We start from the raw sequence: 112,817 nt of genomic DNA, 5'->3' as shown, positions 1-112,817 counted from the left end.
GCGCGTCGCGTTTTCGATCACCGTGCCGGCCGAGCGGGCCCAGCAACTGGAGCCCTTGCGCCAGGCGGCGGAAAAGGTCGTCTCGCAAATGCCGGGCGTGGAAAAGGCCATGGTGGCGCTGACCGCCGAACGCGCGCCTGGTGCGAAGCAGGCGGCTGGCGCACCGGCGGGCTCTCCCGTGCGTCCCGCACCGTCCGCAGCACAAGCCGGCAGCGTGCCGCCGCCGATGCAGGCGCGCGCCCGCGCGCAGGCGCCAAAGGCAGGCGACACGCAAAAACCCGGCGTGCCGGGGGTGAAGAAGATCATCGCCGTGGCATCGGGCAAGGGCGGCGTCGGCAAATCCACCACCACCTGCAACCTCGCGCTCGCCCTGCAGGCGAACGGGCTGAAGGTCGGCGTGCTCGACGCCGATATCTACGGCCCGTCGATCCCGCGCCTTTTCCGCGTCACGGGAAAGCCGGAGCCGGTGTCGGGGCGCATTCTCAAGCCGCTTGAAGGATATGGCGTCAAGGTGATGTCCATGGGTTTCCTCGTGGATGAGGAAACGCCGATGATCTGGCGCGGGCCGATGGTGATTTCCGCCATTACGCAGATGCTGCGCGAGGTCGCCTGGGGCGATCTCGACGTGCTCGTCGTCGACATGCCGCCGGGCACGGGCGACGCGCAGTTGACGATGGCGCAGAACGTGCCACTGGCGGGTGCGGTGATCGTCTCCACGCCGCAAGACCTCGCGCTGATCGACGCACGCAAGGGCCTCAACATGTTCCGCAGGGTGGATGTGCCGGTCCTCGGCATCGTCGAGAACATGAGCTACTTCCTGTGCCCCGACTGCGGCGGGCGGCACGACATCTTCGGCCACGGCGGGGCGAAGGCGGAAGCCGAAAAGCTCGGCGTGCCCTTCCTCGGCGAAGTGCCGCTCGACATGGCCATTCGCGAGAAATCCGACGCGGGCACGCCGGTCGTCGTCACAGATCCGGACGGCCCCCATGCCGGCGTCTACAAGGAGATCGCCGCACGCGTGTGGGGCGAACTGGAACGCCAGGACGCCGATGCCGAGCGCGTGCCGCCGAAAATCGTCATAGAGGACTGATATCTCTGCGAAATCCAAATTCGCGGATTCCGTTGGGGCGGCGCGGGCCGCCCCTTTTGTTTTGGCAGCCGGCGAAGAATCAGCCGTACCCGGCGCCCCGCTTAGCCGCCTGTGGCGGGCTTGTCATATGTGACAGGGAAAAAATTGACGTAGAGTTTTTCGTAACGCGACCGTGATCGGTTCCGGGATTTGTGCGGTGCGAAATTCGACTTTCAAGCGCGGTGGCTGCGTTTGATGTCATTTTGCGTTATTTTATTCGAAAATGGCGCATTTTCAACGGCGGGGACGGCAAATTCCTGGGTGCGCCGCAATACCGAATTCATTTGCAGTTTTATAGACTTGGCTAGTAACCTCCTCTCCAATCGGGAGGTGGTGCATGGCATTGGCAAACGCTGTCCTTAAACGAGTCAGCGAAGAAGAACTGGAACGGGCAGGTCTTTACAATTTGCTCGGAAGTTCGCTCCAGCAGGCGGTTTCTCCGGCCTGGCTGTCGGAGGCGGGTGCCTTGCGTGGCGGCGAAGGCGCGATCGGTTCGTGCCTGGACGAGCTTGCAGATGCGTCGCGCAGTGCCGACCCTTCCGGGATGTCCCGAGAATACCAGGATCTTTTCATCGGCGTCGGGCGCGGCGAACTCGTGCCCTACGGCTCATATTATCTGACGGGCTTCCTGCACGAAAAGCCGCTTGCCGACCTCAGGCGCGACATGGCCGGGCTCGGCATCGAGCGCGACCCTTCCGTGAAGGAACCGGAGGACCATATCGCATCGCTCTGCCAGATGATGGCGGGGCTGATTACAGGCGCATTCGGCGAGCCGCGGGACCTTCAGGAGCAAAAGCGGTTCTTTTCGGCGCATCTCGGCAATTGGGCGCCGCATTTCTTCAAGGATCTGGAAAACGCGAAGACCGCACGGTTCTACCGCCATGTCGGCAAGCTCGGCCGCACGTTCATGGAGGTTGAGACGCGCGGGTTCGAAATGGTTGAGTGAAGAAGACACCTGCCGCTTGCCGGACGGGGGCAGGCAGGGACGAAGACGATCGGCGCGGGCCGGCCTTGAACCGGACCTGCAACCGCCTTTCCCGGAAGATCCGGGCAGGCGGATGTGCACTGCAGCCGCGGAGCCTTGCTCCGCCGGTTCGAACGAATGGGTTCAAGGAAACAGGCCGGCGAATGCCGGTTTCAAGTTCAACGTTGGAGGACGATCGCCATGACGAAGAAGGTGGAGAAGGTCGATACCGACAGGCGAGGCTTCATGAAGCTTGCCGCCATTGGCGCGGCGGCCGGGGGAGCGACGCTTGCATCGGGCAAGGCCTCGGCGGAAGAGGCGCCGAAGTCTGCGACGGCGGCGGGCTACCGCGAGAGCGAGCACGTAAAGACCTTCTACAAATCCGCACGCTTCTGAGGCGGAGTTCGCAACAACGCCGGCGCCAATAGCCGGCAAACGGTGCTTTCGCGCTTCGCCTGACTGAATCGCCGATGCCTTTAGGGAAAATCGGCGCATGGGTGAGCGAAATCACGATCAGGGAGAAACGACATGCTGAGGAAAAAGACGAGCTCGCTTGCCCGTCGGACCCGGTTGTCTGCCGCCGTCGAGGCGGTCGGTGCGAGCGCGATGGACCGCCGGACGTTCCTGCGCCGCTCCGGGCTGACGGCCGGTGGCATCGCCGCCGCAAGCGCATTCACCGGCGGCATGGTGCGCCGGGCGGAAGCCCAGGCGGCATCGGCGGCCAAGGTCAGCGTCAAGAAGTCCGTCTGCACGCACTGCTCTGTGGGCTGCACGGTGCTGGCCGAGGTGCAGGACGGCGTGTGGATCGGGCAGGAGCCCGGCTTCGACAGCCCGTTCAACCTGGGAGCGCATTGCGCGAAGGGCGCATCGGTGCGCGAACACGCCCACGGCGAACGGCGGCTGAAATATCCGACCAAGCTTGTCGGCGGCAAGTGGGAGCGGATTTCCTGGGAGCAGGCGATCGACGAGATCGGCGACAAGATGCTCGAGGTGCGCGAAAGCTCGGGCCCCGACAGCGTCTACTGGCTGGGCTCGGCCAAGCACTCCAACGAGCAGGCCTACCTGATCCGCAAGTTCGCCGCCTTCTGGGGCACGAACAACGTCGATCACCAGGCGCGTATCTGTCACTCGACCACGGTCGCGGGTGTTGCCAACACCTGGGGCTACGGCGCGATGACGAATTCGTACAACGACATCCATAATTCGCGCGCGATCTTCCTGATCGGCGGCAACCCGGCGGAGGCCCATCCGGTCTCGCTCCTGCACCTCCTGAAGGCCAAGGAAGAAAACGCCGCGCCGCTGATCGTCTGCGATCCGCGCTTCACCCGCACCGCCGCGCACGCCACCGAATACGTGCGCTTCCGCCCGGGCGCGGACGTCGCGCTGATCTGGGGCATTCTCTGGCACATCTTCGAAAACGGCTGGGAAGACAAGGAATTCATCCGCCAGCGCGTCTGGGGCATGGACCAGGTCAAGGCCGAGGTGAAGAACTGGACGCCCGAGGAAACCGAGCGCGTGACCGGCGTTCCGGGCTCTCAGCTCAAGCGCGTGGCCCGCACGCTCGCCAACAACCGCCCCACCACCGTCATCTGGTGCATGGGCGGCACGCAGCACACCAACGGCAACAACAACACCCGCGCCTATTGCGCCTTGCAGCTCGCGCTCGGCAACATGGGACAGGCCGGCGGCGGCACGAACATCTTCCGCGGCCACGACAACGTGCAGGGCGCAACCGACCTTGGCGTGCTTGCCGACACGCTGCCGGGCTACTACGGCCTGACGGACGGCTCCTGGGCGCACTGGGCGCGCGTGTGGGAGGTGGATAACGAGTATATCCGCGGCCGCTTCGCCACCATGAAGGGCGCGGACGGCAACGACGTCGCCATGATCAACGAGAAGGGCATTCCCGTCTCGCGCTGGATCGACGGCGTGCTGGAGGACAAGGAAAACCTCGTCCAGCCCGACAATACCCGCGTGATGGTGTTCTGGGGCCATGCCCCGAACTCGCAGACCCGCCAGCCGGAAATGAAGACGGCGATGGAAAAGCTCGACCTCCTGGTGGTGGTCGATCCCTATCCGACTGTGTCGGCGATCCTTCACGACCGCACCGACGGGGTCTACCTGCTGCCGGCGGCGACGCAGTTCGAAACCTACGGGTCGGTCACGGCGTCGAACCGCTCCCTGCAGTGGCGCGAAACGGTGGTGGAGCCGCTGTTCGAGTCGCTGCCCGACCACACCATCATGTACAAGTTCGCCAAGAAGCTCGGCTTCGCCGACGAGATGTTCAAGAACATCGAAGTCAACGACGACGAGCCGCTTGTCGAGGACATCACCCGCGAGTTCAACCGCGGCATGTGGACCATTGGCTACACCGGCCAGTCGCCGGAACGGCTGAAGATGCACATGGCCAACCAGCACACCTTCGACCGCACGACGCTGCGCGCACGCGGCGGCCCGGCCGACGGCGACTTCTACGGCCTGCCGTGGCCGAGCTGGGGAACGCCGGAGATGGGCCATCCGGGCTCGGCGGTGCTTTATGACACCTCTCTGCCTGTCGCAGAGGGCGGCATGGGCTTCCGCGCCCGCTTCGGCGTGGAACGCGACGGCGACAACCTTCTCGCCGAAGGCTCGTGGCCGGTCGGCTCGGAAATCGAGGACGGCTATCCGGAGTTCACCTTCGCCATGCTGCAGAAGCTTGGCTGGGATGGCGACCTTACGGCCGACGAACTGGCGGCGATCGAAAAGGTGGCCGGCTCCAGCGACGCGGAAGCCATGGGCAAGGTCAACTGGAAGACCGACCTTTCCGGCGGCATCCAGAGGGTCGCGATCAAGCACGGCTGCGCGCCCTACGGCAACGCCAAGGCCCGCGCGGTGGTGTGGACCTTCCCGGATCCGGTGCCGCTGCACCGCGAACCGCTCTATACCAACCGACGCGACCTGCTCGACAAATACGCCACCTATGACGACAAGGTCTTCTGGCGTGTTCCGACCAAGTACAAGTCCATTCAGGATCAGGATTATTCGACGGACTTCCCGATGATCCTGACCTCGGGACGTCTGGTCGAATACGAGGGCGGCGGCGACGAGACGCGGTCGAACCCGTGGCTTGCCGAGCTGCAGCAGGACATGTTCGTGGAGGTCAATCCGGTCGATGCGAACAACCTCGGCATCCGCGACGGCGAGATGGTCTGGGTCCACGGTCCGGAAGGCGGCAAGGTGAAGGTCATGGCCATGGTCACCGAAAGGGTGGGCCAGGGCGTCGCCTTCATGCCGTTCCACTTCGGCGGATGGTTCCAGGGCGAAGACCGCCGTTCGAAATATCCGGAGGGAGCCGATCCCTACGTGTTGGGCGAAGCGTCGAACACCGCCCAGACGTATGGCTACGACTCGGTCACCCAGATGCAAGAAACCAAGGCCACGCTGTGCCGCATAGAGCGCGCGTGAGGGAGGAGTAACCCATGGCTCGGATGAAATTCCTTTGTGACGCGGAGCGCTGCATCGAGTGCAATGCCTGCGTGACGGCCTGCAAGAACGAGCACGAGGTGCCCTGGGGCATCAACCGGCGCCGCGTGGTGACGATCCAGGACGGCAAGCCGGGCGAACGTTCGATCTCGGTCGCCTGCATGCACTGCTCGGACGCTCCGTGCAGCGCGGTCTGCCCGGTCGACTGCTTCTACCAGACCGACGAGGGCGTGGTCCTTCACTCCAAGGACCTGTGCATCGGCTGCGGCTACTGTTTCTATGCGTGCCCCTTCGGCGCGCCGCAGTATCCGCAGGCGGGCAACTTCGGCACGCGCGGCAAGATGGACAAATGCACCTTCTGCGCAGGCGGCCCGGAGGCGGACAACTCGCAGGCGGAGTTCCTGAAGTACGGCCGCAACCGCCTTGCGGAAGGCAAGCTGCCGCTCTGCGCGGAAATGTGCTCGACGAAGGCGCTGCTTGCCGGCGACGGCGACGTGGTCTCGGCGATCTATCGCGAACGCGTGGTCGCGCGCGGCTTCGGCTCCGGTGCCTGGGGCTGGGGCACCGCCTACCAGCAGAAGGCGGGCAGCTTCTGAGGCCGCCGCTATTCTGCCGGGTGAACGACGCGGAGGCGGCCTATTGGGCCGCCTCTGCTTTCTCGGCAGGGTGAAAATCCTGTGTGTGAGAGACCGGGAGCGCCTGTAAAAAGGCGGATGTTCCTGATAAACCAATCCAAATGCCGTTGCGTAATAGACGGAACTCCGGCGTCGCGTTGCACATGCGATCGTCTATCGAGCCGTAAGGCGGGTTGAAGGCTGAGCCTGGTTCCGATGAATTTCGCTTCCTGTGCCGGCTGTCGAAAAGAGGTTGGAATGCCGAGGCGATCAGGGCTTTGGACTGTCGTTGCAGCGTTTGCGCTCATCGCGCTTGCCGGCTGCAGGGAAGACGAACAAAACCGCGCATTACACATCGAAAAGGGTACCTATGCGGGCAAGCCCGACACCGAACTTTCCAAGGAACAGCTCCGTGAACTGGACGCGCGCGCGAAAGAGCAGCGCTTCCAGTGACGCGAAGCCGGAACGCGATTGATTGTGCGGCGGACAGGCGACGGGACGGGCCGTTTCGGGTTCAGGCCCTGATCCGCCGGGAGGGAGAGTGATGCAGATGTTCCAGACCGTAATGTCGGGTCGCGGTATTCAGGTCCGCAATTGCCTTTCCGGTTTTGCCGCACTGCTGCTGGCGATCGCTTTCGTCATTTCACCGGAGCCGTCCTTCGCCCAGCAAACGCGTGACACGGTGCAGCAGGAAAACCCGGTCGAGGGCCAGGTGCCCGGCAATACGCTGGGCGAGGCATCGGACACGGACCTTTGGCGCGATATCCGCCATGGCGTTACCGGCAATGTCTCCATCCCCGACAAGAAGGCGGGAACGCTCGTCCAGTCCGAGGGCGAACTTTGGCGTTCTCTCAGGAACGGGCCGCTGGCGCTTTACGCAAGCTGGGCGATGCTCGGCATGATCGTGCTGCTTTGCCTTTTCTTCGCGATCCGCGGCCGCATCAGGATCGACCACGGCATGTCAGGCGTCACGATCACGCGGTTCAACGGGTTCGAGCGCTTCGGCCACTGGATGCTGGCAACATCCTTTATCGTTCTGGCGCTTTCGGGCCTGAACGTCATGTACGGGCGCTACCTGCTGCTGCCGCTTATCGGGCCGGAAGCCTTCGGCTTCGTCACGTTGATGGGCAAGTATCTGCACAATTACCTCGCCTTCGCCTTCATGGCGGGGCTTGCCATCATCTTCATCATGTGGGTGCGCCACAACCTGCCGAACCGCACGGACGTCAAATGGGTGCTGGTCGCAGGCGGCCTGTTCTCCAAGAACGTTCATCCGCCGGCGAAGAAATTCAACGCCGGCCAGAAGGTGATCTTCTGGCTGGTGATCCTGTGCGGCGTTTCGATCTCGCTTTCGGGCTGGGCGCTGCTATTCCCCTTCACGACCCACTTCTTCAGCGACACTTTCGTCCTGGCGAACAATCTCTTCGGCACGGAACTGCCGGCACCGCTGGCGCCGATCCAGGAGCAGCAGCTCAACAGCCTTTGGCACTCGATCATGGCTGTCTTCCTGATCTGCGTGATCCTCGCCCATATCTACATCGGGTCCATCGGCATGGAAGGCGCCTTCGACGCCATGGGATCGGGGGAGGTGGACCTCAATTGGGCAAAAGAGCACCATTCGCTCTGGGTTGAGGAGGTGGAGCAAAAGGAAAGCGGCGCGGCTTCGAGGGGCGCAGCACAACCCGCGGAATAGACGAACCGGGAGGACGGCATCGTGCAGGTGTCAAAAACTTTCGGGGGCGCATTGACGGGAGCGGTTCTCGCTTTCCATAGCATTGTCGCCATGGCTTCGGCGGAGGAATGGCCGGCGCGTTTCGAAGGCCACGGCGGGCCGGTGAAATCCGTCGCGATTTCCTCCGACGGTCGGTCGGTCCTTTCCGCCTCCTTCGACTATGCGGCGATCCTTTGGTCCATAGAAGGGGGCGAAGCGAAGATCGTCCACCGGCTGATCGGTCATGAGGCGGCGGTCAACGACGCCCACTTCGCGAACGGCACCTTTGCGGTGAGCGTTTCCGACGACGGCTCTATCGCTCTGTGGGATCTTGAAACCGGTGAAATGGCTTCGCGGATCGACGAGGGCGGCGACAAGATGCTCTCCGTCGCGGTGAACGAGGACGGCTCGCGCGCGCTTGCCGCATCCTGGGACCGCAATGCGTATCTTTATGCGATCGAGGAAGGCAAGCTTACCCGGCTCGCCAAGCTTGGCGGGCACAGGGGCAACGTCAACTCGGTCGACTTCCTGCCCGATGGAACGGGCATCCTGACAGCCTCCTACGACGGCGGCATCCGCCTGTTCGATGCGACAAGCGGCGAATTGGAGCGCGAGATTTATGCGCACGGCTGGGGTGTCAACGTCATCAAGGCGATGCCGGACGGCAAGACCGTGCTGTTCGGCGCGACGGATGGGGCGGTCGGGCTCGTTTCGATCGAAACGGGTGAGGAGGTGAAGGTACTTCCCCCTCATGAAAGGCCGGTGCTTTCGCTTGCGCTTTCCACGGACGGCACAAAGGCCGCTTCGGGCGGGGGTGACGGAAAAATCCGTTTCATGTCAACGCTCGACTGGGCTTTGGAAGAAGAATTCGAAAACCCGTACGGTCCCGTATGGGGAATGGCGATAACGCCCGACAACACGACGGTTCTTTATGCCGGGCTCGACGACCACGTGAACGCCTGGCAGGTGAGCCCGCGCAAGCCGTTCGAGCCGATAGACAACGACTTTCCCCGCCGTTTCCAGGTCTCGGATACCGATGACCCGGGCGAATTGCAGTTCGCGCGCAAATGCTCCGTCTGCCATACGCTGAAGCCGGATGACGCCAACCGGGCGGGGCCGACACTCTACAAGCTTTTCGGCAGGAAAGCCGGATCGCTGCCGGGCTACCCATATTCCGATGCGCTGAAGCGGGCCGACTTCACCTGGACGGAAGAGACCGTCTCGAACCTTTTCGATCACGGGCCGGACGTCGTGACGCCGGGCTCCAAAATGCCGATCCAGCGGCTGAAGGACCACAAGACGCGCGATGCGCTGGTGGCTTTCCTGAAGAGGGCGACGGACCCGGCCGCGCAATCGGAAGAGGACGTGACCAAACAGAAAGAGGGTGAGAAATGAAAGCCTTTGTAGCCGCGATCTTCGCGGTGGCCGTCATCGGTGTGGGGGCATGGGCCGTCCTGAACAAGGGGCTCGATTATTCTTCAGCCACCACATACACCTCCCACAATCCGGGAGCCGTCAGGCTTTCGCCGGCGGACGGAGGGCCGAACGGCTGATGAGATTTCCGCAACGCCGCGCCGTTTGCGCCGCACTCGCGACGGTGTTGCTTTCCGGCGTCCTTGCCGCGCACGCCAAGGCGAACGGGATCGCCGAGGCGCGAAACGCCGTGGTGGCGCTGCTTCCGGCATGGCCGAAAGGGCAGGCGAACCAGGAAGAGCCGGAAGGTTCCGCCGTTGTAGTAAAAGACGGAACGTGGCTCGTTACCGCCGATCATGTGCTTGGGCCCGCAAAATCGGCCAGGATCCGCCTCGCCGACGGGAGCGTTTTTCCGGTCGAGATCATCGCCCGCGACAGGGCGAGCGATCTGGCGGTTCTCAGGTCGAGCGAGGCGCTGCCGGCGCTTGAATTCGCGAAAGAAGACCCGGAAGTCGCCGAAGAGGTTTGCGCGATCGGAAACGCCTTCGGCCTGGGGATGACGGTCTCCTGCGGCGTGGTTTCGGCGGTCGCGCGCGGCGGGGTCGGTTTCAACGCGGTCGAGGATTTCATTCAGACCGACGCCTCCGTGAACCCCGGTGCGTCTGGCGGCGCGCTCGTCGACGGGAAGGGGCGGCTGGTCGGCGTTCTCTCGGCGATCTTTACCAAGTCGAGCGACGGTGACCTTGGCGTCAATTTCGCTGCTTCCGCACCGCTGGTGCAGGCGGTGCTCGCCTCGGTCACGAATTACGGGCGCATGGAGCACATCAGCCTGGGCGTCGCTCTGGAGCCGACGGAACCCGGCCCACAACCCGCCGGGCTGACGGTGCGGCGGCTTGACGAGGAGGGGCTTGCGGCGCGAGCCGGGTTTTTGCCGGGGGATGTGATCCTCGCTGTCGACGGCGTTGCGGCCATGTCCGTTCCCGCACTCAGGGGCAGGCTGGCGAGGGCGGGATCGCAACCGGAGATTTCAATCCGCAGAAACGGGAAAACGGAAACGCTGACGATCAAAACGAAATAGAAACAATGGACTATATGCAGTTTCCGATTCAATCTCATACATGATTGACTCAACTTTCCAACCGGTTGAACCGCGTTCGCAAGCGTGTGGGCCGGGGGTTCGTCAGACAGATTTAACTTACTGAAATAAAACGGTAAAAAAGGACAGAAACGATGAACGAAGACACATTCAACATGTCCATGCGCAAGTTCCTGAAGCAGGTCGGCGTAACCTCGCAGCAGGCGATCGAGAAACAGGTGCGCGAAAGCGGCGCCGCCTCCGGCTCGCTGAAGGTGAAGGCGGTGCTGACGATAGAGGGGCACGACTTCGAGCATGTGGTCGAGGGCAAGATCGACCTCGATTGAGGCGGGGCTGCCGGCACCAAACGCGGAGCGAACGAAACGCATATGAACGAACCGAGCTTTCCACCGCTCCTGACCGGACACGCCGTGGATGCGGGCGAAGACCCTTTCGAGCGCGCATGCGCGGGCGCCCGCGATGCGGAATTCGGGGCAGGCGACCTCGTCTGGTCGCGGGCTCTCGACAGGACCGCCATGGCGCTGGTGCTGGAACCCGATGTCGACCGGCAGCGCTCGCGCGAGATGATATTCGTCGCCATGGTGGCCTGCGCGGATGCCGTGGGCGCGAATATTCCACCCGAAATCGGCTTTACATGGATGTGGCCGACAACCTTGCGGGCGAATGGCGCGCGCGTGGGCGAAGTGCGTTACGCAGAAGCGCGAACCGACGCGGAGGACGGGGCGCCGGATTGGATTGTCGTCGGTCTCGAGATCACGCTTTTCGACGCCACGCCGCGCGAGGTCGAACCCGGTGAGACGCCCGACCGCACGACTTTCTTCGACGAAGGGGCAGGCGATATCGAGGCGGATGAGCTGATCTCCTCCATAGCGCGGCACTGGACGACGTGGATCCACCGCTGGGACAGCGACGGCTTCGCACCCGTGCACGAGGCCTGGCTCTTCCGGGCGGACGGCCACAAGAAGACAATCAACCTCAAGACGGCGGAAGGTCCCGCGGAGGGCGTGTTCCTGGGCGTCGACGAGGCCGGAAATCTGCTTCTCAAGGAGGAAGGCGGCGCCGTACGTGCACTGTCTCTCAGCCGGGAACTGGGCCTTGCGGACGACAGGCAAGGGGCATGAGATGCCGCGCGTCCTGAAAGCGATCCGGCTCGACCGGTCCGATGTCCATGTCTTCCCCGAAGCGGCCGAACCGGGGGACGTCGTGATACCGGGAAGCTTCGCCTTTCAGCGCCATGGCGAGGGGGAACTCACGGGGAAGCTTCGGCAGGCTTTCGTCTCCGGGTTTCTGTCACTGGAGACATTCGGCTGGACGACGCTTGCGACGCCTGCGGAGGTGGACGATGCGCAGGTCGATGCGCTGCGCGAGCGGTTGGCGGCCCATTTCGTTGAGCGATACGGCGCGCCGGACATGGAGGCCGCACGCCCTGTCGCGCAAGCCGAGGTGGACGACATGATCGGGCTCGCCGGGGGGCTTGCCATCAACACTTTGCTTGCGGTGAAGCGGGAATTTGACGAAAGCGGAGCGATCCGCGAACGGTTCCATGTGGTGACGCCGCCTGCCGGCGAGGTGCACACCCGTGTGTGGGACGTGAGCGAAGACGAGTGAGCGGGAGCGACATGCGGAATTTTTGGAAATCGGCGGGCTACCACCTTGTCGAGCGCGACAAGAACGGCTGGCTGACGGTGACGCCGGATTACCTGCGTGCCTATTACACACGGCCCGAAATCCACCCGATCGAGGAATCCTGCGAGGCCGAACACGCGCTGTTCGACAAGCTGATGGCCGACCCTTTCGCGAAGGTGGGCGAAGAGGAGCTTTCCGCGATCGCCGACGGGGACGCGGCGGACAACTACCGCCTCGTGCTTGCTTTTCGCGATCATCTGGTCAGGCACGGCACGCTGGAAGGCGCCTATGCGGCATTCTTCGAGGAGGGAGCGGCGATCAATGTGCCGCCGATCTTCATCGACCAGATGGTCCACCTGATCATGCGCAATATCCTGTGGAACGCGCATGACCCGCTAAGGGCGCGGGCAGGCGAGATATTCTTTCGCGAGCAATCGGTCACGGCGGATGACGGGCAACTGATGCTTGCCGATGCGGAAATCGTGGAGATGTACGCCGAAACCGGCGGTATGGGCGGGCTCGGCGCGCTGCTTGCCGAAGCGGGCACGCCCATGCGCGAAATCTCGCTCGACGTGCTGGGCGAGGAGAATGGCGATATCTACTGGGAGCGCTCCGACCGGTTCGACACGGCTATCGACTTCCGCTTCACACAGCCCGCGCTCGACGCCTTCGCGCGCGATCTGGAAGCGTGGGTCCGGCATTTCCTGAAGGTGGACGTTCGCATCCAGCCGCAGCAGTCGGTACGCGACGAACGCTGGTCGTGGCACGTCGGGCTCGATGCGGATGCGACGCGTATTCTCAATGCGCTCTACAATGGCGACAACGTGAGCGAAGAAGACATGGCGTCAATCGTCGCGCTGTTCCGCCTCGATTTCGAACGGTCGGGCGACATGCGCGAAGAATTGCGCGGCAAGCCCGTCTGGCTGGCGCTTGCCATGGGGCCGGACGCCATCGTGCGCATGAAACCGCAGAACCTGCTCACGAACCTGCCCGTCCGGCGGCGGAATTGAGATCAGATTGTGAAAACGACGCTTCCGAAAATTACCAAAATTTGGTAGAAATCACCCTCAGGAGATTATGCCATGGCCAAGAACACATCAGTCGCTCTCGGTGACCACTTCGAGCAGTTCATCAGCGACCACGTTTCGCAAGGACGATACCGGTCTGCCAGCGAGGTGGTGAGAGCCGGTTTGCGTTTGCTTGAGGAACGCGAAGCGCAAGTGGAGGCTCTAAGAAATGCTTTGATCGCCGGTGAAGAAAGCGGTGAATTCAAGCCGCTGGACAAAGACTCGTTTTTAAAGGAAATGCGTCGCAAGCATGTCGAGTAACGATGGGGCGTACCGCCTATCCGCTTCTGCGCAATTCGATCTTGAAGGTATTTGGTTATATACTTACCAAAATTGGTCAGAAGACCAAGCGGAGCATTATATAGGCCAGATTTTTGATGCGCTGGATTTGCTTGGCGGAAATGCGCGAATCGGTAAGAGTATTAACCACATCAGGCGTGGTTATTTCCGATACCAGTGCGGATCACATCTTATTTTCTATACTATGGCAGACGAGGCCATAAACGTCGTACGCATCCTGCACAAGCGAATGGATGTGGACGGCAATCTCCCGCTTTGATTGACTATCCCTCGCCGAAGGACATGCGCCGGCGGAGCGATACGCGCGGGCGGTCTTCGGGCAGCAGGTCCTCTGCGGGTTCGTCGCCCGTATGGGCAATGGTTTCGGCGGGTTCGGATGCCGAAGTCTCGTCCGATGGAATTTCAGCCGAAGCATTGGCACCGTCGGTGGCGGCCACTTCCGAAGTTTCGACGCTCGGGATCTGTACGGCCGGTTCTTCCGCCTCAGCGGCTTTCGCCGCCGCTGCAGCTCGTTCGGCCTCCGCTTCGGCCTCCAGCTTGCGGGCGTAGCCGCGCCCGACCTCCCAGGCGGATTTCACCTGATCGCCGACATGGCTGACGATACGAAAATCTTCATCGTAGTCGTTGAGACCGTCGACGCAGGCGAGCACCGGATTGGACGCCCAGAGCTTGCGCATGGCCGCATTCTTGAGAGCGGCGGGCACGCCCTTCCTGAAGAAGACGGAAAAATCGGACTCATACGTCAAGCTTTCGAGGTCGACCGCTTCCGCGGCGGCGCGGTTCTGCGCCTCGATCTCGCTTTCCGCTTCGTCTTCTGCGGGGCCGTGAGAGACGGCTTCCGTCTCAAGCGAAGGCTCGTTCGTTTCGCCCGTTTGCTTTCGCCGCGACCAGCGCTGGAGGAATCCTTCGCGTTCAACCATCACAATTGCCCGTCGTTTTCATCCACCCGCCTGCCGAGGGGCGAAAAGATGGGCTCCTTGCCGAACTTCTGCTCCTCGACCTTGACGCTGTCCCGCCGGCGCTTTCTGAAGGCCGGAGCCTCCGGCGCCTGTTTGAGGAAGCCCGCGAACCAGGCAAGCGTTTCCTCCGGCATCGGCAGCTTTTCGACGAGACCTTCTCCGGCTTCCTGCCAGCTTTGCGCCTGATAGGGGTCAAGCGTGACGCCCTGGACTTTCCACGGAGGATCTTGCGAGGAGACTTCCTCCAGCGCCGCCCAGATTGAAGGCTCGCTCGATTCCAGATTGGCGTCGTAGGTTTCCACCATCTTGTAATGAAGTGTCACGGCGAAGGGGGCGATGATGTATCGCACGCGATCGCCGTCGCGCTCCATCTCGCGCCAGCCGCCCGTTGCCGGTGCGTCGGGAATGATCGCCACGACCTTCCACGCAAAATCGGCCCACTTCGAAACCGAAGGCCTGCGCTCCAGCACCACGCCGAACGACCTCGTATCCTCCTTGAGCAATCACACCTCCCGCATGTGTTTCTTTTTATTTGAATTTGGTCCTCAACCGGGCATTTGGCAATGGGGTTCGATACGCCGTTCCTTACTCTTGGCAAGTCGCAAGACTCTGCTAGAACTTTTATAAAGCAAAACATAAGCGGGCGATCGCCCCGCCGGAGGAAATATATGCCCGTATCAAGCCGCCGCGTGCTTCTGTGCAACTGCGAGAAGACGATGGCGCTGAACCCGGACCGCCTGCCGTTGCAGGAGGGCACGCCGCTTTATAGCCATCTTTGCCGCGCGCAAGCCGAAGCCTTCGAAAAAGCCCTGGAAACGGGCGAACCGCTGCTTGTGGGCTGCACACAGGAAGCGCCGCTTTTTTCCGAGATCGCGGAAGAACAGGCGCCGGGCGCGGATGTCGCCTTCGTAAACATACGCGAGCGCGCCGGCTGGTGCGCCAGGGACGCCGACCCGCATGCGAAGATCGCGGCTCTTCTGGCCGAAGCAGCGCTTGAGCCGCAGGCAGCACCCTTGCGGGCCGTCGAAAGCGACGGGCTCTGCCTTGTCTACGGAAGCGGGCAGGCGGCACTGGACGCCGCCCGGACGCTGGAAGGCAGATTGTCCGTAACCCTGCTTCTCAAGGACGGCGATGACGTTCTTTTGCCGTCCGTTCTCGATTTTCCGATCTATTCGGGCATCTTGCGTACGGTCTCCGGTTCCTTCGGCGGGTTCGAAGTGACGGTGGACGGTTATGCGCAGCTCGTTCCTTCTTCCAGAGGCGGGCCGCAATTCGGTTTGCCGCGTGACGGCGCCAAGGCGACCTGCAGCCTGATCCTCGATCTTTCCGGGGACACGCCGCCGGTAACCGCGCCGGAAAAGCGGGACGGATATCAGCGCGTCGACCCCAGGGACCCGGCGGCGGTGGCGCGCGCTCTGTTCGACCTCGCCGACATGGTCGGTACGTTCGAAAAGCCTGTCTATGTCGGATATGACGCGGATATCTGCGCGCATGGACGCGCTGGCAAGACAGGCTGCACCAACTGCCTCGACGCCTGTCCGGCAGGCGCGATCAGCGACGAGGGGGAGACGATATCGATCGACCCCGGCATATGTGGCGGCTGCGGTTCATGCGCCGCGCACTGCCCGACGGGCGCCGTTTCCTACCAGTATCCATTCCGGCGCGACCAGATCCGCCGGGTGCAGACGCTGGTTGCGGCGTATCGGGATGCCGGCGGCAAGAAGCCGGCTCTTTTCGCCCATGAAGACCCGCACGGCACGGAGATCATCGCTGCGATCGCGCGCTTCGGTGAAGGATTGCCGCAAAATGCGATCCCGTTTGCCGTTCATTCGGTAGCGGCATATGGCCATGACGCCCTGCTTTCGGCCGTCCTTGCCGGCGCAAGCCGGATGGTGCTGCTGTGTCCGCCGCAAAAGGCAGGGGAACTCGACGCGCTTCGTGCCGAAATCGCCATCGCCGAGGCGCTGCTTGCCGGGATGGGGTTTGCGACGGATAACCTGTTCGAGGTGCTTGTCGAAAGCGATCCCGACCGGGTGAATGAGGCGCTTGCGAAAGAAGCAGGCGCACCCGTGATCGCCGCTCCGCACAGTTTCGATGCTGTCGGCGGAAAGCGCGATGTCGCAAGAAGCGCGATTTCGGGCCTGATCGAACGCAGCGAACAGGCACCCGAAATCATTCCCCTGCCCGGGGACGCGCCCTACGGGCGAATTCGCATCGACACGCAAGGCTGCACGCTTTGCCTGGCTTGCGTCGGCGCATGTCCGGCGAACGCGCTGTCCGACAACCCGGACCGGCCGCAGGTCAGCTTCACGGAAGCGGCTTGCGTACAATGCGGGCTGTGCGCCGCGACCTGCCCTGAAAACGTGATCACGCTGGAAGCGCGCTACAACGCCGGCGACGGCGCTGTGCGCCCGGCCGTATTGCACGAAGAAGAGCCCGCGACCTGCACCCGCTGCGGCAAGCCGTTCGGCACCAAGTCGGCGATCAACCGCATCTCCGAGCGGCTTTCGGGCAAGCACTGGATGTTCCAGCGTCCGGAACAGATCGCGCTGATCGGCATGTGCAACGACTGCCGCGTTTCGGCGCAATGGGAAATGGAGGACACGCCGCTCAAGGCCGGCGGAAGGAACCGCATCACCACGACGCAGGACTATGTGGACGCCGAGAAGAAGGGGCTTTCCCTCGACGATTTCCTGAAGGAAAACTGACGCGCAGACATTATGAGCCGCGATCCGGACCGGGGAGCGGCTTTTTCCCATTTCATCTGGATCAGACCGGGCATGGATTTTCGCGAAAACAGCAAGGCGATCGTCGCGATGATGCTCGCCATGCTCGGCTTCATCGTCAACGACACGCTGGTGAAGGTGGTCTCCGAACGGCTGCCGCTCGGCGAGATCATGTTCGTGCGCGGCATCATCGCGATCGTCTTCATACTCGGCTTGAGTGCTGTGACCGGCATGCTTTCCCAGTACCGCCACCTCAACCACAAGACCGTGCCGATCCGCGCACTCGCCGAGGTTTGCGCGACGATCCTCTACCTCACCGCGCTGTTCCAGATGCCTATCGCCAATGCCACGGCGATCCTGCAAGCGCTGCCCTTGGTGGTGACGGCGGCGGCGGCGATCTTTTTCGCGGCACCTGTCGGCTGGCGGCGCTGGTCGGCCATCGGGGTCGGCTTCGCGGGCGTCCTCTTGATCGTCAGGCCGGGGCTGGAGGGCTTCGATTCCTGGGCGCTTGTCGCGCTTGCCGGCGTTTTCTGCATGGCTGTGCGCGACCTTGCCACGCAGCGGATGCCGAAAAACGTGCCCACGCTGGGTGCGGCCGCCGCAACGCTGGTCGGAGTTTCCGTCGTCGGGCTGGCGCTTTCCGTCCGTGAAACCTGGGTGGTGCCTACGGGAAACGAATTCGCGCTCCTCGTCGGTGCAGCTCTTTTCATCAATATCGGTTTCAGCTTCATCATCATCGCCATGCGCACGGGCGATATTTCCGTCGTCGCACCCTTTCGCTATTCCATCATCCTGTGGGCGATCGCGCTCGGTTATCTCGTGTGGGGCGATGTGCCGGATGTCATGACGCTCGCCGGAACTGCGATCATCGTCACAACCGGCATTTATTCCTTCTTCCGCGAACGCAAGCTTGCATCGCAGGCGGCCAAACCCCTTCACGCAAAAAGTGAAGCGCCTGCGCTGGACTAGCAATGCGAATAAATCATACAAAACCCGTCAGCGTTATATTCCCGGGTTTCATGTATGCTTCAGGACAACAGGCGCGCCATTGTCGCCATCGTGATCGCGATGCTGGCGGGTATCGGCAACGACGTCTTCGCCAAACTGGCCGCCGAGCGATTGCCGCTCGGCGAGATCATATTCTTTCGTGGTTTGATGGCGCTTGCGATGGTCGTTTCGCTCAGCATCGTCATGCGCAAGAAGGTGACGGCAAGAATGCTCCGGCATCCGATGGTGCTTGCGCGCACGGCGGCGAACGGCCTCGGCACGGTCCTTTTTCTTTCCGCTTTGTTTCACCTGCCGCTCGCCAATTCCATTGCCATTCTCCAGGCTCTGCCGCTCGTCATCACGGCAGGGGCGGCGATCTTTCTGGCCGAGCGCGTCGGATGGCAGCGGTGGTCGGCGATCCTTGTCGGTTTTGTTGGCGTTCTCATCGTCGCGCGGCCGGGCGCGGAGGGGTTCGACTACTGGGCGGTCGTTGCATTCGCGGGCGTTCTCCTGAGCGCGCTTCGCGACCTCATCTCCAAGCGGACGCCGGCTGAAATTCCCAGCATCGCGCTGAATATCGCAAGCCTCATCGCGATCATCCTGATCGGGCTCTCGCTATCGGCAAGAGAAACCTGGCTGGTGCCGACGTCGCACGATCTTCTGCTGCTTGCCGCCGCTGCCGCCTTCTTCACCGCCGCCAACCTGCTGATCATCATCTCGGTGCGGTTGGGCGACATCGCGGCGGTCTCTCCCTTCCGCTACACGATCGTCGTCTGGGCGATCGCGCTAGGGTTTCTGGTCTGGGGCGAAGTGCCGGATGCCCTTACGCTTACCGGCAGTGCGATCATCGTCGGCGCGGGGTTGTTCACCTTCTTCCGCGAGCGGCGGCTGGCGAGGGCGGCCCGGGCGGCGGGCCCGGCATCCGTCAGGGTGTGAGGAGAAGCCAAAGGCCGAGAGCAAGAAAAACCGCTGCTGAAATTCTGGAAAAAACCACACCCCACGGCAGGACCTTTTCCAGCAGCACGAAGATGGCAAGACCGGCGATCCAGACGACGTTCATGATGCCGCCAGCGAAAAGAAGCGCCATCAGGACCCAGCAACAGCCGAGGCAATAAGCCCCGTGCAAAAGCCCCATACGCAAAGCGCCCGCCGCCCCGGGGCGGAAATGCTCTGCAAGGAAAGCCGCCGGAGACCGGCAATGGGCAAGGCAGGCGTTTTTCCATGGCGAAAGCTGATAGAGGCCCGCGGCGATCAGCAAGACCGCGCTTAACTGCCGGTTCGTGCTCCACATCATCATGGAATCCACGAGGCCAAGCCGCTCAAGCAGCCACTGCAGCGACATTGCCACGACGCTGAAGCCGAGCCAGGCGACAAGATAACCCGCAAGAAACGCGAAGGTGGGAGCCGTCGCCGCGCCCAACCGTCCCTTCTTCTGCTCGTTGCGATAGGCGGTCCCGTAAAGGAGGATCAATGGCGCGGCGCTCGGCGTCATCATGGCGATCATCATGACCCACCACATCATGAGCATTATGAAGGCGTAGGAAAGCGACCAGTCCATCGCCATCCCCATCCGCGCTGGGGGAGGGAACGTGAACGTCGTCATGGCCCGGGTGCTCATGCCCGTGCCAGCCCCGCTCAGCACGTAAGCCCAGGACAAAAACGTGATGACGAAAAGGCCTGCGATGATGATCCAGCGCTCGCGCCGGATCATCCGTTCCGCGGCGGTGAGGCCGGAAGGAGACGCACTTTCACGTGTCATCTCGTTCCGCCCCGCTCAGGCGGCGCGATGACGGACCACGCCGTGGTTGTTCATATGCATGTGGGCCAGATGCGCGTGACTGTCGTTGAGGTCCAGTTTTATAGCACCTTCCGCCCTTGTCGAGCCGCTGCCGACTTCGGCAACGTCGTATTCGAAACCGGTCGGCAAGTTTATCCGCGCGCGATGCGGCTCGCCCGTCACGGGATTGCGGATTGGTCTTGCGCTGCCCTCCGCGAGGTTTGGAATGCGGAAGCGGCCGGTGCAATCATCTACCGATATCTCCAGCTCGATCGGCGTGAATATCGGATCGTGGACTTTCGCAAAAGTGGTGGCAAAGACTGCGAAAACAGTTGCCATGGGATCCGTGTCCTCGCCGGACATGATCTTGAGAATGGCTTCGCGCTGGGCGGGGGTTGCGCTTTCGTCAATGAACGGCTGGCACTGCCCGTTACCTTCATGGATCGCACCCGGCCAGGAAACCACCGCGCCAAAACGAACGCCGGCGAGGTCTGTATCACCGTAGTGTCCTTCCGAAATTTTCATGCAAACGACGGCGTCGCAATGTCCTTTGGAAGGATATGAGTTGAATTGGCATGGGCATCCATAATCGCAGTTGCAATTGGAAACTGACTCCGCCTTGAATTCCCAAGGTGTCATGCCGAAATCTCCTCTGCGAGAGTTTTGTGAATTATTTAATGTGTCTGTTGATTTCCAACCCTAACACATGGGTGAAATACATAAAGCAACTTCAGTTTGCGCGATGATAGCCAAAGTTGTTTTGTTGCATGAGAAACAATATGAGCCCAATGCGTGAATATCTGGCAAGGCCGGAAATGCGGCGCCTATTCGCGGCTTGCGATCGATTTCATTGCGCTGCCTGACCGACTCTGATTTTTGATCACACCATGAAACGCAAAATCTCCGGGCGCGATGCGGCACTGACAATCGGCCTGCTGCTGCTGTTACCTGCCGCTTGGTCACTGCCGCGGCGGGCATGGCCGATACTGGCCCATGCTTTCGCCAGCTCTGCGCGGCGGTTCGTAAACAACAACCGGTCCGAGCGCATTCCCAACCGAATCGCAGAAATCCTGCCCGCGACCAAAAGCAAGGAAGAGGCAGAGGCGGTCATTACCGGGCTTGCGGGCGAGCAGGTCGTAATGCTTATGGAGATGCTGCGTTATTACCGCCCGGGCAAGTGGGAACCGGCAATCGAGATCGAAGGCCGCGAGCGCATTGAAGAAGCGCTTCAAAGCGGAAGGGGAACGATATTCTGGATCTGCCCTTTCGTTCACATGGACATTATTGCCAAGGCAGCGCTCAAGCGCTCGGGTGTCGACTTCGTGCACCTGCTGCGCACCACGCATGGGCTGTCCGAGACGGCATTTGGCGAGAGGTTTCTGAACTGGGTGATGCAGAAACCGGAAAAAGCCTTCACGCTGCGCCGTGAAGTGATCGATCCGAAGAATGCGGGCATGGCAGCTCTGCATCTGGCCCGCGTTCTCAAAAACGGCGGCAGCGTCTGGATCACGGCGGCAAGGTCGAGGCACAAGAACAAGGCCGACCCGATCCGCGTGCCGTTTCTGGACGATACGTTCGATTTTGCGCCGGGTGCCGCGACGCTCGCCCTCAAGACAAAGGCGAACCTTTTCCCGGTTGTGACGATACGCGAGGCGGGGGGTGCCTACCGGATGGTCATTGGGCCGAACCTCAACGAGCCGCCGGCCGGGAAAGACGATTTGCCGCCCAGGCTCATCGTGCGAAGATATGCGGATTTCGTTTCCGGATACGTGGCGGAATATCCGCGGCAGTGGCGCGGCTGGTTCCAGCTTTGAAACGTCGGGAACGATCAATGACGATGCGATGACGCCGAGCCGGCAGAGTTCGGCAACATGTTGCAGATCGGGAATCGGTTTCGCGTAATCCTGCCTTGCCGGAAGATCAATAGCAGGCGATATAGGTTCGCATGAAACAAGATGTCATAACGCCGGCGGCAGTCCGGCGTCCTTCAATTGCCATTCTCGTTGCCGTTTCCGCCGTCAGTCCTCTGGCAATGAATATTTACCTGCCGTCGATGCCGAGGCTCGTGGACTATTTCGGCACGACGATGAGCGAAGTGCAGCTTACGCTGTCGCTATATCTTGCGGCCGTCGCGCTGGCGCAAATCGGTATCGGCCCGCTGTCTGACCGTTTCGGACGCCGCCCGGTGCTTTTGTGGGGGTTTGCTATATTCCTGGGCGGATCTTTGATCTGCGCGCTCACCCAGTCGATCTCGATCTTCCTTGCCGGGCGCATCCTGCAGGCGGCGGGCGGTTGCGTCGGCATTGTGCTCGGGCGCGCGATCGTGCGTGATCTCTTCGACCGCCGGCAGGCGGCGAGCATGATCGGCTACGTGACGATGGGCATGGCGGTAGCGCCGATGATCGGCCCGGCGATCGGCGGCGTTCTCGACCAGGCGTTCGGCGTGGAGGCGATCTCGTATTTCGTGATCGCCGTCGGTCTGCTCGTATCGCTCGCCGCATTCGTCAATCTGCATGAGACGAACCACTACCGGATGTCCGGTGGCGTTGGCGAATTGTTCAGGAATTTCGCGACGCTGCTGACACTTCCCGCCTTCTGGGCCTATGCGCTTACCGCCGCCTTCACGTCTATCGCGTTTTTCGCCTTCCTCGGCGGAGGGCCCTTCATCGCCTCCGAGCTGCTTGAAATGACGCCGTCCGAATACGGGTTCTATTTCATGCTTGTCGCGGCCGGATATATCGTCGGCAACTGGGTTTCGGGTCGCTACGCCTCGACCGCCGGCGTGTTGCGGATGATCACTGCCGGAAACCTGCTGCTCCTTGCCGCGATATCCGCGATCGCGATCTTCTTCGCGGTAGGCTTCATTCATCCGCTTTCGCTGTTCGGGCCGATCTTTTTCGTCGGCCTTGCAAACGGCATCTGCCTGCCGAGTTCGCTCGCCGGCGCCGTCAGCGTGCGTCCCGATCTCGCGGGCGCAGCGTCCGGCCTTGCGGGAAGCATGCAAATCGGCTTCGGCGCGATAGCTTCGGCGCTCGTCGGGTGGCTGCTTTCCGGCGTCCTTTGGCCAGGCACGATCTGGCCGCTTGTGCTTGTCATGGCGCTTGCTTCCATCGCGACGCTGATTTCAGGCTTCGCCACCAAGATCGCCGATCCGGACGGGTAGGTCATGGACCCATAAATATGGCCGGAATGGCGCTACAAACGGCAAAGAGATGCAAGGAGAAGCGCGCAGAGCGGGTTGGCCACCCGGTCAAGCGCTTCGACGAAGCAGGTCGAAGCCGTTTACGCGTCCTTTCAGGATATGGCGGATTTGCCCGGCAACATCGTTGCAAGCCTTTGAAAACCGGACGGTTTCCTGCAGGCTTGCGCAGAGCATATTCCGCCAAAACGGATTGCGTTTTAGCGACAAGAATATGCTCCAATATCAGGCTGGAGCGAATTCTTGACACGAAAGCGATTTCGCTTTCGTGGAAAGCGCTCCGGTATCCGACCAAATCCGCGCATACCATTTCAACCTTATTTATGAGTCCATGACCTGGGGCCGCAGCGTCAAGATGCGCCGTCGTTTAACCCGAACAGCCATGATAGGGTTCCGGTCGATGAGGTAACGCGCGAATCCGACACATGTTCCAGAGACGATTTTTGCTACCCAACCGCCGCGATCTCCTGAAGGGAGGAGCCGCGCTTTTGGCATGTTCGCGCCTTCCGAACGGCGCGATCGCATCCGAAGGGGAACCGCTGACGATCGAAGCGCGGGAAGGCACTGCCGAGCTTTGGGAAGAAGGCGGGCCGAAGGCCGATATCTGGGGCTACGAGGGCAGGGTGCCCGGCCCCGTGATCTGGATCCCGCAAGGCGAGACGCTGCCCTTACGCTTCGTGAACAGGCTGAAGCAGCCATCGACGATCCATTGGCATGGCATTCGCCTCGACAATGCCTACGACGGCGTGGCGGGGCTGACGCAAGAGGCTGTCGAGCCTGGTGAAAGCTTCGATTACCAGGTCAAGGCGCCGGACGCCGGCACCTACTGGTACCACCCGCATAACCGTTCGTGGGAGCAACTGGCACGCGGGCTTTACGGCGTGCTCATAGTGCAGGAGGCGGGGGCGAAAGCCTATGACCGCGAACTTCTGTTCGTCTTCGACGACTGGCGCCTGAACGAGGAGCGTCAGATCGACGAGGCGAGCTTCGGCAACCTGCATGACTGGAGCCACGCAGGCCGCCTCGGCAATGTGCTGACGACGAACGGCCTGCCGTATTTCAAGGAGCGTGCGCGACCCGGCGAAAGGCTTCGTGTGCGGGTTGTCAACACAGCGAATGCGCGGGTGCTTTCCTTCCGCTTCTCAAAACTGCGCCCACGGGTTATCGCCCTCGACGGGCAGCCGGTGGCGCCATATGAGCTGGCGGACGATACGCTCCTGATCGCGCCGTCGCAGCGCGCCGACCTGATTGTCGACGTGCCTCATGAAGGTGGCGTCTTCAAGGTGGACGAAGTTTCCGGAGCGCCTTTCGCCGCCGGTGAAATCGCGGCCGGAGGGCCGGTCATGCAGCGCGAAACGCCGCTGCCGGAGGATATCGCGCTTCCCGCCAATCCGCTCAACCGGTTCCTCTCGCTTGGCGATGCGCTCTCAGCCGATCTGCTGATGCAAGGTGGCGCGATGGGCGGCTTGAGCCAGGCGACGCTGCATGGCGAGACGAAAGACCTCAGGTCGCTTGCGCAGGAGGGCAAGGTCTGGGCGTTCAACGGCATCGTGGGGTCCCATCACGATCCGGCGCTCTTTTCGGTCGCGCGCGGTCGGACCGTGCGTATGCCGATGATGAACGACACGAGCTTTCCGCACGCCATGCATATTCACGGTCACCACTTCACGGTGCTTTCGCGAAACGGCGCGAAACCGACCCGCGAGGTCTGGCACGATACCGTGTTGATGGAACCAGGCGAGAAGGTTGAAATCGCTTTCGTCGCGGACAATCCGGGCAAATGGATGATCCATTGCCATATGCTGGAGCATCAGGCGGCAGGCATGACAGCCTGGTTCGAAGTAGCGTAAAAAACTGAAAAGAAAACAGAAACAATCATAACGATGGAAACGGCATGAACAGGCAGGAGCGCCGCGCACAACGCGCCGAGGGCAATCTCGACACGAAGGGTTTCCTTGACGTTGCTGGGAAATTCATCGACGTCGCTAACCGGGAAAACCGGAAGGTCCCGGCAACCGAACTTCAGATGGCGTTTCTCTGGGCGGCAGCCCGGTACAACGCGCATGTCGCCAAGGCCGTGGTGGAAGTGGAAAACCACGAGGAATTCGTCGAGCACATGGTGAAACAATATACGGAAATGCTGCGCCAGCATCTGGCGGATCCGGAATTGGGGTGAGGGTGTTGCGGCTGGCTAAAGCCGCTTCTCGACCGCGTAATTGTGGATCGGTATCCCGTCGATCTCGAAGTCGCGGCGGGCGGTTTTCGTGAATCCCTTTTTCAGAAAGAAACGAAGGGCGGCTTCGCTCGCCTCCAAATAAAGCCGTGTGATGCCGAGTTCGCGCGCTTTTTGCTCAAGTTCGTCGTAGAGAGCGGAGACCCGCCCGGTGCCCGCGACATCAGGATCGGCGTAGAGGAAGTGTATATGCCCATCGGGCTCAAGATCGGCAAACGCGACCGCGCGGTCTTCTTCGTCGGTCGCGACCAGCGTCAGGCGCCCGTCGCCCGTTATTTCGGCGAAACGTTCCGGCGAAGGGGCTAGCGCGGACCAGGCGAGGACCTGATCCGGCGAATAGTCCCGAGTGCCGATTTCCGTGACCGCGGCCCTGTAAATCGCGCTCAAGCGCGATGCGTCATCAGGCCTGTAGATGCGAATGAGCATCACGCCCTCAAAGCGTGCGCCGGCCGAACATATTGGACCGTGGGAAGCCGGTCGGCGGCAGGCGGCCCGCCTGCGCGCGGTCGCCGCGCCAGTCCGTCAGTTCCTCCAGGGAGCGGGTAAAGCTTCTGCCCGAGGAGTCCACCCAGGTGAGGCCTTCCGTCGCCTTGAAGACGACGGCATCCGAAATTTCGCCGTCGCGGTAGCGCTGGAGCCTTACGCCGCGCCCGCGTGACATTTCCGCGATCTGCGCCAGCGGGAAGACGAGGAGCTTGCGGTTCTGGCCTATCACCGCGACATGATCGCCATCGGCGGCAACGCAGATCTTGGCTTCCGCGGGGCCGGAAACGTTGAGCACCTGCTTGCCTTTGCGGGTGTTGGCGACGACATCGGATTCAGCAACGACAAAGCCGCGCGCTTCCGACGATGCAACGAGAAGCTTGCGTCCCGGCTTGTGGACGAAGCATTCGACGACGTCCTGGCCTTCCTCCATATCCACCATGAGGCGGATCGGTTCGCCATGGCCGCGCCCGCCCGGCAGCCGGTCCGCGGCGATGGTGAAGATCTTGCCGCCGGTGGAAAAGACGAGGATCTTGTCCGTCGTCTCTGCGAAGAAGGAAATCTTGAGCTCGTCGCCCTGCTTGAAGGCAAGGCTCGACAGGTCCTGCTGGTGGCCTTTGAGCGCGCGGATCCAGCCCTTTTCGGAAACGATGACGGTGATCGGTTCCCTCTCGATCATCGCCTGCTGGATGTCGCCCAGATCGTGCTCCGGTGCTTCCGCAAGGTCGGTGTGGCGGCGGCCAAGCTCGGTCTCGGGGCCGAAGGCCTTGCCGATTTCCGCGACTTCCTTGCCGATACGCGTCCACTGGCGCTGATCGGAGCCGAGAAGCTTGATAAGCTCATCCCGCTCTTCGGTGAGCTTCGCATGCTCCTTGCGAATTTCCATTTCCTCAAGCTTGCGCAAGCTCCTCAAGCGCATGTTGAGGATGGCTTCCGCCTGAACATCGGTCAGCTTGAAGGTACGGATAAGCTCCGCTTTCGGCTCGTCCTCCTCGCGGATGATGCGGATCACCTCGTCAAGGTTCAGATAGGCAATGAGATAGCCTTCCAGAACCTCAAGACGATGCTCGATCTGGGCGAGGCGGTGCTCGGAGCGGCGGACGAGGACTTCCTTGCGGTGCTCCAGCCATTCCTGCAGCGCGCGCTTCAGGCCCATTACGGTCGGCACGCGCCCGCGCGACAGCACGTTCATGTTGAGCGGGAAACGGCTTTCAAGGTCGGTGAGCTTGAAGAGCGATTCCATCATCAAGGCTGGGTCGACGTTCTTCGAGCGGGGCACGAGAACGACGCGCACATCCTCCGCCGACTCATCGCGAATATCGTCGAGAAGCGGTAGCTTGCGGGCCTGGAGAAGCTCGGCAATCTTCTCGATCAGGCGCGATTTCTGCACCTGATAGGGGATTTCGGTGACGACGATCTGCCATGTGCCGCGGCCAAGATCCTCAACATCCCACCTTGCGCGGACGCGAAAACCGCCGCGGCCCGTCTCATAGGCTTCAAGCAGGCTCGCCTGGTCTGAGACGAGAAGGCCGCCGGTGGGAAAATCCGGCCCCTTGACGAACTGAAGAAGCTCTGAGGTTTCCGCCCTCGGGTTCTTGATGAGGTAGAGCGCCGCATCGCAAAGCTCGGCCGCGTTGTGCGGCGGGATGGAGGTCGCCATGCCCACGGCAATGCCCGAAGAACCATTGGCGAGCAGGTTCGGGAAACCGGCGGGAAGGACGATCGGCTCTTTCTCTTCGCCGTCATAGGTTTCGCGGAAATCGACGGCGTTTTCGTCAAGACCGTCAAGCAGGCGCTTGGCGACATCGGTCAGCCGCGCTTCCGTGTAACGCATGGCGGCGGCGTTATCGCCGTCGATATTGCCGAAGTTGCCCTGACCGTCGACCAGCGGGTAACGCTGCGCGAAATCCTGCGCAAGGCGGACGAGGGCATCATAGACGGCCTGGTCGCCATGCGGGTGATACTTACCGATGACATCGCCGACGACGCGCGCACACTTCTTGAAGCCGGCGCCCGGATCGAGCCGCAAAAGGCGCATGGCGTAAAGCAGGCGGCGATGAACCGGCTTCAGCCCGTCGCGCACATCCGGCAGCGCGCGATGCATGATCGTCGACAGCGCGTAGGAGAGGTAACGCTCCTCCAGCGCCTCGCGCAGGTTGATCGGTTCGACGCCACCGGGCGGAATCAGCTCGTTTCCCATATGTTCCAGTTAACCGCAATGCCGCGGCGAATCAATTCGCCGGCCAATATCTGTGCACAGATTTTCGCGGAATTCAGCCGATTTTCCGGCGGTGTTGTCTGTCGGAACTGACATCGAATTGATTTTTGCACACAGCGGGCAGATGCCACTTTGGTCCTTAATTTGGAGGAGGTTCGATGAACCTGGAAAATATCGAGGTTTACTGCCCGCGCGGTGTTTCAAACTTGGGCCAATGGGAAATTGGCGGTCTGCAATTCAAGATCTACGGTCTTGTCGCTGAGGAAAAAACAATCGACGAGACTACCGTTTCATTCGCGCAGTCATTCGTGCGCGAGGAAGTCGTGCCGCTTGTGGAGGACGAAGGCGACGACAATGGCATGGGTTTTGTGATCATTCATCCAGGCGAGCTTGGAATTTCCATCGCGGCGCACTGGTGGATACAAGGCTCGGTGCTGTGTCAGCATATCTACCGCAAACAGTATTCCGCAAGCGAGCCTATGGACACGGTGAAACGGCCGGCAATCGCCTGTGTCTGGGAACTGGCCTTGATAAATGCCGAACAGGAAGCCTGGCGCAAGACGATGATGAACAGCCAGCCAAGCCCTTCGGCCTATATGGCCATTCGCGCCGATTTCGAGGCGGCGTAGTAGCATCACATATCACAACGCATCGCGCAGGACCGCCTGGATGAATCCCTCGCGCGCGGGCGAAGGTTCAAGCCCGCGCGGCTCCCACACATGGCGGTGCAGGAAAAAGCCGGTGAGGCGGAAGGCGGCTTGCAGCGATGGGGCATCGGCGGAGCGGGGCGTTCCTTCCTCGCTTTCCCGCAAGAAAGCAGGCAGCGCCAGCAGCTTGTCGTGATAGGGCTTCCCGGCTTCCCGGCTTACGGCGCGGCCCGATTTCGGCGAAACGTACACCAGATCGGCCTTCGCGCCGGTTGCCGCGCAGCGTGCCAGGTCAAGCCCGAAGCCAAGCTCGTTCAACATCTGCAGCTCAAGGCGGACGACGAGCGCGCCGACGATTTCCGGCGTATCCGCGTGTTCGAGAATAACCTCGAGAGCGTCGAACAGGGCGGGGTGGGGATCGCGCTCCGGCAGGAGGCGCAAGAGTGCCGCGACAGCCTGAATGCCGTAGATCCCCTCGGCCGATTGCATCAGGGACGCGGCGCGAAGGTGCGAAGGCTCCACGGTAAAATTGCCGAGATGACCGTCAAGCCGCGCACGCCAGACAAGGCCGACCTCATTTCCCGGCTGAAGTGTCGCTTGATGACGGCGGCTGCGCCCGCCGCGCACGAGGCCCAGATGCCGGCCCCGGTCACGGGTCATCACCTCGACGATGACGTCATGCTCGCCATGGCGGCGGCAACCGAGTATGACGCCTTGCCCCGTCCATTCCATCGTCCGGACCCGCCTCTCGCGCCCGTTTCCCGCGTTAGAGCATATCCCGCGAAATCTGAATCGGATTTCGCGACAAGGATATGCTCAAGATATTCATGCTGGAGCGAATTCTTGTCACGAAAGCGCTCTAGTGCGGAAACTCCAGCCCCATCTCGCGGTAGCGCTCGGGATCGTCGGCCCAGTTCTCGCGCACCTTCACAAAGAGGAAGAGGTGGACCGGCTGCTCCAGCATTTCGGAGATTTCCTCGCGCGCGGCCTGCGAGATCGCCTTAATCGTCTGGCCGCGCTTGCCGAGGACGATGCTCTTCTGGCTGTCGCGCTCCACGAAGATCGTTTGCTCGATCCTGACCGAACCGTCCTTGCGCTCCTGCCAGCTTTCCGTCTCCACCGTCGAAATATAGGGCAGTTCCTCATGTAGCCGCAGGAACAGCTTTTCGCGCGTGATTTCAGCCGCAAGCATGCGCAAGGGAAGGTCGGAAGCCTGATCTTCAGGGTAAAGCCATGGCCCATCCGGCACGTTTTCGGCGAAATATTCGACAAGATCCGAAACGCCGTCGCCATTGAGCGCCGAGACCATGAAGGTCCGTTCGAATTGCGTTCGGGCATTGATCAATTGGGCAAGCGCCAGCAGGCTGTCGCGCTTGACCGTGTCGATCTTGTTGAGGATCAGGATTTTCTTCAGCTTGATGTCGGCAAGCTTTTCGAGGATCTTCTCGTTCTGCTCGTCGAGCCCCTTGCGCGCATCGATCAGGAGCGCCACGACATCGGCATCCTTCGCTCCGCCCCAAGCGGTGTCCACCATGGCGCGGTCAAGCCGGCGCCTGGGACGGAAAATGCCCGGCGTATCCACGAAAACGATCTGCGAGGCGCCGTGCATGGCGATGCCGCGGATGATCGCGCGTGTCGTTTGCACCTTATGTGTGACGATGGACACCTTCGTGCCGACAAGCTGATTGAGAAGGGTCGATTTGCCGGCATTCGGCGCGCCGATCAGCGCCACGAAACCGGCCTTCGTCGGTCCGTCGCCGGCGTCGGCAGCCGAATTTTTGCCCGCCATGGGCTCTTCGTGGTTACTCACCGTCTCTGTTTCCTGTCCACACGCCTTCGTGCACGAGTGCCGCCTCGGCCGCGTTCTGCTCGGCAATGCGCTTCGAGCCGCCCACGCCGGACGCCTTCTCCACACCGTCAACATACACCGTCACGGTGAATTCCGGTGCATGATCCGGCCCGCCCCGGTTGGTGATCTTGTAGGACGGCGGTTCGAGACCGCGCCCTTGCGCCCATTCCTGAAGGCTCGTCTTGGCATCGCGCAACGGGCCCTTGAACTCCGTCATGCGCTTGCGCCAGAAGCGGTCGACGAACTCGGCCGCCGTCACATAGCCGGCGTCGAGATAGATTGCGGCAATAAGGGATTCGCAGACATCGGCCAGGATCGCCGTTTTCTTGCGTCCTCCGGTCTGCGCCTCGCCTTCGCCGACGCGAAGCGCCTCGCCTATATGAAGTTCGGATGCGACTTCCGCGCAGGTCTCGCGCTTCACAAGCTGGTTGAGGCGGCGGGCAAGCTCACCTTCCTCGGCATCGGGAAAGTCGGCATAAAGCATCGAGGAGATGGCGAGCCCGAGCACCCGGTCGCCCAGGAACTCCAGCCGCTGATAGCTTTGCGTGGCAATGCCGTCGCCGGAAACCGCCGAGGCATGGGTCAGCGCGCGTTCCAGAAGGTCGGGATCGCGAAAGCGATAGCCGATGCGCTCCTCCAGCGCCCGGTCGGTGCGGCGGGGGTTCATTTTGCATTCACTCCGAAGGTGTCGCGCCGGTCAAAGACCGCGGAAGATACGGTTCCAGCGAACCGTCCAGGGCCACTTCCAGACCATCCAGGCGGACGCGTCCTCGTCGATCGAGAAGAAGATTATCTCCGCGCGGCCGACGAAATTCTCGAACGGTACATAGCCCACGGCCGACAAAACGCGGCTGTCGGTGGAATTGTCCCGGTTGTCTCCCATCATGAAGAAGTGGCCGGGCGGCACCTTGTAAACGCGGGTATTGTCCCACGTCCCGCGCTGGGTCAGGTCCAGCGTATCGTAGGTTACGCCATTCGGCAGCGTCTCGCGGTATCGCGGCACGCGGCGCACGTTTCCGAAGGGATCGGTCTCGATGTAGTCGTCGATCCGCTCGCGCTTGATCGCCTCGCCGTTGATCTGCAGGACGCCGTCGATCATCTGGATCTCGTCGCCCGGCAGGCCGATCACGCGCTTTATGTAATCGGTGGAATTGTCCTTCGGCAGCTTGAAGACGGCGATGTCGCCGCGCTTGGGTTCTTCGGCCCACAAGCGGCCCTCAATGGGCGCCAGGCCGTAGGGGAAGGAATATTTGGAATAGCCGTAGCTGTATTTCGAGACGAAGAGATAATCTCCGATGAGGAGCGTATCCATCATCGAACCGGAGGGAATGTTGAAGGGCTGGAAGAAGAGCGTACGGACGACGAGCGCCAGGATCAGGGCCTGAACGATCACCTTGACGGTTTCGTACAGACCGCCTTCCTTTGCCTTCTTTTCTTCGGACACGCTCATTTCATCCTTCATCTTTCAATTCAGGGTCTCACCATCCGCGCATCCAGCCCCCGGCGCGAAAATGCCGTCCCAACAGAAATTAAGCTTAACGGCCGGATCGAGCCCGCCCCGGCCGCAGTCGCAAAAAACTTCTATCGGTTCGTCTGGTGCAACGCAACGAATAGCGCGGAACCATTCAGTCATTCCGTTCGTGAAGTGTTTCAAGGCTCGGCCAATCCGGCGGCCAGGCGGTAATGACGACGAAGGCCTGGGCGAGGGGAAAATCGTCCGTGATCGTCAGGTCGATCCTCGCGGAAAACCCGAAGGGAACCAACGATTCCAAACGCTTAAGCGCGCTTCCGCTCAATTCCATGGTCGGCTTGCCGGACGGCAGATTGACGACGCCCATCTCGCGCCACGCAACGCCCATGCGAATTCCGGTGCCGAGCGCTTTCGAACAGGCCTCCTTTGCCGCAAAGCGCTTTGCGTAGGATGCCGCACGCTCCGAACGCCGGTCGGACTTGGCTCTTTCGACTTCCGTGAAGACGCGATTCGTGAACCGCTCCCCGAATCGCGAGAGCGTTTTCTCGATGCGCCTGATGTCGATGAGGTCCGATCCGATGCCGACTATCATGTGAAATCCCGTCAGTCAGGCTGGTTGCGCCGGGCAATTGCGCGAATTTCGACGATGGCGTCTTCCGTCACGAAACCTGCGACTTCTATCGCGGTCCAGGCGGGGTAGGGTTCCGCCACGAGCTCCGCACGCACCTTTTTGAACGTTTCGAGGTGGTCGCGCAATCCCACGTGGTACGTGGTCATCTCGACAATGGAATCGAAACTCAAACCGGCCTCGCGCAGAACCAGGCCAACCTTGGCGAACGCCTGCCGGATCTGCATTTCGGTATCTTCCGGCATCGTGCCGTCCGTACCCGCCCCGGTGAAGCCGGTGAGAAAGAGGAAACCGTCTGCCTCAAGACCCGGCGACATGCGCCAATCGTCATAGTAGCTTTGAAGATCCTTCGGAACATGTGCTCTTTTGGTCAAAGGCGCCTCTTTCAAGCTCACGAATATACGAAGTGCCTGCGAGCCTTTCGGCGCACCACGCACCTTATTCGGCGGATGTCATGCGCTGGGGAAGCGAACGGCGCGCCGCAAGCCGCTGGCGCCGCCCTCGCTGATAGGCATGCACACTGTAGTAGACGATGAAATAAGACAGGACGCCGACGGCGATGCCGATCGGAATCGAGCCGACGAACATGGGCTTCAGAACCGGCCAGAGCGTATCCAGCGATTTCTCAAACAGCGTTTCGCCAAGCTCCCCTTTCAGCGCATTGCTCCTGAAATGCCGTGCCTCGCCGTGCAAAATCAAGGTGCCGAGCTTGTAGGTCGATGTCCAGATAAAGGGGAAGGTAAACGGGTTGCCGACCGCCGTCCCGAGGGCTGCCGCCAGCATATTGCCGCCGATGATGAAGGCGATGATGAAACTGAGGATGAAGTGAAAACCGATCAGCGGCGTGATCGATGCAAACGCACCGGCGGCGAAACCAAGCGCGATCGCATGGGGCGAGCCCGTCAGCCGCAGGATGCGCTTCGAAAAATACCTCAGGGAACGCGACCAGCTGTGGCGCGGCCAAACCGCCACCCTAAGGCGCTGCAACTGGTTCGGTTTCTGACGGCGTTGGAAGAGCATCTCGATCTATAGCGCAGATTATATTTGTCGTTGAGTGCTGCTTGGGTGTGATCCTATCAGGTCACGGGGCGGTAAATCTTGAGGCAATTATGCCGCAATCGGACCGGAGGCGGATTGCCAACAGATTTTTGGGCGCCCGAGCTGGTCTTCCTCATCGTCACGAGAGGCCCCGGCTGCCGGGCTTTACTGCCGGAATGGCGGCCAGTTCGGGCGGAAGATCATCCGCCGCATAAGCCGGCACCTTGAAATCGCAAAGCGAAATCAGCGGAGCGCCGGGATCCGCTTCGCCGGCGGAACGGTCAATCAGGCAGGCGACGGCCAGAACCGTCGCGCCCAGGGCCCTGAGCGCTTCCACCGTTTCGCGGCTCGACAGGCCCGTGGTCACGATATCCTCGACGATAACGACGCGCGCGCCCTTTTCCATCTCGAATCGGCGCAGGCGGAACTCGCCTTCCTCGCGCTCCACCCACATGGCGGGAACGCCAAGGTGGCGTGCCGTCTCATAGCCCGGAATAAGCCCGCCGAGCGCGGGCGAGATGACATAGTCGATGTCGCCCAGGCCGGCCGCGCGGATGCGATCGGCGAGCGCGCGGCAAAGCCGCTCCGTCTTGTCCGGATACATGAACACCCGTGCCTTCTGGATGAAAACGGGACTGCGCAAACCCGAAGAGAGGATGAAATGACCCTCGAGAATCGCGCCGGCCTCCCTGAATGCACTGAGAACCTCTTCCCGGGTCATGTTTCGCTCTCCTTCGTCATGGGATCAGCCGTTCACCCTTGCCACGCTGGAGACGTTCGAGCGCGCCCTGAGCTGGTTGATCACGCGATTGAGATGCTTGAGGTCCCATACCTCAAGATCGATGATCATCTCGTGAAAATCATGCGCGCGGCGCACCATTTTCAGGTTGTCGATATTGGCTTCCAGATCTGCGATCGTTCCGGCGATCGTGGCAAGCGATCCAGGCTCGTTGAGGGCGGCAACCACAATGCGCGCGGGAAAAAGCTCGCGCCGATCCGCCTCCAGATCCCAGCGCACGTCGAGCCAGCTTTCCGGCTCGTCCTCGAATTCCTTCAGCGCAGGCGACTGGATCGGATAGATCGTGATGCCCGTGCCTGGCGTCAGGATGCCGACGATGCGGTCCCCCGGCACCGCGCCGCCGTCCGGGGCGAAGCATACCGGAACGTCGCCTTGCAGGCCGCGTATCGGGATGGACGGACCGTCATTCGTGGCGACCGCACCTTCCGGCACGCGAAATTTCATGCCCGACCCGGCTTCGAGGTCGAACCAGCCGTCTTCGGTGGATGCCTGGGAAACGAGCGGGCGCGTATCGGTATGTCCGGGTTCGTGATCGGGATAGAGGGTGCCGAGAACCTCCGCCGCACGAATTTCGCCGCGGCCAACGGCGGCCAGCAGATCCAGAAGATTGTTCTGCCCCAGCGAACCGAGAACGGCGTTCAGGCTCTCGTCGCTCAACTCCCGCCCGGCGCGGTCAAACGCGCGCTCCAGAATATGCCGGCCGAGCGCGCCATACTGTTTGCGCGCGGATTCCCGCGTTGCGCGCCGAATCGCGGCTCTTGCCTTGCCCGTGACGGCAATCGATTCCCAAGCAGGCGGCGGAGTTTGCGCCTGACTGCGGATGATCTCCACCTCGTCGCCATTCCTGAGTTCGGTGACGAGCGGCATGATGTGGCCGTTGATCTTGGAGCCGACGCAGGTATTGCCAACGTCCGTGTGGACGGCATAGGCGAAGTCGATCGGCGTCGCGCCGCGCGGCAGGGCGATCAGCCGGCCCTTGGGCGTGAAGCAGAAGACCTGGTCGTGGAAAAGCTCAAGCTTGGTGTTCTCGAGAAATTCCTCGGGCGTATCGCCCTGCGACAGAAGATCGATCGTCCGCCGCAGCCACTCGTAGGCGCGGCTTTCCTCCTGGAGCTTGGCGATATTGCGTCCGCCGAATTCCCCATCCTTGTAAAGCGCGTGGGCGGCGATGCCGTATTCGGCGACGCGGTCCATGGCGAATGTGCGGATCTGCAGCTCGACGCGCTGCCGGCTTGGCCCGACGACGGTTGTGTGGAGCGAGCGGTAGTCGTTCTGCTTGGGGGTGGAGATATAATCCTTGAAACGGCCGGGCACCGTGGGCCAGGCGGTATGGATGACGCCGACGACCCGATAACAGGCCTCCACCGTGCCGACGACGATGCGGAAGCCATAGATATCCGACAACTGCTCGAAAGCGATCGATTTCGATTGCATCTTGCGGAAGATGGAATAGGGCCGTTTTTCCCGCCCCCTGACGATCGCCGCAATGCCGCGCTCGGCGAGGCGTTCGGTCAGATTGCTTTCGATATCTGCGATAAGGCCTTCGTTCTTTTGGCGAATTTGCGCAAGGCGCTCGGTAATCGTCTGGTATGCGTCGGGATTGAGGATGCTGAAGGAGAGATCTTCCAGCTCCTCGCGCATATCGTGCATGCCCATGCGTCCGGCGAGCGGGGCGTAGATTTCCATCGTCTCTTCGGCGATGCGCCCGCGCTTGTGCTCCGGCATGAACTGGAGCGTGCGCATGTTGTGCAGCCGGTCGGCCAGCTTGACCAGAAGGGCGCGCACGTCGTCGGCGATGGCAAGAAGGAGCTTGCGGAAGTTTTCCGCCTGTTTCGCCTTTTTGGATACGAGGTCCAGGCGCTTGATCTTCGTCAGACCTTCGACAAGGCTGCCGATTTCTTCACCGAACAGCTTGTCGATCTCCGCGCGGGTGGCGTCGGTGTCCTCGATCGTGTCATGCAACAGCGCGACGGCGATCGTCGCCTCGTCGAGGCGCAGGTCCGTCAAAATGGCGGCAACTTCCAGGGGGTGGGAAAAATAGGGGTCGCCCGAGGCACGCGTCTGGCTGCCATGTTTTTGCATGGCATAGACATACGCCTTGTTGAGCAGTGCCTCGTCGGCGTTGGGATTGTAGCGTTGAACCCGTTCTACGAGTTCGTATTGGCGCATCATGGCCGTAACCGATCACGGCATATGGAAGCGCCGCAGGGCGCCGGTCCGGACGGCGAGACGCGCGGCAATCTTGCGCTCACGCCCATCCGGACATTCTCTTGATCTTCAGATGTCGTCGGAACGCTCCGGCGGGACGAGGCCCTCCAGCCCGCGCAGCAGATCTTCTTCCGACATCCTGTCGAATTCGATGTCGGTGTCGTCGACCTGATTGACCTCTGTGCCGCCTTGCGACTGGCTGGGCACCATCGGCACGGCATCCGGCTCCGGCTCGTCGACCTCGACATACTTCTGCAGCGAGTGGATGAGGTCTTCCTTGAGGTCCTCGGGGTTGACCGTCTGTTCGGCCACTTCGCGCAGTGCGACGACCGGATTCTTGTCGTTGTCACGATCGACGGTCAGCGGAGAGCCACTGGAAATCATCCGCGCCCGATGGCTCGCAAGAAGTACCAGTTCGAAGCGATTCTCGACCTTGTCGATGCAATCTTCGACTGTTACGCGCGCCATGCATCATCTCCATATCATCTTGGGGAATTCGAATGTGGACACATAATGCGTGTGGGAGACGAACGCAAGCCTCGCGTGGCAAGAGGATAAAGTCTGATATGTCAAGGCTGTCTGGAAATAACGCTCCATAAACATGCATTTATCGTATGAATTACTAGCGGTAAATCGCCTCAGTCCGGTTGCGGGCCCTGGAATTATCGTGTACGCACGTGGTCGGCGGTCACGTTTTAGTAGAACGCCTAAAAACCAAGAACAATGAGGTCTACCTGCTCGGTAACACCTCGTAGGGCACAGGCACGGATCCGCGATGCGGATGAATTGCAAGACGCAGGGCAAATATCGGAAAGACTTCGCGACAGTGAAAAATTTGCAGACCCATCGGGCCTATATTTCAAAACGTGAAGTCTACTTCCAATCGTAAATCAATAGACGCGTCTTGTATTCCAGAGAAAGGCTTTTCCAGAATGTTCGACCCACGCGAAAAGATTGCTCTTTTTATCGATGGAGCAAATCTTTACTCTACTGCAAAAGCGATCGGTTTTGATATCGATTACAAGCGGCTTTTGAAGGAGTTTCAATCTACCGGCTATCTTCTTAGGGCATATTATTATACGGCATTGATCGAAGACAGCGAATATTCTTCCATTCGCCCCCTGATCGACTGGCTGGACTACAATGGCTACAAGGTCGTCACGAAACCAGTGAAGGAGTTCGTCGACTCCAGCGGCCGCCGTAAGGTCAAGGGCAACATGGACATCGAGCTCGCGGTCGATGCCATGGAAATCGTCGAAAACGTCGATCACATTGTGCTGTTTTCCGGCGACGGGGATTTCCGTTCCCTCGTCGAGGCTCTGCAGCGCAAGGGACGCAAGGTAAGCGTGGTGTCCACGTTGCAGACGCAGCCGCCCATGATCGCGGACGACCTGCGCCGGCAGGCCGATCACTTCATCGATCTGGCCGCTCTTGCCAACAAGATCGGCAGGGACCCGTCCGAACGCACGCCGCGCACACCCGTAGCGGACGATGACGACGACGATTATTGATCCTCCGGCTACGATGCTTTCAGCGGATCCCGAACGCGACTGCCCGGCTTGTCCGCGGCTGGTCGCGTTTCGCGAATTGCACAGGGAGCGCGAGCCGGATTGGTTCAACGCGCCGGTACCGACCTTTTCTGGCGGAACGCCGCGACTTTTGATCATCGGGCTCGCACCGGGCCTGAGAGGGGCGAACCGGACGGGGCGCCCCTTCACCGGCGATTATGCGGGTGATCTGCTCTACCAGACAATGATCGACTTCGGTTTCGCGCGCGGCACGTACCACGCGCGGCCCGATGACGGCCTGGAACTGGTGGATGCGGCGATTACCAATGCCGTTAGGTGCGTTCCGCCCGAAAACAAGCCGGTCGGCGCGGAAATACGAAACTGTCTTCCGTTTCTCGGCGAAACCATTCGCCAGGAGAGCGGGCTTGTCGCCTTGATGGCGCTTGGCCGCATTGCCCATGACGCGACGCTTTCGGCATTGGGCGCCCGCCGCGCGGCGCATCCCTTCTCGCACGGGGGCGAGCATGAGCCCGCACCGGGACTGAAGCTGTTCGACAGTTATCATTGCTCGCGCTACAACACGAATACCGGCCGCCTGACGCCGGAAATGTTCCGCGATGTGTTTCGCAAGATCAGGGCGCATGTGGACGCGGTGACCTGAGTTTGGGTCCCGCGCCTATTCGTCGTCGTCGCCCGTTTCGCGCCAGCCGCGCGCGCCAAGGTGTTGCTGAGGGCGGAAGCGCGCCTTGTAGGCCATTTTCGGCGATCCGTTGACCCAGTAGCCGAGATAGACATACGGCAGGCCAAGCGTGCGTGCTCGCTCCACATGGTCGAGGATCATGAAGGTGCCGGGGCTGATGCCTTCGACATCCGGATCGAAGAAGGAATAGACCATCGACAGGCCGTCGCTCAGCCGGTCGGTCAGCGCCACGCCGAGAAGGGGCCCGTCGCCCCGTCCGGTAATGAAGGTGTCCGGCCCGCGCTTGCGGTATTCGATCACCATGGTGTCGACATGCGTATCCTCCACCATCATCGCATAGTCGAGCACGGTCATGTCGGACATGCCGCCGTGGGTGTGGCGGTCGTCGAGGTAGCGGCGGAACAGGTCGTATTGTTCTGATGAAGGTGCGGCCGGGAGAACGTCGCCCACGATATCGGAGCATCTTCGCATTTCACGCCTGAAAGATTTCGTCCAGTCGAAACGGTCCACCATAATGCGCACCGACACGCAGGCCCTGCAGTTCTCGCAGGCCGGGCGATAGGCGATGTTCTGGCTTCGCCGGAAGCCGCCTTGCGAGAGAATGTCATTCAGCGCCGGCGCATGCGGGCCGACAAGGTGGGTGAACACCTTGCGCTCCTGCCGGCCCTCCAGATAGGGACAGGGTGAAGGGGCCGTCAGGTAAAACTGCGGTGTATCGGTCGAATGCCGCGTCACTTTCTGCCTCCGACATTGTTCTCCGACAGCATCATGACGTTACGTAGGTGAACCGTTCCAGGAGCATTTTCAAGACAAACCATAATACATCGGGGCGGATAAAGTGAATGTCATCCAAAGGAGCAGTGCCAGCGGAATGCCGGCGACAATGAAATCGGAAAAACGGTAGTGCCCCGGCCCCATGACGATCAGGTTGGTCTGATAACCGATCGGCGTCGCGAACGAGCAGTTCGCGGCGAAGATCACGCATACCACGAACGCTTCGGGCGGCATCCCGATCTGATTGGCCATGCGCACCGCGATCGGCGTGAAGAGCACGGCGGCGGCATTGTTGGAAAGCACGTTCGTCAGCAGCATGACGAGCATGAAAAGGCCCGACAGATAGACCGCGGGCGGCTGGCCTTCCATGAGGGCGACAAGCCCGTTGGCGATGAAGGCTGCTCCTTGCGTGGCTTCCAGGGCGGTTGCCGCGGCGATCGAGGCGCCGATCAGCATGAAGATGCGGCTGTCGATCGCGCGCAACGCCTGTCGTACGTTGAGGCAGCCGGTCACGATCATCGCGAATGTGCCGGCAAGGGCGGCGGATACGATCGGCACAAAGCCACTGGCCGCCATGGCGACCATGACGATGAAGATCGCAAGAGCCGTGGGCGCATGCCGGCGCTTGGGAAGTTCCGTTGCCGACCAGTCCAGCAGAAGAACGTCGCGATTGCCGCGCAGGCGTTTGATCTCATCCCTCGTGCCGGCGACCAGAAGCACATCGCCGGCCTCAAGTCGGATATCGTTCATCGCCATGCGGGGCATGCGCGACCGGCGCTGGATGCCCATCACCACGCAGCCCGTCATGGTGTGGAAGCCAGTCTGGGCGAGGGTGCGTGAAATCAGTCGTGAGGCAGGGGCGACCACCACTTCGGCAAGCGTGAGCGAGCCCGCCGATGCTTGCGAGGAAGCTTCCTGATCGCTGCTCTCCGTCGCCATGAGCGGATTGCGCCGTGAAAGCGCCTGGGTCAGCGCGGTGCGCGTCGCGGCGACGATGACGGTGTCGCCCGGCGAGAGCGTGACGTTTTCGAAAGGAGGGAGGATCGGCCGCTCGCCGCGCTGGACGAGGCGGACGGTCATGTCCTTGAGTTCCGGAAAAAGGCCTGAGACGGCCGTCGCCCCGACGAGGGGGTGTCCATGCGTGATGTTTATCTGGGCTATGAACTGCTTGCCGGATGCGCCCGCGAGTTCGTCGGCCATGGTTTTGCGCGGACGCAGGAGAAACGGCATGACGAGCAGCACGTAGACCGCGCCGACGCCCGCGAGCAGCATCCCGAGCGGCGTGAAGCTGAAGAAGGTCAGGTGAACGTCGCTTGTCTGGCGCGCGACGTTTGCGACCAGAAGGTTCGTAGACGAACCGATCAGCGTCATCATGCCGCCGAGGATGGCAATGAACGACAGCGGCATCAGATAGCGCGATGACGAAGTGCCCTGCGCCACCGCGACGGCGGAGAGGATCGGCAGGAACATCACCACCACGGGCGTATTGTTCAAAAACGCGCTGATGACGGCAACCGCGAGCAGGATCGGGCCGCCCGCGAGCCAGGGTTTGCGTCGGCTTACGCGCACGATGAACTGGGCGGGCTTTTCCAGGGCGTCCGTCTGAAACAGTCCCTGGCCGACGACGAGAAGCGCAATGACCGTCAGGAGCGCCGGGTTGGAAAAGCCGGCCAGAAGGCTGTCGACGCCGACCGGGCCGGAGGGCGTTTCCACCTGAAACAGTGCAAATATGGCAATCAGCGCCACGACCGAACCGAGTGCGATCAGTTCGATGGCGACGCGTTCGAATGCATAAAGGACGATCGTCGCCGAGATGACGATCATCGTAAGGACCATGGGTAGGTCGGCGTAGTCCATGCGTCGGCCTTGTCCCTTTCACGTTCCGGCTCTTCGTGGCCGGCTCTTCGCTGACAGGCTAAGGCTTTATTCGCTCAAGGTCGACGGATTCAATCGCCGCGTGAGGTTTGCGATTGTGGATGGATTTGCGTTTTTTGGCTGAAGCGTGAAAAAGCAATTCTCATATCGCCACGGAATTCCGGTCCGAGTTGATGACGACCGTGCCCAGAATCAGGTCGTGAAGCAGGCGCTTGCGGTCGCTCAAAAGCGAGAAGACAAGCACCAGCGGCGTCAGAACGGTGACGGAAAACCAGAACAAAAGCGAATGCATGGCGGCGAGCAGCGGATAGGGCCTTTCGCCGTGCCACAGCCGCATTTCAAGCCCCATGGCGCGCATTCCAGGCGTTGCGGCGTTGGGCCCGCCAAGGGTAAAGGCGGCATAGGCGAGTGCCACCGTCTGCCACAGGATGGCGTAGAGCAGAAATCCAAGGCCGAACGTGAAAATTCCGAGGAAGAAGACGAGAATTCCGAAAAATACGGTCAGGACCGCGATCGCGATCACGTCGATGAAGAAGGCGAATATGCGCCGCGTGCGCACACCTTCGAACAGTGCAGGATGGCTTAGCGGGTCATATCTATCGACACGGGGCGCCGGTATATCGATGGTCATTTCCTGCGTTCTTTCTCTTTATCGGCAAATTTGGCATTCGCAATTTTTACATAGGCATTGACCGTCGGAGTTTCAATTTGTCCCGGTTGACAAGCGACCCCTTTCCCGTCGTGATTTCCTGTGTGGGAACGTGTTGAAATCGCGCGACTTCTTGGCGGCCAAATATTTGTTCGGTATGGGTGCCGTTTTTTCTTGCTAACTCCTGATTTTTGACAAGAAATCATGGTTTCATTTTGTGGTTCGGCTTCGGCGTGCCGCATGAAGCGCCGTGAGGGCATACGCATGTCGCGTCTGGAGTCCCGCCCGGACAACGTTTCGTTCGATTGCGAGGATGGTGAAAGCGTGCTGAGCGCCGCGCTGCGCGCGGGCCTGCCGATGGCCAACGCGTGCGGCGGCATTGCGAAGTGCTCCACCTGCCGGATCTGGATCTTGAACGGAGGCGAGAACTGCCCGGAGCGCGAAGGCGCCGAAAGCGACCTTGCCGGCAAGCTGGGATTCGCCGCCCGTATCAGGCTTGCCTGCCAGCTTCGCCCTTCAGGCGATGTCACGTTTCGACGCCTCGTTCTGGACGAGATGGACGCCGTCGTCGCCAGCCAGCTCTACCGCAAGCAGCCGTCGCAGACCGGGGAGTTGAAAAAGGTCGCGGTCTTCTTCAGCGATATCGTCGACTTCACCGGACATTGCGAGGAAATCACGCCTTACGACCTGATGTTCCTGCTAAACCGCTATTTTGCGCAAGCCGGTGAGATCATCGAGGCGAACGGCGGTCACGTCAGCCTATGCATCGGCGACGGCATGATGGCGCTCTTCGGCGCGGACGGAGATAAGGATGCGCCGCTGTGCGCCGTCAATGCAGCCCTGGAAACGCTGGAATGGATCGACCGCGCCAAGCCTTTCGTCAGCACCATGTTCAACGCCGACCTCGAAATCAGGATCGGCCTTCACTACGGCGAGGCGATCGTCGGCACGGTCGGATGTCCGGGTGCGGAAAGGCTGACGGCGGTCGGCCCGGTGGTCAATCTGGCGAGCCGCATCGAGGAGGCCAACAAGGAGGCGGGAACGCGGCTGCTCGTCTCCAAGCCGCTGTTCGATCTTGTCCGTGACAAGGTGATCGAAAAGGACTTTCTGCGCGTGCGCCTGCGCGGCGCGAGCGAACGCATCACCCTTTACGAAATCGGCGGGCTCACGGAGGAGGCGGCAAGGGAGGTTTCGGTAAGGAAACTAAACGGTGCCAGCCGCTATGCGGGCCGCCACTGGCGCCGCATCGGTCCGGCCGCCGAAATCCCTCCAGGGGGCAAGCGGATCGTGGAATTCGATGATTGCGACATAGTCGTCTTTCATTCCGATGAGGGCTATTTCGCCTTCAACAACGCGTGCCCGCACCTCAAGCTGCCGTTTTTCGACCGGGCGGGAGAAACCGTCCACCCCCTGCGCCCGCCGGAGATCGCGATCAAGCGCGACGGGCGGCTTCACTGCCGCTGGCACCACGCCTGTTTCGACATCAGGAGCGGCGCGATCCTCAACTGGTGCACGAACCTGCGGGCGGACGGAACCACCGCGGAACATGAGGAAATCGGCGACGTTTCCAAGAACCGGACGCCACTGCAGCCGCTTGCCTGCCGGGTGCAGGACGGCGACGTCTGGGTTTCGGTGGATTGACCGGTGCGACTTGCCGGGCCTCAAACCCTGGATTCAGCGACATCCAGATGCTTGATCGTATAGTCGCGCTCTTCCATCGCCTTGATGATCGCCTTGCCGTGCTCCGCATCGTGCGTCTCGAAGGTGACGTCGAGCGTCGTTCCCTTGACCGGCACGTTGAGGAAAAGGCGATGATGCGACACTTCGAGGATATTGCCGTCGAGATCGCCGATCAGCGTCGAGATTTCGCCGAGCACGCCCGGACGGTCCGGCGCGGAGATGCGGATTGAGAAAATGCGCCCGTCGCGGGCAAGCTCGCGCACCATGATGGAGGACAGGAGGCGCGGGTCGATGTTGCCGCCGCAAAGGACGAGACCGACCTTGCGTCCCATGAAGCGCTCGGGCTCGGACAGCATTGCCGCAAGACCGGCTGCGCCGGCACCTTCGGCCATGGTTTTCTGCTGGGTAAGGAAAGCGTTGACCGCACGCTCGATCGCGGTCTCGTCGACGAGGAGAATGTCATCGACCGTCTTGCGGACGATCTGTTCGGTAAGCTTGCCGATATTCTTGACGGCAATGCCTTCGGCAAGCGTCGCGCCGCCGCATTTCACGGGCTTTCCCTTCAAGGCGCCCCACATGCCCGGATAGAGTTCGGTTTCCACGCCGATGATCTCGATTTCGGGTTTCAGCGCTTTTGCGGCAATCGCCATGCCCGAGATGAGACCGCCGCCGCCGATGGGAATTACCAGCACTTCCAGGTCAGGGTCGGCGGCCAGCATTTCCAGCGCAATCGTCCCCTGGCCACGGATCACCTGCGGGTCGTCATAGGGGTGAACCCAGACGAGATTTTCGGCTTCGGCGATGCGTTCGGCCTCGGCTTGAGCTTCCGCAAGGACTTCGCCCGCCAGCACCACATTCGCCCCATAGCCGCGTGTCGCCTTGATCTTCACGAAGGGGGTGGGCTTCGGCATGACGATGGTCGCCGGAATGCCGAGGCGGCGCGCATGATAAGCGACAGCCTGCGCGTGATTGCCGGCCGACATGGCAATGACGCCGCGTTCGCGCTCCGCCTTGCCGAGGGACAGGAGTTTCACCAGAGCGCCACGCTCCTTGAAGGCGTTGGTGACCTGAAGGTTTTCGTATTTGACCGAGACCTCGGCGCCGGTGAGTTCGGAAAGCTTGGGTGCCGGCAGGCAGGGCGTCAGCATGACCGCGCCATCGATCAGCTTAGCCGCCTCGCGGATATCTTCGAGCGTGGGGATCATGGTGCGCACACCGGTCCTGTTTCCTTCGAAAGATCGGTGTGCCACCAAAGTTAGGCGAGATGCAAGCTTGCGACGGTTGAGGCGACCATGAGCGTGGCAAGCGTCACGTTCACGGCAAGGAGCACCCGGGGGTTTTGGGTCAGCCGTGCAAGCAGGTTGCCACCGGCCATCCAGCCGGCGTTGAGCGCGCCGCCAAGAAGCGCGATGACGAGGCAGAGGATCAAGGAATCCGCAAGATAACGCTCCGGCGAAACGAACTGGGCGATTGCCGCGATCTGCGTCGCATAGGCCTTCGGATTAAGAGGGTGCACCCAGAAACCGCGCCAGAAACCGGGCACATCCTTCGCTTTCGCCGCGTTCGGCTTGGCGCGAACGATCTTCCAGGCAAGCCAGGCGATATAGGCAAGGCAGAGATAGCGCAGGCCGTCCCAGACGAAGGGCGCGCCTTTCAATAGCGCGAAAAGACCCGCGAAATTCGCAAGGAACATCACCTGCCGGCCGGCAAGCGTGCCCAGCAGGAATGGCAGGGAAGAGCGCGCGCCAAAGGTCAGGCCGCAAGCCATGAGCGACATGTTCGCCGGTCCGGGCGTGCCGACAAGCACGATCACGAACAGGCACAGAAGAATGAACTGATCCAACGGCATGGGTAAGGCGCGACACCGGAAACAAGAACTAGACGTCCGTAGCAGGCCATGTTCAGGCACGGTGCCTCAGAGCGCCGGGCGCAAGACTGGCCGTTTCGGGCGAATGATGAGCCCCCGGACTTTTCCGAAAGTACCGGAGCGCCGCCAAGTTAGACGAACAAAGGTGGTCGCTCGTTCAATGTTCGGTGAAGCGTATGTGAAGGTGCTGCTGTCAGGCGAGATGCAGGCTTGCGACGGTGGAGACGACCATCAATCCGGCCAGCGTGGCATTGACGGCGGTCAGTACGCGGGGGCTTTTGGTAAGGCCGGCAATGACGTTCCCGCCGCCAAGCCAGCCGGCATTCAGGATTCCGCCCAAAAGCGCAAACACGAACGCAAGCGTCAGGGCGTCGGTAAAATAGCGTTCAGGCGAGACGAACTGCGAAATGCCGGCGATCTGCATGGCGTAGGCTTTCGGGTTGAGCGGGTGAACCCAGAAGCCGCGCCAAAAACCCGGTACCTGCGACGCGGTGGCGGCTTGAGGCCTTGAGCGCAGGATTTTCCAGGCAAGCCAGGCGATATAGCCGATGCAAAGCATGCGCAGGATATCCCAAACGGCAGGGAGGCTTTGAAGCAATGCGAAGAGGCCCGCCGCATTGAGCCAGAAAATGAGCTGGAACCCTGCAAGCGTGCCGAACAGGAATGGCAGGGCGGGGCGTACGCCGTAGGCCAGGCCGCAGGCCATGAGCGACATGTTCGCCGGTCCGGGCGTGCCGACAAGGGCGGAGACGAAGAGGCAAAGCAGGATGAATTGATCGAGCGGCACGGCGCACACCATCGGGTTCGTGTCGGTTTTGTTTGTAGCAATTTCCGTGAAATTGAACTGGACAATTTTTTGATACAATCGTTTTAATGTACCAATGACAATATTCTCAGACTTCCGGGAAAGAAGCGATACAAAGCCGACAGCTCGGTCGCTCGAGCGGTTTTTGAGCGAGCGTATTCGCAGCGGATCATTGGAAGCGGGAACGCGGCTTCCCCCCGTTCGCGAGGCGGCATGGCAGATCGGTTGCGCGCCCGGTACGGTCGCCCGCGCCTATCAGGCACTGACAAGCCGCGGGCTGGCCCATGGTGAAGTGGGGCGAGGCACGTTCATCGGCGAAGCCGCCTCCTCGCTCGGCCTTCCTCTGACCGCCGCGCGCGATGCGTGCACCGCGGGCATGTCGGTCAACAGCTTCCTGATGGAAGCGCCGGATGCGCTGCTTGAAGATGCGCTTGCGCAGGTCGCGAAAAGGGCAGGGGCGGGGCGGATCTCGCTTTCCTACCAGCCGGAGGCGGGACCGCTGAGCGACCGTGAGGCCGCGCTTCCGTTCCTGTCGCGCTGGTGTGATGCGCTCACGCCTGAAGATATCGTCCTGACCGCCGGCGGGCAGGCCTGCCTTGCCGCGGCATTCGCGTCTCTCGTCGCGCCCGGAAGCGGGATCGCCTGCGATGCGTTGACCTATCCTGGTGTGATAAGTGCCGCCGCCGTCAATGATGTCAGGCTCTATCCCGTCACGATGGACAGGTGGGGCATGATCCCGGAAGCGTTGGAGGAGTTGTGCCGGCGCCAATCGATCTCACTGCTTGCCGTCATGCCGAGCGTGCAGAACCCGACCGGCGTTGCGATGCCGGCGGAGCGGCGCGAGGCGATTGCCGGCATTGCGGCAAGGCATGGTCTCACGGTGATTGAAGATGAGGTCTATGGCTTCCTGCGTCCGCCCGCGGGCGAAAGTTTTTCGAGGCTGCTTCCCGACAGCACGGTGCTGGTGACGAGCCTTGCCAAATGTATCGCGCCGGCGTTGCGTGTCGGTTATGCCGCCGGGCCGGGGCCGCTGGTGCGCAGGATCGCGGCTGCGCAAAACGCCATGCTCTTGATGATTTCGCCGCTGTTGACGGCCTCTGCGGCGCACATCCTGAAAAGCGAAGCGTTCGAAAAGCGAATTCTGACATTGACTGACGGTGTCAGGAAGCGTGCGGCCTATGTCGCGGGCGCTTTTGCGAATACCGACTACGACGCGATGACGGGCGGGCTTGCCTGGCTCAAGCTTCCCGAAGCTTGGGAGGCCGATGTTTTTGCGTCTGAAGCCGAGGCGCTGGGCGTGAAGGTGAGCCCCGGACGATATTTCGCGGTGGAAGCGCGCAGCGCACCCAATGCCGTGCGCCTCAGCCTGGGCGCCGTCAGCGGCGAGGAGCGCTTCCGAAAGGCAATCGACACCATAGCCGGACTTGCCGCCAAACCCTATGCGACCTTACCTGTCACGCCATAGAACGGCTATGCACCGGCCTTGAGACGCTTTGCCACTTCCAGCCCGAAATAGGTGAGGATGCCGTCCGCACCCGCGCGCTTGAAGGCGGTCAGGCTTTCCATCATCGCCTTGTCGCGGTCGATCCAGCCGTTTTGTCCGGCTGCCACGATCATCGCGTACTCCCCCGACACCTGATAGGCGTAGGTGGGAACGAGGAACGTGTCCTTCACACGGCGGACGATGTCGAGATAGGGCATGCCCGGCTTCACCATCACCATGTCGGCGCCTTCGGCCAGATCCAGTTCGACCTCGCGCAGCGCTTCGTCGGAGTTGGCGGGGTCCATCTGGTAGGTGCGCTTGTCGCCCTTCAGCGCGGCATTGGTGCCGATGGCATCGCGAAACGGACCGTAGAAGGCGGAGGCGTATTTCGCCGCATAGGCCATGATCTGGACATTGCGATGATCTGCGCGATCGAGCGCCTGGCGGATTGCGCCGATGCGCCCGTCCATCATGTCGGAAGGCGCGATGACATCGGCTCCCGCTTCCACCTGCAACAGCGCCTGGCGGGTCAGTTGCTCGACCGTTTCGTCGTTCAGGATCTCCTCGCCGAGAAGCAGCCCGTCGTGGCCGTGGCTGGTGTAGGGATCGAGCGCGACATCGGTCATCAGGCCTACGTCGATTCCCTCCGCCTTGATGGTGCGGCACGCCCGGCAGACGAGGTTTTCGGGATTGAGGGCTTCCGATCCCATTTCGTCTTTCAGTTTCGGGTCGGTATTGGGAAAGAGCGCGATCGCCGGAATACCGAGCTTCGCCGCTTCCTCCGCAGCACGCACCGCATTGTCGATACTGACACGCTCCACCCCCGGCATGGAGGGAACGGCTTCGCGCACGCCTTCGCCATCCGTCAGAAAGATCGGCCAGATAAGATCGTCGACTGTCAGCGTGTTTTCGCGGACCATCCTGCGCGACCAGTCCGTGCGCCGGTTGCGGCGCATCCGGCGGCCACCGACGACATCGTCAACCGATGTCGTGTCCAGCGTGATCGGCGCATGCGGTTGGGCGGTCATGTTCGAGGCTCCGTCTTGTTCGAAATTTGGCGGAACCTAGCACCAAGGAACGCGCAACCCAAGCGCGGCCATCCGTCAATTGAAGAGATTGACGCGTAATTGCGCTCTCTGTAAGCCAATCGCCGTTACTATGCGCTCTGTAAGCCAACCGCCATTATCGTGCGCTCTGTAAGCCAACCGCAAAGAGGCCGTTTGCCGGAGAGCAGGGCTGAGAACTGTGGGAGAACGCCATGGATTTCACGCTGGGCGAGGATCAGCGGGCCTTTCGCGACGTCGCGGCGCAGTTCGCGCGCGACGAAATGGAGCCATACGCCCGCGAATGGGACGAAAAGTCCATTTTTCCGGTGGAAACGCTGCGCAAGGCGGCGGAACTCGGCTTCGGCGGCATTTATGTGCGCGATGACGTCGGCGGTTCGGGGCTTTCGCGCCTCGACGCGGCCGTGATCTTCGAGGAGCTTTCAAAGGGCTGCACCTCGACTTCCGCCTATATCTCCATCCACAATATGGCGTCGTGGATGATCGACACGTTCGCCAGCGACGAGCAGCGCGCGCGTTTTCTGCCGAAGCTTTGCTCGATGGAGCATTTCGCAAGCTACTGCCTGACCGAGCCGGGCTCGGGATCGGACGCGGCGGCGCTGCGCACCAAAGCAGTGCGCGATGGCGACCACTATGTGCTGAATGGCTCCAAGGCCTTCATCTCGGGCGGCGGCGCTGCGGATATCTACGTCGTCATGGTGCGCACCGGCGATGATGGGCCAAAGGGCATTTCCTGCATCGTGGTTGAAAAGGACACGCCCGGCCTTTCCTTCGGCGCGCAGGAGGTCAAGCTCGGCTGGAAGAGCCAGCCGACCGCGCAGGTGAATTTCTCCGATTGCCGGGTGCCGGCCGAAAACCTCATTGGCGGCGAGGGCATGGGCTTCAGGATCGCCATGGCCGGCCTTGACGGCGGGCGCATCAACATCGGCGCGTGCTCGCTGGGCGCGGCGCAGACCTGCCTCGACCGCGCGGTCGACTACATGAAGGAGCGCAGGCAGTTCGGCAAGCCGATCGCCGAGTTTCAGGCGCTGCAGTTTCGCGTCGCCGACATGGCGACGGAGCTTGAAGCCGCGCGCCTTCTCCTGCACAAGGCGGCGACGCTGGTTGACGCCAAGGCGCATGACGCAACGAAAACGGCGGCGATGGCCAAGCGGCTCGCAACCGACACGGGCTTTCGTGTCGTCAACGAAGCGCTGCAACTTCACGGCGGCTACGGGTACCTTCGCGACTATCCGATAGAGCGCTACCTTCGCGACGTGCGGGTGCATCAGATCCTGGAAGGCACCAATGAGATCATGCGTCTCATAATCGCGCGGGATTTGTTCAAGGCATGAAACGCGGGCCTTTCAGATTGTCTCGGAAAACGACGGATAAAGCATGACCGATGAAATCCTGTTCGAGCGCCGCGGCAAGGCCGGCGTTATCACGCTCAACCGGCCGAAGGCGCTGAACGCGCTGAGCCACGCCATGGTCAAGGCGATGACGGCGCAGCTTCGCGATTGGGAAGACGACGCCGCAGTTCGTCATATCGTCGTCAGGGCGGCGGGCGACAAGGCGTTTTGCGCCGGCGGCGACATCGTCAATCTCTACCATATGGGCAAGGCCGGAAAGGCGGGCGGCCCGGAGCAGGTTGCCTTCTTCGCCGACGAATACCGCTTGAATCACTATATCAAGATGTACCGCAAACCCTATGTTTCGCTTATCGACGGGATCGTCATGGGTGGGGGCGTGGGCCTGTCCGTCCACGGCAGCCATCGTGTGGGAACGGAGAGGGTGACCTTCGCCATGCCGGAAGTCGGCATCGGTTTTTTTCCAGATGTCGGCGGCAGCTTCTTCCTGCCGCGCATGCCGCAGGAGACCGGCATGTATGCGGCACTCACCGCCGGCCGCCTGAAGCAGGCCGATTGCCTTTGGAGCTCGATCCTCACGCATGCCGTGGCATCCGACCGGCTCGACGAGCTTGCGGAAGCGCTTTGCGAGGCGGACAGCGTGGATCTGGCGATAGAGCCGTTTTCGGTGAACCCGGGGTCGGCGCCGATCGCGGAAAAGGCCGGCGAGATCGAAACGGCGTTCTCCGCGGGCAGCGTCGGTGAAATTCTTGATCGCCTCGACCGGGCGGGAGAGGCCGCGCAAGGCGAATGGGCGGCGAAGACGGCGGCCGTCATCCGCTCCAAGTCGCCGACGAGCGTGGCAGTCGCTTTCCGCGAACTGAGGGAAGGGGCGACACTCGACTTCGCGGGATGCATGAAGCTGGAATTCAGAATCGTCAGCGAGATCATGCGCGGGCACGATTTCTACGAAGGGGTGCGCGCGGTCCTGGTCGACAAGGACAATTCGCCGCTATGGAAGCCCAATAGGCTGGATGCTGTGGACTTGAGCGCCGTCGACAAGCATTTTGACGAACCGGACAACGGCGATCTCGAGCTTTCGGTCTGAAAGCGCGGGAGGCTCGCCGGCCGATATACGAATTCAGGGAAGACCCCCGGCCATGATCGTGACGCTTCAGGATATCGTACGCAACAGGCCGCCGTGGTCGACGGTCCTCGTCTGGTATCTGCGTGTGATGGCCGTGCTTCTGCTCGGCGGCGGCATCATCCACTGGGCCCGCATCATCGGCATCGAGCCGTGGCGCGGATTGTGGTTCTGGCAGATGCCACTCGAATGGCAGGCGGCGACCGTCTTCTTCGGCGTGCTGGACCTTGTCGCGGCGATCGGCCTGTGGCTCACCGTTTCCTGGGGGGCTGTGATGTGGCTCCTGCGCGCCTTGTCGCAGGTGGTGATGCACACGGCACTCGCCGATGTATTCGGCCGAAGGCCCTACGAGATCTCGTTCTACGTGGCGACGATCCTCATCTATTTTCTTCTGCTCTACCTGACGGAGCGCGAAAACCGAACGTGATCCCGCCGATGCGGGATCGCCACCATCTTCAGGGAGGTATAAATGGCGACAATCGGGTTCATCGGGCTTGGCAATATGGGCGGGCCGATGGCGGCCAATCTGGTCAAGGCGGGCCATGACGTACGCGGCCTCGACCTTTCGGAGGATGCGAAGGCGGCCTTGAGGAACGCCGGCGGCACGCCGGTCGGGTCGATCGCAGAGGCGGTTTCCCAGGCGGATGCTGTGGTCACCATGCTGCCCGCGGGCGCTCACGTGCGGTCCGTCTACACGGGCGACGGCGGCGTGCTGGCCCACGCCCGGCCAAAGACGCTGCTGATCGATTCTTCGACCATCGACGTCGACAGCGCTCGTACCGTCGCGGAAGCTGCGGCAAAGGCGGACATGCCGATGGTGGACGCGCCGGTTTCCGGCGGTGTCGCAGGGGCGGCGGGCGGAACCCTTACCTTCATGGTTGGCGGGCCGGACGAAGCCTTCGAGGCCGCCAAGCCCTTTCTCGACATCATGGGCAAGACGATCGTGCATGCGGGCGGGCCCGGAAACGGCCAGGCGGCGAAAATCTGCAACAACATGATCCTCGGAATTTCCATGATCGCGGTGAGCGAAGCTTTCGTGCTGGCCGAAAAGCTCGGTCTGGATCACCAGAAGCTTTTCGACATCTCGTCGACCGCATCCGGCCAGTGCTGGTCGCTCACGTCCTATTGTCCGGTTCCGGGACCTGTGCCGGCGTCGCCCGCGAACCGCGACTACCAGCCGGGCTTCGCCGCCGGCATGATGCTGAAGGACCTCAAGCTGGCGCAGGCAGCGGCCGGCAGTTCCGGCGCTTCGACTCCGCTCGGCGCCGAAGCGGCACAGCTTTACAACATCTTCTGCAACGCGGGCGAAGCCGGGAAGGACTTTTCCGGTATCATCAATTTCTTGCGGGGTCAGGGAAGCTGACGAAGAGGAAGATAAGTTGGCTGCCCGTGGAAATGCATGGGCGGCCAGTTACCCACCGTTTGTTGCTCGAATGGTAAATGTTTTCTCAACCGGATTGTTTGAATTCTTCCGGATATTTAAGGTTTCATTCAGTCTGCTTTTTAAGATGATTTTATGAGAAGGCCTGTAGTCTTTGTCTCAAGGTGACGAAAAAGACGCACCGATCCAACACCAAAAGAGGCGAAGACAGATGATCACGGCAAAAAGGGCAGTCGAAACTCTCGACGGCGCCGAGGACGAAGCGGAGATCAAGCCGCTCTATCTCGAGGCGCTTACGCTGGTCGAAAGGCTTCACCGGCGTCTTCTGGACGTCATCAAGGACGAGTTCGACCGGAAGGGACGCGCCGACATCAATGCGGTTCAGGCGTTGCTTCTGTTCAACATCGGCGACTCGGAGCTGACGGCAGGCGAGCTGCGTACACGTGGCTACTATCTGGGCTCCAACGTTTCCTACAACCTCAAGAAGCTTGTCGAGATGGGCTTCATCCACCATCAGCGCTCGCGTACCGACCGCCGGTCGGTGCGGGTCAGCCTGACGGAAAAGGGTATTGAGGTCGCGAAGATCGTGAACGAGCTCTACGAGCGTCACATGCTGTCCGTCGAGCAGGTGGGCGAGATCGGTCCGGACGATTTCAAGCACCTCAACCAGGCGCTGCGCCGCCTGGAGCGGTTCTGGACGGATCAGATCCTCTACAGGCTCTAAAAAACAAAATCCCGACAGGGGATGGTGTCGAGTAAAAAACCGCCCCGGCTTCGGGGCGGTTTTTTCGTTTGGTGATGAGGCGAATGATTATTCTGCGGGCTCGTGCGTTCCCTCGCCGGAAACGGACGGCCGTTTCGGCGGCCGGGGAATGAAGGCGCCGGTCGTGGCTGCCCAGTCCTCGTACCCGGCCTTGCGAGAGCCAAGGTGGCGGTCAAGCATCGCCACGCCCGAAACCTTCACAAGAAGGACGGTAAGAAGCAGAGGTCCGACAAAACTCCACAAAGAGCCGGACCCTGAATATGCAATCAGGCCAAGCCCCCACCAGAGGACGGATTCGCCGAAATAACTTGGAAATCTGCACCAGGCCCTGAGACCGGTCGTCAGAAGCTTGCCGTCGTTGGCCGGATCGTCGCGAAAACGCGAGAGCTGAACGTCGCCGACAACCTCGAAGGCAAAACCGACCGCGAAGAGGGCGCACCCCGCCGCGGCAAACGGCCACGCGATTGCTGACCTTGCCCCCGCGGACATCAGGGCATGAATCGGGCTCGCGACTGCCCACAGAAGGACGGCCTGGAGCCAGAAAACTGTGAACAGCGAACGCAGCCACCAGCCGCTGCCGCCTTGTTCGCGCATGGCTGTATACCGGCTGTCTTCCTCCCGCGATCCGACGTGCCGCCTGACAAGATGAACCGTCAGGCGAAGTGCCCAAAGCATTAGAAAGGCAAGGAAAATCACCAACACGGGGAATGCGGCGGTCGAGTGCGGCAGCCATAGTCCAGCAATGACCAGAAAGCCCGGCCCCCAGTAGTAGTCGACAATGCCGGCATCTCTCAGCGAGACATGAATACGCCATATTATCGTGAATATCAGGAGCGTGACGGCCAGTGTGGAAATGAGCGGCTGGGCCAACAGTGTCTGAAGGGTCACGGACGGAGTTCCTCTATCGCGATCGAGTTGCGCGATGGGCGAAGCGGCGATAAACGCGGTGCGTCTGCTGGAAAGACACAAGTGCCAAAGTCGACCTTGCCCTGTTCGGCGCCCAACCGCAGCAATCCGCAAGGGCATTTGCTGGCGTAGAGTTTGTTAAGCATACGGATGATAACCTTTACAGGCATCGAAAAGTGCCGAGACTGGGAGTTGATGTGGTGGTGTTACGCAAATCGGTTCGCTGTGGATCATGGAGCCGGCTGAATCCCGCCGTCCACCTTGGGATCATGGCCATGGCGTTTGCGCTATCGGGCGGCGTGGCATCGGCCGAATCTCCGCTTGACGCCACGCGCCAGTTTCAGCAGCGCGCGGAATGGGAGGACCGTTTCGACGCGACGCTTGAAAGCCTGGAAGCGATCAAGTCCGACAAACCGACGCTGTCCGCCGATACGGCCACGCATATCGAGCAGGCGATGGCGCGCTATCAGGCGATCGTCAATCAGGGCGGCTGGCCGCGGGTGACCTCCGGCAAGCAGGCCATGAAGCTCGGCACGCGCAGCGAGCATGTGGTGACGCTTCGCAAACGGCTGATCGTTTCGGGCGACCTGGAACAGAACGCCGGGCAGTCCGACACGTTCGATTCCTACGTCGATGCCGCGGTTCGCCGGTTTCAGGTTCGTCACGGGCTCAAGCCCGATGGCGCTGTTGGCGCAGGCACGCTGACCGCTCTAAACGTTCCGGCGGAAGTTCGCCTCGCCCAGCTTGAAACGAACCTCGTCCGCGTGCGTTCCATGTCCGGCTTCCTTGGCGACAGCTACGTGATGGTCAACATTCCCGCAGCCGAGATCGAGGCGGTGGAAAACGGGCGCGTACGCTCGCGCCATACGGCCGTCGTCGGCAAGATCGACCGCCAGACGCCGGTTCTCAACTCCGAGATCTACGAACTCAACTTCAACCCGTACTGGACCGTTCCGGTCTCCATCATCCGCAAGGACCTGATCCCGAAGATGAAGGAGGATCCGGAGTATCTGGCGCGCAACAAGATCCGCATTTTCGACTGGAAGGACAACGAACTCGACTGGCGCCAGATCGACTGGAACACCGACGAGGCGACGCAGTATCAGTTCCGCCAGGAGCCGGGTGCGGAAAATTCTCTGGGCTCCGTGCGCATCAACTTCCACAACGAGCATCAGGTCTATCTGCACGATACGCCGTCGAAATCGCTGTTCGGCTCGGACTATCGCTTCCATTCCTCGGGTTGCGTGCGTGTGCAGAACGTGCGTGAGCTGATCACCTGGATGCTTGAGTCCACGACGCCCGACTGGGATCGCGCCCGCGTCGACTACACGATCAAGACGGGCGTGCAGGAAGATGTGAAACTGAAGTCCAAGGTGCCGCTTTACATGACCTACGTGACGGCATGGTCGACGGCTGACGGCATCGTTCATTTCCGCGACGATATCTACAACCGTGACGGCTTCTCGCTTGCCGGAGATGCCACGGTTCAGGAAGCAAACCTGCAATAAATCCGCCCGCGTTTCACCGCGTGACGCAAATCAGCAAGGCCCGGTCGGATTCGGCCGGGCTTTTCCTTTGGGGAAGCAGGATGATTGCCCGCGTCGAACGGCGGATATTTGAACGCGCGCTTGCATTTGCCGGGCGACACGGCCTTATCTTCGTTTTCGCAGGGCCATGAGTCGCGAATGGCGATTGGCCTCATTGGCGAGGATGGGCATATGGCCGAGCATGCCGGCAATCCCGGTGAGATATTTCTGGAATTCGCGCAGATCGGCCGTCAATTGAAGGTCACGGCGGTCGATGCGCAAACGGGCGTGGAGGTGGTCGTGTTCGGTCCGGTTTCTACGCCGCAAAAAAGCCTTCAGGACCTTGCCGTGCGTAAGTTGAAACGGCGGCTGGAGCAGCTCGGGCACTGAATTTCAAGCGCGCGCAGGGCCGCAATACCGGACTTGGTTCGCTACCGGGTTCGTGTTATGGGCTGGCCCGCTACTTCCCGCTCGCGGTCCTGAACCGCGCCGCCTGAGCCATTCGGGCCGGCGGCTGCAACCTGAGTTAACGACCAAGGGGAATTGTCAATGTCGCTGACAGATACGACGCTCGACTCCGCCATTTATCCGGATTTCTTCACGCGTACGCTGAGCGAGGCCGATCCGGAAATTGCCGATGCGATCGGCAAGGAGCTGGGCCGTCAGCAGCATGAGATCGAGCTGATCGCTTCCGAAAACATCGTCTCGCGCGCCGTTCTGGAAGCGCAGGGCTCGATCATGACCAACAAATATGCCGAGGGCTATCCCGGCAAGCGCTACTACGGCGGATGCCAGTTCGTGGATATCGCCGAAAACCTGGCGATTGAACGGGCGAAGAAGCTGTTCGACTGCGGTTTCGCGAACGTGCAGCCCAACTCCGGCAGCCAGATGAACCAGGCCGTGTTCCTGGCGCTGCTGAAGCCTGGTGACACCTTCATGGGTCTCGACCTCAACTCCGGCGGCCACCTGACGCACGGTTCGCCCGTCAACATGTCCGGCAAGTGGTTCAATGTCGTCTCCTACGGCGTACGCAAGGACGACCACCTGCTCGACATGGACGAGGTGGCGAGGCTTGCCGAAGAGCATATGCCCAAGCTCATCATCGCCGGCGGCACGGCCTACTCGCGCACCTGGGATTTCAAGCGCTTCCGCGAGATCGCGGATTCCATCGGCGCCTATCTGATGGTGGATATGGCGCATATCGCCGGCCTTGTGGCGGGCGGTGCGCATCCCTCGCCGTTTCCGCACGCGCATGTGGCGACCACGACGACCCACAAGTCGTTGCGCGGCCCGCGCGGCGGCATGATCCTGACGAATGACGAGGCGATCGCCAAGAAGGTGAATTCCGCCGTTTTTCCGGGCCTGCAGGGCGGACCGCTGATGCATGTGATCGCGGCGAAGGCGGTTGCCTTCGGTGAGGCGCTTCGTCCCGAATTCAGGACCTACGCCCAAAACGTGGTGGCAAATGCCAAGGCACTGGCGGAAAGCCTGAAGGAGGAAGGCCTCGACATCGTCTCCGGCGGAACCGACAACCACCTGATGCTCGTCGACCTTCGCCCGAAGAATTCGACCGGCAAGCGCGCTGAAGCGGGCCTTGGCCGGGCCAATATCACCTGCAACAAGAACGGCATTCCCTTCGATCCCGAAAAGCCGTTCGTGACGTCGGGTATCCGCCTCGGCACCCCGGCGGGTACGACGCGCGGCTTCGGCCAGGCGGAATTCCGGGAAATCGGCAAGTTGATCGTCGAGGTACTGGACGGACTGAAAGTGGCGAACGATGATGAGGGCAACGCGCGAGTCGAAGCGGCGGTCCGCGATAAAGTGATCGCCCTGACGGAGCGTTTTCCGATCTATCCGACCCTCTGACGCTCAGTCAAAGGAGGGGCGAAGCTCAGGAGCTGAAACAGGCGATGCGTTGTCCCTTCTGCGGCGGAAGCGAAACCCAGGTGAAGGATTCGCGGTCCACCGAGGATGATACTGCAATCCGCCGCCGCAGGATCTGTTCGTCCTGCGGCGGCCGTTTTACGACATTCGAGCGCGTGCAACTGCGCGAGCTGACGGTGGTCAAGAGAACGGGCCGCAGGGTGCCGTTCGACCGCGAAAAACTGGCGCGTTCCGTACAGATTGCCATGCGAAAGCGCCCGGTTGAGCCGGAGAGCATTGAGCGCATGGTGAGCGGAATCGTGCGACAGCTTGAAAGCTCGGGCGAAACCGACATCCAGGCGGAAAACATCGGCAACCTCGTGATGGAGGGGCTGAAGGCGCTCGACGATGTCGCCTACGTGCGTTTCGCCAGTGTTTACAAGAACTTCCGAGAAGCCAAGGACTTCGAAGCGCTGCTCGACGAGATGAGTGGCCCGGAAGGTGAAATCATTGCCGAATAAAATTCCAAAGCAGGCGATGAAGGTTATCGAGAAATCCGAAAATTCCGTAAGACCCCACGATCCGCGGTTCATGGCGGCGGCCATATCGCTCGCCGCTAGAGCGAGCGGACGCGTGTGGCCGAACCCGGCTGTGGGCGCGCTGATCGTCGACGAGAGCGATTATATCCCCGTTGTGAGGGGGCGGGGATGGACGCAAGCAACGGGAGGGGCGCACGCCGAGGCGAGGGCACTTCATGACGCAGGGGAAGCAGCGAGGGGCGCAACCTGCTACGTGACGCTGGAGCCATGCTCCCACCAGGGCAGGACCGGACCTTGCGCGGTCGCGCTTGCCGAAGCGGGCATCAAGCGGGTGGTTGTTGGTGTTGCCGACCCGAACCCGCGCGTCTCGGGCCGCGGGGTGGAGATCCTGCGTGAGGCGGGGGTGGAGGTCGTCGTCGGCGTTTGCGAGGGCCAGGCGGCGGAGCATCACGCGGGCTTCATCCGGCGGATGAGGGACGGGCGGCCCCATGTGATCCTGAAGCTTGCCGTCTCAAATGACGGCTTCATCGGGCGGCGGGATGACGGGCAGGTGGCGATCACTGGCGAGGACGTGAAGCGCAGAGTGCATCTCTTCCGGGCGGAATGCGACGCGATCATGGTCGGCATCGGCACGGCAATCGCCGACAATCCGTCGCTGACGTGCCGTCTGCCGGGTCTGGAGGACCGCTCGCCGGTGCGGGTGGTGCTGGACCCGCGCGCCGATCTGCCGCTCGACAGCAAGCTTGTGAGGACCGCCGATAAAACGCCGGTCTGGGTGATCGTCGCCAATGACGCGGATTACGAGCGGACGGACGCCTTGAGCGAAAAAGGCTGCAGCGTCATCCGCGTGGCGCCGGACGGGAAGGGGCGGATTTCGCCGAAGGTGGCGCTTCGCGCGCTCGGCCAGCGGGGCATCACCAAGCTGCTGCTTGAAGGCGGCAGCCGGATCGCCAAAAGCTTCGTGGAAGCCGATGCCGTGGACGAGGCGATGATCTATAACGGCGCGGCGACGGTCGGCAACGGCGGCATCCTGCCGTTCGGCGACCGGGGACTCGACTTTCTGGACGAAAGCGCGCTTGTGATGGCGCCGGGCCGGATCGAGGTCGGGCCGGAAAGCTGCGACCACTACATCCGTAAGGGGAAGTGAGCGATGTTCACCGGTATCGTTACCGACGTCGGCCGGATCGTTTCGGCGCAGCCGATCCCGGCAGGCTTAAGGACCCGCATCGAGACGAAATACGATGCCGATACCATCGACATCGGCGCGTCGATCTCCTGCGCGGGCGTGTGTCACACGGTGACGGCGAAGGGCAAAAACAACGGCCAGAACTGGTTCGAGGTGGAATCCGGCGCCGAAACGCTGAAGCTGACGACCGTCACGCATTGGCGCGAGGGGCAAAGGGTCAACCTGGAACGCTCGCTCGCCATCGGCGACGAGCTGGGCGGCCACATCGTGCAAGGCCATGTGGATGGACTGGCCGAAATCATCGAGCGCAAGGACAGCCCGGACAGCGTCTATTTCCGCTTCCGCGTGCCCGGTGAGTTCGCCCGCTTCATCGCCAAGAAGGGGAGCGTGGCGGTCGACGGGACGTCACTCACGGTCAACGAGGTGGAGGGCGATACGTTCTCCGTCTTCCTCATCCCTCATACTCTGGAAGTGACGACCTGGGGAGAGCGGCAGGAAGGCGACAGCGTCAACCTCGAGGTCGACATGATGGCGCGCTATGTCGCCCGGCTCGCGGAGTTCTCGGGGGAATAGGAGGGGGGCGATTTGCGATGCTTGCGAGCGCCGGGCCACAGCCTGAATATGCGCGGTTCGGCATAAGGTGACCGGCTCTGTCTCAGCACAGAAGAAAGCTTTCAAATCCTCATTGTTTCGGGTGTCGTAATATGGCGTGCATACGCCTCGAAGCAATCGATCAATTCGCCATCCAAGAAATTCAAGAAGGCAATCGCCCGACGAAGTCATTCCTTTCTAAGTATTCGACTCCAATAGCTTATTCGCGTCTTAGTGCTCGAAAGTCATTTAATTTTACTCACTCCATCCGGGAAATGAGAATAGTCTCGATAATCAATGGGATGCCAAGTACAGCAAGCGCGATAAAAAGTTGTCTAATGTTTCTGTGGAGCTTTCTGGCATCAGATCGCAATATTCCAGGATCTTTTAGGTCATACGTTATGATGAAGCGCGATTTGAATCGAACAGATTTTGCTTTTCCTATATATTTTCGCAATATAAAATAGTCATCAATTGCAATAAATAGCATGAATAAAATAAATGCTAGAAAATTTATCATTGCAACGGCTCTAAGCATATTAATATACTATATATTCTGTGCGATACGGCAAAATATCGTAACCGCTATATGTTGAAGGTTCGAAATGATTCTTGAGATCCATCCATATAACGAGACGAACTGCGGAATTGAGTGACCAGGGCGAGAGTAGATTCGGGCGCGGAAAAATTCCCTTAATCGGGCCACGCGAAATGGCTCTTACGCTGTGGACGCGGGGGCTGTGAGTGGATCACGTCGCGCACATCGCATCGCTGGATGAGAGGAGTTGACAGAGCTTCGAATGTATTCGGAGTCAGGCGTCTATTCATGACGCCAAAAAATCGGAAGCCACCTTACGCATGTCAGGGTATGGATTGAGGCATTCGGGTTGGTGCACTTTCAACGAAGCGGTAACCCGCTGCACCGCGTTTTTGTCCAATTCGGGCGGAGGCCGGATGTTTGTTGCGTGCTGAGCGAATGGCCAGAGCGGGGCCGAAAGCGGACTGTCAGTCTGTGGACGCGAAACCAGCGGAGCGGACATTGTTGCTTGCATATATTCTGGTTATCTTGTCGTGCCTCCGCTTATAAACTCGAGCTAGGGCCAAAAGAAGACCGAATGCATCCGGAAGGCTAGGTGCAAGACTTATGTGAGACGCGCTGCACATTTATTTCATCGTACTAATCTACAATATTTTATAGTGGAGAAATAGGAATTGTTTGAAGCGACTCTAAGAGATCTTATCGCATCCCAGATAACTGCCATTGAAGCAGGGCTCGTTGTTCTGAACATCGAGAAGTACATCCCAAGCACGATCGGGACACGAAGCTTCATTGATATTCTAGCCAAGGACGCAAGAGGGCGCTGGGTCCTTATCGAGCTCAAAAGAAGCGATGCCGCAAGCCGCGAAGCCATCCACGAGATTTACAAGTACGTTGAAGCTGTAAAAGGCCATCTTGGCGCTCGCGATGACGAGATGAAAGCGATTATCGTTTCGACTGAGTGGAAAGAATTGCTGGTCCCCTTCTCCCGTTTCGTTCACGACACATCCATATCGATTTCGGGGGTAAAAATATCGGTAAGTGAACCGGATCGAGACATTAAGGCAGAGTTCATTCGACCGCTGGAACTGACCTCCGGCCGGGTTCTTTCTCCGTGGCATGAGATTAGCCTCTATACCAGCGAAGGGAGACTTGCGGAAGGCATCGCAAGTTACGATGCGAGCTGTAAGGCCAAAGGCATCAACGACTATGTAATGGTAGAGATGAAAGCTTCGGAAGGCTTTTATGAGCACTCAGTTCTATGTACAGCCGCCTCACTGCACGGAATTCGGGGCGGCGCCGGAGAGCTTACGGAAGAAGAAATCGCCGATGTGGCAAGCAAGATGGATCGACTCGATCATATGATCTATTTTGTCCCTCAGCTTCAGACGGCGGAAGAATACCTCGAAATGATCCGGGTAGACCCGGAGCAATACGAAGAGGCGAAGGAATTTTCCTGCCAAATGGAAGGCGATGAGCTTCTGTGTTCTCTTCAGGAATATGCTCTGGACGCCAACCCGAAGGTTGATCGCGATTATTTCGAGATCGGATATCCCGCAAAGTTTCGATGCAAGCTCCTTGTCGATGAAGCGTGGACAATCACAAAGGTCCATCGTCGTGGTGCATTTGCTCGCAACGCGGTCCTTACCGACGAAACTATTCTAGGTGAGATAGAAGGCGACGCAGGCACATCCGGCCAACGCCTGAAACGCACGATCAGACTGTCCGACAAGGCCGAATTTGCACAGTTGCAGAAAGATGTTGCTGAGGCTCTTCCCAACAATCCTGTCTGGGCCGGGATGGTCCGTGCTCAGTTGGAGGAGGCACGGACAGAATTCCCTAGAGGAACTGCGGAGACTTCGATATTTGCACCGTCAACCGGATTAATGACACTTTTTTTCGCGACGACACAGGAACAGGGGATCAGTTACGTCCCTAGTTACACGATTCTGATCCGTAGTGATGCGGATGTTTGTCGTGCCTACGTTGGGGAGCTGCTGGCTGCAGATGACGCCGCACAGCCACCTGAGGCATTTACGGACATTCTGATGAAGTACTACAGCGGAGACCTCGGCTCACTGATCATGAGTATGACGTGGGGAGGATATGAAGCACGCGACATTGACATGTTGGAAGACCTCGGCCTGATCTATGGCTCGTTCCGCTGCGACATCCAGGGTGAAGAGCGTGAATTCTTTAGAATGAAGAATAACCGGTGGCGCAGTGTCGGCCAGATTGATCCATACACTGAATTCGGCAGCTACCTCGAAAGGAACGAGAGACTGCTGCGGATCATCGTCAATAAGCTCTCCCCACGCATTGGCGGCGCAATATGTGATGGAAGTTCTGCGGATCGCCAGCTCGAAGACTCAATTGATCCGGTTACCGAGGCAAAGGGCAAGTATCATCTCGATGCGCCGGAGGATTGCGACATCTGCTCCATCCCGCTTGCCGGAGAGACTTTTTTTTCCGACGGACGCCTTCAGAGTAGTCCGGAATGGGCCAATATGTGTGCCGATTGCAGCGTCTACTACGGAGAAGGCATTGGATGGGGTATCGGCCAACTGTATCGGAAGGAAAGCAACGACAGGTGGCTAATGGTCGGCGGCTCGTCAGATGAAGGCGACGATAGCGACGACGAGGAATGACACCGTCTCGATAACGACCGAGCCGGTCCAGGTAGGCACTGGAACCCAATAAGTCGAATGCTGCATCGACCCGAACTGCAACTTTCCCCGCATTTTCGACGGTGGTCGTCGGCGCAACCGGTGGCAAGCTTTTGTGCATCTCGGAAGTTTGCATCCTGCGATAACAATTATCGCTCCCAGCCCATCAAATATCCATCGGACATGGCAACGAACCTCCGCTATGCAGAGCAGGTTACGATTCTCTTGAGTGACTGACATGGGTGCGCAAAGCTGCCATTGAACGAATAGCTGTTGAACGTCAGCAAAGGGCCAAAATCGGACAATGCTTTATAGCGATGCAGCTATCGGTTGACTCCGGGTGACCGGCGCTACGACCCTTCATCGTCCGCCAGCAGTTCCCGCACAGTCGCAACCGGCAGGAACATCCGAAGCGGGTTTGAGGGCAGGGGCTGGAAACCATAGCCCGCATAGAGCTTTGTCCGTCGTTCGACGAGTTCCGGATTGCCGTCGTCCAGCATATCTCGAGCATATCCCGCAAAATCCGGCTCGGATTTCGCGACAAGGATATGCTCAAGATATTGATTCTGGAGCGAATTCTTATCACGAAAGCGATCCCGCTTTCGTGGAAAGCGCTCGAGAATGACAACCGCGATCTCGATTTGCTCCGCCGCTTGGGCTACACGCAAGAGCGCATCGACCAGCAGATCGCCGCCGAAGCCTTGACCGGCATAGCGCCGGTCCACCCCGATCATGGACAGGAACGCCGCCGGGATGGAGCCATGCACTGGCCGGGTGCGGGCGTATTTCTTCGGCAGGTCCTGATAATCGACGGCGTGGGCATTGAGCGAATAGAAGCCTATCACCGTGCCATCCGGCGCGGCCATCACATAGACGCGGGCATTGTCCGCCTTCGCGAGCTTGTTGGCCGTTTTCCTGAAGAAATTATCGACCTGCTCGACACCGCAAGAAAAAGCCGCCCGATCATGCTTGTCCGGATCGAACGGCTCTATGATATTTTTTCGAAGGGCGTCTTCGCTCACTTCGACAGGACGCGCGACTTATGACGGGCGAATGCGGCCTTGAGCTTCTCTGTCGGCTGCGGCGGTGTGTCCAGCGCATCGAAGAAGGCGGCATGATCGACCGGCGCCAGCACGGTGCGTTCATGCGCGGCTATCGTTTCAAGCGCGGACTGATAGGCGGCATTCATCGTGAACACGCTATCGTCCACCCCGCTGAGGGCCGCCGCGCGCTTGATCGCCTGCTTGATGTGCGGTTTGGTGCGGAAGTTCATCCGCTCGCTCGCCCGCTCGTCAATGTCCTTTGTGGTGTCATGGAACGTGCGCATGGCCGTTTTCCTCAAGTCCTGTTCGTGTAGAATGTACGTCACGAAAGCGTACATTTCAATGGCCGGACGGGCGACAGGAAGCTGCGGCAAGGATATGCTTATTGATTCTGGCTCCGTAAGCCGACCGCTTGACGCCGGCTCCGTAAACCGACCGTTTGAACCTGGCTCCGTAAACCGACCGCTTGAATCCCGCTCCGTAAGCCGACCGCAAGGTATTGATTCTGGAGCGAGTTCCTGATCCAAGAAAGAGATCCGGTGGTCAAGACAATGGATCAGGGTCCAGGCCCTGAGAAAGAATTCTTCAGCATTTCCAACGGGCAGAGGGAAAAATGGAAAAACGCAAACTGGGCGCCAATGGGCCGGAGATAGGCGCAATCGGCTATGGAGCCATGTCCTTCTCCGACATGTACGGGCCGACGAACGAGACGGAAAGCCACGCGATCCTCGATGCCTGCCGCGAGCTGGGCGTCACGCACCTTGATACGTCAAATGTCTACGGCATGGGGAAATCGGAAAACGCCATCGGCACCTATCTGAAAGCCAACCGGGGCGCGCGGGACGAGTTCATCATCGCGACGAAGGCCTCGATCACCCGCGATGCGGACGGCAACCGCAGCTTTGACAATTCGGCGGAACACCTTGAGACCGAGCTCGACAAGTCGTTGCAGCGGCTCGGCCTGGAGTGTGTGGACCTGTTTTACGCCCATCGCCGCGATCCGCGCTTCACCCCAGAGGAAACGGCGGCCAATCTTGGCCGGCTCGTCGAAAAGGGCAAGGCCCGCGCGATCGGCCTTTCGGAAGTCGCGCCCTCGACCCTGCGGCGCGCCATGAAGGCCTTCCCTGTCGCCGCCGTTCAATCGGAATATTCCCTCGCCACACGGTTTCCCGATCTTGGACTGGTGCAGGCCTGTGCCGAGCTTGGTGTCGCCATGGTGGCCTTCTCTCCCGTGGGCCGCTCTCTGCTGACGGACAACCCGATCCCGCGAGAGCGGATCCCCGATCTGCCGTTCCTCGCCGCCAACCCGCGCTTCACGGAGCCGAACCTGACTGAAAACCTGCGCATTGTGGAAGCTTTTCGCAAACTCGCGGCGGAGATGGGCACAACGGCGGCGGGACTGGCGAATGCCTGGCTCTTGACCCGTGGACCGCATGTGATCCCGATCCCGGGGACGCGGTCGGTGGATCATCTGCGCGAGTGCATCTCGGGCGCGAGCCTGACCCTCACCGCGGAGGACCTGGAGCGTATCGAGGCTGTGCTGCCTGTCGGCTGGGCCCACGGCGACCGGTACTCGGAGGCGCAATGGATCGGGCCTGAGCGGTATTGCTGACGGATACCCGGCCACGTCGGTTGACCGGGCTGAGGAGGGGAGGGCGATCCATCACCATAGCTTGTCCGAAAAACACTGGACATTGAGGGCCGGGAGTGGTTCCTGACACGCCACGTTACGCGCGACAAAAAATCCAAGAAAGACGACAAGGTCATGGCCGCTCCCAACATCCTGATCATCGACGCCCGCTTTTACGAGGACATAGCCGACGCGCTGCTGGAAGGCGCTACCGATGTGCTGGAAGGTGCCGGCGCGCGCTACACGCGCATTTCCGTGCCCGGCGTGCTGGAAATTCCGGCCGCCCTTGCCATGGCGCTTGCGGCGATGGAAAACGGCACCGCCGACTATGACGGCTTCGTGCTGCTTGGCTGCGTCATTCGCGGCGAAACCTCGCACTATGATATCGTGGCGAATGAATCCGCCCGCGCGGTCATGGAGCTGGTGATCGACGCGGCCCTTCCCCTTGGCAACGCCATCCTGACGGTGGAAAACCGGGAACAGGCGATGGTGCGGGCCGACAAGACGCAGAAGAACAAGGGCGGAAGTGCCGCGCAGGCCGCGCTCGACATGATCAAGGTCCGGGACGAACTGGGCGTTTGAACGAAAAGATGACCGATAAAGCTTCCAAACCGCGCCCGGGCGAACCGAAACCCGCCAACAAGCGGGGTGCAGCGCGGCTTGCCGCCGTGCAGGCGCTTTACCAGATGGACGTGGGCGGGGTGCGCCTGTCCGACGTGCTGGGCGAGTTCGAGGCATACCGCCTGGGCCAGGAAATCGACGGCGAGCAGTATCGCGATGCCGATCCGGCATGGTTCCGCGATCTCGTTTCCGGCGTCGTCGCCGACCAGCGCGTGCTCGACCCGGAAATCCACAAAGCTTTGGCAGAAGACTGGCCGCTGAAGCGCATCGACACCACGCTGCGCGCGATCCTGCGCGCCGGCGGCTTCGAGCTTTTGCGCCGCAAGGACGTGCCGGCCAAGGTGGTGATCAACGAATATATCGACATCGCCAAGGCGTTTTACGAAGGCGACGAGCCGCGCATGGTCAACGGCGTGCTCGACAAGCTGGCGCACCGGCTGCGCTCCGGCGAATTCGGCGATACGGGCGAGGAAGCCTGATGGGCGATAACCGGCCCGGCGAATTCGAACTCATCGCCAAATATCTCGCACCGCTCGCCACCGACCCCGGCAGCCTTGCGCTGACCGACGATGCCGCCGTGATCCCCTCCTGGCCCGGGCAGGACCTGGTGCTGACAAAGGACATGCTGGCGGCGGGCATCCACTTCTTTCCCGACGATCCGCCGGCGGCGATCGCGGCGAAGGCGATCCGGGTCAACCTCTCCGACCTTGCGGCCAAGGGCGCCGAGCCGAAGGGCTATCTGCTGGGCCTCGGCCTGCCGGGAGACTGGACGGAAAGTTTTCTCGCCGAGTTCTGTCAGGGGTTGAAGGCGGAGCAGGACACCTTCGGCATCTCGCTTTATGGCGGCGACACCATCCGCTCGCCCGACGGGTTCTTCGTCTCCATCACGGCGATAGGCACGCTGCCTGAAGGAACGGGCGTGCGCCGCAGCGGCGCGAAGCCGGGCGATGCCATCTTTCTGACTGGCACAATCGGCGATGCCGCACTTGGCCTGAAGCTCAGGCTCAAGCCGGAGCTGGCGGGGACGCTGCAGCTTTCGGATGCGGACCGCAGCCACCTGGAAAACCGCTACCTGCTGCCGCGCCCGCGCGTGAAGGCGGCGGCAGCTGTCAGAAACCACGCCAATGCGGCGGTGGATCTTTCCGACGGGCTTGCGGCAGACCTTGGCCACATCTGCGAGGCCTCAGGCGTGTCGGCGCGGGTGGACATCGAGAAGCTGCCGATCTCGAAGGCGATATTCTCCGTGATCACGAAGGATGCCGCCGAGCTCGGCACATGCATCGCGGGTGGCGACGACTACGAGATCCTGGCCTGCGTGCCGGCGGAGCGGGCGGAGCAGTTCGCCGCCGAGCTGAAGGCCGCCGGCGTACCGGCACGCCAGATCGGCGAGATCGCGGAAGGCGAAGCAAAGGTCGATTTCCTGCAGGGCGGGCGGGCGATCGATTTCGCGGCGATTTCGGGCTTCAAGCATTTTTGAGCGGGCGAGACGGCTGTCGCTTTCCCGGCGGTAACCGGATTTCATGCGCTTGCGACTGGCAAGGCGGGCGAAAGCCCTTTAAACAAACGACTTTCAAGGGTCGGGTGCCTAAGGTGCCCGGCCTGAAATTCGTTTGGGGTGACAATGACCGCGATTCCTTCCTCGGCAGCTTTCATCGACGACAGATTGGCGAAACGAAACGCCATGCTGCTGGCGGTCGCGCAGGCGCTGGGAGGGGCGGCGGCCTCGATCGTATTCGCCACCGGGTCCCTGATCGGGGCGAGTTTGCTTGGCTCCGACAAATCGCTGGCAACGCTGCCGATATCCTGTTTCGTGCTGGGAACGGCCTTCGGCACGCTGCCGGCGGGCGTGATCATGCATCGCTTCGGCCGGCGCGCGGGCTTCATGGGGGCATCGCTTTTCGGGGCGTCCGCTTCCATGGCCGCGGCCTATGCGGTGTTCACGGCCGACTTCCCGCTTTTCTGCCTTGCCGTTTTTTGCAGCGGCTTCGTCGGCGCATTCGTGCAGCAGTTCCGTTTCGCGGCGGCAGACACGGCGAGCGAGGGCTTCAAGCCCAAGGCGATCTCCTGGGTTCTGGCGGGCGGCGTACTGGCCGGCGTCGTGGGGCCGCAGACGGTCATCTGGACCAAGGACCTCTTCTCGCCGATCCTTTTCGCCGGAACCTATCTGGCGCAGGGCGGGCTTGCGCTGATCTCCTTCACGATCCTTTCGTTCCTGCGCATACCGAAACCGGTGCGCGGAGTGGCGAAGGCGGGGGGGCGTCCGCTCGGCGAAATCGTCGCGCAGCGGCGCTTCATCGTGGCGGCGGCCTGCGCGATCACGTCCTATGCGCTCATGAACCTCGTCATGACGGCCACGCCCCTGGCCATGATCGGCTGCGGGTTGAGCGAGACGGATGCGGCCCTTGCCATCCAGTGGCACGTGCTTGCCATGTTCGGACCGAGCTTCTTCACCGGCAACCTGATTTCGCGAATCGGCAAGGAGCGCATCGTCGCATTGGGCCTTCTGCTGCTCGCCGGATGCTCCGCCGTTGCGCTTTCGGGCCTCGATGTCGGACATTTCTGGGCCGCGCTCGTCCTGCTTGGCCTCGGCTGGAATTTCGCCTTTATCGGCGCGACCTCGATGCTGACCGACACCTACCGGCACGAGGAGCGCACGCGCGTGCAGGCCGTGAACGACTTCCTCGTCTTCGGCTTTGTCGCAGCAGCGTCTTTTTCGTCCGGAAAACTGCTCCACACCTTCGGCTGGGGTACGGTGAACGTGCTCGTCTTCCCCTTCACCGCGCTTTGCGTGGTGCTGCTGGTCTGGCTTGTCGCAGGGGAAAGAAAAGTTGTTGCTTCCTAGCACTGTTTCCTAACGTTAGTTCCTTCCACTCGAAAGTCCAGCTTGACGGATGACGCAGGCCGGATACCGTTTCCGCACCGGCGACAAAGACAAAAAGAATTCGCCGTTCGGAATCATCCTTGTAGGGGGGAGCTTATGACAGAGCTCGTATTAGTCGTACTATGTGGTTTATTGTCCGTCGCCTACGGCATATGGGCCATCCGGTCCGTCATGGCGTCGGACGCTGGCAATGAACGGATGCAGGAAATCGCCGGCGCCATCCAGGAAGGCGCGCAGGCGTACCTGACCCGCCAGTATTCGACGATCGCCATCGTCGGCGTCGTCATCTTCGTAATCGGCATAATTCTCCTGGGGCTCCCCGTTGCAATCGGCTTCGCCATCGGCGCAGTGCTTTCGGCCGCCGCAGGCTTCATCGGGATGCTCGTTTCGGTGCGTGCCAACGTGCGCACCGCCCAGGCCGCGAGCCAGTCGCTCGCCGCGGGCCTTGAAATCGCCTTCAAATCCGGCGCGGTGACCGGAATGCTTGTTGCCGGTCTCGCTCTTCTGGGCGTCGCCGTCTACTTCATGATCCTGACCGAGTTCGCGGGCTATGCACCGACCGACCGTGTCGTGATCGACGCGCTGGTGGCGCTCGGCTTCGGCGCGTCCCTGATCTCCATCTTCGCGCGTCTGGGCGGCGGCATCTTCACCAAGGGTGCGGATGTCGGCGGCGACCTCGTCGGCAAGGTGGAAGCCGGCATTCCCGAGGACGACCCGCGCAACCCGGCGACCATCGCCGACAACGTGGGCGACAACGTCGGCGATTGCGCCGGCATGGCAGCCGACCTGTTCGAGACCTACGCGGTGACCGTGGTGGCCACCATGGTGCTCGCCTCGATCTTCTTCACCGGAGCGGCGGCGGTCGAACTCATGCTGCTTCCGCTCGTCATCGGCGGGGCGTGCGTGGTGACGTCGATCATCGGCACGTTCTTCGTGAAGCTCGGCGCGAACAACTCGATCATGGGTGCGCTCTACAAGGGTTTCGTAGCGACCGCCGTGCTCTCCGCGATCGCGCTGTTCGTCATCATCTCGATGTGGCTCGGGCTCGGCACGGAGTATTCCAGCGAAACCGCAGGCGCGAGCTTCACCGGCATGGGGCTTTTCATCTGCGGCCTCGTCGGCCTGATCGTGACGGGCCTCATCATCTGGGTGACGGAATATTACACCGGTACGGACTACCGCCCCGTGCGCTCCATCGCCCAGGCCTCGGTAACCGGCCACGGCACGAACGTGATTCAGGGCCTTGCCGTTTCCCTGGAAGCGACCGCGCTGCCGGCGATCATCATCATCGCCGGTATCCTGGTCGCCTTCAACGTGGCGGGGCTCTTCGGCATCGCGATCGCGGTGACGACGATGCTGGCGCTCGCCGGCGTGGTGGTCGCGCTCGACGCTTTCGGGCCGGTGACGGACAACGCCGGCGGCATTGCCGAAATGGCGGGCCTGCCCGATGAGGTGCGCTCCACGACCGACGCGCTCGACGCGGTGGGCAACACCACGAAGGCGGTGACCAAGGGCTATGCCATCGGCTCCGCCGGCCTCGGCGCGCTGGTGCTTTTCGCCGCCTACACGTCGGACCTCAAGTTCTTCGCCCAACAGCAGGCGGGAACCGGCGGGTTCTTCGACGGCGTCCAGGTCGACTTCACGTTGTCCAATCCCTACGTCGTCGTCGGCCTGCTGTTCGGCGGCCTTCTGCCCTACCTCTTCGGCGGATTGTCGATGACGGCGGTGGGGCGCGCGGGCAGCGCGGTGGTGCAGGAAGTGCGCCGCCAGTTCCGCGAAAAGCCGGGCATCATGGAAGGCACCGAAAAGCCGGACTACGGCCGGGCCGTCGACATGCTGACGAAGGCCGCGATCCGCGAGATGATCGTGCCCTCGCTGCTGCCGGTGCTCTCGCCCATCGTGGTCTATTTCGTCGTCGCCGCGATTGCGGGCAAGGACAACGGCTTTGCCGCGCTCGGCGCGATGCTTCTGGGCGTGATCGTCACAGGCCTCTTCGTCGCCATCTCCATGACGGCGGGCGGCGGCGCCTGGGACAACGCCAAGAAATCCTTCGAGGACGGTTTCGTCGACCAGGACGGAACGCGCCACGAGAAGGGGTCGGAAGCGCACAAGGCCTCGGTGACGGGCGATACCGTCGGCGATCCATACAAGGATACAGCCGGCCCGGCGGTGAACCCGATGATCAAGATCACCAACATCGTGGCACTTCTGCTGCTCGCGGTACTGGCGCACTGATCAAGCGGCAAGCCGAAAAACGATACCCCTCGCGAGGAATTCGCGAGGGGTTTTTCTTTTTTCCGGGACGCCGCGCCTAGAGCGCGTCTTGTTTAATCGGAATCACCGAACGCGCTCTATCTATTTGATATTGCGCATGTCCTTGTCCCAAAACCGGTTCCCACTTTTGGGGGACATGCTCTAAAGCCCGAGCGACGGGTTCTGCGCGCCGCGCAGGATCTGCGTCAGGAAGCCGTAGTCGGCGCCGCCCGTGCGCGTCTTGCGGGTCAGGATATCGACGACCTTGCCGTCCTCAAGGCTGTAGAAGCCGACGTCGCGCACGAAGCCTTCCTCGTCGAAGTAAACGGCGACCACGCGCTGCTCCACCACTTCGGGCGGCAGGAAGGCGGTCGTCTCCGTCACCTGGGAGATGTAGTAATAGGCATCGCCTTCAAGGCGCGAGGTGGTCGACGGGGAACCGAGCACCAGTTCCACCTGCTCTCGGCTGGAGCCGATCTGCACGTCCTGCACCGTATCCGGCGAGATGACATGACCGTGAGTCAGTGTCGTGGTAAAACAACCGCCGAGAGGAAGAGCGAGCGCGCTTGCCAGAACCGCGCCGCGTAGCCATGACTTCATCTGTGATCACCTTGTGCCGTCTGCCTTCGCCGTTCTTGGCAAACTCCCTAACCTGCGATAGGCCACTTGGCAACTGTGGTCGGAGTGAGGCATGAAATGGTGTTCGGATTTTTCCGCAAGCGCGAGAATCCATCGGTCTATGCTGTCTACAACAAGATCGTGGAGCAGGCGCGCCGCCCGCATTTCTACGAAGGCTTGCGCGTGCCGGATACGATCGACGGGCGATACGACCTGATCGTGCTGCATGCGATCCTCGTCTTTTACCGCTTCGGCAAGGAAAAGGACGAACAAGCTTCCGCCTTCTCGCAGGAGGTGTTCGACCTCTTCTTCCAGGACATGGACCGGAACCTGCGCGAACTCGGCGTCGGCGACGTCAGCGTGCCGAAGAAGATCAAGAAGATGGCGGAGATGTTCTACGGCAGGGCCGGGGTCTACACCGAAGCGATCGAAACGGGCGATCACGAGGCGTTGACGCGCGCGGTCGACCGCAACCTCTTTCCCGACGAAGGAGACCCGGTGGCGGCGAGCGCGATTGCCGCCTATATGGAGGCGACGACGCAAAGCCTGAAGGCCGAGCCTCTGCAAAGCCTTCTTTCAGGCAATATCGCCTGGATCGACGAGACCGCATTCACCGCATAAAGAAAAAGACCATGCCGGAATTCACCACCCCCGTCTCGCGGGTGCGGGACGTCACCCGCATCGGCGACAAGCCTGAAGCCGCGAGCATTCACCCAAGCGATGAGGAGCGCGCGGCGATGATCGCCGCATACGGCCTTGTCGATCTGCCCGCCTTCGACGTTGAAATGGAACTGAGGCCCTGGCGCAAGACCGGGGTCGCCGTGAAGGGGCGGCTTCGCGCGAGCGCCGTGCAGCAATGCGTCATCACGCTCGAACCGGTGGAGCAGGACATCGACGAGACGTTCCAGGTGCGTTTCCTGCCCGAAGAGGAAGCGATGCGCGCCGTTCCGCGCGTTGAGGATGCCGAGATCGACGTCGACTTCGAAAGCGACGATCCGCCCGAGCCGATCGTCAACGGGACGATCGACCTGGGGGCGGTGGCCTGCGAGCAGTTCGCGCTGATGCTCGATCCATTCCCCAGGGCCAAGGGGGCGGGATCTCCCGACGGGATCGTGGCAAGGGCAGGAAACGACGACGGGCAAGACGAGCGCCCGCCGTCGCCCTTCGCGGCCCTCAAGGCACTGAAGGAAAAGGCGAACAAGCAGGATTAAGAACGCGAACGAGCAAAATCCGGTTGTCACCGCTTGCGAAACAGGTATGTTCCGGCATCCCGGTATGACTTGGCCGTTGGCCGGATCATGCCGGTGTTGCCCCAGTTTACGAGAATCAATCAAGCTGCACTGAAGGAAGAGTAAGGGCAGTTGGATCCGGGGTGGTGGATCCGATCGAATTTCCGGTCGGCCCAAGCCGCGGGGACGCGACTGCCGCGCGCGGCGGCGCGCGGAGAGGAAAGGCCGAACGGCAAGACACGATATATGGCGGATACCATCACGATATCGCTGGATGCCATGGGCGGCGACTACGGCGCCGATGTCGTCATCCCCGGTGCGGCAATCGCGCTGGAGCGGCGGCCGGACGCAAGATTCGCAATCTACGGCAACGAAGGAACCGTCCTGCCGATTCTGGAGCGCTATCCGGCACTGAAGGCGGCATCGACCTTCCACCATTGCGATATTGCCGTGGCGATGGATGCAAAACCCAGCCAGGCGCTGCGCCAGGGGCGCTGGAAATCCAGCATGTGGCGCTCGCTGGAAGCGGTGAAGACGGGCGAGGCGCATGTGGCCGTCTCCGCCGGCAACACCGGCGCGCTGATGGCCATGTCCAAGTTCTGCCTGAGGACGATGGCGAATATCGAGCGTCCGGCTATCGCGGCGATCTGGCCGACGATGCGCGGCGAATCCATCGTTCTCGACGTGGGCGCCACGATCGGCGCGGACGCCCAGCAGCTGATCGATTTTTCCATCCTCGGCGGTGCGATGGCGCGCGCGCTCTTCAGCATCGAGCGGCCGAGCGTCGGCCTGCTCAACATCGGCGTGGAAGAGGTCAAGGGCCTTGAAGAGGTGCGCACGGCAGGCAGGCTCCTGCGCGATGCGGGGCTGCCCTCGCTCGACTATGCCGGCTTCGTGGAAGGCGACGACCTCGGCCGGGGCACGGTCGACGTGGTGGTGACCGAAGGCTTCGCCGGCAACATCGCGCTCAAGACGGCCGAGGGCACCGCAAAGCAGATCGGCGAATACCTGCGCTCCGCGATGAAGCGTACATTTCTGGCCAAAGTGGGCTATATACTTGCCAAAAGCGCATTCGACCGGCTGCGCGACAAGATGGACCCGCGCAAGGTGAACGGCGGAGTTTTCCTCGGCCTCAACGGCATCGTCATCAAGAGCCATGGCGGCACGGATGCGGAAGGCTTCGCCTCCGCGGTCGAACTCGCATACGAAATGCAGCGCAACAAACTGCTCGACAAGATCTCGCAGGATCTTGTCCATTATCACCGCGGCCGCTTCGCCGGCGCGACGGAAGGTGTGAAGTGACGGTAACGCGATCGGTGGTTCTGGGCACGGGGAGCTACCTGCCCGAGAAACGGCTTACAAACGAAGACCTTGCCAGGATGGTCGATACCTCCGACGAGTGGATCGTCCAGCGCACGGGCATCAAGGCCCGCCATATCGCGGCCGAAGGCGAGATGACCTCCGATCTCGCGCTGGAAGCCTCGAAAAGAGCGCTTGAGGCGGCCGGCGTCGCGCCGGAAAGCATCGACCTGATCATTCTTGCGACCGCAACGCCCGACAACACCTTTCCCGCATCCGCTGTCACGGTGCAGGCCAAGCTCGGCATCACCTCCGGCTTCGCTTTCGACGTTCACGCGGTCTGTTCGGGTTTCGTCTACGCCATGGCGACGGCGGACGCCTATATTCGCGGCGGCCTCGCCCGGCGGGTGCTGGTGATCGGCGCGGAAACCTTCTCGCGCATCCTTGACTGGAACGACCGTACGACCTGCGTCCTTTTCGGCGACGGGGCGGGCGCAGTCGTCCTTGAAGGCCAGGAAGGCGAGGGAACGGCCTTCGACCGGGGCATCCTGTCCTCGCACCTGCGTTCCGACGGACGGCACAAGGAAAAGCTCTTCGTCGACGGCGGCCCGTCTTCGACCCAGACCGTCGGCACGCTGAAGATGGAAGGGCGCGAGGTCTTCAAGCATGCGGTTTCCATGATCACCGACGTGATCGAGGACGCGTTCGACGACACCGGCATTTCCGCGGAAAACCTCGACTGGTTCGTGCCGCACCAGGCGAACCGGCGCATCATCGACGCAAGCGCCAAGAAGCTCGGCATCGCGCCCGAGAAGGTGGTTGTGACGGTGGACGAACACGGCAACACCTCGGCCGCATCCATCCCGCTCGCGCTTGACGCCGCGGTGCGCGACGGGCGCATAAAACGCGGCCAGACGGTGCTTCTGGAGGCGATGGGCGGCGGCTTCACATGGGGTTCGGTGATGCTTCGCTGGTAAAAGAGCCACGCTACGCAGGTTTTTTCCCTTTTTCGCAGAACGCCGGTTCGAAGCGGTTGACCGTATCCCTCTGAACCAATACCGTAATTCGCAACTTCAAAGACTTGTGTCATATAAAAGCCAGATCTTTGATCCTGGCCAAGGAGGGGCCATGGGCGGTAAAACGGTTACTCGCGCGGATCTCTGCGAAGCGGTCTATCAAAAGGTAGGTCTCTCGCGCTCCGAATCCGCGGAACTCGTGGAAAGCGTCCTGTCGGAAATCGCGGATTGCCTGGTGACCGGCGAAGCTGTGAAGCTTTCGTCATTCGGGTCGTTCGTCGTCCGCTCCAAGGGGGAAAGGATCGGGCGCAACCCCAAGACCGGCGAGGAAGTGCCGATTTCGCCGCGCCGGGTCATGGTCTTCAAACCGTCGAATGTGCTGAAGCAGCGCATCAACGAGGCGTTGTCCTACGCCGGCGCGGGGGAGTGAATGGCGCCCCGGTCTTTCAGCGAAGGCAAAGCCGGCATATCCCCGAAACCGTCCCGACAGGGTAATCCACAAGGCTGACAACGACCGGTGAGCACGGACAAAAGCCCGGACGCATTCCGTACCATCAGCGAAGTCGCGGATTCGCTCGACCTGCCACAGCATGTCCTGCGGTTCTGGGAGACGCGGTTCGTGCAGATCAGGCCGCTGAAGCGCGGCGGCGGCAGGCGATACTACCGCCCGGACGATGTCGAACTCCTGCGCGGTATCCGACACCTGCTCTACAACGAAGGCTACACGATCAAGGGCGTGCAACGGATCCTGAAAGAGCAGGGGCCGCGTTTCGTCATGCAGATCTGGCAAGAAGATGCGATCTCGGTTCCGGTCGCGGCCGTCGCGCCCGCCGGCGCAGGCGAAGGCTCCGGACAGCGCTATGAGGCGCCGGAGGACGACCGCGCCTATCGCTCGCCGCGCGCAGGCAAGGCGGATGACGCGGAGATGGGCGAGAGCGACCGCCACGATGCCCAAAATGTGGATGGGGAAGAAGAGGCCGCTCCTCGCGATGTCCTCGTCGGCGAGGAAGAGGGCGGCCAGCGCGGGGGCTTGCGCTTCATGGACCGCCTTTGGCGCGAACGCCCCGACCCGCAACCCGGCGGCCAGCTTTCCAAGGACGACATCCGCCGCATGCAGGCAACGCTCTTCGAGTTGCTGGAGTGCAAGCGCATCCTCGACCAGGCGCGGTGAGTATATAAATAATTTTTCTATAATATTCTGAAGAATATAACTGCCGTTTAATCTAGATATTTGATTGAAAATTTAATTTTTAGGGATTTAGATTTTTATAGGCTATGCTTTTTAATGCGTTCGATTAACAATATAGACGGATAAGTTTTTGTATGAGTTTTTATGCATTTCAGGTTAACGCTTATTTGAAGTATTTACTTGTATATTTGTATAGATACTGCGGTGATTCGTAATAAATTTTTGTCAACCGGATGAAGCATAGAATTTGTGCCTTCAGGTCAACTTGCCATTCACGAGCCCCCCGCTATCCACAAAAGACCACAACATTTGGTGGGTATTAGTTTTTTGCCCACAATCAATGGGAAGTGCTGCTTGACGCTCGCAGCGGACATATTTTACTTAAGATTGTATTGATGACTAAGAGGCAGCTCGGACTGGATCTCCGAGCTGCCGATACGGGTCAGGTTCGCTATCGAAAGGGATCGCCGCGAACCTTATGAGGTTACTCCCCCGTGTGCGGAAGAATTACCGCACACGGCCCTCATTATCAAGGCGATCTCGGATATTTGGACAATTGAAAGAATCTAATGTCCGATGAAGAAAAATGGCGCGGCAGCAGCCCGCGCGGAGTTCGTGCACCCTCAAGGAAGATTCTCCCGGAATGGGTTCCAGAGATTAAGAAACGCATCTTACAGGGTGAGTTTCTGAACCGGATCGCCGCCGATTATGACGTCAATCCCGGGCGGATATCTGAAATAAAGGCTGGATTTAAATTTTCTGAGATTCCTCCAGCCACTTAGATGACGATGATTGAGGCGCGGTGGCAATCGCGCCTCTCCATTCGGTTCTAAGTGGGATTGGGAAGATGATGCCGATCTCGATCTGCAACGTGGAATGCGCATGCAGAAGGCCAGCTTTCCAAGGACGACATCCGCCGCATGCAGGCGACGCTCTTCGAACTGCTGGAATGCAAGCGGATTCTAGACCAGGTGTGGTGAGGGCGGTGTTCGGATAGGGCAACGCTTCCGAATGGCGCGGTCGAGCGCCGCGCATTGCCGAACGATTTCCATCACAGAAAAATCGAATAAGGCTTATCTGCCGCTTCGTCCACCGTCGACGGGAAGGGTAATGCCGGTGGTATTCGTGGCGTCGTCGCTGGCGAGATAAGCGATGGCGGCCGCGACCTCCTCCGGCCTTGCCATCACGCCCATTGGCGATCGCGCCGCAAGCTGCTCGCGAAAGCGGTCAGGATCGTCGCTCGTGGCGACAAGGGCGTCGATGATCGGAGTGCCGGTCGCGCCCGGGCAAACGCAATTCACCCGGATACGCTCGTGGACATGATCGACCGCGAGCGCCAGCGTCATGGCCAGGATGCCGCCCTTTGAGGTCGCGTAGGCCACCTGGCGCGGGACGCCGCGAATTGCGGCGAATGACGACAGGTTGACGATTGCCCCGCCGCCCCGCCGTCGGAGAAGGGGGATAGCTTTGCGACAGCCCAAAAGCGTGCCGTAGAGATTGGTATCGCTGATAAAATCCCAGATTTCGCGGGTGGTTTCCTCCACGCCGGCGACGCGGTGCACACCGGCGTTGTTTACCAGCACATCAAGCCCGCCATGGGCCTTTACGATATGGGCCAGAACGCGATCCCAATCGGCCTCGTCCCGCACGTCCATGACCTGGCCGTCGAAGGCACCAACCGCTGAAAGCTGATCCTTGTCGAATACAGCGGCGACAACGGCTGCGCCCTCCGCCGATAAGCGCTTGGCGGTGGCGAAGCCGATCCCGCTTCCGGCCCCCGTCACGATCGCGACCTTACCTACAAACCGCTGCACCATCGCACCGTTTCCCGCATGGCGCCCGTGTTTCAAACGAGCTGCCGGAGTGCAATTCGATTGTAATCCGAAGGAAGGCCGACCGCGCGAATTAACGTGCGGAAACCGAGGCGCGCCGTTTTCACGATGGGTGTCGTGGAGATGGTTTTGAGCCGGTGACCTGTTCGCTCCCGGCGGCAATTCGGGATTCGAGAGGGAAAATTCCGTTACGTAAACTTATTTGACAAAAAGGCCTGCTTTGCGTATTGAACTCTGAATTCAGAATTCGGAATGCAGAAATGAAGCTCATCCAGACCCAGCCCAGCTTGACGCAACAGGTCTATGACGTGATCGCCGATGAGATCTGCGACGGCGCGCTTCCGGCGGGCGCGCATCTTGTCCAGGAGCAGCTGGCGGAGCGTCTCGGCGTCTCGCGTCAGCCGGTCCAGCAGGCGATGGCGCTTTTGAAGGCGGACGGCATGGTCGAGGAAATCGGCCGCAGGGGCTTGCAGGTCACGCCGCTCGACCTCGACTTCGTGCGCCACCACTACGACATCCGCGCCGCGCTGGACGGCCTAGCGGCGCGCATGGCCGCGACGCGATGCCGGGACGGCAAGGCCTTCGGCCGGAAACTCGCCGAACGCGGGGGGGAGGTGCTGCGGCTGGGCGAGACGGCTGTGCGCAACGGTGCCGTTGGCGATCAGGTCCGTCACGACGCGGCCTTTCATGACCTGATCTATCGGGCCTCCGGCAACCCGCTTCTGGCACGCGCAGCGGAACCGCATTGGCGGTTCCTGCGCCGGGCCATGGGCGATGTCCTGCGCCATGCGGAACTGCCGCGCGAGATCTGGCGTCAACACGCCGAAATTCTCGATGCGATCGTTGCCGGTGAGCCTTCCAGGGCTGAGGAACTTGCGATCGATCACGACCTTCGCGCCGCAAAGACACTGAAGGCCGCCTTGAGCGAAAAATAGCTCTGCGACCGGCAAGAAAAAATAATCGGCGCCTTGTGGGAGGATAGCTGCCATGCAGCCGGTATTGACTGTCGGAGAGATGCTGAGCGCCCATGCGCGGCTTCAGCCGGACCGCCTCGGCGCACGCGACCTTGAGCGCGAAATGACCTTTCGGGAATGGAACGACCGCGCCTGCCGGCTCGCGAACGGGCTGATCGGGCTCGGTCTTCGCAAGGGTGATCGTGTCGCGGTGCTTGCCTACAACCGCGTGGAATGGGCCGAGATCTATGCCGCTCTCGCAAAGGCGGGTCTGGTCGCCGTGCCGATCAACTTCCGGCTGACGGCGCAGGAAGCGCTCTACATCTGCGAGGATTGCGGCGTCGCCGCATTCATTGCCGAAGATGCGCTTCTCGACATCGCCAAGGGTGTGCGCGAACCCCTTTCCATCGCGGCGGAGCGCTATGTCCATTTCGGCGGCGAGACGCCCGATGGCTGGCGTTCCTACGAGGCGCTGATCGCGGAGTCCGGTGCGTCCGAGCCGGAGGTGAGCGTCGAGGGCCATGACCCCTGGTGCCTCATGTATACCTCCGGCACGACCGGCAAGCCGAAAGGGGCCATACGCGGACACCGGGGCATGGCAATGCTTGCGCTCATGACCGATGTGGAACTTGGCCTCAAGCGCTCGGACGACGCGCTGCTCGTCATGCCGATGTGCCATGCCAACTCGCTGAATTTCTTCACTGCGTTTCTTTATGTCGGTGCGGCGGTGACGGTGTTTTCGCGTCCGAGCTTCGATCCGGCACTCTGTTTGCGGATCATCGGGCGGACCGGCGTCACGTTCACATCCCTTGTGCCGACCCATTTCGCCATGATGCTCGACGTCCCGCCGGGCGAGCGCGGCGAGGCCGGTTTCGAAAGCGTCGAGAAGCTCATGATCTCGTCGGCGCCTGCGCGCGCCGAAACCAAGCGGGCGGTCATGAAGATGTTTCCCAATTCGGGGCTGTTCGAGCTTTACGGTTCGACAGAAGCCGGATGGGTGACGATGCTTCACCCCGACGAGCAGTTCGACCATCTTGGCACGGTCGGGCGCGAAGTTGTCGGCTCGGCACCGATCCGGCTCCTTGACGAGAACGGCGACGAGGTGCCCGACGGAGAACCCGGCGAACTCTATTCCTGCGGCCCATATGCCTTCGACGGCTACTGGAACCTGCCGGAAAAGACCGCCGAAGCCTTCCGCGGCAACTACCTTTCGGTCGGCGACATGGCGATGCGTGACGCGGATGGCTACATCCGGCTGATCGACCGCAAGAAGAACATGATCATTTCCGGTGGCGAGAACATTTATCCGTCGGAAGTGGAGAACGTCCTGTCCACCCACCCGGCGGTAGGCGACGTCGCCGTCGTCGGATGTCCCGACGAAAAGTGGGGAGAGCGGGTCGCAGCCGCAGTGGTCCTGCGCGAGGACGCGAGCGCTACATCCGAAGAACTCATCGAATGGTCGAAAGGCAAGCTTGCCGGCTACAAGCGGCCGAGAACGGTTGTCCTGCTCGATCATTCCGAGATGCCGCGCACCGCGACAGGCAAGATCCTCCACCGCGTTCTTCGCGACATGCTTGCCGAACGCGACGCCTGACACCGGGCAAACAGGAAACCACCGGGCAAACAGGAAACAAGGCCAGGGAGAGATGCGATGACCGAACAACAAGACCTCAACCGCGACGAGGACAATGTCGCCGCCTGGATCGCGCTCGCCTTAAAGAAGCGCGGGGTGGGACGGGTTTTCGGCCTTCAGGGCGGCCACATCCAGCCGATCTGGGACCATCTCGCCCGGCAGGGGATCAAGATCACAGATGTTCGCGACGAGGGCGCGGCCGTGCATATGGCACATGCCCATGCCGAACTGACCGGTGACCTTGGCGTCGCGATGGTGACCGCCGGACCGGGTGTGACCAACTGCGTGACAGGCATGGCGAACGCATCTCTGGCCCGGGCCCCCGTGCTGCTGATAGGGGGCTGTACCTCGCGACCGCAAGCCAACATGGGACCGCTGCAGGATATTCCGCATGTCGATATCATGCGACCGGTAAGCCGTTACGCGCGCACCGCCCGTGTCGCGGAACAGGTCATGCGCGAACTCGACGAAGCCATTGCGCGGGCCTTCGGCGCACTCGGCGAACCGGGACCCTCCTATATCGAGATACCGACGGACGTGCTGCGCACGCGCGTTGCCGCCGGACTGGTCGCCGAAGACTGGCTGAACCCTCATCCGCAGCGACGCCTTCCGCCGGAACCGGAGCGCGTTGCCGAGGCAGTCGATGCAATTCGAAAGGCGAAACGCCCGCTCGTCATAAGCGGACGCGGCGCGCGAAACGCAGGCGAGGCGCTTGTGCGCTTCCTGGACACCGCCGATGCGCTCTACCTCGATACGCAGGAGAGCCGGGGCCTGGTCCCGGCGGACCATCCGGCGGTCGTGGGCGCGGTGCGTGCGGCGGCGATGACGCAGGCCGACCTCGTCATCACGCTTGGGCGAAAGCTGGACTACCAGCTTGGCTTCGGTTCGCCCGCCGTGTTCCCGGCGGCGCGGTTCCTGCGCATTGCCGACACGGACGGCGAACTGGTGGACAACCGGCGCGGTTCTCCGGAGATCCTTGCTTCGGTGGACCTCGCCCTCGACGCGCTGACGCGAGCACTCGGCAACGACGCCGGGACGCGCGACGCGGACTGGCTGGAGGGTCTGCGCGCCAAGCATTGGGAACGCCTTGCCCAGGGCAAGCTCAATCCGGCTCCCCGCACGGGCGGCGACGGGAAGGTGCACCCGATGGCGATCTTCGAAGCGTTGCGCGAGGTGGCCGAGCCCGACTACATCGCGATCGCGGATGGCGGCGACCTCCTGAGCTTCGCGCGCATCGGCCTGAGCGCATCGACATATCTCGATGCCGGCGCGTTCGGCTGTCTGGGCGTTGGCGTGCCCTTCGCCGTGGCCGCGGCGCTGGCTTATCCCGACCGGCAGGTGATCTCGGTCAATGGCGACGGTGCTTATGGGATCAATGCGATGGAGATCGATACGGCCGTGCGCCACGGCGCGAAGGCCGTCTTCATCGTATCCAATAATGCCGCATGGAACATCGAGCGCTACGACCAGGAGGCCAATTACGGCGGCAGGGTCGTGGGGACCGTTCTGCGCCACTCCGACTATGCGGCCATGGCGAAGGCCCTTGGCGCCTATGGAGAGCGCGTGGAGAACCCGGATGACCTTGCCGGCGCGATCCGCAGGGGGCTCGAAAACGCGCCAGCGGTGATCGACGTCGTGACGTCTCAGGACGCGATCTCTTCGGATGCGAAAAAGGGCCTCGGCTTCGTGCCCGATTACCAGGCACTGACAGCCTGGGACGACGCGGAACGCAAACGCCGCGAGACGGCCTGATACGCGAGTAAAATAGGCCTGTGGAGATCAGGCAAAAGGAGAAACGCACGCTCTGAGCCGGCGCGTTTCTCCGAACCGGATCTTGCGACGGGAATGGGCTGCAAGTTAATGATTTTTGGCAGATTCCCGACCTCTGATGCGCGCTTTCGTTCATGTGAACAAAGGGACGCTTTACCAAGATTGGCCAGGTAATTGGAAAGATTGGTCGGGCAGGCCGGATTTGAACCGACGACCCCTTCACCCCCAGTGAAGTGCGCTACCAGGCTGCGCTACTGCCCGTCAGGAAACGGTGATCTCTACCTATCCGCTTCATGAGCGGGGCGCAAGGGGCCTTGAAACGGCGGTGGATATTCTTTTTCTCGTCTGGGCGCCCTTGGCGCGCAAGCGGCGCAGCACACCGGATTCCGCCGCGATCAGGCCCCATGCCAGCCCCACCAGCATGTACATGTGCCGCCAGTGATCCGTATCGATAACGACGGCGATCAAGGCGTGGCCGAAAAAGACCACGAAAATGCATTGTGCATAAGGCTGCCACGCACGCGGCTGAAAGACGAGCGGGAAGAGGCGGACAAGCGTCCATACCATCAAGATGAAATATGAAAAGCCGCCGAGCCAGCCGTAGCTCGTGAAGGCCTTGAGGTAGGAGTTGTGCTCGTCCTCCGGGAAGAAGTTGCGGAACTCCAGCGCGCCGAGGCCGAGCGGCTTGTCCATGATCATCTGAAAGCCGGCGGCGTGGCGCGCGAACCGGCCAAGGCGCGAGGCGTCATAGTCCTGCACGAGTCTTGCGCGTTCTTCAAACAGCGAAGAGACCATGTCGAAAGAAAGGGCAACGGCGAGAAGCGCGATCAGGAAAGCGGTGCCGGCGATCGCGAGCCCGACGAGCCTTGCCCTTCGGACGGAGCTTCGTTCTCCGATGAAAACCAGCAGATAAAGCCCCAGCCCGGTGAAGGCCAGAAGGCCCCAGGCCGCGCGCGAAAACGAAAGGAAGATCGCCAGAACCAGAAGCGCGGTAAGCGCGATGGCGCCCCGACACTCACGCAAAGGGCGGGTGAGGATGTCGCGAATGATAAAGGCGGTCGGCAGGACGAGAAAGGGACCGAAGACGTTCGGATCCTCGAAGGTGCCTTTCGCCCGGTCGTAGAGCGTGAAAAGTTCCGCGCCCGGAATGAGGCCGAAGTAGCCCAGGATGCCGATGCCGCCGACGAAGGCCGCACTTGCCACATAGGCGCTGCGGATAACGCCCAGACGCCGCGGGTCATCCGCCACGACCGCGGCATAGAAGATCGCGGTGATCGCCAGAAATCCGCTGACGGCGACATACATTGCCGCCTGCCCGAGATTGCCCGCGACGGTGACCGACAGAAGACCGCCCGCGATATAAACGAGATAGCACACGACCATGGGCCCGATGCCGGATGACAGCGTGAGCCCGAAAATGGCCCAGACGCTGACGAGCGCCAGCATGTAAAGCTCATAAGGAGCAGGCTCGCGGATCACGAACCCGCCGAGAAAGACCGCGACCCAAAGGGCCGCCGCCGTCACGCCGCCTGCCGTCGGCCTGACCGGCGAGCGGGCGACCTTCGGGAAAGGGCCTGTCGTGGCGGTGAGCGCGGTCAATAGGCGTTTTCCGTATTGAGCAGCGCAAAGGGCGTGCGTAGGAGAATGTAAAGGTCGAACAGGACCGACCAGTTCTCGATGTAATAGACGTCGAACTCCACGCGCTTCTGGATCTTTTCAGGTGTGTCGACCTCGCCCCGCCAGCCGTTGATCTGCGCCCAGCCGGTCACGCCCGGGCGGACCTTGTGGCGGGCGAAATACCCGTCGACGACCTGCTCCCAAAGACGCTCGTTGGTGTGCGCGTTGACGGCATGCGGACGCGGACCGACGAGCGAAAGCTCGCCCCGCAGAACGTTGACGAGCTGCGGCAGCTCGTCGAGCGAGGTCTTGCGGATGAAGCGCCCGACCTTCGTGACGCGCGGGTCGTCCTTCGTCACGACCTTCTTCGCCGACGGGTCCGCCATGTCGTGATACATGGAACGGAACTTCAGGACGTTTATGACTTCATTGTTGAAGCCGTAGCGCTTCTGGCGGAACAGCACCGGCCCCTTGCTGTCCAAGCGGATGGCGGCAGCGACGGCCAGCATGAGCGGAGAAAGCGCCACCAGAAGCAGGACCGAGAAAAAAAGGTCGAACACCCGCTTCGATATTGCGTCCCAGTCGGCTATCGGCTTTTCGACGACATCCACGAAGGGCACCGTGCCGATGAAGGAGGACGCGCGCTCGCGAAAGCGCACCTTGTCGGTATGCGCGGAAAGGCGGATATCGACCGGCAGTACCCAGAGCTTCTGCAGAAACTCCACCAGGCGCTTTTCCGCACGCAGCGGGATCGTGACGATGAGCATGTCGATCCGCGCGATGCGGGCGAAGTTCACCAGATCCTGAATGGTGCCGAGCTTGGGGTAGCCGGCGACGAGCGCCGGCGAGCGTTCATCGTTGCGGTCATCGAAAATGCCGCAGATGCGGATGTCGTTATCCGATTGGGCCTCGATCTCGTGAATGAGATCTGCCGCCGTTTCGCCCCCGCCGACGATGATCGCGCGGCGCTCGAGCCGGCCCTTTTTCGTCCAGCCGCGCACGAAGGCGGAAAGTATCGCGCGCGAAAGCGTCAGTGCGATCAAGGCGAAGGAATACCACAAGCCGAACCAGACGGCCGGCAAGTCCTGAAACGGCTTGAGGAACGCGCCGGAAATCAGGAATACGCCGAATACCATCGACCATGCGATCAGCGTGCGCCCGACCTGGGGCAGGACCGTGCGCATGACCGGAATCTGATAACAGTCCGCCGCCTGGAAGAACGCAGCCGATAGCACAATTGCCGCAACGAGCGGTACGACATGCAGCCATGCCAACGAGGACAGGCCCGGAACGGCGGAATAAAGCGTGGCAAGCCCAAGACCGCCGACGATCAGAAGGTCGATCAGGCGCATCGAGCCGCCAAGCACGGACGGAGAGATCGTCGCGGTCTGCAGGGTGCGTGCGATTTCGGCGGCGAGCGGCGGCAGGCGGTCGTCTTCAAGCTCGTCCTGGCGGACGGCTTGCCCGGGGGGAAGGGCAGCACTTACCTCACGCAGGTCGAACGTCTTGACCGTGCTTCTCGAAGAACCGTTGTCGAACATCTTCGCTCCCGAGAGATTCAGTCGAATCGACCGCTGGAAGGGGGCTCGCCGGCACGTGCGAGCATTTCGGACGGTGTCAGATGAGGAATCCCGCGTCCGCCCGCGCCGACCGGCGGCATTTCGCCAAGAGTGTCATTGCGCACACCGAGATAGAGCGAGGTGATGCGGTCGTTCATCAGATCGATGTTGAAGCTTTCAGCCAGACCCTTGCGCAGCCTGACGGCCAAACGGCGCATTTTCTCAGGCTCCGCGAAGGCAGCGCCCATCGCGGCGGTAAGAGCTGCCGGGTCGCCCGGTTCCACGAGCTGATCGGAGAAACGGCCGAAGATCTCCGGGACGCCACCGACGCGCGTCGCGATCAACGGCTTTTCGGCGGCGACGGCCTCGAGCACGATGTAGGGCATCGCCTCTGCCCGCGAAGGAACGACGACGCAGTGCGCCTTGCCAAACGCCTCGCGCGCGGGCAGGGCGCCGGCAAAGCTGACGCGCGCCTGAAGGCCAAGCTCGGCAACCATGCGCTCGTATCGCGGTCGATCCTCGCCTTCGCCCACGATGATGGCTGACGGCACCATGCCGTGGGCGACCTTGAGGTTGTGGAGCGCGCGAATGAAAAGATCCGGCCCCTTGAGGTCTCTCAGCATGCCGATGAACAGGAAATCCGCCGCATCGCCGTCGGCCTCGACAGGTGCGAACTCATGCGGGGCAAGGCCGTTGTAGACGACGCGGGCTGGCACCATCGGCCTGGCGACCTTGGTTTCGTATGCGGCGTATTCATAATCCGAAACGAAGACGACCCCGTCCGTCATCTTCTGCTGGAGCCACTCCAGCCAGAAATAGATGCGCCCGTCCAGGCGTGCGGGATCGAAATGCAAACTGCCGCCGTGCGGGCAGTAGATGCGCGTGACGCGGCGGCCACGAAGGCGGAATATCGTGCCGACACCGCGTGCGAAAAAACCGCCCTTTGCCCCGTGGCCGTGCAGGATGTCGGGTTTCAGATCCCGAATATGCCGGTAGATGCCGAAAGCGGCGCGGATATCGCCCGGCGTTACCGCACGGCGCATGGCATATCGCCTGATGCCAAGCGCAAGGCGCGGCTCGAGATCGGCAATCGCGCGCTCTTCGAACGCGCCCCCGCTGGACGCATCGCAAACGACGCCGACGTGATGGCCGTCGCGCGTCTGGGCGAGTGCCAAATCGGAAATATGGCGGAAAATTCCGCCAATCGGTGCCCTTACGATGTGCACGATCCGCAATGGTGCGGGCGACATCCCCTGCTCCCTCGTCTGACGACCCGGCAAGCCTGCGTTCGCGCGAACGCAGGTTGCGCCAGATACCCTGTGTGCGACCGGCTTTGGCGCCACAGGGCGGGAACACCCGGCGGCAGGCCGATCTGAGTCGGACGGCATTCTTCGGCCGTCTCGAACGAGCCTGTTCTAGCAGGGAGGGATGAGTGTCCGGTTAACCGCAGGGAAGGTCGGCGGGGAGCGATCTCAGAAGAATCGCTCCCGCACGTAGATCGTGTCTCCGGGGCGAATCGGGTCGGTGATCGGAACGCGCCCGGAGATGATCTCGCCGTTGATCTGGCGGGTAATGTCCACGGTGCCCTGTTCGCCGCGAGCGGAGAAGCCGCCGGCGGTCGCCACCGCGTTCTGCACGGTCATGCCGGCGACATAAGGGTACTGGCCGGAATTCGAGACCTCGCCCATGACGAAGATCGGCCGGTAGTTCTCGACTTCGACAGAGACGTCCGGATCGCGCAAGTACCCGCTGCGCAAGCGTTTTTCGATGTCGTTCGCCAGTTCCTTCACGGTCATCCCGCGTGCGGGAACATCGCCGATGAGGGGCATTGCGATATAGCCCGCCTGATCGACCGTGTAGGTGTTCGAAAGGTCTTCCTGGCCGAAAACGATGATGCGCAAGCCGTCGCTGGAATCGAGGCGGTAGGGCTGGGTCAGGACCTCATGGAAGGCCGTCGGCGGTTGGCGATAACCGCTGCACGCGACAAGCGCGAGCGCCAGTCCGGCTATGAGAATGAGACGGGCAACCATGATCGACTCCTGAACGAACGCGCCCAGTATTTTTACGAGCATGGTTAACGTGCGGTGAATGAATTCAATTCAAATCAATCACGGTCATTTGGAAACGACTCTCGCATCAATGCCTTAAACTTCGTATCGCAAGGGCATTTTGCATTCGCCATTAACCCTCCGCTTACCATAACCGGCAATCATGGGCGTGGACAGGTTATCGGAGTTTCCGGAATGAACCAGCCGCATTCACCCATGGCGGACGAAAGGGTGGAACTCGATCTTCCGGCCCTTCTCGGCGCGCTTCGACGCTCGGTGAAGTGGCTCGCGCCGCTGACGATCGGCTGCGCGGCGCTCACTTTCGTGGGGCTGCAGCTCGCGCCATCCTACTACCGGGCGGACTCGAAAATCCTGATCGAGGGCTCGGAAGCGGTCTATCCGGGAGAAAACCGGGGCGTGGAGGAGGAGCGGGCGCTTCTGGACGAAGAGGGCGTGGCAAGCCAGGTCCAGCTTCTGACATCGCGCGACCTTTCGCGCCGGGTCGCAAAGCGGCTCGATCTTGCGGCGATCCCGGAGTTCGAGGCCGAAAGTGGCGGGCTTGTTTCCGGCGTTCTTTCCATGCTCGGGATCAAACGCGATTCCGGCTTCGTTTCGCCCGAGGAACGCGTGCTCGAGGTCTATTACGACAACCTCAAGGTCTACCGGGTGGAAGGATCGCGCGTTATCGCGGTGGAATTCTCCGCGCAAGCGCCGGAACTTGCTGCGAACGTGTCCAACTCGATCGTGGAAGAGTACCTCGATCTGCAAGCTGCGGCCAAGCGCCAGTCGACGGAATTCGCGGCGGCGGCGCTCGAGCCGCAGATCAAGCGGCTCAGAGAGGACGTGACGGCCGCGCAGAAGCGTGTCGAGACCTACCGCGCCAACAACGACCTCCTGCTCGGCGCCGACAACCAGACGCTGAGCCAGCAGCAGCTCGGCGAACTCAGCACGCAGCTTTCCGAAGCACGTGCGGCGCGCACGGAAGCGGAAGCCAAGGCACGGCTGATCCGCGAGCTTTTGAACTCCGGCGGCTCTCTGGAGACGGCAAGCGATGTACTGAACTCGCAGCTGATCCAGCGGCTGCGCGAGCGCCAGGTCGCGCTTCAGTCGCAAATCGCCGAGCTTTCAACGACACTTCTGCCGAACCACCCCCGGATCCGTGCGCTCAATTCCCAGCTTGCCGATTTCGACCGCCAGATCCGCGGTGAAGCCCGCAAGATCATGATCGGGCTTGAAAACGACGCCAAGATAGCGGCTGGCCGGGTCGCCTCTCTCTCCGAGGAACTGGAGCAACTGAAGGGGAAGGCCGTAGAGTCCGCGGAAAATCAGGCCAAACTTCGAGAGCTTGAGCGCGAAGCGGCAACGAAATCGGCCCAGCTCGAGCAGATGATGCAACGCTTCCGCGAGGCCGACACGCGCCGCAACGCAGAATTCCTGGCAGCCGACGCGCGTGTCATTTCCCGCGCTTCCGTACCGCTGGAACCTTACTGGCCGAAGGTGCTGCCGACGACCATCCTCGTGGCGCTGGCGGCTTTCATCCTTGGAACGGCATGGGTGATCATGCGCGAGTTCCTCTCGGGTGGGGCGCTGAACCGCGTTTCCTACGGCGGGCCGGAGTTCAGCGAAGCCGGGCGGGATCCGCGCCGCGGAACCGACGACAGGCCCGCCATCGCCTCTCAGCCCGAAACGCAGAGCGAGCAGGGTGCGATTGGCGCGGAACATCCCGCCGGCACGATGGAAAATGCGGATCTGCCACTCGAACCCAAAAAGGCGATCGCCCACAATGTGACCGTCGCGCCGGCGCTGCACACGAATGCGCCGACGGCCGCGATCGCTCAAGAGGAAAGGAACGAAAACCACCGGCGCGTCGCGGTCTTGAGCGTGGACAGCGACGAGGTGGCGCAGGCCGTTACGTTCCGCCTCGCCAGGCAGGCGGCGGAAGAAGGCAAGCTTCCGCTGTTCCTAGAGGTGCGACCGGACATGGACGATCCGCAGGCCGTGCCGGGTTTTGCGGAGCTGCTTGACGGCAGCGCGTCCTTTGCCGGGGTGATCTACCGTGATCCCTCGTCGCGTGCGCATGTGATCGAGGCCGGACAGCGCGCGATAGACGACGAACTGACCATGAACGGGCGCTTCGATCTCGTTCTGGAAGCGATCGACCACACCTACGACCAGGTGTTCTTCGATCTTGGCCTCATCGACGACAGCCTCATCAGCGCGCAGATACTGTCGCTTGCCGATATGGTGGTGGTCGCGACCGGCGGCTCACCGGCAGGACCGGAGCTGGAGGCGGCCCTCACCATGCTGGAAGAGCACACGGGCGCGCCCGTGACGGTGGAAAGCGCCGATCCGAAAGCGGCTTCGGGCAAAGGGCGGTCTTCGGATATGGCGGCGTAGCCTGCGGTTTACGACATTTGTGCGCGCAACGCGCGTGCCCGGCGCACCAGCGACCAGGCCCGAGGGTTGTCGCGGATCACTCGTTTGAGCGCGGTTTTGGCCCGTGTGGACGCTGAATAGAGCCTGCCGCGAATGGACAGCGGAATGACGATGTCCGAAAGCGATTCTGCTTGAGCCCAGGCGGTCTTGTAGCGCTCCGCGCCGAGGCCGAAATCAAACCGCTCAAGGCCTGCTTCGCACATTTCCCGAACGAGCGCCTTCAACAGGACGTCGCCGGGGCTGAATTTCAAAAAATCATCCTCGGCGATGCTGTTGGCGTAGGCATAGAAGCAATTGCCGCGCATGCCGCCGAGATAGGTCGCGCGCACCTTGCCTTCTGCCTCCAGCGCATGAATGGTGAAGCGCTTCGAACCGTCCGCGATCGAGGCAAGCAGCAAGGAGCGGAGGAAATCCCGCGCCGCATAACCGGCAAAAGCGTTCGGAATGCCGCTCGACGCTGCACGCGCGCTACGCTGGGCGATCATGCAATCGAGGAAACGCAAGGCGGTATCCTCATCCCGCGCAAGGGAAATGCGAAAGCCGTTCATCTCACCAAGCTTGCGTTCCTTGGCATTCAGCTTCTTCCTTGCCGATGAACTGCGATGCTTGCGGTAAAGCGCTTCGAAATCTGCTTCCAGGGCCATCGCGAAAATCGGGGTAAAGCTCTGAGGTTGAGCCTTTGCCGAAATCGGGTTCGGCCTGCCGTCTATCGAGTGCGCCATATCCCGCAGGTCGAGGCAATCGGCCCCAAGTTTCGCAGCTTCTTCTTTCATCGCACCAAGCAGGAGGCTCCCGGTGCGCGTATCCATTGCATCGGGTCGCCAGAGCCCCGTGTTCTGGTTGCCGAAGCCGTAACCGAGCGGGCGCGCGATGCGCATGCCGTAATGGCCTTCAAGACCGAGCGCAAAGCCGGCGACGGGGCCGCCTGCGTCTGCAATCACGACGAAAAGCGGCGTAACGCACTTCTTTTCGCCGATGTTCGCCTGAAAGGACGAAAGCCAGTCGAACGTGTTGTAGAGGCAGCCAACGGAAACGGATTCCAGCAGGCGCCACGCATTTTCCGCTTCTTCAACAGTGCGAAAGCAATGAACGCCGGGCGCCAGTGGCGCGCGTTCTGCATCGCATGAAACGGAAACCGCGGATGACGGCATTGCTGCGGAACGATCCCTTTTCAATCCTTCGATGATCGTTTCTAGCAAGGAACTCTAAAGAAACCGTGCGTAAGATACCGGAATATAACGATGAAAATTTGGGTCTGTAGGGTCTCAGGATTTGGAGCGCGGTATGAGCGAAAATCGTTCAGCTTCAGGAGCAGGACCGACGGAAGGGCCGATCCCTTTCAAGGTTCTGCAACGCCAAGATGGGCGATTTTCGCCATATCCCTTCGGGACGCGTCGAATTCCGGCTCTGAATACGTCAAAAATGCTCGGCGGTGGTCGACACCGCCTTGCGCTTTTCTCCTTTTCAGATCCCAAATTCGTTTCGCGCAGAGCCTGTCCTCGGGCTTGCCAAAGGCAAGACCCGGGGGCCCGAAACCTGATACCCCACAGACCCTAGGACGTTATGTTGGATTTTCGCCGGAAATTGCTGGCCGGAGGCTGCCGCTTCCTTGCGCTGTCCGGCGCGGGGCGGCTGATGGCGCCCTGGACGCAAGGCAACGGGCTGATCTTCACGCTCCATAATGTCCTGCCCGACAGCGAGGCCCACGCCTTCCGCCCGAATGCGCATCTGGACGTCACGCCCGATTTTCTGGACAGCACCATTCGACAGGTAAAACAGGCGGGCCTTGAGTTCGTCACGCTCGATGAAGCCTTGCGCCGCACCAGGGACGAAGAGCGCGAGCGAAGGTTCGCCGTGCTGACATTCGACGACGGCTACCGCAATAACCTCGTGCACGCCTACCCGGTGCTGAAACGTCACTGTGTGCCCTTCACGATTTTCGTCGCGACCGGATTCGTCGACCGGACTTCGGAAATCTGGTGGGTGGCGCTGGAGCGCATCCTGGAGAAGGCCGATTATCTGGACATGCCAATCGGCGCGCGCATGGTGCGCCTGCCGACGCGGACGACGGCGGAAAAATGCTCAGCCTACGGGCGTGCGGCGTTGTGGCTTGCCCACGACATGAGCGAAGCGGCACAGCGCCTTGAAATCCGCCGTATGGCACGGGCCTACGGCATCGACATGGAGGCGCTGGCGGAGGAACTGATCCTCGACTGGGGCGAACTGGCAGAGCTTGCCGGGGACCCTCTGGCAGAGATCGGCGCGCATACGCACGATCATCTTGCGCTTGCCAGGCTCGCCGAAGACGAGATGCGCGATAACATTCAGCTTGGCCTTGACCGGCTGAAGGCTGAACTCGACCTTGAACCGCGCCATTTCGCCTACCCATATGGATACGAGGCGGCTGTCGACCGAAGGAGCGCCGAGACGATCGGAAGATTCGGATTCGATTGCGCGCTGACCACACGCCCCGGGATGATGAGGAAAGGCCTTCAGGAATTCGCCTTGCCGCGCGTTTCGCTCAACGGTCATTTCCAGAGCGCGGCGATCGTCTCGCAATATATCACCGGGGCGCCGTTTCCTCTCTACAACGCGTGGAGGACGGCTCGCGAGCGCCTGACGCCGGGCGGCGAAGGAATGGCCTCCGCAACGCGCGGAACCTATTGACGCTCAGACCTTCGGTCGGCGCTCCATCCACCAGATGATTGCGCCCGCCGGGATCACCCAGACAAGGCCGGCTATCGCGAAATAGGTGAAGCGCGCCAGCGTGGAAGACTGCTGGAGCGTCAGGTCTCCGATCACCATTGCGATCAGCGCGTAAGTCGTCACGAAGACCACGAGGACGATCATGCCGATGAATTTGCGCAGGCGAGGGGGCAGCATCGATTTCGGTTCCGTTGCAAAGTGCAGTGTAGTCGTTTCGCGTACGATCCAGTGCCGCTGACGCGAATTGCCGCAGCCGTTTCGGGCCGTGAGCTCTTGTAATGGCGATCACTGGCCTATAACGGGGTTCAGGTCGCGGACTCATAAATAAGACTGGAATGGCGCTACAAACGGCAAAGAGATGCGAGGAGAAGCGCGCGGGGTGGGTCGGCCACCCGGTCAAGCGCTTCGACAGAGCAGATCGAAGCCGTTTTCGCGTCCTTTCAGGATATGGCGGATTTGCCCGGCAACTTCGTTGCAAACCTTTGAAAACCAGACGGTTTCCTGCAGGTTTGCGCCTCGTATCCGAACAAATCCGCGCATACCATTACAATCTTATTTATGAGTCCGTGACCTAGTGCAAGCCAACCCGCAGCCGAAAACGAATATGACCGCGCCCGCCATCGACACCGAGACAGTATCCACATCCTCGCGCTCCGATATGCGCAACCGGACCGCGATCAGGCTCTGGCTTTATGGCGTGTGCCTTCTCATTCTGGCGATGGTGGTCGTGGGCGGAGCAACGCGGCTAACCGAATCCGGACTTTCCATCACCGAATGGAAGCCGATCCATGGCGTGATTCCGCCGATCGGCGAAGCGGAGTGGCAGGAGGAATTCGCCAAGTACCGCCAGATCCCCGAATACCAGCAGATAAACAAGGGGATGAGCCTTGACGAGTTCAAGTTCATCTTCTGGTGGGAATGGGCGCACCGCTTGTTGGGGCGTTTTATCGGCGTCGCGTTTTTCGTGCCGATGGTGTGGTTCTGGGCGAGGGGGCAGGTCGAGCCGTGGCTGAAGCCGAGGCTTGTGGCCGGTTTCATGCTCGGCGGGCTGCAGGGGGCCGTCGGCTGGTGGATGGTGGCCTCGGGCCTCGTCGAGCGCACCGACGTCAGCCAATACAGGCTTGCGACGCATCTGACGCTTGCGATCGTCATCTTCGCCTACCTTTTCTGGATCGCGCGAAGGCTGGCGCCGGAAAACCGCCCGGCAGAGGCGATAGAAGCGACGCGCAGGCATGCCGTCGGAGCGCGCGCGATCCTCGCGCTTGTGGTCTTCCAGATATTCCTGGGCGGGCTCGTCGCCGGCCTGAACGCCGGGCTTACCTTCAACACGTGGCCGCTGATGGATGGGCGGATCATCCCGAGCGGTCTGCTTGCCATGGAGCCTGCGTGGCTCAACGCGTTCGAGAACGTGATGACGGTGCAGTTCCAGCACCGGATGGTGGCCTACCTGGTGACTGCTGCCGTGCTCTGGCAGGGTTTGCGTGTTTTCGCCGACAGCGATGCGAAGGCATTGCGCATGCCGGTTGCGATCATGGTGGCTGCGGTCGTCTTGCAGGTGCTTTTCGGCATCGCCACGCTTTTGAAGCACGTCCCGCTCGACTATGCGCTCATGCACCAGGCGATGGCGGTGATTTTGCTGGCGATTGCGGTCAACCTGACGGTTCTGACCGGGAAGTCGCGAGCCTGAATATGAAAAGGCCGGGCGAAGGTGCCGCCCGGCCTTGAATTCGGCTCAGGACAAATTTTTTCAGACCGCCGAGAGCGCCTGTTCCAGGTCGGCGATGATATCCTCCACATCCTCAAGTCCGACGGAAAGACGCACGACATCCGGCCCGGCGCCGGCGGCCGTCTTCTGTTCGTCCGTCAACTGGCGGTGCGTGGTGGAGGCGGGATGGATGATGAGCGAGCGCGTGTCGCCGATATTGGCGAGATGGGAATGCAGCTCGACATTGGAGACGAGCGCGACGCCCGCGTCATAACCGCCCTTGACGCCGAAAGTCAGCACCGCGCCGCCACCCTTGGGCATGTATTTCTGCTGCAGCGAATGATAGGGATCGCCCTTGAGGCCGGCGTAGGATACCCATTCGACCTTGTCATGGCCGGAAAGGAATTCAGCCACCTTGCGAGCGCTATCGGAATGACGCTGCATCCTGAGCGGCAGGGTTTCGATGCCCGTGAGGATCAGGAACGAATTCATGGGCGAGATCGCGGGCCCGAGATCGCGCAGGCCAAGAACGCGGCAAGCAATCGCGAATGCGAAATTGCCGAAGGTCTCATGCAGGACCATGCCCGAATATTCCGGCCGGGGCTCCGACAGCATGGGATAGTTGCCCGAAGCCGACCAGTCGAACGTGCCGCCGTCGACGATGACGCCGCCCATGGAGTTGCCGTGGCCGCCCATGAACTTCGTCAGCGAATGCACGACGATATCCGCGCCATGCTCTATCGGCCGGCAGAGGTAGGGGGAAGCGAGCGTATTGTCGACGACGAGCGGGATGCCCCTATCTCTTGCGATTGCCGCAATTGCCTCGATATCGGTGACCACGCCGCCTGGATTGGCGAGGCTTTCGATAAAGATAGCGCGGGTGTTTTCATCGATCTTGTCGGCGAAACTTTGAGGATCGGTCGCCTCGGTCCATTTCACTTCCCAGCCGAAGCTCTTGAAGGAATGGTTCATCTGGTTGATCGAGCCGCCGTAAAGCTTGTTGCCCGCGACGATATTGTCGCCCGGGCGCAGCATCGCGTGGAAAACGAGAAGCTGTGCCGCATGCCCCGAAGCAACCGCGAGGGCCGCCGTGCCGCCCTCAAGCGCGGCAACGCGTTCTTCCAGCGCAGCCGTCGTCGGGTTGGTGATGCGCGTATAGATGTTGCCGAAAGCCTGAAGCCCGAAGAGGGAGGCGGCATGATCGACGTCGTCGAAGACGAATGCTGTCGTCTGGTAGATCGGCGTGACGCGGGCGCCCGTCGACGGATCGGGCTGCGCGCCGGCATGGATGGCGAGCGTCGAAAAGCCTGGAATACGGTCGGTCATGCGCTGTCCCCCTTATCTGGTGGCTGAAATTCTTAGTTCTCGTAGCGGAAATAATGCCGTCCGTCAGCCCTTCGTACCTGCACGCGGGTTGACGCCCGGAAGCCCGCGATGCTGGAAGCCGGCCTTGAGCGCCGGGCGCTTTGAGGAAAGCACTCGGGAGTTCACGCCCGTCCAGCCGATTTCGCCGGATAAACGGCCGTATTCGATCTTCGGGCAGCGGTTCATCACGACCTTCACGCCTTCGGCTTCCGCGCGCGCCGCCGCCTCATCGTTGCGGATCGTAAGCTGCATCCAGACGACCTTCGGCTTCGGGTCGAGCTTCAACGCCTCGTCGACGATCGCGCCTGCCGCTTCGGAGCCGCGGAAGATGTCGACCATGTCGATCGGTTTCGGAACGTCGGCGAGCGAGGCGTAGACCGTCTGTCCGAGGATTTCCTTGCCCGCCTGGCCCGGATTGATCGGAATGACGTCATAGCCCTTCGCGAGCAGGTATTTCAGCACGAAATAGGAGGGGCGCACGGTATTGGCGCTGGCACCTACCATGGCGATGGTCTTCACCTCGTCGAGGATGCCGCGAATATAAGCGTCTGTATAACTGTCGTGGTTCATTCGCCCGTCCATTCCGGCTTGCGCTTCTGCAGGAAAGCGTTGATGCCTTCTTCCGCATCGCGGGCAAGCATGTTCTCCACCATCACGTTCGCGCAATAGTCGTACGCATCGGACAATGACATTTCCGCCTGGTTGTAGAAGGCTTCCTTGCCGATCTTCACCGTCAGCGGCGACTTGGAGGCGATCGTCTCGGCGTATTTCTTCACCACCGGCTCCAGATAGTCCTTCGGCACGATGCGGTTGATCAGGCCGAATTCCTTTGCGGTGGAGGCGTCGATCGTCTCGCCGGTCAAAAGCATCTCCATCGCCTGCTTGCGCGAGACGTTGCGCGACAAAGCGACCATCGGCGTGGAGCAGAAAAGCCCGATGTTGACGCCCGGCGTGCAGAAAGTGGCGGTGTCCGTCGCAATCGCGAGGTCGCAGGAGGCGACGAGCTGGGCCCCGGCCGCAGTCGCAAGCCCCTCCACCACGGCGACAACCGGCTTCGGCAGGCGCACGACGGTTTGCATGAGCGTCGAACAGCGGCCCATCATTTCCGCGTAATAGGCGCGGCCACGGTCGTCATGCGCACGCGCCGCCGTCATCTCCTTCAGGTCATGGCCGGCGCAAAAGACGTTGCCAGTCGAGCGGATCACAACGACCTTGACTTCAGGATTGGCCGCAGCCTCCTCCAGAGATGCCTGAAGGCCCGCCAGCATTTCCTCCGAAAGCGAGTTCTTGCGTTCGGGCCGCTGCATGGCGAGCGTCAGGATGCCGTTTTCCAGGCTTTCGCCAACGGGCGGCGAGGGGGCGTTTGCGGGTGCCTGCACTCCTTTGTGAGGGGCTGTCATGGCGTTTCTCCGTGAAAGTTCTCTTTGTCCCCTTATAGAGGAGGTGCGGGCCGTTTCGATAGCCGCCAAAAAGCCGACTTGCAGTGTGCGAATTCCGACCTTAGGCAAAGGTATGACGAATTGCGGAGGAGGGCGTCCATGCAGCCGGTCATGACGATCGACGAAATTTCCGAATTCCTGGACCGGGAGTTCCCGCAAATCCACGACCGGGGCCGGGTCTATTCCTTCACGTCGATCGAACCGGGCAGGGCGAGCCTGAAGTTTTCGGCAAACGAGCGCCACCTGCGCCCCGGCGGAACGGTATCGGGCCCCACGCTTATGGAAATGGCCGACCTTGCCGCCTATGTGGTGATCCTGGGCCATATCGGGCCGGTGGCCCTCGCCGTGACGACGAACCTCAACATCAACTTCCTGAGGAAGCCGGAGCCCGGCGCCCTTGTTGCCGAATGCTCGCTCCTAAAGCTCGGCAAGCGCCTCGCGATTACCGAATGCGGCATCAGGAGCGAGGCGGGCCCGGACCTTGTCGCTCATGCGACCGCGACCTATTCCATCCCGCCGAGGTGAGGTAGTTTGGCCTCTATTGATTGCTATAAGTGTCAATTGAGATTAATCGTAAAAATTTTATATTAAACGAGAATTTTTGATATTGAGAAGTTGTTGGAGAATCGACAATGAGCGCTGGTGAAATTATTTGCGAAGCTTTCAATTTAAGAAAGGTAATTTCATTTTTTTACGCTGGATCCAGGCCTTCAATGAGGATTGTTGAGCCGCATTTACTTGGTTGGGATCAGGCGGGCGATGATCTTACATTGAGCGCTTGGCAATTGTCAGGTGGCAGTGGCGCTGGATGGCGCGACTTTCATGTCTCACGTATGGGCCCCATAAATGAAACCGGTGACGTATTTCTTGGATCGCGGCCCGGTTTCAATCCGAGCGACACGACAATGAGCAGAATACTCTGTCGTGTTTAAGCGTTCGGGAGCATGTCGCGAGCGTATTTTATGTGGTAATATATTACCAAATTTCTAAGGTATTGAAATTATTATAGAAATCATCGAGTGATCTGAAAAAATGCGCTTGACGCAGCGCGCGGTCCACCGTATTACCCCTGCCTTGAGAGGACGGGGCGACCCGTGTGCGCCCGTCAAGGCGCCGCCTCAACCGGTTTCACCAACTGAACCTATGGATCAAACCCCATGAAGACCTACTCCGCCAAGCCGGCCGAGGTCGAGAAAAAGTGGATCTTGATCGACGCCGAGGGCGTTGTGGTCGGCCGTCTGGCCGCCTTCATCGCCAACACTCTGCGCGGCAAGACCAAGGCGACCTATACCCCGCACGTCGATTGCGGCGACAACGTCATCGTGATCAACGCCGACAAGGTGGTGCTCACCGGCCGCAAGTACAACAACAAGAAGTACTACTGGCACACCGGGTACCCGGGCGGCATCAAGGAGCGCACTGCGCGTGCGATCCTGGAAGGCAAATTCCCCGAGCGCGTTCTGGAAAAGGCCGTTGAGCGCATGATCCCGCGCGGGCCGCTCGGCCGCCGCCAGCTCAAGAACCTTCGGGTCTACTCGGGCGCCGAACATCCGCACGAAGCCCAGTCGCCGGAAGTCGTCGACTTCAAGGCGAAGAGCGTGAAGAACTGGAAGGCATACTGATCATGGCTGAGCTGCAGTCCCTTGAAGAACTCGGCAATGCCGTCGGCACCAGCGAGCCGGAAGCCCCGGTTCACGTTCAAAAGCTCGACGGGCAGGGCCGCGCCTACGCCACCGGAAAGCGCAAGGACGCGATCGCCCGCGTCTGGCTGAAGCCCGGCACCGGCAAGATCCTCGTCAACAAGAAGGACTTCACGTCCTACTTCGCGCGCCCCGTGCTGCAGATGATCCTGCAGCAGCCGATCTACGTCGTCGCCCGCGACGGCCAGTACGACATCGTCGCCACCGTTTCGGGCGGCGGCCTGTCCGGCCAGGCGGGCGCGCTGCGCCACGGCATCGCCAAGGCGCTGACCCACTACGAGCCGGACCTTCGCGGCCCGCTCAAGAAGGGCGGCTTCCTGACACGCGACAGCCGTACGGTGGAGCGTAAGAAGTACGGCAAGCGCAAGGCGCGCCGGAGCTTCCAGTTCTCCAAGCGTTGATCATACGCTTCGGGAAATACGAGAATTCAAAGGGCTGCGGATTTCGCAGCCCTTTTTTGTTGGCCGGTAAACCTTGGATTACGCAAAAGGTATCGGTTATCTTTTCCGACATCGATGCCTGCACGTATTCTCCGTTTCAGGGGATTTTTCCGTCAATTTTTTCGCCCCCGGCCCGAACACGCCCGTTTGCCTGAATTTTTCCGTGACCTAGTATTGAATTTTGTAAAGGCGCGGGCCGCGGAAGAACCCGCCAGAACAGGGAACGCGAAGCTACGGGATGGATATTGTCGGCTTTACGCTGTCCGCGCTCACGCTCATTCTGCTCACCATCGCCTTCGCCACGCCCGTCGCCGAATGGCTGAGGCTGCCGCAGCCGGTGATGATCGGCGGACTGGGGTTCGCCGCCGGCCTCGCCTCGTGGTGGAGCGGGATCGACATCGGCGGTCAGTTCCTCGATAGCTACGACATCTGGTTCGTCACCTCGCTTTCACTGGACGGGCAGACGCTGCTTCTCGTCTTCCTTCCGCCGCTGCTCTACGAAATGGCGCTCGGCGTCAACGTTCGCCGCCTTTATGAAGACTGGTTCGTCGTTATCGTCATGGCGGTTATCGCGGTGCTTCTGGCGACCGCTTTCGTGGGTGCATCGCTCTGGATCGTCTCGCCGCTCGGCCTCATCGCCTGCATGCTTCTGGGGGCGACCATTTCCACCACGGATCCGGGCGCCGTCATCACCACCTTTCGGGAAATCGGCGCGCCAAGGCGCCTGCTCGTGATCCTGGAGGGCGAAAGCCTTTTGAACGATGCCGCCGCGATCGCGATATTCGGCACGCTGGCCACCCTTGCGCAAATGAAGGTGGAGGCCGATGCGGGAACCGTGCTTGCGGGGTTCGTTTACGATTTCGCGGCAGGGGCGGGGATCGGCATCGCGCTCGGCTGGATCGGCACCCGGCTCTATCCGGTCCTTCGCGGTTCGGCGGCGGCGGAAGCAACCGCGACCGTCGCCCTGGCTTACGGAAGTTATCTTGTGACGGAGACGGTCGTCGGGGCGTCCGGTGTCGTCGCGGTGGTCTTTGCCGGGTTGACGACGACCTCCGCGGGCATCATCCGCATGGGGCCGGGAAACTGGAGCACCACGCTTGCGATCTGGAACCAGATCGGCTTTTGGGCAAGTTCTCTCATCCTGCTGTTTGCCGCCGCCCTTGCGCCGTCGCTTTTGTTGCGGCTCAGCTGGTCGGACGTGCTGATGGTGATCGTGGTTTATATAGCCGCGCTCGGAGCAAGGGCCGTGGTGCTGTTCGGCCTTCTGCCGGTTCTTTCCGCAATGGGGCTGGGAACGCCGGTAACGCGCCCTCAGAAAATCCTGATCCTTTGGGGCGGGGTACGCGGCGCGGTTACACTGGTGCTTGCCTTGACGCTTGCCGATATCGGCTCAATCGCGGAAGACGAACGACGTGTTATCGCCGCGCTCGCCGCCTGTTACGTGCTCGTCACGCTTCTGGTCAATGCCGCGAGCCTGCGCATGGTGGCAAGCCGGCTCGGGCTCGACCGCCTTTCTCAGGGCGACCTCGCACTTCGCGAGAAGATCATCGCCGGAACGGTGGCGGACGTTCGCGACTACGTTTCCAGGCTGGCGGCGGACAGGCGGGTCGAGCCCGACGCCATCGAGGAAATGCGGGCCATCTACGAGAAACTGGTCGAAGAAGCTGCCGAACAGTCGCAGTCCGCCGTCATTCCCTTCGGCGAGCGGCTTCGGTTGGGACTTGCGATTCTCGCCAACCAGGAGCTTCGCCTCGTTCAGCTCGCTTTCGAGGAGGAGGCGATCGGGTCTCGCGTGATAAGGCCCTTGCAATCGAACGGTGAAAAACTGGCCGATATTGCCCGAATCGAAGGACGCGAGGGCTATGAACGCGCTGCCCTTGCCGTCTTCACCTCGCAGTACAGGTTCCGGGTCGCGGTCGCGCTGCAACGGTATTTCCGCATCGACCGCCCCTTGCGCGGGATGCTGGCGATCAATCTGACCATCCTGCTCGAGACCGAAAATATTCTGCGCGAACTCTCCCGCTTCGTCGCCTCGGCGTTGCCTGAAATGATCGGCGACGATGCCGCCGCCAATCTGGAAGCGCTCGTCGTCAAGCGGCTCGACCACATCCGCGATCAGGTCGCCACCATCGCCCGGCAGTATCCGAACTACACCGAAGAGATCGAGCGCATCCTGCTTTTGCGCGCGGCCACGCGCCGCGAGGCGACGCAATACCGCCAATTGTACGAGGACGGGATCGTCGGTGCGGAACTCTACCGCGAACTTGCGAAGGAACTTGCCGGCCGCAGGCGAAAACTGGGAGCCCTGCCATCGCTGGATCTCGGATTGTCACCGGGCAAGCTGATCGATCAGGTCACTCTTTTCGCTTCACTTTCTCCCAAGCAGCGTAAGAGCATCTCACGCTGGCTGAAGAGTCAGTTCGCGGTCCCGGGCGAAGCAATCGTAAGGTACGGCGAGCGAGGCAATGCGATGTATTTCATTGCTTCGGGCGTTCTGGAGGTTCGCGGCCTCGCACAACCTGTTCAACTGTCGAACGGTGACTTTTTCGGCGAACTCGCCCTTCTGGCGCCGACCCGGCGCAGACAGACCGAAATCGTCGCGAAGAGCTACTGCCGCCTGCTGACGTTGAGCCGGCGCGACTTCCAGCGCCTCACGGTGAAGGATCCGACGATCCTCAAGGCGATTGTCGATGCGGGAGAGCGCCAGCTCGGCGAAGGCTTCGGCAAGGCGTTGCCGGAGGAGATGGACTGGGCCGGAAAGCCGCAGGCATCGAGCGCCGAAGGGGAGGCGCCGGCCGGTCCGCGCGCACCAGGGAAGCCGCCGGGTGAAGCGGGTCAGGCCTCGGAAGGGTAGTGAATCAGGCGGCGGCCTTCCTCGAACGCATCCATGGACAGCCTCCACTCCGCGTTGGGCCAGTGGTAGGCGATCGCTCGTTTCCTGGGGTAAAGAGCGGCCGTGTAGAGCGTTCCGAAGCCGCGCCAGAAGGCAAGCGAATAAAGCGGCGGGCGCATGAAATGCGAAATGAAGCGATCCTCGCTTTCTTCATGCAGGACCAGCCGCGAGAGCAGGAAACGTTCACGTTCGACCGTTGCCGTCTCCCTTGCATGGGCCACCCATTCGACATCTTCCTGATGGTTCGTCGCAACCGCCGCATTGCTCACGACCGCCTTGCGGTCCGGCGCCATGTAGACGGTCACGCGCCTGCGGCGGGCGTCGAGGGCGGTCACGTTGTACGACATATGGGTCGGGATCGAGGAAAGCGCGCGGCCCGCTTCCTCGGCGGTCTCGCAGGTTTCCAGAACGTAGCGCAGGATGATCGGTACGCCGAAGCCCGTTCCCACGACGCGGCGCCCGCCGAACGTGAGCGAAACGCCCAGACCCGCCTCGTTCACGCCATCCACGAGCCCGATCAGACAATCGCTCGTACCCATGACATTGTGCCGGCCCCAGGCCGTCTTTATGACCACGCCGTCGAACGCTTGCGGGCTGTAGTCGTAGTTGCGCACGAGAAGAGGTTCGGCGCCGGGCCATACCGCCTGCGAGCAGCCGCTCAGATACGCAGGAGGGCAATAGAGGCTCAGGAACCGGGCCGCGAGATCTCCGCCGCCCGCAAGGTCCACGAGCCGTTCCCACGTCGGCACGAGTTCCGGCATGGAGCTCTTAATGGCGCTCCGGCATTCGAGATAGGTTGGCCGGGCGTCCGCGCCCTCGCTCAGATACCAGTCGCGATAGGCCGGCCACAATTCGTCGAAGAGGTGCTTCCACCTCTCTCCGCCGGTATCCGAAATGGCTGAAAACGGAAACTGCATCCGCCGGTTATGATCCTGGACCTGATTTCGTCAACCCTTCGAATGGTTCAGAGTATCTTGAACTGATGCCCCGCGAGCTCCGCCGGGGCAGGTTCCGCGATTGCCGAAAGCGGCTTCGACTTGTAGTGCCTGCGCAGGCCTTCGATCCATTTCATCGACCTGTCGCGAAGCTGGAACTTGTCGTCCATCGCCCGGCCCCTGGTTACGATGATGCCCAGATCCGCGCCTTCGTACTGATAATCGCCCGGCCGCAGGATGCGAAGGAAGAAAGCCTCGTTCTCGCTCTCCACCGCTCTGCGATGGTAGTCGAAGCGGTCGTATTCGACCGAGCCGTCCTCCAGCATCCGCCAGATGCCGGTCTCCGGCGCCTCGGTTATGAGGTCGATTGAATCGGCGGTGTGCTTGACGACCATCTGGCACCAGGAATCGATATTGTCCTTGTCGGCCCAGCGATTGTTCAACTCCTCGATGTCGATATCGAAGGGCACTCCCGAAAACTCAAGCAGGTGGAAAAGAAACAGCGGCGCATCCGCATGGGCGAAAGCGGCGTGATTTGTCATGGAGCTCGCGCCGGTTATCCGCGGGTTCAACTCGCCGAGGTAGATATCCTTGGTCTTGGTGTCGATGAGGAAATCGAGCTCGAAATACCCGCGATAGCCTTCCTTGAGCAGCTGTTCGCCGAACTTGAACGTGTATTCGCGAGCCTGCTGCCTGACCTTGGGGGCGAAGGCCGTTGAGAAGATTTCGTTCCCGCACCAGCCGCCCCGATAGGGCGTCAGTTCCTTGAAGCCGACAAGTTCGGTCATCAGCGGCCCGACGATGGTTCCCTCCTTCGTCGCGCAGGCTTCGATCGCCGAGCCCCGGCAGTTGATCCGCTTCATGATCTTGATTTCGCCCTGGCCAACGATCTCGTGCTCGTATTTCCGGAAATCGGCCTCGGAATTGATGAAGAAGGTCGTATGTCCTGAATCGCCGAACGCCGACTGCAGCACGAGATCGCGTCCGATGCCCGCACCGTCGGAAACCTCGCAGAGCTGTTCGTAGCTTTCCACCTCGGCAAGCGTGTTGGGCACGCTCGGAACGCCGGCCTTGTTGCCGATCCTGACGGTCTCGATCTTGTTGTCGACGCGATTGCGCAACGACGCTTTGGGAAACCAGACTTCAGCCCCGATCTCCTTTGCTAGCTTCTCGGTCTTCTCGTCGAACATGAGGAAGACGAGCTTCGGCTTGCCGCCGCGATCCGAGATGAAGTCCACCACCTCCTTGTGCTGCAGGAGATAGTTGTTGATGTCCTCTATGGACGTGAACTCGGCGTGGGGAGCCTCGGAAGGGCAGAAGACATTCGGGTGGCCGCCGTCATAACAATCTATGTAATTGATATATTTGAAATTCTTTACCCACTCATCAATCCCGAGAAGATTGAAGTTTGTCGCGCTCACGAAATAGACCGGATCCTCGTTGCGATGAAAGAAGCGCCGGATCTCCGACATGTTCTTAAGTTTCTTCCTGCTCGCCATGACAAGGTCCTCCTCTTTCGCAGCTTAAATTCGGGTTTGTTCGTTCAACGGTCTTTTTCGAGCTCCTTCAGCGCCGCCTCGGAAAATACCCTGAGGCCCAGGTCCGGCCGGTAGCCGTGGATCTCCTTCACATCCAGCGCCCGCATGAAATGCAGGATTTCCTTGGATATGACCTGGCCTGGAACAAGGATCGGAAATCCGGGCGGATAGGGGATGATGAAAGACGTCGAGACAAGCTCGCGCCCGGCGTCCATCGCCTTTTCCATCGACCCGTCCTCGATCGGGAAATAGTCGCATTTGCCCTCGTCGTAGGCGAGGAAATACGCCTTTCGAAGATCGCCCTCCGGCGTATCGCTGCCATCTGCCGAGCGAAATGCGTCGTGAAAACGAGAGAAATCGGGCAGGGGAGGCAGGTCTTCCGTCAGGTTCTTCACGCGTCTTTCGAAGGCGCGGCGTTCCATCGGGCTTGAGTCTTCGCGTTCGCTTTCGAGGTCTTGCGCGATTTCCACCAGTACCTCGATCAAATAGGCGACCGAGGATCGCGTGGTCCCGATATTCGTCATGAAGAGGACGGTATTGCGCGAGGTCTTGTTGATCTGGATGCCGAATTTGTCCATCAGCACGGAATTCTTGAAGGTGTCGCCATCAAGACCCGCGGCCCCGACAGCGATCGTGACGCGGGTTGCGTCGAGAGTGAATTCGTCCTGCGCCCAGGCATCCCAGATGTCGTTCCAGCCATGTTCAGGGTCCCAGTAGGACTGGATGCCGGATTCCCGGTAGACCTCGGGGATCATGTCGCCGACCCGCAAGACGCGGAAATACTTGCTGAGAAGCGGATGGGAGGTGATCGCCTTGCGCATCGCCATGGCCGCTTCCACCTGCTTTTGCACCATCTCGAAGCCTTCCAGTTCGACCTGGCGGCGCCCGACGTCGAGAGAAGCGATGATCTGGTAGTTCGGCGATGTCGAGGTGTGGGTCATATAGGCCTCATGGAAGGCCTGCTCCACCTGTCCCCTGAAGTCCTGATCATGCACGTGGATCATCGATCCCTGACGCAATGATGTCAGGGTTTTGTGGGTCGATTGAGTTGCATAGGCGCGTACCCGCACCTGGTCGGGATCAGGCATGAGACGGGTGGTGAGAAGTGCCGCGTCATCCAGGCCTTCGATCTTCTTCTTGTGCTTCATCCAGGCCTTTCGATACTCCGGCGACCTGTAGCGTTCGCGAAGGATCGCGGCGGTGTGCATCGCCGTGCGCTGCCGGTAGGTCGGCCCGAAGCGCGCAAAAGCAAACCATGCCTCGTCCCAGAGGAACACCAGATCCGGCTTGATCGCCAGACATTCCTCCATCACCCGCTCGACGTTGTAGACGATGCCGTCGAACGTGCAATTTGTCAGGAGCAGCATCCGCACCCGGTCCAGCTTTCCCGCGCTCTTGAGTTCCAGCAGCCGATGCTTGATTTCCTTGAGCGGAACGGCTCCGTACATGGAGAATTCCGACAGCGGGTAGCTGTCGAGATAAACGACATTCGCCCCGCCAAGCACCATTCCGTAGTGATGGGACTTGTGACAGTCGCGATCGACGAGAACGATATCGCCGGGCTGAACGATGGCCTGGACGACGATCTTGTTGCATGTCGACGTGCCGTTGGTTGCAAAGAAGGTGTGTTTCGAGCCGAAGGCGCGGGCCGCCGCCTCCTGTGCTTCCTTGATCGGTCCGTGCGGGTCGAGCAGGCTGTCGAGGCCGCCCGACGTCGCCGAGGTTTCGGCAAGGAAAATGTTCATCCCGTAGAAGTCACCCATGTCGCGGATCCAGTTCGACCGGATGATCGACTTGCCCCGCGAGATGGGCATGGCATGGAAAACGCCGGTAGGTTGCCGCGAATATTCCTTGAGCGCGGTGAAGAAGGGCGTTTTATAGCGCGCGTTGACACCTCTGAGTATGTTGAGGTGCAACTCCATGTAGTCTTCCTGATTGTAGAAAACGCGCAGGCAGCCGCCGAGATCCCGCCCGGCGATCTCCTCGACCGACCGGTCCGTGATCAGGAAGGTATCGAGTTCTGGGCGAACCTTCCGGATAACGCGGCAAAGCTCCGGCCCGTAATCCTCCTCCGGAATATCGTCGAGGACTTCGTCGCTCACGCGGTTGAGGTAGCGCTGCAGGATCTTGAGATTGTTATGAGATTCAAAGCGGAAGTCATACCGGATAACCACTGACTGGATATTGTGGTTGAACAGGACGGCGATCAACGCATCCTCGAAGCTTGGAACCGTAACCGCTTCGTAGATGAATTTATCGTCCGCACGGCGCATGTCGCGAAGCGCCAGCCTTTGAGCCTCTTCTTGCGCTGTCGTGAGATTGTCGACGAAGAGGACCTCGAAATACGGCCTGGCATGCGCGCGCTCTTCTACAGGGTCGATAACCTCCTTTTCCGGATCGTGTTCGTCTTCATGCGCGACATCTATGAAGTGCCGGCGATACGAACCGGAAACGAGTGCCCTGACGATTCTGGAAACCAGATGTGCAAAGGCCGGATAGTCCTCACGCGAAAGAAGCTTGCGCAACTGAAAGAGCCCAATGCGACCTGGAAAGGCCCAATAGGCTTCTATCGGCTCAAGCGCTTCCAGCAGCGCCTCGGCTTTCTCGACAAGAACGGATTGCGCCTTGCCGGCGGGGGTAGCAGACACGCGGCTAGCGACGTTTTTCAGGTCGGTCCAACGGTCGTTGCGAAGCTGCGAAGCGCTGTAAAATTCGCTGAGAGAGCTTTTTGCCTTCCCCGGTTTAGCATGCGCCCCGCTCACAGACCTACCCCTCCGAGTTTTTCTCCGAAATTCTGAAGTTCGAAGAAATAGTTTCGGACAGATGCGGTTTGTTTGTAAAGGTTTGTAATGCGTGAGGCTCTGCTTCTGCCGGAAGGGTATGGCCCTCGGATACGTTCAGAGCGGCAGAAGATTGCTTCTCAATATCGCCAAGTCCGGCCCGGGAACCTTTTTGCGGCATGGCCAGCGGCCCCAGCGAATAGAGATATGAATCTGCACCGGACGCCCGGTCGTAGACCGGGAATTCGGCCGCACGGTCGCGGAAGGATTTCAAAACCTGCCCTAGGCCGCGAATGCCGGTTTCGCGCTGCCTGCGGACCTGCCTCAGGTCGACCTCGATGGGGATGAACTCCTCCTGCCCGGCGGCCTGATAAAGGACGGTGCCGGCAGGATCTACCACGCAGGAGCGCCCGACCCCGCCTGCGCCGAGGCCGTTGATATCGAAGACGTAGCATTGGAACTGGGCGGCGGTGGCGCGCGCCATGGCAAGCTCCACGTCACGGTCGATCGTGCCGGTGAGAACGGGATGCAAGAGCACTTCGACGCCCATCGAAGTGAGGGTGCGTGTCGTTTCCGGAAACCAGATGTCGTAACAGATGGAGACGCCGAAGCGGCCGATCTCCGGAACGTCGAACACACAGAACTCGGTCCCTGCCGAGACGTCGTGCTCATATGGCCTGAAAGGAAACATCTTCCGGTATCGCGTGACGATTTCGCCCTGCGGGCCGATTACCGAACAGGTATTGAAAACGCGACCATCCGGCACCTTCTCGAACATCGAACCGGTGACGACCCAGACCCCGTGCTTGGCTGCGACCTTCTGGAGCGCGTGCTCACCTTCTCCGGGCAGCGCTGCAGGACGATGAAGCACCGGCCCGCACATGGCGAGTTCGCTGAAGACGATCATCTGCACCCACGGGAAGCGGGCCATCACCATATCCACGCGATGCACCATCGCGGCGATGTTGTCGTGCATCGCAGGAACATGCATCTGCACACCTGCAATCGCGAAAGGTATCATTGCGACCTCTTCAGTCTTGTTCCGCCTGTGCACCCCGGGAATGGGGTTTCACGAGCTCCTTCTGCAACGCCTATTGCCATGGAATCAGGCATATCCATGACTTGATCATAATAGAAGCAGGCAATTGCCGATAAAGAACCTGTGTTCTTTTTTCTGATTTGGCTTGGATTTATGCCCGAAAAAATCCCCGATCGCTTTTTGGTGACCAAGAAATCGCTACAACATCAATACCTTAAGCATGCCCTTGATGCCAAATCCGTTTCAGATTTGGCGAGATATGCTTTCGTTTCCTGCGCATTTACTCCTCGTCTCCGCTTCAAAACCGCTCATGCGATTTTTTCCGAGAGTTATGAGTCCAGACCCTAAGGCGCGGTATTGCAAGTAGAATTCCCGATGGGGAAGATGAGCGACTTCCGTAAAGTGAAGTGATATTGAGGGAAAAAGATGCGGAAACGGTGATCGCATTGTCATGAATGGATACGGCAATCCTCACGGAGAAGAAGTTGCCTGCACAAGGCGCGGCCCGTTTTTCGGTCCGAAACGTCGGCACCCTCCTACTCATGATGCTTTAAAGCAATGACCCGGTCCGAATCCCAAGTTCAATTGGCTGACCGCCCCGAAGCCGCGCAAGGGGTCGTATCGTTCGTTTCCGGTTCGGTGGTCGATGTCAAGTTTCCCGAAAGCGCGCTTCCGACGATCAACACGGCGCTTGAAGTGCTGTGGGATGGCCCTCATCGCCTGGTGCTTGAGGTGCAGCATCACACCGACGTCGCTACCGCGCGATGCGTCGCCATCCAGGAAACAGCGGGTTTGGCTTGCGGCACGGCCGTCGTGGACACTGGGGCGCCGATCCGGGTTCCCGTCGGCGATGCGGTAATGGGAAGGCTTCTGGACGTGATGGGCGCCCCCATCGACCACGGCCCGCCGCTTCCCGACGATACGCCGCGCCAGACCATTCACCGCAAACCGCCGAGCCTCGCGTCGCAGAAAGCCAGCGGTGAACTTTTCCTCAGCGGCATAAAGGTGATCGACCTGCTGGCCCCGCTCGCGTATGGCGGAAAGGCGGCGATGTTCGGGGGGGCGGGCGTCGGAAAGACCGTGCTCATCATGGAACTCATTCGCTCCGTTGCCGACCGCTATCAGGGCGCCTCGGTCTTCGGCGGTGTCGGGGAGCGGTCGCGCGAAGGGCATGAACTCTGGCTCGATCTCAAGCAATCGGGCGTTATCGAGCGTACCGTGCTTGTGTTCGGCCAGATGAACGAGCCTCCGGGCGCCCGTTGGCGCGTCGCGCTCAGCGCGCTTACCGTTGCCGAATACTTTCGCGACACCATGAAGCAGGATGTGCTCCTGCTGATCGACAATGTTTTCCGCTTTGTACAGGCGGGTTCCGAAGTCTCGGGCATTTTGGGCCGGCTGCCGTCGCGCGTGGGCTATCAGCCGACGCTTTCCACGGAAATCGCCGAACTCGAGGAAAGGATAGCCTCGGTCAAGGGCGCTGCGATCACCTCCGTCCAGGCGGTCTATGTGCCGGCGGACGACTTCACCGACCCGGCGGTGGCCGAGACGTTCACCCACCTCGACAGCTCGATCGTCCTCAGCCGGAAGATGGCGAGCGAGGGTCTTTATCCCGCCGTCGATCCGCTGGCATCCAGTTCGACACTGCAGGACCCCGCAATTGTCGGGCAGGAGCACTACGAGATTGCGGAGGAGGTCAGGCGGCTTATCGAGAAATATCGCGAGCTTCAGGAAATCATTTCCCTGCTCGGCATCGAAGAATTGAGCGCCGCCGACCGTCAGGCCGTCGCACGTGCGCGCCGGCTCATGCGCTTTCTCACGCAGCCGTTTTCGGTGACGGCGCAATTCACCGGACGTGAAGGCGCGTCCGTTTCGCTGGCGGATACCCTTGCGGGTTGCCGCGCCATCCTGAGCGGGGAAACCGACGAGTGGGAGGAAAGCTCACTCTACATGGTCGGAACATTGGAAGATGCCCGCAAAAAGGAACTAGCCGAGGGCGATGCGAAATGAGGTTCATCGTAACCACGCCTGTCGAACTCATCGCAACGGTGGAGAATGTGCGTCATGTGCGAGCTGAAGATGCCACGGGCTCGTTCGGCATCCTGCCGGGACATGCGGACTTCGTGACTGTGTTGCCCGTGTCGGTCGTAAGCTGGCGAAATGTTGACGGCCAGGAAGGCTTTGTCCTGATCCGGGGTGGCGTTCTGAGTGTAAGGGACGGCAATCTGGTGGAGATCGCAGCGCGAGGCGCGTTTCGGGAGAACGAACTCGGTCAGCTCAGGCAAACCATGTTGGAGGAGTTGCGCCGGTCGGACGAAGGAGAGGAGAACGCGAGGCGCAGCGAAGCGCGCATCCACCTGGCAACGATGCGGCAGATCGAGCGCGTTCTCAACGCAGCGCGCGCTTCGCATCCATATGCACCGTCGCTGCAACCCGGTGAAGCCCCGGCAACCGAAGGAAGCGGGGGAGCCTGAACAATGAACGCAAACACGAATGAGGATCCACGCGAGAAGGGAAGGGCCGACATAAACCACAAAGGGCGGAAGGAAATGAAGGAAGCGATCGAACTCCGCCAGGAACGCCTCGAACGGTGGCAAAAAGAGGGTGAGCGCCCGCTCTGGAAGAACCTGTCGATGATCGGCGCTCTCGGCTGGTTGATGGTGGCGCCGACGCTGCTTGGCGTGGCCGCGGGCCGTTGGATCGACAATCGTCTCGGCACGGGCGTGCAGTTCTCGGGTGCATTGATCTTCCTGGGCGCATGTCTCGGATTCTACCTGGTGTGCAAAAGGATGAACGAAAAATGACCTGGCCCCCCTTGTACGAAACCGCCGGCTGGCTGATGGCGGGCGGCGCACTTGCCAGCGTTTATCTTTATCTCGTCGGCCGTACTGTCGCGGCCGTCGCCCCGCCTTTCGCGCCACTGGCGGCGGCAGGTTATCTGATCCTTCGCATCGCGCTTGCCGGCGCGCTTTTCACTTTCGCCGCATGGAACGGAGCCTGGGCGCTGCTCACCATGTTTGCAGGCTTCCTGCTCGTTCGTTCCCTCAGCGTACGATACATTGCGGGCCTAGAGCATGAACGCTAACCCGCTCCTGCCGGATACTCTTTTTCATCTCGGGCCGGTCCCGATCGGGCGCGCTGTGGTGACCACCTGGGTGATCATGGCGGCACTTGCGCTCTTCTTGCCCTGGGCTCTGCGAAATCCGTCGATGA

Annotated in this window: 109 protein-coding genes and 1 tRNA gene (2 of these 110 cut by a window edge); 68 read left to right on the top strand and 42 right to left on the bottom strand. The window is 61.1% G+C overall.

Features of this window, described 5'->3' with window-relative positions; genetic code table 11:
• From GR183_RS20965 to GR183_RS20895, 16 genes are all read left to right on the top strand, one after another.
• Positions 1-1,090: the 3' portion of an Mrp/NBP35 family ATP-binding protein gene (locus GR183_RS20965; protein WP_160777632.1), read on the top strand. The gene continues 134 nt to the left of window position 1, outside the view; the window shows 1,090 of its 1,224 coding nt (coding positions 135-1,224); its start codon lies off the left edge, out of view; it ends in the stop codon at positions 1,088-1,090.
• Positions 1,091-1,466: 376 nt separating this feature from the next.
• Positions 1,467-2,075: a TorD/DmsD family molecular chaperone gene (locus tag GR183_RS20960; protein WP_160777631.1), complete on the top strand. Its 609-nt coding sequence runs from the start codon at positions 1,467-1,469 to the stop codon at positions 2,073-2,075.
• A 219-nt stretch (positions 2,076-2,294) separates the two neighbouring features.
• A complete protein-coding gene (locus tag GR183_RS20955) occupies positions 2,295-2,489 on the top strand; it encodes a twin-arginine translocation signal domain-containing protein (protein ID WP_160777630.1) in 195 nt (64 codons plus the stop codon).
• A 132-nt stretch (positions 2,490-2,621) separates the two neighbouring features.
• Positions 2,622-5,537, top strand: coding sequence for a formate dehydrogenase subunit alpha (locus GR183_RS20950; RefSeq protein ID WP_160777629.1), 2,916 nt, complete (start codon positions 2,622-2,624; stop codon positions 5,535-5,537).
• 14 nt (positions 5,538-5,551) lie between these two features.
• On the top strand, positions 5,552-6,151 hold the full coding sequence (gene fdh3B, locus GR183_RS20945) for a formate dehydrogenase FDH3 subunit beta (RefSeq protein ID WP_160777628.1): 600 nt from the start codon (positions 5,552-5,554) through the stop codon (positions 6,149-6,151).
• 276 nt (positions 6,152-6,427) lie between these two features.
• Positions 6,428-6,622 carry a hypothetical protein gene (locus GR183_RS20940; RefSeq protein ID WP_160777627.1) on the top strand — a complete coding sequence of 65 codons (195 nt, stop codon included), beginning with the start codon at positions 6,428-6,430 and terminating at the stop codon, positions 6,620-6,622.
• Positions 6,623-6,719: 97 nt separating this feature from the next.
• On the top strand, positions 6,720-7,862 hold the full coding sequence (locus GR183_RS20935; protein WP_244313843.1) for a formate dehydrogenase subunit gamma: 1,143 nt from the start codon (positions 6,720-6,722) through the stop codon (positions 7,860-7,862).
• 21 nt (positions 7,863-7,883) lie between these two features.
• A complete protein-coding gene (locus tag GR183_RS20930) occupies positions 7,884-9,275 on the top strand; it encodes a c-type cytochrome (RefSeq protein ID WP_312846870.1) in 1,392 nt (463 codons plus the stop codon).
• The gene (locus GR183_RS21720) at positions 9,272-9,433 is read left to right on the top strand and encodes a hypothetical protein (protein WP_202396222.1); all 162 of its coding nucleotides are present in this window, start codon (positions 9,272-9,274) and stop codon (positions 9,431-9,433) included. The genes GR183_RS20930 and GR183_RS21720 overlap by 4 nt, the downstream gene beginning before the upstream one ends.
• The gene (locus GR183_RS20925) at positions 9,433-10,371 is read left to right on the top strand and encodes a S1C family serine protease (RefSeq protein WP_160777626.1); all 939 of its coding nucleotides are present in this window, start codon (positions 9,433-9,435) and stop codon (positions 10,369-10,371) included. Before GR183_RS21720 ends, GR183_RS20925 begins: the two co-directional genes overlap by 1 nt.
• Before the next feature lie 152 nt (positions 10,372-10,523).
• Complete coding sequence (locus GR183_RS20920) at positions 10,524-10,715, top strand: DUF6494 family protein (protein WP_160777625.1); 192 nt, start codon at positions 10,524-10,526, stop codon at positions 10,713-10,715.
• A gap of 42 nt (positions 10,716-10,757) precedes the next feature.
• Positions 10,758-11,510, top strand: a complete 753-nt coding sequence (locus GR183_RS20915) for a biotin/lipoate--protein ligase family protein (RefSeq protein WP_160777624.1) — start codon at positions 10,758-10,760, stop codon at positions 11,508-11,510.
• Complete coding sequence (locus tag GR183_RS20910; RefSeq protein ID WP_160777623.1) at positions 11,485-11,997, top strand: DUF6505 family protein; 513 nt, start codon at positions 11,485-11,487, stop codon at positions 11,995-11,997. The genes GR183_RS20915 and GR183_RS20910 overlap by 26 nt, the downstream gene beginning before the upstream one ends.
• 11 nt (positions 11,998-12,008) lie before the next feature.
• On the top strand, positions 12,009-13,025 hold the full coding sequence (locus tag GR183_RS20905) for a DUF6352 family protein (RefSeq protein WP_160777622.1): 1,017 nt from the start codon (positions 12,009-12,011) through the stop codon (positions 13,023-13,025).
• Positions 13,026-13,097: 72 nt separating this feature from the next.
• The gene (locus GR183_RS20900; protein ID WP_160777621.1) at positions 13,098-13,343 is read left to right on the top strand and encodes a type II toxin-antitoxin system ParD family antitoxin; all 246 of its coding nucleotides are present in this window, start codon (positions 13,098-13,100) and stop codon (positions 13,341-13,343) included.
• The gene (locus GR183_RS20895) at positions 13,333-13,641 is read left to right on the top strand and encodes a type II toxin-antitoxin system RelE/ParE family toxin (RefSeq protein WP_160777620.1); all 309 of its coding nucleotides are present in this window, start codon (positions 13,333-13,335) and stop codon (positions 13,639-13,641) included. The genes GR183_RS20900 and GR183_RS20895 overlap by 11 nt, the downstream gene beginning before the upstream one ends.
• A gap of 4 nt (positions 13,642-13,645) precedes the next feature.
• On the opposite strand, the gene GR183_RS20890 is transcribed toward GR183_RS20895, so the two are convergent.
• Together GR183_RS20890 and GR183_RS20885 are read right to left on the bottom strand one after the other, a co-directional pair.
• On the bottom strand, positions 13,646-14,302 hold the full coding sequence (locus GR183_RS20890; RefSeq protein ID WP_160777619.1) for a DUF3306 domain-containing protein: 657 nt from the start codon (positions 14,300-14,302) through the stop codon (positions 13,646-13,648).
• Positions 14,302-14,844 (bottom strand): DUF3305 domain-containing protein, encoded by a 543-nt coding sequence (locus GR183_RS20885; protein ID WP_160777618.1) that lies wholly within the window; start codon positions 14,842-14,844, stop codon positions 14,302-14,304. The genes GR183_RS20890 and GR183_RS20885 overlap by 1 nt, the downstream gene beginning before the upstream one ends.
• Positions 14,845-15,009: 165 nt before the next feature.
• On the opposite strand from GR183_RS20885, the gene GR183_RS20880 reads away from it, so the two are divergent.
• From GR183_RS20880 to GR183_RS20870, 3 genes are read left to right on the top strand one after another with little or no spacing between them, the layout of a single operon-like run.
• Positions 15,010-17,049 carry a 4Fe-4S dicluster domain-containing protein gene (locus GR183_RS20880; RefSeq protein ID WP_160777617.1) on the top strand — a complete coding sequence of 680 codons (2,040 nt, stop codon included), beginning with the start codon at positions 15,010-15,012 and terminating at the stop codon, positions 17,047-17,049.
• A gap of 12 nt (positions 17,050-17,061) precedes the next feature.
• A complete protein-coding gene (locus GR183_RS20875) occupies positions 17,062-18,036 on the top strand; it encodes a DMT family transporter (protein ID WP_244313842.1) in 975 nt (324 codons plus the stop codon).
• Positions 18,037-18,090: 54 nt separating this feature from the next.
• A complete protein-coding gene (locus tag GR183_RS20870) occupies positions 18,091-18,990 on the top strand; it encodes a DMT family transporter (protein WP_160777616.1) in 900 nt (299 codons plus the stop codon).
• Here GR183_RS20870 and GR183_RS20865 read toward each other — a convergent pair.
• Positions 18,980-19,813: a DUF2182 domain-containing protein gene (locus tag GR183_RS20865; RefSeq protein WP_160777615.1), complete on the bottom strand. Its 834-nt coding sequence runs from the start codon at positions 19,811-19,813 to the stop codon at positions 18,980-18,982. The genes GR183_RS20870 and GR183_RS20865 overlap by 11 nt on opposite strands.
• A gap of 15 nt (positions 19,814-19,828) precedes the next feature.
• Complete coding sequence (locus GR183_RS20860) at positions 19,829-20,470, bottom strand: DUF1326 domain-containing protein (RefSeq protein WP_160777614.1); 642 nt, start codon at positions 20,468-20,470, stop codon at positions 19,829-19,831.
• A 248-nt stretch (positions 20,471-20,718) separates the two neighbouring features.
• On the opposite strand from GR183_RS20860, the gene GR183_RS20855 reads away from it, so the two are divergent.
• The 4 genes from GR183_RS20855 (at position 20,719) to GR183_RS20840 (ending at position 25,206) form a co-directional block, all read left to right on the top strand.
• Entirely contained in the window at positions 20,719-21,645 is a 927-nt protein-coding gene (locus GR183_RS20855) for an LpxL/LpxP family acyltransferase (RefSeq protein ID WP_160777613.1), read from the top strand.
• Between the two features lie 131 nt (positions 21,646-21,776).
• Complete coding sequence (locus tag GR183_RS20850) at positions 21,777-22,994, top strand: multidrug effflux MFS transporter (protein ID WP_160777612.1); 1,218 nt, start codon at positions 21,777-21,779, stop codon at positions 22,992-22,994.
• Positions 22,995-23,518: 524 nt separating this feature from the next.
• Positions 23,519-24,880 carry a multicopper oxidase family protein gene (locus tag GR183_RS20845; protein WP_202396221.1) on the top strand — a complete coding sequence of 454 codons (1,362 nt, stop codon included), beginning with the start codon at positions 23,519-23,521 and terminating at the stop codon, positions 24,878-24,880.
• 44 nt (positions 24,881-24,924) lie between these two features.
• Positions 24,925-25,206 carry a DUF3144 domain-containing protein gene (locus tag GR183_RS20840; protein WP_160777610.1) on the top strand — a complete coding sequence of 94 codons (282 nt, stop codon included), beginning with the start codon at positions 24,925-24,927 and terminating at the stop codon, positions 25,204-25,206.
• 15 nt (positions 25,207-25,221) lie between these two features.
• Here GR183_RS20840 and GR183_RS20835 read toward each other — a convergent pair whose 3' ends face one another.
• Together GR183_RS20835 and parC are read right to left on the bottom strand one after the other, a co-directional pair.
• On the bottom strand, positions 25,222-25,689 hold the full coding sequence (locus GR183_RS20835) for a GNAT family N-acetyltransferase (RefSeq protein WP_160777609.1): 468 nt from the start codon (positions 25,687-25,689) through the stop codon (positions 25,222-25,224).
• Between the two features lie 7 nt (positions 25,690-25,696).
• Positions 25,697-27,946 carry a DNA topoisomerase IV subunit A gene (gene parC / locus GR183_RS20830; RefSeq protein WP_160777608.1) on the bottom strand — a complete coding sequence of 750 codons (2,250 nt, stop codon included), beginning with the start codon at positions 27,944-27,946 and terminating at the stop codon, positions 25,697-25,699.
• Between the two features lie 176 nt (positions 27,947-28,122).
• On the opposite strand from parC, the gene GR183_RS21715 reads away from it, so the two are divergent.
• Positions 28,123-28,593: a hypothetical protein gene (locus tag GR183_RS21715; RefSeq protein ID WP_202396220.1), complete on the top strand. Its 471-nt coding sequence runs from the start codon at positions 28,123-28,125 to the stop codon at positions 28,591-28,593.
• 12 nt (positions 28,594-28,605) lie between these two features.
• Here GR183_RS21715 and recO read toward each other — a convergent pair whose 3' ends face one another.
• From recO to rpoZ, 10 genes are all read right to left on the bottom strand, one after another.
• Positions 28,606-29,343 (bottom strand): DNA repair protein RecO, encoded by a 738-nt coding sequence (gene recO / locus GR183_RS20820; RefSeq protein ID WP_160777607.1) that lies wholly within the window; start codon positions 29,341-29,343, stop codon positions 28,606-28,608.
• Between the two features lie 127 nt (positions 29,344-29,470).
• Complete coding sequence (gene era / locus GR183_RS20815) at positions 29,471-30,421, bottom strand: GTPase Era (RefSeq protein ID WP_376765786.1); 951 nt, start codon at positions 30,419-30,421, stop codon at positions 29,471-29,473.
• Positions 30,414-31,127 (bottom strand): ribonuclease III, encoded by a 714-nt coding sequence (gene rnc / locus GR183_RS20810; protein ID WP_160777605.1) that lies wholly within the window; start codon positions 31,125-31,127, stop codon positions 30,414-30,416. The genes era and rnc overlap by 8 nt, the downstream gene beginning before the upstream one ends.
• 30 nt (positions 31,128-31,157) lie before the next feature.
• Positions 31,158-31,910 carry a signal peptidase I gene (gene lepB, locus GR183_RS20805; protein ID WP_160777604.1) on the bottom strand — a complete coding sequence of 251 codons (753 nt, stop codon included), beginning with the start codon at positions 31,908-31,910 and terminating at the stop codon, positions 31,158-31,160.
• Between the two features lie 175 nt (positions 31,911-32,085).
• Positions 32,086-32,523, bottom strand: a complete 438-nt coding sequence (gene acpS / locus GR183_RS20800; RefSeq protein WP_160777603.1) for a holo-ACP synthase — start codon at positions 32,521-32,523, stop codon at positions 32,086-32,088.
• An 11-nt stretch (positions 32,524-32,534) separates the two neighbouring features.
• Positions 32,535-32,933, bottom strand: coding sequence for a RidA family protein (locus GR183_RS20795; RefSeq protein WP_208999946.1), 399 nt, complete (start codon positions 32,931-32,933; stop codon positions 32,535-32,537).
• A 64-nt stretch (positions 32,934-32,997) separates the two neighbouring features.
• On the bottom strand, positions 32,998-33,546 hold the full coding sequence (locus GR183_RS20790; protein WP_312846869.1) for a DUF2062 domain-containing protein: 549 nt from the start codon (positions 33,544-33,546) through the stop codon (positions 32,998-33,000).
• Between the two features lie 190 nt (positions 33,547-33,736).
• On the bottom strand, positions 33,737-34,318 hold the full coding sequence (gene pyrE / locus GR183_RS20785) for an orotate phosphoribosyltransferase (protein WP_160777601.1): 582 nt from the start codon (positions 34,316-34,318) through the stop codon (positions 33,737-33,739).
• A 24-nt stretch (positions 34,319-34,342) separates the two neighbouring features.
• Complete coding sequence (locus GR183_RS20780; RefSeq protein WP_160777600.1) at positions 34,343-36,568, bottom strand: RelA/SpoT family protein; 2,226 nt, start codon at positions 36,566-36,568, stop codon at positions 34,343-34,345.
• 105 nt (positions 36,569-36,673) lie between these two features.
• A complete protein-coding gene (gene rpoZ / locus GR183_RS20775) occupies positions 36,674-37,072 on the bottom strand; it encodes a DNA-directed RNA polymerase subunit omega (protein WP_160777599.1) in 399 nt (132 codons plus the stop codon).
• A gap of 464 nt (positions 37,073-37,536) precedes the next feature.
• Between rpoZ and GR183_RS20770 the strand changes: the two genes are divergently transcribed.
• Positions 37,537-38,115 (top strand): LabA-like NYN domain-containing protein, encoded by a 579-nt coding sequence (locus tag GR183_RS20770; protein ID WP_160777709.1) that lies wholly within the window; start codon positions 37,537-37,539, stop codon positions 38,113-38,115.
• The gene (locus GR183_RS20765; protein ID WP_160777598.1) at positions 38,096-38,773 is read left to right on the top strand and encodes a uracil-DNA glycosylase; all 678 of its coding nucleotides are present in this window, start codon (positions 38,096-38,098) and stop codon (positions 38,771-38,773) included. The genes GR183_RS20770 and GR183_RS20765 overlap by 20 nt, the downstream gene beginning before the upstream one ends.
• A gap of 15 nt (positions 38,774-38,788) precedes the next feature.
• Here the strand turns inward: GR183_RS20765 and GR183_RS20760 are convergent, their stop codons facing one another.
• The 3 genes from GR183_RS20760 to GR183_RS20750 all read right to left on the bottom strand — a co-directional run bounded on the left by GR183_RS20760 (position 38,789) and on the right by GR183_RS20750 (position 42,092).
• Positions 38,789-39,547: an arginyltransferase gene (locus GR183_RS20760; protein ID WP_160777597.1), complete on the bottom strand. Its 759-nt coding sequence runs from the start codon at positions 39,545-39,547 to the stop codon at positions 38,789-38,791.
• 69 nt (positions 39,548-39,616) lie between these two features.
• The gene (locus tag GR183_RS20755) at positions 39,617-41,443 is read right to left on the bottom strand and encodes an SLC13 family permease (protein WP_160777596.1); all 1,827 of its coding nucleotides are present in this window, start codon (positions 41,441-41,443) and stop codon (positions 39,617-39,619) included.
• Positions 41,444-41,603: 160 nt separating this feature from the next.
• Positions 41,604-42,092, bottom strand: coding sequence for an RDD family protein (locus GR183_RS20750; RefSeq protein ID WP_160777595.1), 489 nt, complete (start codon positions 42,090-42,092; stop codon positions 41,604-41,606).
• A gap of 258 nt (positions 42,093-42,350) precedes the next feature.
• Between GR183_RS20750 and GR183_RS20745 the strand changes: the two genes are divergently transcribed.
• Positions 42,351-43,751 carry an adenylate/guanylate cyclase domain-containing protein gene (locus tag GR183_RS20745; RefSeq protein ID WP_160777594.1) on the top strand — a complete coding sequence of 467 codons (1,401 nt, stop codon included), beginning with the start codon at positions 42,351-42,353 and terminating at the stop codon, positions 43,749-43,751.
• Positions 43,752-43,771: 20 nt separating this feature from the next.
• Here the strand turns inward: GR183_RS20745 and GR183_RS20740 are convergent, their stop codons facing one another.
• The 3 genes from GR183_RS20740 to GR183_RS20730 all read right to left on the bottom strand — a co-directional run bounded on the left by GR183_RS20740 (position 43,772) and on the right by GR183_RS20730 (position 46,444).
• A complete protein-coding gene (locus tag GR183_RS20740) occupies positions 43,772-44,995 on the bottom strand; it encodes a threonine ammonia-lyase (RefSeq protein ID WP_160777593.1) in 1,224 nt (407 codons plus the stop codon).
• A gap of 50 nt (positions 44,996-45,045) precedes the next feature.
• Positions 45,046-45,639, bottom strand: coding sequence for a LysE family translocator (locus GR183_RS20735; RefSeq protein ID WP_160777592.1), 594 nt, complete (start codon positions 45,637-45,639; stop codon positions 45,046-45,048).
• A gap of 211 nt (positions 45,640-45,850) precedes the next feature.
• Positions 45,851-46,444 (bottom strand): LysE family translocator, encoded by a 594-nt coding sequence (locus GR183_RS20730; RefSeq protein WP_160777591.1) that lies wholly within the window; start codon positions 46,442-46,444, stop codon positions 45,851-45,853.
• Positions 46,445-46,538: 94 nt separating this feature from the next.
• Here GR183_RS20730 and GR183_RS20725 point away from each other — a divergent pair, with 94 nt between their 5' ends.
• A complete protein-coding gene (locus GR183_RS20725; protein WP_260514050.1) occupies positions 46,539-47,927 on the top strand; it encodes an aminotransferase-like domain-containing protein in 1,389 nt (462 codons plus the stop codon).
• 5 nt (positions 47,928-47,932) lie between these two features.
• On the opposite strand, the gene hemB is transcribed toward GR183_RS20725, so the two are convergent.
• Entirely contained in the window at positions 47,933-48,973 is a 1,041-nt protein-coding gene (gene hemB, locus GR183_RS20720) for a porphobilinogen synthase (RefSeq protein WP_160777589.1), read from the bottom strand.
• Between the two features lie 230 nt (positions 48,974-49,203).
• On the opposite strand from hemB, the gene GR183_RS20715 reads away from it, so the two are divergent.
• The 5 genes from GR183_RS20715 (at position 49,204) to ldtR (ending at position 53,586) form a co-directional block, all read left to right on the top strand.
• The gene (locus GR183_RS20715) at positions 49,204-50,343 is read left to right on the top strand and encodes an isobutyryl-CoA dehydrogenase (protein WP_160777588.1); all 1,140 of its coding nucleotides are present in this window, start codon (positions 49,204-49,206) and stop codon (positions 50,341-50,343) included.
• Between the two features lie 43 nt (positions 50,344-50,386).
• The gene (locus tag GR183_RS20710) at positions 50,387-51,445 is read left to right on the top strand and encodes an enoyl-CoA hydratase/isomerase family protein (RefSeq protein WP_160777587.1); all 1,059 of its coding nucleotides are present in this window, start codon (positions 50,387-50,389) and stop codon (positions 51,443-51,445) included.
• A 52-nt stretch (positions 51,446-51,497) separates the two neighbouring features.
• Positions 51,498-51,908 carry a DUF6163 family protein gene (locus GR183_RS20705; RefSeq protein ID WP_160777586.1) on the top strand — a complete coding sequence of 137 codons (411 nt, stop codon included), beginning with the start codon at positions 51,498-51,500 and terminating at the stop codon, positions 51,906-51,908.
• Between the two features lie 42 nt (positions 51,909-51,950).
• Positions 51,951-52,844, top strand: coding sequence for a 3-hydroxyisobutyrate dehydrogenase (gene mmsB, locus GR183_RS20700; RefSeq protein ID WP_160777585.1), 894 nt, complete (start codon positions 51,951-51,953; stop codon positions 52,842-52,844).
• 229 nt (positions 52,845-53,073) lie between these two features.
• Complete coding sequence (gene ldtR / locus GR183_RS20695) at positions 53,074-53,586, top strand: transcriptional regulator LdtR (protein WP_160777584.1); 513 nt, start codon at positions 53,074-53,076, stop codon at positions 53,584-53,586.
• Between the two features lie 87 nt (positions 53,587-53,673).
• Here the strand turns inward: ldtR and GR183_RS20690 are convergent, their stop codons facing one another.
• On the bottom strand, positions 53,674-54,513 hold the full coding sequence (locus GR183_RS20690) for a DUF1295 domain-containing protein (protein WP_160777583.1): 840 nt from the start codon (positions 54,511-54,513) through the stop codon (positions 53,674-53,676).
• Positions 54,514-54,800: 287 nt separating this feature from the next.
• On the opposite strand from GR183_RS20690, the gene GR183_RS20685 reads away from it, so the two are divergent.
• The 7 genes from GR183_RS20685 to GR183_RS20655 all read left to right on the top strand — a co-directional run bounded on the left by GR183_RS20685 (position 54,801) and on the right by GR183_RS20655 (position 63,422).
• Positions 54,801-56,039: a L,D-transpeptidase family protein gene (locus tag GR183_RS20685; protein WP_160777708.1), complete on the top strand. Its 1,239-nt coding sequence runs from the start codon at positions 54,801-54,803 to the stop codon at positions 56,037-56,039.
• Positions 56,040-56,216: 177 nt separating this feature from the next.
• Positions 56,217-56,447 carry a DUF6898 family protein gene (locus tag GR183_RS20680; protein WP_208999945.1) on the top strand — a complete coding sequence of 77 codons (231 nt, stop codon included), beginning with the start codon at positions 56,217-56,219 and terminating at the stop codon, positions 56,445-56,447.
• A gap of 159 nt (positions 56,448-56,606) precedes the next feature.
• Positions 56,607-57,923 carry a serine hydroxymethyltransferase gene (glyA, locus tag GR183_RS20675; protein ID WP_160777582.1) on the top strand — a complete coding sequence of 439 codons (1,317 nt, stop codon included), beginning with the start codon at positions 56,607-56,609 and terminating at the stop codon, positions 57,921-57,923.
• A gap of 44 nt (positions 57,924-57,967) precedes the next feature.
• The gene (gene nrdR, locus GR183_RS20670) at positions 57,968-58,441 is read left to right on the top strand and encodes a transcriptional regulator NrdR (RefSeq protein WP_160777581.1); all 474 of its coding nucleotides are present in this window, start codon (positions 57,968-57,970) and stop codon (positions 58,439-58,441) included.
• 70 nt (positions 58,442-58,511) lie between these two features.
• The gene (ribD, locus tag GR183_RS20665; protein ID WP_208999944.1) at positions 58,512-59,606 is read left to right on the top strand and encodes a bifunctional diaminohydroxyphosphoribosylaminopyrimidine deaminase/5-amino-6-(5-phosphoribosylamino)uracil reductase RibD; all 1,095 of its coding nucleotides are present in this window, start codon (positions 58,512-58,514) and stop codon (positions 59,604-59,606) included.
• A gap of 3 nt (positions 59,607-59,609) precedes the next feature.
• A complete protein-coding gene (locus tag GR183_RS20660) occupies positions 59,610-60,218 on the top strand; it encodes a riboflavin synthase (protein WP_160777580.1) in 609 nt (202 codons plus the stop codon).
• 1,230 nt (positions 60,219-61,448) lie between these two features.
• Positions 61,449-63,422 (top strand): endonuclease NucS domain-containing protein, encoded by a 1,974-nt coding sequence (locus GR183_RS20655; RefSeq protein WP_160777579.1) that lies wholly within the window; start codon positions 61,449-61,451, stop codon positions 63,420-63,422.
• Between the two features lie 368 nt (positions 63,423-63,790).
• On the opposite strand, the gene GR183_RS21825 is transcribed toward GR183_RS20655, so the two are convergent.
• Positions 63,791-64,462, bottom strand: a complete 672-nt coding sequence (locus GR183_RS21825; protein WP_208999943.1) for a GNAT family N-acetyltransferase — start codon at positions 64,460-64,462, stop codon at positions 63,791-63,793.
• Positions 64,459-64,767 carry a type II toxin-antitoxin system TacA family antitoxin gene (locus GR183_RS20645; RefSeq protein WP_160777578.1) on the bottom strand — a complete coding sequence of 103 codons (309 nt, stop codon included), beginning with the start codon at positions 64,765-64,767 and terminating at the stop codon, positions 64,459-64,461. Before GR183_RS20645 ends, GR183_RS21825 begins: the two co-directional genes overlap by 4 nt.
• A 329-nt stretch (positions 64,768-65,096) precedes the next feature.
• On the opposite strand from GR183_RS20645, the gene GR183_RS20640 reads away from it, so the two are divergent.
• From GR183_RS20640 to GR183_RS20615, 6 genes are all read left to right on the top strand, one after another.
• Entirely contained in the window at positions 65,097-66,095 is a 999-nt protein-coding gene (locus GR183_RS20640) for an aldo/keto reductase (protein ID WP_160777577.1), read from the top strand.
• Positions 66,096-66,248: 153 nt separating this feature from the next.
• Positions 66,249-66,695, top strand: coding sequence for a 6,7-dimethyl-8-ribityllumazine synthase (gene ribH / locus GR183_RS20635; RefSeq protein ID WP_160777576.1), 447 nt, complete (start codon positions 66,249-66,251; stop codon positions 66,693-66,695).
• Between the two features lie 8 nt (positions 66,696-66,703).
• A complete protein-coding gene (gene nusB, locus GR183_RS20630) occupies positions 66,704-67,213 on the top strand; it encodes a transcription antitermination factor NusB (protein WP_160777575.1) in 510 nt (169 codons plus the stop codon).
• Positions 67,213-68,211 carry a thiamine-phosphate kinase gene (thiL, locus tag GR183_RS20625; protein WP_160777574.1) on the top strand — a complete coding sequence of 333 codons (999 nt, stop codon included), beginning with the start codon at positions 67,213-67,215 and terminating at the stop codon, positions 68,209-68,211. Before nusB ends, thiL begins: the two co-directional genes overlap by 1 nt.
• Before the next feature lie 144 nt (positions 68,212-68,355).
• A complete protein-coding gene (locus GR183_RS20620) occupies positions 68,356-69,576 on the top strand; it encodes an MFS transporter (protein ID WP_160777573.1) in 1,221 nt (406 codons plus the stop codon).
• Positions 69,577-69,711: 135 nt separating this feature from the next.
• Positions 69,712-71,850, top strand: a complete 2,139-nt coding sequence (locus GR183_RS20615; protein WP_160777572.1) for a sodium-translocating pyrophosphatase — start codon at positions 69,712-69,714, stop codon at positions 71,848-71,850.
• Positions 71,851-72,030: 180 nt separating this feature from the next.
• Here GR183_RS20615 and GR183_RS20610 read toward each other — a convergent pair whose 3' ends face one another.
• A complete protein-coding gene (locus tag GR183_RS20610; protein ID WP_160777571.1) occupies positions 72,031-72,468 on the bottom strand; it encodes an outer membrane protein assembly factor BamE in 438 nt (145 codons plus the stop codon).
• Between the two features lie 96 nt (positions 72,469-72,564).
• On the opposite strand from GR183_RS20610, the gene GR183_RS20605 reads away from it, so the two are divergent.
• The 7 genes from GR183_RS20605 (at position 72,565) to GR183_RS20575 (ending at position 78,001) form a co-directional block, all read left to right on the top strand.
• Positions 72,565-73,107 (top strand): ubiquinol-cytochrome C chaperone family protein, encoded by a 543-nt coding sequence (locus GR183_RS20605; protein ID WP_160777570.1) that lies wholly within the window; start codon positions 72,565-72,567, stop codon positions 73,105-73,107.
• An 11-nt stretch (positions 73,108-73,118) separates the two neighbouring features.
• Positions 73,119-73,697: a DUF177 domain-containing protein gene (locus tag GR183_RS20600; protein ID WP_160777569.1), complete on the top strand. Its 579-nt coding sequence runs from the start codon at positions 73,119-73,121 to the stop codon at positions 73,695-73,697.
• A gap of 264 nt (positions 73,698-73,961) precedes the next feature.
• Positions 73,962-75,017 carry a phosphate acyltransferase PlsX gene (plsX, locus tag GR183_RS20595; RefSeq protein ID WP_160777568.1) on the top strand — a complete coding sequence of 352 codons (1,056 nt, stop codon included), beginning with the start codon at positions 73,962-73,964 and terminating at the stop codon, positions 75,015-75,017.
• Positions 75,014-75,991: a beta-ketoacyl-ACP synthase III gene (locus GR183_RS20590; RefSeq protein WP_160777567.1), complete on the top strand. Its 978-nt coding sequence runs from the start codon at positions 75,014-75,016 to the stop codon at positions 75,989-75,991. Before plsX ends, GR183_RS20590 begins: the two co-directional genes overlap by 4 nt.
• A 151-nt stretch (positions 75,992-76,142) precedes the next feature.
• Positions 76,143-76,460, top strand: a complete 318-nt coding sequence (locus GR183_RS20585; RefSeq protein ID WP_160777566.1) for an integration host factor subunit alpha — start codon at positions 76,143-76,145, stop codon at positions 76,458-76,460.
• 87 nt (positions 76,461-76,547) lie between these two features.
• Positions 76,548-77,201: a MerR family transcriptional regulator gene (locus GR183_RS20580; protein ID WP_160777565.1), complete on the top strand. Its 654-nt coding sequence runs from the start codon at positions 76,548-76,550 to the stop codon at positions 77,199-77,201.
• A 587-nt stretch (positions 77,202-77,788) separates the two neighbouring features.
• A complete protein-coding gene (locus tag GR183_RS20575; protein ID WP_160777564.1) occupies positions 77,789-78,001 on the top strand; it encodes a hypothetical protein in 213 nt (70 codons plus the stop codon).
• A gap of 291 nt (positions 78,002-78,292) precedes the next feature.
• Here the strand turns inward: GR183_RS20575 and GR183_RS20565 are convergent, their stop codons facing one another.
• Positions 78,293-79,036: an SDR family NAD(P)-dependent oxidoreductase gene (locus GR183_RS20565; protein ID WP_160777563.1), complete on the bottom strand. Its 744-nt coding sequence runs from the start codon at positions 79,034-79,036 to the stop codon at positions 78,293-78,295.
• Between the two features lie 275 nt (positions 79,037-79,311).
• On the opposite strand from GR183_RS20565, the gene GR183_RS20560 reads away from it, so the two are divergent.
• From GR183_RS20560 to GR183_RS20550, 3 genes are read left to right on the top strand one after another with little or no spacing between them, the layout of a single operon-like run.
• Complete coding sequence (locus tag GR183_RS20560) at positions 79,312-79,986, top strand: GntR family transcriptional regulator (protein ID WP_160777562.1); 675 nt, start codon at positions 79,312-79,314, stop codon at positions 79,984-79,986.
• 52 nt (positions 79,987-80,038) lie between these two features.
• On the top strand, positions 80,039-81,598 hold the full coding sequence (locus tag GR183_RS20555; protein ID WP_160777561.1) for a class I adenylate-forming enzyme family protein: 1,560 nt from the start codon (positions 80,039-80,041) through the stop codon (positions 81,596-81,598).
• A gap of 57 nt (positions 81,599-81,655) precedes the next feature.
• Positions 81,656-83,389, top strand: a complete 1,734-nt coding sequence (locus GR183_RS20550; RefSeq protein WP_160777560.1) for a 2-hydroxyacyl-CoA lyase — start codon at positions 81,656-81,658, stop codon at positions 83,387-83,389.
• Positions 83,390-83,591: 202 nt separating this feature from the next.
• On the opposite strand, the gene GR183_RS20545 is transcribed toward GR183_RS20550, so the two are convergent.
• The 5 genes from GR183_RS20545 to GR183_RS20525 form a co-directional block, all read right to left on the bottom strand.
• Positions 83,592-83,668, bottom strand: a tRNA-Pro gene (locus GR183_RS20545).
• A gap of 30 nt (positions 83,669-83,698) precedes the next feature.
• Entirely contained in the window at positions 83,699-85,006 is a 1,308-nt protein-coding gene (locus tag GR183_RS20540) for an O-antigen ligase family protein (protein WP_160777559.1), read from the bottom strand.
• On the bottom strand, positions 85,003-86,565 hold the full coding sequence (locus GR183_RS20535) for an undecaprenyl-phosphate glucose phosphotransferase (protein ID WP_160777558.1): 1,563 nt from the start codon (positions 86,563-86,565) through the stop codon (positions 85,003-85,005). The genes GR183_RS20540 and GR183_RS20535 overlap by 4 nt, the downstream gene beginning before the upstream one ends.
• A gap of 17 nt (positions 86,566-86,582) precedes the next feature.
• Positions 86,583-87,833, bottom strand: a complete 1,251-nt coding sequence (locus GR183_RS20530) for a glycosyltransferase (RefSeq protein WP_160777557.1) — start codon at positions 87,831-87,833, stop codon at positions 86,583-86,585.
• A 222-nt stretch (positions 87,834-88,055) separates the two neighbouring features.
• On the bottom strand, positions 88,056-88,613 hold the full coding sequence (locus tag GR183_RS20525; RefSeq protein ID WP_160777556.1) for a polysaccharide biosynthesis/export family protein: 558 nt from the start codon (positions 88,611-88,613) through the stop codon (positions 88,056-88,058).
• Between the two features lie 213 nt (positions 88,614-88,826).
• Here GR183_RS20525 and GR183_RS20520 point away from each other — a divergent pair, with 213 nt between their 5' ends.
• Complete coding sequence (locus GR183_RS20520) at positions 88,827-91,028, top strand: GumC family protein (RefSeq protein ID WP_160777555.1); 2,202 nt, start codon at positions 88,827-88,829, stop codon at positions 91,026-91,028.
• Positions 91,029-91,036: 8 nt separating this feature from the next.
• Here the strand turns inward: GR183_RS20520 and GR183_RS20515 are convergent, their stop codons facing one another.
• Entirely contained in the window at positions 91,037-92,218 is a 1,182-nt protein-coding gene (locus GR183_RS20515) for a GNAT family N-acetyltransferase (RefSeq protein WP_160777554.1), read from the bottom strand.
• Positions 92,219-92,633: 415 nt separating this feature from the next.
• Between GR183_RS20515 and GR183_RS20510 the strand changes: the two genes are divergently transcribed.
• Positions 92,634-93,734 carry a polysaccharide deacetylase family protein gene (locus GR183_RS20510; RefSeq protein ID WP_160777553.1) on the top strand — a complete coding sequence of 367 codons (1,101 nt, stop codon included), beginning with the start codon at positions 92,634-92,636 and terminating at the stop codon, positions 93,732-93,734.
• 3 nt (positions 93,735-93,737) lie between these two features.
• Here GR183_RS20510 and GR183_RS20505 read toward each other — a convergent pair whose 3' ends face one another.
• Positions 93,738-93,950 (bottom strand): DUF2842 domain-containing protein, encoded by a 213-nt coding sequence (locus tag GR183_RS20505; RefSeq protein ID WP_244313839.1) that lies wholly within the window; start codon positions 93,948-93,950, stop codon positions 93,738-93,740.
• A gap of 427 nt (positions 93,951-94,377) precedes the next feature.
• Between GR183_RS20505 and GR183_RS20500 the strand changes: the two genes are divergently transcribed.
• Positions 94,378-95,460, top strand: coding sequence for a COX15/CtaA family protein (locus GR183_RS20500; protein ID WP_160777552.1), 1,083 nt, complete (start codon positions 94,378-94,380; stop codon positions 95,458-95,460).
• A gap of 60 nt (positions 95,461-95,520) precedes the next feature.
• On the opposite strand, the gene GR183_RS20495 is transcribed toward GR183_RS20500, so the two are convergent.
• From GR183_RS20495 to GR183_RS20485, 3 genes are all read right to left on the bottom strand, one after another.
• Positions 95,521-96,804, bottom strand: coding sequence for an O-acetylhomoserine aminocarboxypropyltransferase (locus tag GR183_RS20495; protein ID WP_160777551.1), 1,284 nt, complete (start codon positions 96,802-96,804; stop codon positions 95,521-95,523).
• Between the two features lie 63 nt (positions 96,805-96,867).
• Positions 96,868-97,413, bottom strand: coding sequence for a CoA-binding protein (locus tag GR183_RS20490; RefSeq protein ID WP_160777550.1), 546 nt, complete (start codon positions 97,411-97,413; stop codon positions 96,868-96,870).
• Entirely contained in the window at positions 97,410-98,243 is an 834-nt protein-coding gene (locus GR183_RS20485; RefSeq protein ID WP_160777549.1) for an enoyl-CoA hydratase, read from the bottom strand. The genes GR183_RS20490 and GR183_RS20485 overlap by 4 nt, the downstream gene beginning before the upstream one ends.
• A gap of 138 nt (positions 98,244-98,381) precedes the next feature.
• On the opposite strand from GR183_RS20485, the gene GR183_RS20480 reads away from it, so the two are divergent.
• The 4 genes from GR183_RS20480 (at position 98,382) to GR183_RS20465 (ending at position 103,276) form a co-directional block, all read left to right on the top strand.
• The gene (locus GR183_RS20480) at positions 98,382-98,807 is read left to right on the top strand and encodes a PaaI family thioesterase (RefSeq protein ID WP_160777548.1); all 426 of its coding nucleotides are present in this window, start codon (positions 98,382-98,384) and stop codon (positions 98,805-98,807) included.
• Positions 98,808-99,439: 632 nt separating this feature from the next.
• Entirely contained in the window at positions 99,440-99,904 is a 465-nt protein-coding gene (rplM, locus tag GR183_RS20475) for a 50S ribosomal protein L13 (protein ID WP_160777547.1), read from the top strand.
• A gap of 2 nt (positions 99,905-99,906) precedes the next feature.
• On the top strand, positions 99,907-100,383 hold the full coding sequence (rpsI, locus tag GR183_RS20470; protein WP_160777546.1) for a 30S ribosomal protein S9: 477 nt from the start codon (positions 99,907-99,909) through the stop codon (positions 100,381-100,383).
• Positions 100,384-100,660: 277 nt separating this feature from the next.
• Entirely contained in the window at positions 100,661-103,276 is a 2,616-nt protein-coding gene (locus GR183_RS20465; protein ID WP_160777545.1) for a cation:proton antiporter, read from the top strand.
• Here the strand turns inward: GR183_RS20465 and GR183_RS20460 are convergent.
• The 4 genes from GR183_RS20460 to GR183_RS20445 form a co-directional block, all read right to left on the bottom strand.
• A complete protein-coding gene (locus GR183_RS20460; RefSeq protein WP_160777544.1) occupies positions 103,258-104,232 on the bottom strand; it encodes a C45 family autoproteolytic acyltransferase/hydrolase in 975 nt (324 codons plus the stop codon). The genes GR183_RS20465 and GR183_RS20460 overlap by 19 nt on opposite strands.
• A gap of 47 nt (positions 104,233-104,279) precedes the next feature.
• Positions 104,280-105,749: a biotin carboxylase gene (locus GR183_RS20455; RefSeq protein WP_160777543.1), complete on the bottom strand. Its 1,470-nt coding sequence runs from the start codon at positions 105,747-105,749 to the stop codon at positions 104,280-104,282.
• A 44-nt stretch (positions 105,750-105,793) separates the two neighbouring features.
• On the bottom strand, positions 105,794-108,436 hold the full coding sequence (locus GR183_RS20450; RefSeq protein WP_312846868.1) for an aminotransferase class I/II-fold pyridoxal phosphate-dependent enzyme: 2,643 nt from the start codon (positions 108,434-108,436) through the stop codon (positions 105,794-105,796).
• A gap of 118 nt (positions 108,437-108,554) precedes the next feature.
• Positions 108,555-109,589 (bottom strand): carbon-nitrogen hydrolase family protein, encoded by a 1,035-nt coding sequence (locus tag GR183_RS20445; RefSeq protein ID WP_160777541.1) that lies wholly within the window; start codon positions 109,587-109,589, stop codon positions 108,555-108,557.
• A 576-nt stretch (positions 109,590-110,165) separates the two neighbouring features.
• On the opposite strand from GR183_RS20445, the gene atpD reads away from it, so the two are divergent.
• The 5 genes in view from atpD to atpB are tightly spaced (at most 3 nt apart) and all read left to right on the top strand, a layout consistent with a single transcriptional unit that may run on beyond the window.
• On the top strand, positions 110,166-111,614 hold the full coding sequence (gene atpD / locus GR183_RS20440; RefSeq protein WP_160777540.1) for a F0F1 ATP synthase subunit beta: 1,449 nt from the start codon (positions 110,166-110,168) through the stop codon (positions 111,612-111,614).
• The gene (locus GR183_RS20435; RefSeq protein ID WP_160777539.1) at positions 111,611-112,078 is read left to right on the top strand and encodes a F0F1 ATP synthase subunit epsilon; all 468 of its coding nucleotides are present in this window, start codon (positions 111,611-111,613) and stop codon (positions 112,076-112,078) included. The genes atpD and GR183_RS20435 overlap by 4 nt, the downstream gene beginning before the upstream one ends.
• A gap of 3 nt (positions 112,079-112,081) precedes the next feature.
• A complete protein-coding gene (locus GR183_RS20430) occupies positions 112,082-112,408 on the top strand; it encodes an AtpZ/AtpI family protein (protein ID WP_160777538.1) in 327 nt (108 codons plus the stop codon).
• Positions 112,405-112,689: an N-ATPase subunit AtpR gene (locus GR183_RS20425; RefSeq protein WP_160777537.1), complete on the top strand. Its 285-nt coding sequence runs from the start codon at positions 112,405-112,407 to the stop codon at positions 112,687-112,689. The genes GR183_RS20430 and GR183_RS20425 overlap by 4 nt, the downstream gene beginning before the upstream one ends.
• A protein-coding gene (gene atpB, locus GR183_RS20420; RefSeq protein ID WP_160777536.1) for a F0F1 ATP synthase subunit A crosses the window boundary here: on the top strand, positions 112,679-112,817 show its start. Its footprint extends 530 nt past the window's final position; the window shows 139 of its 669 coding nt (coding positions 1-139); its start codon is at positions 112,679-112,681; its stop codon lies off the right edge, out of view. The genes GR183_RS20425 and atpB overlap by 11 nt, the downstream gene beginning before the upstream one ends.

Origin of the sequence: Stappia sediminis, assembly GCF_009826895.1 — a bacterium.
Lineage (GTDB): Bacteria > Pseudomonadota > Alphaproteobacteria > Rhizobiales > Stappiaceae > Hongsoonwoonella > Hongsoonwoonella sediminis.
Note: the sequence above shows the minus strand (reverse complement) of the source record. Positions and strands in the feature narration are given on the sequence as shown.

What these genes read in the sequence shown, in the direction of transcription:
- GR183_RS20960 (WP_160777631.1), top strand. Translation starts at nt 1,467, where the DNA reads ATGGCATTGGCAAACGCTGTCCTTAAACGAGTCAGCGAAGAAGAACTG.
- GR183_RS20955 (WP_160777630.1), top strand. Translation starts at nt 2,295, where the DNA reads ATGACGAAGAAGGTGGAGAAGGTCGATACCGACAGGCGAGGCTTCATG.
- GR183_RS20950 (WP_160777629.1), top strand. Translation starts at nt 2,622, where the DNA reads ATGCTGAGGAAAAAGACGAGCTCGCTTGCCCGTCGGACCCGGTTGTCT.
- fdh3B (WP_160777628.1), top strand. Translation starts at nt 5,552, where the DNA reads ATGGCTCGGATGAAATTCCTTTGTGACGCGGAGCGCTGCATCGAGTGC.
- GR183_RS20940 (WP_160777627.1), top strand. Translation starts at nt 6,428, where the DNA reads ATGCCGAGGCGATCAGGGCTTTGGACTGTCGTTGCAGCGTTTGCGCTC.
- GR183_RS20935 (WP_244313843.1), top strand. Translation starts at nt 6,720, where the DNA reads ATGTTCCAGACCGTAATGTCGGGTCGCGGTATTCAGGTCCGCAATTGC.
- GR183_RS21720 (WP_202396222.1), top strand. Translation starts at nt 9,272, where the DNA reads ATGAAAGCCTTTGTAGCCGCGATCTTCGCGGTGGCCGTCATCGGTGTG.
- GR183_RS20925 (WP_160777626.1), top strand. Translation starts at nt 9,433, where the DNA reads ATGAGATTTCCGCAACGCCGCGCCGTTTGCGCCGCACTCGCGACGGTG.
- GR183_RS20920 (WP_160777625.1), top strand. Translation starts at nt 10,524, where the DNA reads ATGAACGAAGACACATTCAACATGTCCATGCGCAAGTTCCTGAAGCAG.
- GR183_RS20915 (WP_160777624.1), top strand. Translation starts at nt 10,758, where the DNA reads ATGAACGAACCGAGCTTTCCACCGCTCCTGACCGGACACGCCGTGGAT.
- GR183_RS20905 (WP_160777622.1), top strand. Translation starts at nt 12,009, where the DNA reads ATGCGGAATTTTTGGAAATCGGCGGGCTACCACCTTGTCGAGCGCGAC.
- GR183_RS20900 (WP_160777621.1), top strand. Translation starts at nt 13,098, where the DNA reads ATGGCCAAGAACACATCAGTCGCTCTCGGTGACCACTTCGAGCAGTTC.
- GR183_RS20895 (WP_160777620.1), top strand. Translation starts at nt 13,333, where the DNA reads ATGTCGAGTAACGATGGGGCGTACCGCCTATCCGCTTCTGCGCAATTC.
- GR183_RS20890 (WP_160777619.1), bottom strand. Translation starts at nt 14,302, where the DNA reads ATGGTTGAACGCGAAGGATTCCTCCAGCGCTGGTCGCGGCGAAAGCAA.
- GR183_RS20880 (WP_160777617.1), top strand. Translation starts at nt 15,010, where the DNA reads ATGCCCGTATCAAGCCGCCGCGTGCTTCTGTGCAACTGCGAGAAGACG.
- GR183_RS20875 (WP_244313842.1), top strand. Translation starts at nt 17,062, where the DNA reads ATGAGCCGCGATCCGGACCGGGGAGCGGCTTTTTCCCATTTCATCTGG.
- GR183_RS20870 (WP_160777616.1), top strand. Translation starts at nt 18,091, where the DNA reads ATGCTTCAGGACAACAGGCGCGCCATTGTCGCCATCGTGATCGCGATG.
- GR183_RS20865 (WP_160777615.1), bottom strand. Translation starts at nt 19,813, where the DNA reads ATGACACGTGAAAGTGCGTCTCCTTCCGGCCTCACCGCCGCGGAACGG.
- GR183_RS20860 (WP_160777614.1), bottom strand. Translation starts at nt 20,470, where the DNA reads ATGACACCTTGGGAATTCAAGGCGGAGTCAGTTTCCAATTGCAACTGC.
- GR183_RS20855 (WP_160777613.1), top strand. Translation starts at nt 20,719, where the DNA reads ATGAAACGCAAAATCTCCGGGCGCGATGCGGCACTGACAATCGGCCTG.
- GR183_RS20850 (WP_160777612.1), top strand. Translation starts at nt 21,777, where the DNA reads ATGAAACAAGATGTCATAACGCCGGCGGCAGTCCGGCGTCCTTCAATT.
- GR183_RS20840 (WP_160777610.1), top strand. Translation starts at nt 24,925, where the DNA reads ATGAACAGGCAGGAGCGCCGCGCACAACGCGCCGAGGGCAATCTCGAC.
- GR183_RS20835 (WP_160777609.1), bottom strand. Translation starts at nt 25,689, where the DNA reads ATGCTCATTCGCATCTACAGGCCTGATGACGCATCGCGCTTGAGCGCG.
- parC (WP_160777608.1), bottom strand. Translation starts at nt 27,946, where the DNA reads ATGGGAAACGAGCTGATTCCGCCCGGTGGCGTCGAACCGATCAACCTG.
- GR183_RS21715 (WP_202396220.1), top strand. Translation starts at nt 28,123, where the DNA reads ATGAACCTGGAAAATATCGAGGTTTACTGCCCGCGCGGTGTTTCAAAC.
- recO (WP_160777607.1), bottom strand. Translation starts at nt 29,343, where the DNA reads ATGGAATGGACGGGGCAAGGCGTCATACTCGGTTGCCGCCGCCATGGC.
- rnc (WP_160777605.1), bottom strand. Translation starts at nt 31,127, where the DNA reads ATGAACCCCCGCCGCACCGACCGGGCGCTGGAGGAGCGCATCGGCTAT.
- lepB (WP_160777604.1), bottom strand. Translation starts at nt 31,910, where the DNA reads ATGAGCGTGTCCGAAGAAAAGAAGGCAAAGGAAGGCGGTCTGTACGAA.
- acpS (WP_160777603.1), bottom strand. Translation starts at nt 32,523, where the DNA reads ATGATAGTCGGCATCGGATCGGACCTCATCGACATCAGGCGCATCGAG.
- pyrE (WP_160777601.1), bottom strand. Translation starts at nt 34,318, where the DNA reads ATGACCCGGGAAGAGGTTCTCAGTGCATTCAGGGAGGCCGGCGCGATT.
- GR183_RS20780 (WP_160777600.1), bottom strand. Translation starts at nt 36,568, where the DNA reads ATGATGCGCCAATACGAACTCGTAGAACGGGTTCAACGCTACAATCCC.
- rpoZ (WP_160777599.1), bottom strand. Translation starts at nt 37,072, where the DNA reads ATGGCGCGCGTAACAGTCGAAGATTGCATCGACAAGGTCGAGAATCGC.
- GR183_RS20770 (WP_160777709.1), top strand. Translation starts at nt 37,537, where the DNA reads ATGTTCGACCCACGCGAAAAGATTGCTCTTTTTATCGATGGAGCAAAT.
- GR183_RS20765 (WP_160777598.1), top strand. Translation starts at nt 38,096, where the DNA reads ATGACGACGACGATTATTGATCCTCCGGCTACGATGCTTTCAGCGGAT.
- GR183_RS20755 (WP_160777596.1), bottom strand. Translation starts at nt 41,443, where the DNA reads ATGGACTACGCCGACCTACCCATGGTCCTTACGATGATCGTCATCTCG.
- GR183_RS20750 (WP_160777595.1), bottom strand. Translation starts at nt 42,092, where the DNA reads ATGACCATCGATATACCGGCGCCCCGTGTCGATAGATATGACCCGCTA.
- GR183_RS20745 (WP_160777594.1), top strand. Translation starts at nt 42,351, where the DNA reads ATGAAGCGCCGTGAGGGCATACGCATGTCGCGTCTGGAGTCCCGCCCG.
- GR183_RS20740 (WP_160777593.1), bottom strand. Translation starts at nt 44,995, where the DNA reads ATGATCCCCACGCTCGAAGATATCCGCGAGGCGGCTAAGCTGATCGAT.
- GR183_RS20735 (WP_160777592.1), bottom strand. Translation starts at nt 45,639, where the DNA reads ATGCCGTTGGATCAGTTCATTCTTCTGTGCCTGTTCGTGATCGTGCTT.
- GR183_RS20725 (WP_260514050.1), top strand. Translation starts at nt 46,539, where the DNA reads ATGACAATATTCTCAGACTTCCGGGAAAGAAGCGATACAAAGCCGACA.
- hemB (WP_160777589.1), bottom strand. Translation starts at nt 48,973, where the DNA reads ATGACCGCCCAACCGCATGCGCCGATCACGCTGGACACGACATCGGTT.
- GR183_RS20715 (WP_160777588.1), top strand. Translation starts at nt 49,204, where the DNA reads ATGGATTTCACGCTGGGCGAGGATCAGCGGGCCTTTCGCGACGTCGCG.
- GR183_RS20710 (WP_160777587.1), top strand. Translation starts at nt 50,387, where the DNA reads ATGACCGATGAAATCCTGTTCGAGCGCCGCGGCAAGGCCGGCGTTATC.
- GR183_RS20705 (WP_160777586.1), top strand. Translation starts at nt 51,498, where the DNA reads ATGATCGTGACGCTTCAGGATATCGTACGCAACAGGCCGCCGTGGTCG.
- mmsB (WP_160777585.1), top strand. Translation starts at nt 51,951, where the DNA reads ATGGCGACAATCGGGTTCATCGGGCTTGGCAATATGGGCGGGCCGATG.
- ldtR (WP_160777584.1), top strand. Translation starts at nt 53,074, where the DNA reads ATGATCACGGCAAAAAGGGCAGTCGAAACTCTCGACGGCGCCGAGGAC.
- GR183_RS20685 (WP_160777708.1), top strand. Translation starts at nt 54,801, where the DNA reads ATGGCCATGGCGTTTGCGCTATCGGGCGGCGTGGCATCGGCCGAATCT.
- GR183_RS20680 (WP_208999945.1), top strand. Translation starts at nt 56,217, where the DNA reads ATGGCGATTGGCCTCATTGGCGAGGATGGGCATATGGCCGAGCATGCC.
- glyA (WP_160777582.1), top strand. Translation starts at nt 56,607, where the DNA reads ATGTCGCTGACAGATACGACGCTCGACTCCGCCATTTATCCGGATTTC.
- nrdR (WP_160777581.1), top strand. Translation starts at nt 57,968, where the DNA reads ATGCGTTGTCCCTTCTGCGGCGGAAGCGAAACCCAGGTGAAGGATTCG.
- ribD (WP_208999944.1), top strand. Translation starts at nt 58,512, where the DNA reads ATGGCGGCGGCCATATCGCTCGCCGCTAGAGCGAGCGGACGCGTGTGG.
- GR183_RS20660 (WP_160777580.1), top strand. Translation starts at nt 59,610, where the DNA reads ATGTTCACCGGTATCGTTACCGACGTCGGCCGGATCGTTTCGGCGCAG.
- GR183_RS20645 (WP_160777578.1), bottom strand. Translation starts at nt 64,767, where the DNA reads ATGCGCACGTTCCATGACACCACAAAGGACATTGACGAGCGGGCGAGC.
- GR183_RS20640 (WP_160777577.1), top strand. Translation starts at nt 65,097, where the DNA reads ATGGAAAAACGCAAACTGGGCGCCAATGGGCCGGAGATAGGCGCAATC.
- ribH (WP_160777576.1), top strand. Translation starts at nt 66,249, where the DNA reads ATGGCCGCTCCCAACATCCTGATCATCGACGCCCGCTTTTACGAGGAC.
- nusB (WP_160777575.1), top strand. Translation starts at nt 66,704, where the DNA reads ATGACCGATAAAGCTTCCAAACCGCGCCCGGGCGAACCGAAACCCGCC.
- thiL (WP_160777574.1), top strand. Translation starts at nt 67,213, where the DNA reads ATGGGCGATAACCGGCCCGGCGAATTCGAACTCATCGCCAAATATCTC.
- GR183_RS20620 (WP_160777573.1), top strand. Translation starts at nt 68,356, where the DNA reads ATGACCGCGATTCCTTCCTCGGCAGCTTTCATCGACGACAGATTGGCG.
- GR183_RS20615 (WP_160777572.1), top strand. Translation starts at nt 69,712, where the DNA reads ATGACAGAGCTCGTATTAGTCGTACTATGTGGTTTATTGTCCGTCGCC.
- GR183_RS20610 (WP_160777571.1), bottom strand. Translation starts at nt 72,468, where the DNA reads ATGAAGTCATGGCTACGCGGCGCGGTTCTGGCAAGCGCGCTCGCTCTT.
- GR183_RS20605 (WP_160777570.1), top strand. Translation starts at nt 72,565, where the DNA reads ATGGTGTTCGGATTTTTCCGCAAGCGCGAGAATCCATCGGTCTATGCT.
- GR183_RS20600 (WP_160777569.1), top strand. Translation starts at nt 73,119, where the DNA reads ATGCCGGAATTCACCACCCCCGTCTCGCGGGTGCGGGACGTCACCCGC.
- plsX (WP_160777568.1), top strand. Translation starts at nt 73,962, where the DNA reads ATGGCGGATACCATCACGATATCGCTGGATGCCATGGGCGGCGACTAC.
- GR183_RS20585 (WP_160777566.1), top strand. Translation starts at nt 76,143, where the DNA reads ATGGGCGGTAAAACGGTTACTCGCGCGGATCTCTGCGAAGCGGTCTAT.
- GR183_RS20575 (WP_160777564.1), top strand. Translation starts at nt 77,789, where the DNA reads ATGTCCGATGAAGAAAAATGGCGCGGCAGCAGCCCGCGCGGAGTTCGT.
- GR183_RS20565 (WP_160777563.1), bottom strand. Translation starts at nt 79,036, where the DNA reads ATGGTGCAGCGGTTTGTAGGTAAGGTCGCGATCGTGACGGGGGCCGGA.
- GR183_RS20560 (WP_160777562.1), top strand. Translation starts at nt 79,312, where the DNA reads ATGAAGCTCATCCAGACCCAGCCCAGCTTGACGCAACAGGTCTATGAC.
- GR183_RS20555 (WP_160777561.1), top strand. Translation starts at nt 80,039, where the DNA reads ATGCAGCCGGTATTGACTGTCGGAGAGATGCTGAGCGCCCATGCGCGG.
- GR183_RS20550 (WP_160777560.1), top strand. Translation starts at nt 81,656, where the DNA reads ATGACCGAACAACAAGACCTCAACCGCGACGAGGACAATGTCGCCGCC.
- GR183_RS20535 (WP_160777558.1), bottom strand. Translation starts at nt 86,565, where the DNA reads ATGTTCGACAACGGTTCTTCGAGAAGCACGGTCAAGACGTTCGACCTG.
- GR183_RS20530 (WP_160777557.1), bottom strand. Translation starts at nt 87,833, where the DNA reads ATGTCGCCCGCACCATTGCGGATCGTGCACATCGTAAGGGCACCGATT.
- GR183_RS20525 (WP_160777556.1), bottom strand. Translation starts at nt 88,613, where the DNA reads ATGGTTGCCCGTCTCATTCTCATAGCCGGACTGGCGCTCGCGCTTGTC.
- GR183_RS20520 (WP_160777555.1), top strand. Translation starts at nt 88,827, where the DNA reads ATGAACCAGCCGCATTCACCCATGGCGGACGAAAGGGTGGAACTCGAT.
- GR183_RS20515 (WP_160777554.1), bottom strand. Translation starts at nt 92,218, where the DNA reads ATGCCGTCATCCGCGGTTTCCGTTTCATGCGATGCAGAACGCGCGCCA.
- GR183_RS20505 (WP_244313839.1), bottom strand. Translation starts at nt 93,950, where the DNA reads ATGCTGCCCCCTCGCCTGCGCAAATTCATCGGCATGATCGTCCTCGTG.
- GR183_RS20500 (WP_160777552.1), top strand. Translation starts at nt 94,378, where the DNA reads ATGACCGCGCCCGCCATCGACACCGAGACAGTATCCACATCCTCGCGC.
- GR183_RS20495 (WP_160777551.1), bottom strand. Translation starts at nt 96,804, where the DNA reads ATGACCGACCGTATTCCAGGCTTTTCGACGCTCGCCATCCATGCCGGC.
- GR183_RS20490 (WP_160777550.1), bottom strand. Translation starts at nt 97,413, where the DNA reads ATGAACCACGACAGTTATACAGACGCTTATATTCGCGGCATCCTCGAC.
- GR183_RS20485 (WP_160777549.1), bottom strand. Translation starts at nt 98,243, where the DNA reads ATGACAGCCCCTCACAAAGGAGTGCAGGCACCCGCAAACGCCCCCTCG.
- GR183_RS20480 (WP_160777548.1), top strand. Translation starts at nt 98,382, where the DNA reads ATGCAGCCGGTCATGACGATCGACGAAATTTCCGAATTCCTGGACCGG.
- rplM (WP_160777547.1), top strand. Translation starts at nt 99,440, where the DNA reads ATGAAGACCTACTCCGCCAAGCCGGCCGAGGTCGAGAAAAAGTGGATC.
- rpsI (WP_160777546.1), top strand. Translation starts at nt 99,907, where the DNA reads ATGGCTGAGCTGCAGTCCCTTGAAGAACTCGGCAATGCCGTCGGCACC.
- GR183_RS20465 (WP_160777545.1), top strand. Translation starts at nt 100,661, where the DNA reads ATGGATATTGTCGGCTTTACGCTGTCCGCGCTCACGCTCATTCTGCTC.
- GR183_RS20460 (WP_160777544.1), bottom strand. Translation starts at nt 104,232, where the DNA reads ATGCAGTTTCCGTTTTCAGCCATTTCGGATACCGGCGGAGAGAGGTGG.
- GR183_RS20455 (WP_160777543.1), bottom strand. Translation starts at nt 105,749, where the DNA reads ATGGCGAGCAGGAAGAAACTTAAGAACATGTCGGAGATCCGGCGCTTC.
- GR183_RS20445 (WP_160777541.1), bottom strand. Translation starts at nt 109,589, where the DNA reads ATGATACCTTTCGCGATTGCAGGTGTGCAGATGCATGTTCCTGCGATG.
- atpD (WP_160777540.1), top strand. Translation starts at nt 110,166, where the DNA reads ATGACCCGGTCCGAATCCCAAGTTCAATTGGCTGACCGCCCCGAAGCC.
- GR183_RS20435 (WP_160777539.1), top strand. Translation starts at nt 111,611, where the DNA reads ATGAGGTTCATCGTAACCACGCCTGTCGAACTCATCGCAACGGTGGAG.
- GR183_RS20430 (WP_160777538.1), top strand. Translation starts at nt 112,082, where the DNA reads ATGAACGCAAACACGAATGAGGATCCACGCGAGAAGGGAAGGGCCGAC.
- GR183_RS20425 (WP_160777537.1), top strand. Translation starts at nt 112,405, where the DNA reads ATGACCTGGCCCCCCTTGTACGAAACCGCCGGCTGGCTGATGGCGGGC.